Annotated in this window: 105 protein-coding genes, 2 tRNA genes and 1 pseudogene (2 of these 108 only partly in view); 45 read left to right on the forward strand and 63 right to left on the reverse strand. The window is 63.6% G+C overall.

What is annotated here, in order from left to right:
• Both gyrB and ACXAED_RS07250 read right to left on the reverse strand, forming a co-directional pair.
• On the reverse strand, positions 1-1,778 hold the 5' portion of the coding sequence (gene gyrB / locus ACXAED_RS07245; protein WP_475048243.1) for a DNA topoisomerase (ATP-hydrolyzing) subunit B. It extends 640 nt beyond the left edge of the window; only the first 1,778 of its 2,418 coding nucleotides appear in the window; it begins with the start codon at positions 1,776-1,778; its stop codon lies off the left edge, out of view.
• Positions 1,779-1,863: 85 nt separating this feature from the next.
• Positions 1,864-2,457, reverse strand: a complete 594-nt coding sequence (locus tag ACXAED_RS07250) for an NAD(P)H-dependent oxidoreductase (RefSeq protein WP_475048245.1) — start codon at positions 2,455-2,457, stop codon at positions 1,864-1,866.
• Between the two features lie 108 nt (positions 2,458-2,565).
• On the opposite strand from ACXAED_RS07250, the gene ACXAED_RS07255 reads away from it, so the two are divergent.
• Positions 2,566-3,159, forward strand: coding sequence for a TetR/AcrR family transcriptional regulator (locus ACXAED_RS07255; RefSeq protein WP_475048246.1), 594 nt, complete (start codon positions 2,566-2,568; stop codon positions 3,157-3,159).
• Positions 3,160-3,168: 9 nt separating this feature from the next.
• Here the strand turns inward: ACXAED_RS07255 and ACXAED_RS07260 are convergent, their stop codons facing one another.
• From ACXAED_RS07260 to ACXAED_RS07310, 11 genes are all read right to left on the reverse strand, one after another.
• The gene (locus ACXAED_RS07260; RefSeq protein ID WP_475048249.1) at positions 3,169-3,789 is read right to left on the reverse strand and encodes a LysE family translocator; all 621 of its coding nucleotides are present in this window, start codon (positions 3,787-3,789) and stop codon (positions 3,169-3,171) included.
• On the reverse strand, positions 3,786-4,883 hold the full coding sequence (gene recF, locus ACXAED_RS07265; protein ID WP_475048251.1) for a DNA replication/repair protein RecF: 1,098 nt from the start codon (positions 4,881-4,883) through the stop codon (positions 3,786-3,788). Before recF ends, ACXAED_RS07260 begins: the two co-directional genes overlap by 4 nt.
• A 63-nt stretch (positions 4,884-4,946) precedes the next feature.
• Complete coding sequence (gene dnaN / locus ACXAED_RS07270; RefSeq protein ID WP_475048253.1) at positions 4,947-6,065, reverse strand: DNA polymerase III subunit beta; 1,119 nt, start codon at positions 6,063-6,065, stop codon at positions 4,947-4,949.
• Between the two features lie 294 nt (positions 6,066-6,359).
• Entirely contained in the window at positions 6,360-8,810 is a 2,451-nt protein-coding gene (locus tag ACXAED_RS07275) for a GcvT family protein (RefSeq protein WP_475048255.1), read from the reverse strand.
• An 83-nt stretch (positions 8,811-8,893) separates the two neighbouring features.
• On the reverse strand, positions 8,894-9,907 hold the full coding sequence (locus tag ACXAED_RS07280) for a GlxA family transcriptional regulator (protein ID WP_475048258.1): 1,014 nt from the start codon (positions 9,905-9,907) through the stop codon (positions 8,894-8,896).
• 30 nt (positions 9,908-9,937) lie between these two features.
• Positions 9,938-10,834 (reverse strand): homocysteine S-methyltransferase family protein, encoded by an 897-nt coding sequence (locus ACXAED_RS07285; protein WP_475048260.1) that lies wholly within the window; start codon positions 10,832-10,834, stop codon positions 9,938-9,940.
• A 124-nt stretch (positions 10,835-10,958) separates the two neighbouring features.
• On the reverse strand, positions 10,959-13,406 hold the full coding sequence (locus ACXAED_RS07290; RefSeq protein WP_475048262.1) for a GcvT family protein: 2,448 nt from the start codon (positions 13,404-13,406) through the stop codon (positions 10,959-10,961).
• Positions 13,407-13,421: 15 nt separating this feature from the next.
• Positions 13,422-13,793, reverse strand: a complete 372-nt coding sequence (locus ACXAED_RS07295; protein ID WP_475048263.1) for a GFA family protein — start codon at positions 13,791-13,793, stop codon at positions 13,422-13,424.
• A gap of 9 nt (positions 13,794-13,802) precedes the next feature.
• Entirely contained in the window at positions 13,803-14,372 is a 570-nt protein-coding gene (locus ACXAED_RS07300) for a helix-turn-helix domain-containing protein (protein ID WP_475048265.1), read from the reverse strand.
• Positions 14,373-14,571: 199 nt separating this feature from the next.
• On the reverse strand, positions 14,572-15,027 hold the full coding sequence (locus tag ACXAED_RS07305; protein ID WP_475048266.1) for a GAF domain-containing protein: 456 nt from the start codon (positions 15,025-15,027) through the stop codon (positions 14,572-14,574).
• 94 nt (positions 15,028-15,121) lie between these two features.
• Positions 15,122-16,294: a thiolase family protein gene (locus ACXAED_RS07310; protein ID WP_475048268.1), complete on the reverse strand. Its 1,173-nt coding sequence runs from the start codon at positions 16,292-16,294 to the stop codon at positions 15,122-15,124.
• Between the two features lie 94 nt (positions 16,295-16,388).
• Here ACXAED_RS07310 and ACXAED_RS07315 point away from each other — a divergent pair, with 94 nt between their 5' ends.
• The 3 genes from ACXAED_RS07315 to ACXAED_RS07325 all read left to right on the forward strand — a co-directional run bounded on the left by ACXAED_RS07315 (position 16,389) and on the right by ACXAED_RS07325 (position 19,106).
• Entirely contained in the window at positions 16,389-16,733 is a 345-nt protein-coding gene (locus ACXAED_RS07315) for an STAS domain-containing protein (protein ID WP_475048269.1), read from the forward strand.
• 35 nt (positions 16,734-16,768) lie between these two features.
• On the forward strand, positions 16,769-17,218 hold the full coding sequence (locus tag ACXAED_RS07320) for an ATP-binding protein (RefSeq protein WP_475048270.1): 450 nt from the start codon (positions 16,769-16,771) through the stop codon (positions 17,216-17,218).
• A 313-nt stretch (positions 17,219-17,531) separates the two neighbouring features.
• Complete coding sequence (locus tag ACXAED_RS07325) at positions 17,532-19,106, forward strand: gamma-glutamyltransferase family protein (RefSeq protein WP_475048271.1); 1,575 nt, start codon at positions 17,532-17,534, stop codon at positions 19,104-19,106.
• 48 nt (positions 19,107-19,154) lie between these two features.
• On the opposite strand, the gene hspQ is transcribed toward ACXAED_RS07325, so the two are convergent.
• Positions 19,155-19,481 carry a heat shock protein HspQ gene (gene hspQ, locus ACXAED_RS07330; protein ID WP_027245329.1) on the reverse strand — a complete coding sequence of 109 codons (327 nt, stop codon included), beginning with the start codon at positions 19,479-19,481 and terminating at the stop codon, positions 19,155-19,157.
• An 86-nt stretch (positions 19,482-19,567) separates the two neighbouring features.
• Here hspQ and ACXAED_RS07335 point away from each other — a divergent pair, with 86 nt between their 5' ends.
• Positions 19,568-20,449, forward strand: coding sequence for an AEC family transporter (locus tag ACXAED_RS07335; protein WP_475048272.1), 882 nt, complete (start codon positions 19,568-19,570; stop codon positions 20,447-20,449).
• A gap of 73 nt (positions 20,450-20,522) precedes the next feature.
• Positions 20,523-21,110 carry a transglycosylase SLT domain-containing protein gene (locus tag ACXAED_RS07340; RefSeq protein WP_475048273.1) on the forward strand — a complete coding sequence of 196 codons (588 nt, stop codon included), beginning with the start codon at positions 20,523-20,525 and terminating at the stop codon, positions 21,108-21,110.
• Between the two features lie 241 nt (positions 21,111-21,351).
• On the opposite strand, the gene ACXAED_RS07345 is transcribed toward ACXAED_RS07340, so the two are convergent.
• The 4 genes from ACXAED_RS07345 to ACXAED_RS07360 form a co-directional block, all read right to left on the reverse strand.
• A complete protein-coding gene (locus ACXAED_RS07345; protein WP_475048276.1) occupies positions 21,352-21,936 on the reverse strand; it encodes a LolA family protein in 585 nt (194 codons plus the stop codon).
• 79 nt (positions 21,937-22,015) lie between these two features.
• The gene (locus ACXAED_RS07350) at positions 22,016-25,057 is read right to left on the reverse strand and encodes a DNA translocase FtsK (RefSeq protein WP_475048278.1); all 3,042 of its coding nucleotides are present in this window, start codon (positions 25,055-25,057) and stop codon (positions 22,016-22,018) included.
• A gap of 115 nt (positions 25,058-25,172) precedes the next feature.
• Entirely contained in the window at positions 25,173-26,351 is a 1,179-nt protein-coding gene (locus tag ACXAED_RS07355) for an aminotransferase class I/II-fold pyridoxal phosphate-dependent enzyme (protein WP_475048280.1), read from the reverse strand.
• 109 nt (positions 26,352-26,460) lie between these two features.
• Complete coding sequence (locus ACXAED_RS07360) at positions 26,461-27,792, reverse strand: amidase (RefSeq protein ID WP_475048283.1); 1,332 nt, start codon at positions 27,790-27,792, stop codon at positions 26,461-26,463.
• A gap of 111 nt (positions 27,793-27,903) precedes the next feature.
• On the opposite strand from ACXAED_RS07360, the gene ACXAED_RS07365 reads away from it, so the two are divergent.
• On the forward strand, positions 27,904-29,130 hold the full coding sequence (locus ACXAED_RS07365; protein WP_475048285.1) for an FAD-dependent monooxygenase: 1,227 nt from the start codon (positions 27,904-27,906) through the stop codon (positions 29,128-29,130).
• A gap of 328 nt (positions 29,131-29,458) precedes the next feature.
• On the opposite strand, the gene ACXAED_RS07370 is transcribed toward ACXAED_RS07365, so the two are convergent.
• From ACXAED_RS07370 to ACXAED_RS07380, 3 genes are read right to left on the reverse strand one after another with little or no spacing between them, the layout of a single operon-like run.
• Positions 29,459-29,647 (reverse strand): Trm112 family protein, encoded by a 189-nt coding sequence (locus tag ACXAED_RS07370; RefSeq protein WP_421052712.1) that lies wholly within the window; start codon positions 29,645-29,647, stop codon positions 29,459-29,461.
• Positions 29,644-30,288 (reverse strand): LON peptidase substrate-binding domain-containing protein, encoded by a 645-nt coding sequence (locus tag ACXAED_RS07375; RefSeq protein WP_475048288.1) that lies wholly within the window; start codon positions 30,286-30,288, stop codon positions 29,644-29,646. The genes ACXAED_RS07370 and ACXAED_RS07375 overlap by 4 nt, the downstream gene beginning before the upstream one ends.
• A 27-nt stretch (positions 30,289-30,315) precedes the next feature.
• Positions 30,316-31,242, reverse strand: a complete 927-nt coding sequence (locus tag ACXAED_RS07380) for a tetratricopeptide repeat protein (protein ID WP_475048290.1) — start codon at positions 31,240-31,242, stop codon at positions 30,316-30,318.
• Between the two features lie 115 nt (positions 31,243-31,357).
• Between ACXAED_RS07380 and ACXAED_RS07385 the strand changes: the two are divergent.
• Positions 31,358-31,459 (forward strand): annotated as a pseudogene (locus ACXAED_RS07385) (DUF6653 family protein); the annotation flags it as partial.
• 113 nt (positions 31,460-31,572) lie between these two features.
• Here the strand turns inward: ACXAED_RS07385 and ACXAED_RS07390 are convergent.
• Both ACXAED_RS07390 and ACXAED_RS07395 read right to left on the reverse strand, forming a co-directional pair.
• Complete coding sequence (locus tag ACXAED_RS07390; RefSeq protein WP_475048292.1) at positions 31,573-32,361, reverse strand: exodeoxyribonuclease III; 789 nt, start codon at positions 32,359-32,361, stop codon at positions 31,573-31,575.
• Between the two features lie 235 nt (positions 32,362-32,596).
• Positions 32,597-33,283, reverse strand: a complete 687-nt coding sequence (locus ACXAED_RS07395; protein ID WP_027236048.1) for a response regulator transcription factor — start codon at positions 33,281-33,283, stop codon at positions 32,597-32,599.
• Between the two features lie 173 nt (positions 33,284-33,456).
• Between ACXAED_RS07395 and ribA the strand changes: the two genes are divergently transcribed.
• On the forward strand, positions 33,457-34,545 hold the full coding sequence (gene ribA / locus ACXAED_RS07400; protein ID WP_475048295.1) for a GTP cyclohydrolase II: 1,089 nt from the start codon (positions 33,457-33,459) through the stop codon (positions 34,543-34,545).
• Positions 34,545-35,054, forward strand: a complete 510-nt coding sequence (locus ACXAED_RS07405; protein WP_475048297.1) for a L,D-transpeptidase family protein — start codon at positions 34,545-34,547, stop codon at positions 35,052-35,054. Before ribA ends, ACXAED_RS07405 begins: the two co-directional genes overlap by 1 nt.
• Positions 35,055-35,111: 57 nt before the next feature.
• Here ACXAED_RS07405 and ACXAED_RS07410 read toward each other — a convergent pair whose 3' ends face one another.
• Together ACXAED_RS07410 and ACXAED_RS07415 are read right to left on the reverse strand one after the other, a co-directional pair.
• Positions 35,112-35,762 carry a YggS family pyridoxal phosphate-dependent enzyme gene (locus ACXAED_RS07410; protein ID WP_475048298.1) on the reverse strand — a complete coding sequence of 217 codons (651 nt, stop codon included), beginning with the start codon at positions 35,760-35,762 and terminating at the stop codon, positions 35,112-35,114.
• 123 nt (positions 35,763-35,885) lie between these two features.
• On the reverse strand, positions 35,886-36,890 hold the full coding sequence (locus ACXAED_RS07415) for a porin (protein WP_475048299.1): 1,005 nt from the start codon (positions 36,888-36,890) through the stop codon (positions 35,886-35,888).
• A gap of 311 nt (positions 36,891-37,201) precedes the next feature.
• Between ACXAED_RS07415 and ACXAED_RS07420 the strand changes: the two genes are divergently transcribed.
• The 5 genes from ACXAED_RS07420 to ACXAED_RS07440 all read left to right on the forward strand — a co-directional run bounded on the left by ACXAED_RS07420 (position 37,202) and on the right by ACXAED_RS07440 (position 42,624).
• Positions 37,202-37,687 carry a DUF3576 domain-containing protein gene (locus ACXAED_RS07420; protein WP_475048302.1) on the forward strand — a complete coding sequence of 162 codons (486 nt, stop codon included), beginning with the start codon at positions 37,202-37,204 and terminating at the stop codon, positions 37,685-37,687.
• An 88-nt stretch (positions 37,688-37,775) separates the two neighbouring features.
• Positions 37,776-40,430, forward strand: a complete 2,655-nt coding sequence (gene leuS / locus ACXAED_RS07425; RefSeq protein ID WP_475048303.1) for a leucine--tRNA ligase — start codon at positions 37,776-37,778, stop codon at positions 40,428-40,430.
• Complete coding sequence (lptE, locus tag ACXAED_RS07430; protein WP_475048306.1) at positions 40,417-40,932, forward strand: LPS assembly lipoprotein LptE; 516 nt, start codon at positions 40,417-40,419, stop codon at positions 40,930-40,932. The genes leuS and lptE overlap by 14 nt, the downstream gene beginning before the upstream one ends.
• Positions 40,929-41,957 (forward strand): DNA polymerase III subunit delta, encoded by a 1,029-nt coding sequence (holA, locus tag ACXAED_RS07435; protein WP_475048307.1) that lies wholly within the window; start codon positions 40,929-40,931, stop codon positions 41,955-41,957. Before lptE ends, holA begins: the two co-directional genes overlap by 4 nt.
• Positions 41,958-42,033: 76 nt before the next feature.
• Positions 42,034-42,624: a glutathione S-transferase family protein gene (locus ACXAED_RS07440; protein ID WP_475048309.1), complete on the forward strand. Its 591-nt coding sequence runs from the start codon at positions 42,034-42,036 to the stop codon at positions 42,622-42,624.
• On the opposite strand, the gene ACXAED_RS07445 is transcribed toward ACXAED_RS07440, so the two are convergent.
• Positions 42,597-43,796 (reverse strand): TIGR03862 family flavoprotein, encoded by a 1,200-nt coding sequence (locus ACXAED_RS07445; protein WP_475048312.1) that lies wholly within the window; start codon positions 43,794-43,796, stop codon positions 42,597-42,599. The two genes, ACXAED_RS07440 and ACXAED_RS07445, sit on opposite strands and share 28 nt — an antisense overlap.
• 68 nt (positions 43,797-43,864) lie before the next feature.
• On the opposite strand from ACXAED_RS07445, the gene ACXAED_RS07450 reads away from it, so the two are divergent.
• Positions 43,865-44,158 (forward strand): HNH endonuclease, encoded by a 294-nt coding sequence (locus tag ACXAED_RS07450; protein ID WP_475048314.1) that lies wholly within the window; start codon positions 43,865-43,867, stop codon positions 44,156-44,158.
• Here ACXAED_RS07450 and ACXAED_RS07455 read toward each other — a convergent pair.
• Genes ACXAED_RS07455 through ACXAED_RS07465 form a run of 3 tightly spaced genes read right to left on the reverse strand, consistent with a single transcriptional unit; the run spans position 44,155 to position 46,195 of the window.
• Positions 44,155-44,841: a VOC family protein gene (locus ACXAED_RS07455; RefSeq protein WP_475048316.1), complete on the reverse strand. Its 687-nt coding sequence runs from the start codon at positions 44,839-44,841 to the stop codon at positions 44,155-44,157. The two genes, ACXAED_RS07450 and ACXAED_RS07455, sit on opposite strands and share 4 nt — an antisense overlap.
• Positions 44,838-45,449: an enoyl-CoA hydratase/isomerase family protein gene (locus ACXAED_RS07460; protein ID WP_475048318.1), complete on the reverse strand. Its 612-nt coding sequence runs from the start codon at positions 45,447-45,449 to the stop codon at positions 44,838-44,840. The genes ACXAED_RS07455 and ACXAED_RS07460 overlap by 4 nt, the downstream gene beginning before the upstream one ends.
• Positions 45,446-46,195 carry an SDR family oxidoreductase gene (locus ACXAED_RS07465; RefSeq protein ID WP_475048321.1) on the reverse strand — a complete coding sequence of 250 codons (750 nt, stop codon included), beginning with the start codon at positions 46,193-46,195 and terminating at the stop codon, positions 45,446-45,448. The genes ACXAED_RS07460 and ACXAED_RS07465 overlap by 4 nt, the downstream gene beginning before the upstream one ends.
• A 135-nt stretch (positions 46,196-46,330) precedes the next feature.
• Between ACXAED_RS07465 and ACXAED_RS07470 the strand changes: the two genes are divergently transcribed.
• From ACXAED_RS07470 to lpxK, 5 genes are all read left to right on the forward strand, one after another.
• On the forward strand, positions 46,331-47,854 hold the full coding sequence (locus ACXAED_RS07470; RefSeq protein ID WP_475048323.1) for a DUF2125 domain-containing protein: 1,524 nt from the start codon (positions 46,331-46,333) through the stop codon (positions 47,852-47,854).
• A gap of 122 nt (positions 47,855-47,976) precedes the next feature.
• Positions 47,977-49,323, forward strand: coding sequence for a TldD/PmbA family protein (locus ACXAED_RS07475; protein ID WP_475048325.1), 1,347 nt, complete (start codon positions 47,977-47,979; stop codon positions 49,321-49,323).
• Complete coding sequence (locus tag ACXAED_RS07480) at positions 49,310-50,113, forward strand: inositol monophosphatase family protein (RefSeq protein WP_475048328.1); 804 nt, start codon at positions 49,310-49,312, stop codon at positions 50,111-50,113. Before ACXAED_RS07475 ends, ACXAED_RS07480 begins: the two co-directional genes overlap by 14 nt.
• A 113-nt stretch (positions 50,114-50,226) precedes the next feature.
• Positions 50,227-51,420, forward strand: coding sequence for a 3-deoxy-D-manno-octulosonic acid transferase (locus tag ACXAED_RS07485; protein WP_475048331.1), 1,194 nt, complete (start codon positions 50,227-50,229; stop codon positions 51,418-51,420).
• A complete protein-coding gene (lpxK, locus tag ACXAED_RS07490; RefSeq protein ID WP_475048333.1) occupies positions 51,407-52,408 on the forward strand; it encodes a tetraacyldisaccharide 4'-kinase in 1,002 nt (333 codons plus the stop codon). The genes ACXAED_RS07485 and lpxK overlap by 14 nt, the downstream gene beginning before the upstream one ends.
• An 85-nt stretch (positions 52,409-52,493) precedes the next feature.
• On the opposite strand, the gene ACXAED_RS07495 is transcribed toward lpxK, so the two are convergent.
• Both ACXAED_RS07495 and ACXAED_RS07500 read right to left on the reverse strand, forming a co-directional pair.
• Entirely contained in the window at positions 52,494-53,165 is a 672-nt protein-coding gene (locus ACXAED_RS07495) for a DsbA family protein (protein WP_475048336.1), read from the reverse strand.
• Positions 53,162-53,689 carry a DUF721 domain-containing protein gene (locus tag ACXAED_RS07500; protein WP_475048338.1) on the reverse strand — a complete coding sequence of 176 codons (528 nt, stop codon included), beginning with the start codon at positions 53,687-53,689 and terminating at the stop codon, positions 53,162-53,164. Before ACXAED_RS07500 ends, ACXAED_RS07495 begins: the two co-directional genes overlap by 4 nt.
• 84 nt (positions 53,690-53,773) lie before the next feature.
• On the opposite strand from ACXAED_RS07500, the gene mutY reads away from it, so the two are divergent.
• Positions 53,774-54,838, forward strand: a complete 1,065-nt coding sequence (mutY, locus tag ACXAED_RS07505; RefSeq protein ID WP_475048340.1) for an A/G-specific adenine glycosylase — start codon at positions 53,774-53,776, stop codon at positions 54,836-54,838.
• An 84-nt stretch (positions 54,839-54,922) separates the two neighbouring features.
• A complete protein-coding gene (locus ACXAED_RS07510) occupies positions 54,923-56,056 on the forward strand; it encodes an alkane 1-monooxygenase (protein WP_475048342.1) in 1,134 nt (377 codons plus the stop codon).
• A gap of 3 nt (positions 56,057-56,059) precedes the next feature.
• On the opposite strand, the gene ACXAED_RS07515 is transcribed toward ACXAED_RS07510, so the two are convergent.
• The 4 genes from ACXAED_RS07515 to ACXAED_RS07530 form a co-directional block, all read right to left on the reverse strand.
• Complete coding sequence (locus ACXAED_RS07515) at positions 56,060-57,451, reverse strand: adenylate/guanylate cyclase domain-containing protein (RefSeq protein WP_475048343.1); 1,392 nt, start codon at positions 57,449-57,451, stop codon at positions 56,060-56,062.
• Positions 57,452-57,643: 192 nt separating this feature from the next.
• Positions 57,644-58,747 carry a DNA methyltransferase gene (locus ACXAED_RS07520; RefSeq protein WP_475048345.1) on the reverse strand — a complete coding sequence of 368 codons (1,104 nt, stop codon included), beginning with the start codon at positions 58,745-58,747 and terminating at the stop codon, positions 57,644-57,646.
• A gap of 107 nt (positions 58,748-58,854) precedes the next feature.
• Positions 58,855-59,472, reverse strand: a complete 618-nt coding sequence (locus ACXAED_RS07525; RefSeq protein WP_475048347.1) for a ribonuclease HII — start codon at positions 59,470-59,472, stop codon at positions 58,855-58,857.
• Positions 59,473-59,571: 99 nt separating this feature from the next.
• Positions 59,572-60,090 carry a hypothetical protein gene (locus ACXAED_RS07530; protein WP_475048349.1) on the reverse strand — a complete coding sequence of 173 codons (519 nt, stop codon included), beginning with the start codon at positions 60,088-60,090 and terminating at the stop codon, positions 59,572-59,574.
• Positions 60,091-60,260: 170 nt separating this feature from the next.
• Between ACXAED_RS07530 and ACXAED_RS07535 the strand changes: the two genes are divergently transcribed.
• The 3 genes from ACXAED_RS07535 (at position 60,261) to ACXAED_RS07545 (ending at position 62,932) form a co-directional block, all read left to right on the forward strand.
• Complete coding sequence (locus tag ACXAED_RS07535) at positions 60,261-60,554, forward strand: hypothetical protein (RefSeq protein ID WP_475048352.1); 294 nt, start codon at positions 60,261-60,263, stop codon at positions 60,552-60,554.
• A complete protein-coding gene (locus tag ACXAED_RS07540; protein ID WP_475048354.1) occupies positions 60,526-61,227 on the forward strand; it encodes a winged helix-turn-helix domain-containing protein in 702 nt (233 codons plus the stop codon). Before ACXAED_RS07535 ends, ACXAED_RS07540 begins: the two co-directional genes overlap by 29 nt.
• Before the next feature lie 130 nt (positions 61,228-61,357).
• Complete coding sequence (locus ACXAED_RS07545; protein ID WP_475048357.1) at positions 61,358-62,932, forward strand: DUF427 domain-containing protein; 1,575 nt, start codon at positions 61,358-61,360, stop codon at positions 62,930-62,932.
• 244 nt (positions 62,933-63,176) lie between these two features.
• Here the strand turns inward: ACXAED_RS07545 and ACXAED_RS07550 are convergent, their stop codons facing one another.
• From ACXAED_RS07550 to ACXAED_RS07570, 5 genes are all read right to left on the reverse strand, one after another.
• Positions 63,177-64,211 (reverse strand): ACP S-malonyltransferase, encoded by a 1,035-nt coding sequence (locus tag ACXAED_RS07550; RefSeq protein ID WP_475048359.1) that lies wholly within the window; start codon positions 64,209-64,211, stop codon positions 63,177-63,179.
• Entirely contained in the window at positions 64,208-66,397 is a 2,190-nt protein-coding gene (locus tag ACXAED_RS07555; RefSeq protein ID WP_475048361.1) for a dehydrogenase E1 component subunit alpha/beta, read from the reverse strand. Before ACXAED_RS07555 ends, ACXAED_RS07550 begins: the two co-directional genes overlap by 4 nt.
• Before the next feature lie 388 nt (positions 66,398-66,785).
• A complete protein-coding gene (locus ACXAED_RS07560; RefSeq protein WP_475048363.1) occupies positions 66,786-67,298 on the reverse strand; it encodes a hypothetical protein in 513 nt (170 codons plus the stop codon).
• A 278-nt stretch (positions 67,299-67,576) separates the two neighbouring features.
• Positions 67,577-68,608 (reverse strand): NAD-dependent epimerase/dehydratase family protein, encoded by a 1,032-nt coding sequence (locus ACXAED_RS07565; RefSeq protein WP_475048366.1) that lies wholly within the window; start codon positions 68,606-68,608, stop codon positions 67,577-67,579.
• A 288-nt stretch (positions 68,609-68,896) separates the two neighbouring features.
• Positions 68,897-68,972, reverse strand: a tRNA-Thr gene (locus tag ACXAED_RS07570).
• Positions 68,973-69,148: 176 nt separating this feature from the next.
• Here ACXAED_RS07570 and ACXAED_RS07575 point away from each other — a divergent pair.
• From ACXAED_RS07575 to ACXAED_RS07610, 8 genes are all read left to right on the forward strand, one after another.
• Positions 69,149-69,235: transfer RNA gene (locus ACXAED_RS07575), tRNA-Leu, on the forward strand.
• 159 nt (positions 69,236-69,394) lie between these two features.
• Entirely contained in the window at positions 69,395-70,009 is a 615-nt protein-coding gene (locus tag ACXAED_RS07580; RefSeq protein ID WP_475048369.1) for a ribonuclease D, read from the forward strand.
• Positions 70,006-70,974 (forward strand): KpsF/GutQ family sugar-phosphate isomerase, encoded by a 969-nt coding sequence (locus ACXAED_RS07585; RefSeq protein ID WP_475048371.1) that lies wholly within the window; start codon positions 70,006-70,008, stop codon positions 70,972-70,974. The genes ACXAED_RS07580 and ACXAED_RS07585 overlap by 4 nt, the downstream gene beginning before the upstream one ends.
• 22 nt (positions 70,975-70,996) lie before the next feature.
• The gene (gene lptC, locus ACXAED_RS07590) at positions 70,997-71,596 is read left to right on the forward strand and encodes an LPS export ABC transporter periplasmic protein LptC (RefSeq protein ID WP_475048373.1); all 600 of its coding nucleotides are present in this window, start codon (positions 70,997-70,999) and stop codon (positions 71,594-71,596) included.
• A 3-nt stretch (positions 71,597-71,599) separates the two neighbouring features.
• Positions 71,600-72,112 (forward strand): lipopolysaccharide transport periplasmic protein LptA, encoded by a 513-nt coding sequence (gene lptA, locus ACXAED_RS07595; RefSeq protein WP_475048374.1) that lies wholly within the window; start codon positions 71,600-71,602, stop codon positions 72,110-72,112.
• Entirely contained in the window at positions 72,112-72,870 is a 759-nt protein-coding gene (lptB, locus tag ACXAED_RS07600) for an LPS export ABC transporter ATP-binding protein (RefSeq protein ID WP_259967740.1), read from the forward strand. Before lptA ends, lptB begins: the two co-directional genes overlap by 1 nt.
• 272 nt (positions 72,871-73,142) lie before the next feature.
• On the forward strand, positions 73,143-73,700 hold the full coding sequence (hpf, locus tag ACXAED_RS07605; protein ID WP_475048377.1) for a ribosome hibernation-promoting factor, HPF/YfiA family: 558 nt from the start codon (positions 73,143-73,145) through the stop codon (positions 73,698-73,700).
• A 52-nt stretch (positions 73,701-73,752) separates the two neighbouring features.
• Positions 73,753-74,217 carry a PTS sugar transporter subunit IIA gene (locus ACXAED_RS07610; RefSeq protein ID WP_475048378.1) on the forward strand — a complete coding sequence of 155 codons (465 nt, stop codon included), beginning with the start codon at positions 73,753-73,755 and terminating at the stop codon, positions 74,215-74,217.
• Between the two features lie 355 nt (positions 74,218-74,572).
• On the opposite strand, the gene ACXAED_RS07615 is transcribed toward ACXAED_RS07610, so the two are convergent.
• From ACXAED_RS07615 to cysQ, 8 genes are all read right to left on the reverse strand, one after another.
• Complete coding sequence (locus ACXAED_RS07615) at positions 74,573-76,009, reverse strand: nodulation protein NodH (RefSeq protein ID WP_475048381.1); 1,437 nt, start codon at positions 76,007-76,009, stop codon at positions 74,573-74,575.
• A 6-nt stretch (positions 76,010-76,015) separates the two neighbouring features.
• A complete protein-coding gene (locus ACXAED_RS07620) occupies positions 76,016-77,716 on the reverse strand; it encodes a DUF5927 domain-containing protein (protein WP_475048383.1) in 1,701 nt (566 codons plus the stop codon).
• Positions 77,713-78,699: a glycosyltransferase family 2 protein gene (locus tag ACXAED_RS07625; protein ID WP_475053046.1), complete on the reverse strand. Its 987-nt coding sequence runs from the start codon at positions 78,697-78,699 to the stop codon at positions 77,713-77,715. The genes ACXAED_RS07620 and ACXAED_RS07625 overlap by 4 nt, the downstream gene beginning before the upstream one ends.
• A 188-nt stretch (positions 78,700-78,887) precedes the next feature.
• Complete coding sequence (locus tag ACXAED_RS07630) at positions 78,888-79,928, reverse strand: glycosyltransferase family 2 protein (RefSeq protein WP_475048385.1); 1,041 nt, start codon at positions 79,926-79,928, stop codon at positions 78,888-78,890.
• 2 nt (positions 79,929-79,930) lie between these two features.
• Entirely contained in the window at positions 79,931-80,914 is a 984-nt protein-coding gene (galE, locus tag ACXAED_RS07635; RefSeq protein WP_475048387.1) for a UDP-glucose 4-epimerase GalE, read from the reverse strand.
• Between the two features lie 47 nt (positions 80,915-80,961).
• The gene (gene galU, locus ACXAED_RS07640; RefSeq protein ID WP_475048389.1) at positions 80,962-81,855 is read right to left on the reverse strand and encodes a UTP--glucose-1-phosphate uridylyltransferase GalU; all 894 of its coding nucleotides are present in this window, start codon (positions 81,853-81,855) and stop codon (positions 80,962-80,964) included.
• A gap of 179 nt (positions 81,856-82,034) precedes the next feature.
• Positions 82,035-82,835: a 3-deoxy-manno-octulosonate cytidylyltransferase gene (locus ACXAED_RS07645; protein WP_475048391.1), complete on the reverse strand. Its 801-nt coding sequence runs from the start codon at positions 82,833-82,835 to the stop codon at positions 82,035-82,037.
• Positions 82,835-83,632, reverse strand: a complete 798-nt coding sequence (gene cysQ, locus ACXAED_RS07650; RefSeq protein WP_475048392.1) for a 3'(2'),5'-bisphosphate nucleotidase CysQ — start codon at positions 83,630-83,632, stop codon at positions 82,835-82,837. Before cysQ ends, ACXAED_RS07645 begins: the two co-directional genes overlap by 1 nt.
• 110 nt (positions 83,633-83,742) lie before the next feature.
• On the opposite strand from cysQ, the gene ACXAED_RS07655 reads away from it, so the two are divergent.
• The gene (locus ACXAED_RS07655) at positions 83,743-84,564 is read left to right on the forward strand and encodes an ABC transporter permease (protein ID WP_475048394.1); all 822 of its coding nucleotides are present in this window, start codon (positions 83,743-83,745) and stop codon (positions 84,562-84,564) included.
• A gap of 76 nt (positions 84,565-84,640) precedes the next feature.
• On the opposite strand, the gene ACXAED_RS07660 is transcribed toward ACXAED_RS07655, so the two are convergent.
• A complete protein-coding gene (locus tag ACXAED_RS07660) occupies positions 84,641-85,243 on the reverse strand; it encodes an alpha-ketoglutarate-dependent dioxygenase AlkB family protein (protein WP_475048397.1) in 603 nt (200 codons plus the stop codon).
• Between the two features lie 214 nt (positions 85,244-85,457).
• Here ACXAED_RS07660 and dnaK point away from each other — a divergent pair, with 214 nt between their 5' ends.
• From dnaK to radC, 3 genes are all read left to right on the forward strand, one after another.
• Positions 85,458-87,380, forward strand: a complete 1,923-nt coding sequence (gene dnaK, locus ACXAED_RS07665) for a molecular chaperone DnaK (protein ID WP_475048400.1) — start codon at positions 85,458-85,460, stop codon at positions 87,378-87,380.
• Positions 87,381-87,457: 77 nt separating this feature from the next.
• Positions 87,458-88,618 carry a molecular chaperone DnaJ gene (gene dnaJ / locus ACXAED_RS07670; RefSeq protein ID WP_475048401.1) on the forward strand — a complete coding sequence of 387 codons (1,161 nt, stop codon included), beginning with the start codon at positions 87,458-87,460 and terminating at the stop codon, positions 88,616-88,618.
• 253 nt (positions 88,619-88,871) lie between these two features.
• Positions 88,872-89,636 (forward strand): RadC family protein, encoded by a 765-nt coding sequence (gene radC, locus ACXAED_RS07675; protein WP_475048403.1) that lies wholly within the window; start codon positions 88,872-88,874, stop codon positions 89,634-89,636.
• Between the two features lie 19 nt (positions 89,637-89,655).
• Here the strand turns inward: radC and ACXAED_RS07680 are convergent, their stop codons facing one another.
• From ACXAED_RS07680 to secA, 3 genes are all read right to left on the reverse strand, one after another.
• Positions 89,656-91,209 carry a phosphate ABC transporter substrate-binding/OmpA family protein gene (locus tag ACXAED_RS07680; protein ID WP_475048405.1) on the reverse strand — a complete coding sequence of 518 codons (1,554 nt, stop codon included), beginning with the start codon at positions 91,207-91,209 and terminating at the stop codon, positions 89,656-89,658.
• A 24-nt stretch (positions 91,210-91,233) separates the two neighbouring features.
• Positions 91,234-92,139, reverse strand: a complete 906-nt coding sequence (locus tag ACXAED_RS07685; protein ID WP_475048407.1) for a hypothetical protein — start codon at positions 92,137-92,139, stop codon at positions 91,234-91,236.
• Positions 92,140-92,435: 296 nt separating this feature from the next.
• On the reverse strand, positions 92,436-95,126 hold the full coding sequence (secA, locus tag ACXAED_RS07690) for a preprotein translocase subunit SecA (protein ID WP_475048409.1): 2,691 nt from the start codon (positions 95,124-95,126) through the stop codon (positions 92,436-92,438).
• A 176-nt stretch (positions 95,127-95,302) separates the two neighbouring features.
• On the opposite strand from secA, the gene ACXAED_RS07695 reads away from it, so the two are divergent.
• From ACXAED_RS07695 to mutT, 3 genes are read left to right on the forward strand one after another with little or no spacing between them, the layout of a single operon-like run.
• Entirely contained in the window at positions 95,303-96,154 is an 852-nt protein-coding gene (locus ACXAED_RS07695; protein WP_475048411.1) for a peptidylprolyl isomerase, read from the forward strand.
• Between the two features lie 2 nt (positions 96,155-96,156).
• Positions 96,157-97,383, forward strand: a complete 1,227-nt coding sequence (argJ, locus tag ACXAED_RS07700; RefSeq protein ID WP_475048412.1) for a bifunctional glutamate N-acetyltransferase/amino-acid acetyltransferase ArgJ — start codon at positions 96,157-96,159, stop codon at positions 97,381-97,383.
• Positions 97,380-97,778 (forward strand): 8-oxo-dGTP diphosphatase MutT, encoded by a 399-nt coding sequence (mutT, locus tag ACXAED_RS07705; RefSeq protein ID WP_475048413.1) that lies wholly within the window; start codon positions 97,380-97,382, stop codon positions 97,776-97,778. The genes argJ and mutT overlap by 4 nt, the downstream gene beginning before the upstream one ends.
• A 261-nt stretch (positions 97,779-98,039) precedes the next feature.
• Here the strand turns inward: mutT and ACXAED_RS07710 are convergent, their stop codons facing one another.
• From ACXAED_RS07710 to pip, 7 genes are all read right to left on the reverse strand, one after another.
• Positions 98,040-98,207 (reverse strand): hypothetical protein, encoded by a 168-nt coding sequence (locus tag ACXAED_RS07710; protein WP_475048414.1) that lies wholly within the window; start codon positions 98,205-98,207, stop codon positions 98,040-98,042.
• A gap of 233 nt (positions 98,208-98,440) precedes the next feature.
• Positions 98,441-100,915, reverse strand: coding sequence for a translation initiation factor IF-2 (gene infB, locus ACXAED_RS07715; protein WP_475048416.1), 2,475 nt, complete (start codon positions 100,913-100,915; stop codon positions 98,441-98,443).
• A gap of 8 nt (positions 100,916-100,923) precedes the next feature.
• Positions 100,924-101,544, reverse strand: a complete 621-nt coding sequence (locus ACXAED_RS07720; protein ID WP_475048419.1) for an RNA-binding protein — start codon at positions 101,542-101,544, stop codon at positions 100,924-100,926.
• A 26-nt stretch (positions 101,545-101,570) separates the two neighbouring features.
• On the reverse strand, positions 101,571-103,187 hold the full coding sequence (gene nusA / locus ACXAED_RS07725; protein WP_475048421.1) for a transcription termination factor NusA: 1,617 nt from the start codon (positions 103,185-103,187) through the stop codon (positions 101,571-101,573).
• Entirely contained in the window at positions 103,187-103,777 is a 591-nt protein-coding gene (rimP, locus tag ACXAED_RS07730; protein WP_475048424.1) for a ribosome maturation factor RimP, read from the reverse strand. Before rimP ends, nusA begins: the two co-directional genes overlap by 1 nt.
• A 181-nt stretch (positions 103,778-103,958) precedes the next feature.
• Positions 103,959-104,804: an ABC transporter substrate-binding protein gene (locus ACXAED_RS07735; RefSeq protein ID WP_475048426.1), complete on the reverse strand. Its 846-nt coding sequence runs from the start codon at positions 104,802-104,804 to the stop codon at positions 103,959-103,961.
• Entirely contained in the window at positions 104,801-105,781 is a 981-nt protein-coding gene (gene pip / locus ACXAED_RS07740; protein WP_475048428.1) for a prolyl aminopeptidase, read from the reverse strand. The genes ACXAED_RS07735 and pip overlap by 4 nt, the downstream gene beginning before the upstream one ends.
• Before the next feature lie 50 nt (positions 105,782-105,831).
• On the opposite strand from pip, the gene ubiG reads away from it, so the two are divergent.
• Entirely contained in the window at positions 105,832-106,578 is a 747-nt protein-coding gene (ubiG, locus tag ACXAED_RS07745; RefSeq protein ID WP_475048431.1) for a bifunctional 2-polyprenyl-6-hydroxyphenol methylase/3-demethylubiquinol 3-O-methyltransferase UbiG, read from the forward strand.
• 309 nt (positions 106,579-106,887) lie between these two features.
• Here the strand turns inward: ubiG and ACXAED_RS07750 are convergent, their stop codons facing one another.
• The 4 genes from ACXAED_RS07750 to ACXAED_RS07765 form a co-directional block, all read right to left on the reverse strand.
• Positions 106,888-107,328: a MarR family winged helix-turn-helix transcriptional regulator gene (locus ACXAED_RS07750; protein ID WP_024092104.1), complete on the reverse strand. Its 441-nt coding sequence runs from the start codon at positions 107,326-107,328 to the stop codon at positions 106,888-106,890.
• A complete protein-coding gene (locus ACXAED_RS07755; protein WP_475048433.1) occupies positions 107,328-108,158 on the reverse strand; it encodes a carbon-nitrogen hydrolase family protein in 831 nt (276 codons plus the stop codon). Before ACXAED_RS07755 ends, ACXAED_RS07750 begins: the two co-directional genes overlap by 1 nt.
• Before the next feature lie 15 nt (positions 108,159-108,173).
• Entirely contained in the window at positions 108,174-108,431 is a 258-nt protein-coding gene (gene grxC / locus ACXAED_RS07760; protein WP_475048435.1) for a glutaredoxin 3, read from the reverse strand.
• Positions 108,432-108,513: 82 nt separating this feature from the next.
• A complete protein-coding gene (locus ACXAED_RS07765) occupies positions 108,514-109,242 on the reverse strand; it encodes a double zinc ribbon domain-containing protein (RefSeq protein ID WP_475048438.1) in 729 nt (242 codons plus the stop codon).
• Positions 109,243-109,255: 13 nt separating this feature from the next.
• Between ACXAED_RS07765 and ACXAED_RS07770 the strand changes: the two genes are divergently transcribed.
• The 3 genes from ACXAED_RS07770 to ACXAED_RS07780 form a co-directional block, all read left to right on the forward strand.
• Positions 109,256-110,077 carry a methyltransferase domain-containing protein gene (locus ACXAED_RS07770; RefSeq protein ID WP_475048440.1) on the forward strand — a complete coding sequence of 274 codons (822 nt, stop codon included), beginning with the start codon at positions 109,256-109,258 and terminating at the stop codon, positions 110,075-110,077.
• 105 nt (positions 110,078-110,182) lie between these two features.
• The gene (hemH, locus tag ACXAED_RS07775) at positions 110,183-111,244 is read left to right on the forward strand and encodes a ferrochelatase (RefSeq protein WP_475048442.1); all 1,062 of its coding nucleotides are present in this window, start codon (positions 110,183-110,185) and stop codon (positions 111,242-111,244) included.
• A 71-nt stretch (positions 111,245-111,315) separates the two neighbouring features.
• On the forward strand, positions 111,316-112,061 hold the beginning of the coding sequence (locus ACXAED_RS07780) for an aminotransferase class III-fold pyridoxal phosphate-dependent enzyme (RefSeq protein ID WP_475048445.1). Its footprint extends 2,263 nt past the window's final position; only the first 746 of its 3,009 coding nucleotides appear in the window; it begins with the start codon at positions 111,316-111,318; its stop codon lies beyond the right edge, outside the window.

A 112,061-nucleotide genomic window follows, 5' to 3' on the forward strand; every position in this document is an offset into this window, starting at 1 on the left:
TCATCCACCACGCGGGTGAGGTCTGCGCCGGCGATCTCGGAGCCGTCGCCCAGCTTAAGAACCGCGCCGTCGACGCCCTGGTTGATCAGGTAGTCATCCAGCGCCGCCTGGTCCTTGAGATAGACCTCCGACTTGCCGCGCGCGACCTTATAAAGCGGCGGCTGCGCGATATAGAGGTAGCCGCCCTCGATCAGCTCCGGCATCTGCCGGTAGAAGAAGGTCAGCAGCAGGGTGCGGATGTGGGCGCCGTCGACATCGGCGTCGGTCATGATGACGATCTTGTGGTAGCGCAGTTTGGAGATGTCGAACTCATCCCGGCCGATGCCGGTGCCCAGCGCCATCACCAGGTTGCCGATTTCCTGGGAGGACAGCATCCGGTCGAAGCGCGCGCGTTCCACGTTCAGGATCTTGCCTCGGAGGGGCAGGATCGCCTGGGTCATCCGGTCCCGCCCCGTCTGGGCGGAGCCGCCGGCCGAGTCACCCTCGACCAGGAAGACTTCGGTCTTGGAGGGGTCTTTTTCGGAGCAATCCTTGAGCTTGCCCGCCAGATAGTTCACGTCCATCGCAGTCTTGCGGCGGGTCAGCTCGCGCGCCTTGCGGGCGGCCTCGCGTGCCAGCGCGGCTTCGACAATCTTACCGACGATCTGCTTGGCTTCGTTGGGGTTCTCTTCGAACCATTCGGCCAGCTTTTCGCCCATCAGGCTCTCCACCACCGGGCGCACCTCGGAGGACACCAGCTTGTCCTTTGTCTGGCTGGAGAATTTCGGATCCGGCACCTTGACTGACAGAACACAGGTCAGCCCCTCGCGGGCGTCGTCACCGGTGAAGGAGACCTTCTCCTTCTTGGCGATCCCCGACGTCTGCGCGTAGTTGTTGATGGTCCGGGTCAGCGCACCGCGGAAGCCCGCCACGTGGGTGCCGCCATCGCGCTGCGGGATATTGTTGGTAAAGGGCAGCACCGTCTCATGGTAGCTGTCGTTCCACCACATGGCGATTTCGACGCCGATGTCGTCCTTTTCCCCCACGATGTAGACCGGAGCCTCCATCACCGGGGTCTTGTGCCGGTCAAGGTATTTGACGAACTCCTTGACCCCGCCCTCGTAGAAGAGCTCAGCCGAGAGTTTCTCTGCCGGGCGCTCATCCTCCAGAATGATCCGCACGCCGGAGTTCAGGAAGGCCAGTTCACGCAGGCGTTTTTCCAGCGTCTCGAAAGAGTACTCCAGGTTCGAGAATGTATCCGTCGACGCCATAAACCGGACCTCGGTGCCGGTCTGGTCGCCGCAATCGCCGACCACTTCCAGATGCTTGACGGTATCGCCGCGCTCGAACCGGGCGACGTGCTCCTTGCCGTTGCGCCAGATGCGCAGTTCCAGCCAATCTGACAGCGCGTTCACCACCGACACGCCTACGCCGTGAAGACCGCCGGAGACCTTGTAGGAGTTGCTGTCAAACTTACCGCCCGCGTGCAGCTGGGTCATGATGACCTCGGCCGCGGACACGCCCTCCTCGGCATGGATATCCACCGGAATCCCGCGCCCGTTGTCGCTGACGGAGACACTGGAGTCGGCATGAATTTTGACGGTCACATGGTCGGCGTGGCCCGCCAGTGCCTCATCGATGCCGTTGTCCACGACCTCATACACCATGTGATGCAGGCCCGAGCCGTCATCCGTGTCCCCGATGTACATGCCGGGGCGTTTGCGAACCGCCTCCAACCCTTTGAGAACCTTGATGGAATCCGCGCCATATTCTGCGGGGGCCTGCTCGTTTCCGGACATTCACATCTTCCTGTCTTAGCTTCGGGATTTTATACGAAACCTGACCGGGAATGTCACGCGCAAGCCCCCTTTTTTCTTGGCAGAATCAAGCCGCTTTGGCCCCCAGCCCTCCTGCAGTTCTGAGCCAGGATTCGACCTTGGCCTCCGGCGCATCCGTGGCCGGCGCAAACGTGGTGAACCGCGTGGGTTTGATGCCGACAAAGCCAAGGATCTGGCGGCTGATGAATTTCTTCACCGCGTTGCCGTAGAACAGCCGCAGCAGCAGCGCAGGGGTGTCCGATGTGAGCAGCACACGCGCGGTCTTGCCGGTCAGCATCGGCGCCGGCAGCCCCATGAAATTGACGTTGCGGGTGTCAAAGGCGCGCCCCGGCAACAAGGCCCGGTCAAACACCGCCTTCAGCTTGGCCGGCACCGCGCCCCACCACAGCGGTGAAGACATCACCACATGCTCTGCCCACTCCAGATCCTCCAGGAAGGCGGCCAGATCCGGCTCCAGCGGCTTGGGGTTCTTATACCCGCTTTGCCCATAGTCCATGTCGAACTTCATTTGCGAAATGTCATGGCAGCGCACTTGGTGGCCGTTTTCCTCAGCCGCGGCCTGATAAGCGGCGCACAAGGATTTAGACAGCGAGGTTTGGCCGGGGTGACCGTTCAGGATCAGGATTTTCCGGGAAGACATTTGGGGCTCCGCAAGTTAAGTTGACCATGGTCACTTTATTGAATCAAAAATGACCGCGGTCAATTATAAAAGTGACCGCGGTCAATAACGAGATCGTGAGGCTGAGACATGACACGTGCCCCCCAGAAGCGGCGGCTGGAAACGCGGGCAAAGCTGCTGCAGGTGGCAGCGGCCATCGTACAGGAACAAGGCTACAGCGGGCTGCGGGTCGAAGACGTGGTTGCCCGGGCGGGCGTGGCCAAGGGCACCCTGTTTTCCCACTTCAAGGACAAGGACGGGCTGCTGGCTGTGCTGATCGGCGAGGAAGTCACGCGCCTGCTCGACGGGATGGAGGCTGGCGGCACCCCTGCGAACGTTGCCGCCCTCACCACCCGGCTGGCTCCGCATCTCGATTACGTCGCGCAGGACCGGGTGATCTTTGATCTGCTGCTGCGCTACTCAGGCACCACGGCGGCGGAACCGGATGAGGTGGTGGCGGCAAGCTTTATCCGGCAGGTCACCCTGCTGACAGGCTGGCTGCAGACCCTGCAGGCAGCGGGCAATGTGCGCAAGGACCAGCCACCGGAACTGCTGGCAGAAGGCATCCAGGGCTTTCTGAATCATGTGCTGGGTGTCTGGTTCTGCGCCGAGCACGAAAACGACGCGTCACCCGCCGATGCGCTCGACCCCTATCTGCGGGCCTGGCTGCTGCCGCCTGCCTGAGCACTGCGCTCAGGTGAACGGGATCACCAGCCCCACAGCGATCAGCAGACCGCCCGATACCAGGTTTATGCGCCGCCGGATCCGCGTGGAGGTCACCGCGCGGCGCACCCGGTGCACCATGCCGGCCAATGCCAGGTTGCCGACCAGCGGGATCACGAAGGACAGCGTCACGATCGCAGCCACATCCGGCCAGGATGTGCCGGACAGATCAAAGAACCCCGGCAGCACCCCCATGTAGAACAGGATCGCCTTGGGGTTGCCCAGAATGGCGGCAATCCCAGCCATGAACCCGGCCCAGACACCGGGGCGGGTCAGGGCCCGGTTTTCCTCCACCGCGTCGCCGGCATGGCGGATCAGCAGATAACCCATGCCGAAGAACATCAGGCAGGCCACCCAGCGCAGCACGGTCATGATGCCGGTGAACTCCGACACCACCCAGGACATGCCCGCCACCGCGATCAGCGGCCACAGGATATCGCCGCAGGCCACCCCGACCGCCAGCGGCCAGGCCGCCTGAAACCCGCCCGAGAGAGAGCGTGCCATCAAGGCCAGCCAGACCGGACCGGGGGTCAGGAACAGGATCAGCAGAGCCCCCGCATAGAGGGTCAGTTCCCAGGGTGTGACGGTCATTTTTGCAAAACCTCCGACGTGCCGCCGCTGTCCGAGACTTCCAGCACCTGGGCGCGGCCGCCCAGTTCGGCAAACAGCTCCGGCCCGGTGCCGGTCATCCAGGCCTGGGTGCCAAGCGCGCAGATCTCATCATACAGCGCGGCCCGGCGGCCCGCATCCAGATGCGCGGCCACCTCATCCAGCAGCAGGATCGGCGGCGCGCCTTCGCGCTGTGCCAGCGCCCGGGCGTTGGCCAGGATCAGCGAGACCAGCAGCGCCTTCTGCTCACCGGTGGAGCAATCCTTGGCCGGGATGCCCTTGGCCCGGTAGGTGCCTATCAGATCGGTCCGGTGCGGCCCGACCAGAGTGCGTCCCGCCGCCAGATCCCGGAACCGGCTTTCCTGCAGCGCCTCTTTGAAATCGGCTTCGGAGGACGGCATGCTGCCCTCTGACTGCAGCAATTCCAGCTCCGCCGCGGGAAAGGCGGTTTCCGCCTCCGCCTGGGCCAGCTGCAGCAGCTCCACCGCCTGCACCCGCGCGGCATGGATCCGGTGCCCGGCGGAGGCCATCCGGTCCTCCAGAACCCGGTACCAGGCCGCATCGCGCACCTGCTCCTTCAACAGCCGGTTACGCTCGCGCATCGCCTTCTCATAGGCCAGCGAAGCCTCGGCATGTCCGGGCTCGAAACTCAGCGCGATCCGGTCCAGGAACCGCCGCCGCCCCTCCGCCGCCTCGATCCACAGGCGGTCCATCGCCGGGATCAGCCAGACCACCCGCGCCACCTGCCCCAGCGCCAGCTGACTGGCGGATTTATTATCAATCTTAACCTGCCGGGCAGTGCCGCCCTCGGACCAGGTTTCCACCTCATAGGCCTGCGACGGTGCCCGCAGCTCCCCCTTCAGCTTCCACCCGAGCGCTTCAGGCTGGCGCGCCATCTCCGCAGCGCTGGCCCGGCGCAACCCGCGGCCCGGAGAAAACAGCGAGACTGCTTCCAGTATGTTGGTCTTGCCTGCCCCGTTGTCCCCGTAGATCGCCACCGGACGCCCGTCCAAACGCAATTCCGCCCGCAAATGCGAGCGGAAATGGGACAGGGTCAATGCGGTCAGGGCCAGCACGAGGCGCGCTCCCTTTTCATCTTTCTAAAAATACTCGCGCCGCAGGCCGCGCCGTCAGGCGCGTCAGACCCGCATCGGCATCACAACGTAAACGGCGCTTTCGTCATTGCCTTCGCGCATCAGGGTCGGATCGCCGGAGGAGTTGAACATGAAAACGGCGTTTTCGCGGTCCACTTGGTTGGCGATTTCCAAGAGGTACTTGGCGTTAAAGCCAATCTCCAGCCGCTCGTCATTGTAGGCCACCGCCAGCTCTTCCTCGGCGGCACCGCTGTCGGGCGCGTTCACGGACAGGATCAGGCGGTCCTCTTCCAGCTGCAGCTTCACCGCGCGGGAGCGTTCGGAGGACACGGTGGCAACCCGGTCAACGGCTTGCGCAAACTCGGCTGCGTCCACCTCCAGGCGGCGGGTGTTGCCGGCCGGGATCACGCGGGTGTAGTCGGGGAAGGTGCCGTCGATCACCTTGGAGGTGAGGGTGATGTTCGGGGTGGCAAAGCGCACCTTGGTTTCGGAGACCGAAACCGCGATGTCCATGTCGTCGTCGTCCAGCAGCTTGCGCAGTTCACCCACGGTTTTGCGCGGCACGATCACGCCGGGCATGTCCTCGGCGCCCAGCGGCAGTTCCGCGTCGATGCGGGCCAGGCGGTGGCCGTCGGTGGCGACGGCGCGCAGAACCTTGCCGCCATCACCCGACGACACATGCAGGTAAACACCGTTCAAGTAATACCGGGTCTCCTCGGTGGAGATCGCGAATTTCGATTTGTCGAACAAGCGGCGCAGCACCGCGGCCTTCGCGGCGAAGTTCGAGTGATACTCCGAAGACGCCATGACCGGGAAATCCTCCCGCGGCAGGGTCGCCAGCGAGAAGTTGGAGCGGCCGGCCTCCACGGTCAGGCGGCCGGTTGCGGCGTCAGCGCTCAGGGTGACCAGCGCGCCGTCGGGCAGCTTGCGCACGATCTCGTGCAGGGTGGTGGCGGCGACGGTGGTCGCGCCGGCGCGCTCCACCTGCGCGGGGGCCTTGTCGACCACCTCGATATCCAGGTCGGTGGCGCGGAATTGGACGCTGTCGCCCTCGGCTTCGATCAGCACATTCGCCAGAATCGGAATGGTGTTGCGGCGCTCGACAACAGACTGCGCCTGAGCCACAGCCTTGAGAAGCGTGCCGCGTTCGATGCTGATCTTCATGTCCCAAATCCTCTTCGTCAGGCCCCTGTCAGTGGCCGGGACAAGCAACCTACCTGTTTACCCCTGCCATACAAGGCTTTTTATGGATTTCTCCAAGGGATTTCCGGCGGGGTCAAGAGGCGGCGGACGGCATATGGGCCAAACCCGGGGAAACGTTGCAGCAGAACCCAAAACTGTCCCTGCGGGGACAGAGCTGCAAAACCGGAAACGAGTCCCCGCGGGGACACAGACGAAAAACGCCCCGGCGCGCAGGCCGGGGCGTGATAGGGGCAGGTAAAGACGCTGGAGAGGCGCTTAGGCCTTCACCCGCTCCGATTTCGGATCGTACATCGGCTTCAAGGAGGCCTCGGCCTTCACCTTCACGCCGCAGACGTCGATCTCGTAGGTGGAGCCCAGCACATCGGCGGCGCTTTCCCCCTCGCACGGCACATAGCCCATGCCGATGGCGGCACCCAGTGTGTGGCCGTAGTTACCGGAGCTGAGGTAGCCCACATATTTGCCGTCGCGGATGATCGGTTCGTTGTGGAACAAGAGCGGTTCGGCATCGGTCAGTTTGAACTGGACCATGCGGTTCTTGGGGCCGGTTTCCTTGCGCTCCAGCACCGCGGCCTTGCCGATGAAATCGTCCTTGCCGGTGGCAACCGCAAAGCCGAGGCCGGCGTCGATCACATTGTCCTCGCAGGTGATGTCGTGGCCGAAGTGGCGGAAGCCCTTCTCGATCCGGCAGCTGTCCATCATGTGCATGCCGCAAAGCTTGAGCCCCATGTCCTGGCCTGCGTCCCACAGGGTCTCAAACGCGTGGCCCGCCATGTCGGCGCCAACGTAGATTTCCCAGCCAAGTTCGCCCACATAGGTCACACGGTGCACACGGGCGAGGCCCATGCCCAGCTCGATCTCCTGCGCGGTGCCGAAGGGGTTAGCCTCATTGGAGAAATCGTTGGGCGACACTTTCTGCAGCAGTTTGCGGGCGTTGGGGCCCATCACAGCCAGCACGCCCTCGCCTGCGGTCACGTCGGTGATTACCACGCGATGATCGCCCACGTGGCGCATCATCCAGGTCTGGTCGGCCAGACGGGTCGCCGCCGGGGTCACCACCAGATAGGCGGTCTCAGACAGGCGGGTGACGGTCACATCCGCCTCGATCCCGCCGCGCGGGTTCAGGAATTGGGTGTACACGATCTTGCCCGCGGGCACCGAGACGTTGGCGCCGCAGATGTAGTTGAGGAAGGTCTCCGCATCCGGGCCTTCGACGCGGATCTTGCCGAAGGAGGACATGTCGTACATGCCGACATTCTCGCGGACTGCCTTGTGTTCAGCGGCAGAGTTTTCGAACCAGTTCTGGCGCTTCCAGCTGTACTGGTACTCGCGTTCCTGGCCCTCATTGGCGAACCAGTTGGCGCGCTCCCAGCCGCCGAGTTCGCCGAAGACTGCGCCCTGTTCCTTCAGGTGGTAATGGAACGGGGTCCGGCGCACGCCGCGGGCGGTGGCCTTCTGGCGGTAGGGGAAGTGGTCGGCGTACAGGAGGCCCAGGGTCTCTTTCGAGCGCTCGAACAGATAGCGCTTGTTGCCCTGGAACGGGTGCATCCGGGAGATGTCCACGTCGCCGAGGTCGAACGGTTTCTGGCCGTCTTCCATCCACTGCGCCAGCGCCATACCGGCGCCGCCGGCCGACTGGATGCCGATCGAGTTGAAGCCCGCAGCGACCCAGAAGTTGTCCATCTCAGGCGCCAGGCCCAGGTGGTAGGCGTCGTCCGGGGTGAAGGATTCCGGTCCATTGAAGAAGGTGTGGATGCCTGCCTCAGCCAGCATCGGCATCCGGTTACAGGCCGCTTCCAGGATCGGCTCGAAGTGGTCGAAGTCCTCGGGCAGCTGGTCGAATTCAAAGCTGTCGGGGATGCCGTTCATTGCCCAGGGCTTGGCATTCGGTTCAAACGCGCCCAGCAGGATCTTTCCGGCATCTTCCTTGTAGTAGGCGCATTCGTCCGGCACCCGCAGCACCGGCATCTGGGTCAGGCCCGTGATCCCTTCAGTGACGATATAGAAGTGCTCGCAAGCATGAAGCGGGACGTTGACACCTGCCATGCGGCCGACCTCGTGGCCCCACATACCCGCGCAATTCACCACCATGTCGGCCTCGATATGGCCCTGCGATTGGCCGTCATCGCTGACCCAGTCGACACCGGTGACGCGGCGGCCTTCCTTGGAGATGCCGGTGACCTTGATGCGCTCCTTGACCAGTGCTCCGCGCTGGCGGGCGCCTTTGGCCAGGGCCAGCGCGATGTTGGCCGGGTCGCCCTGCCCGTCCTTGGGCAGCCACACACCGGCGGTCACGTCGCCCACGTTCAGGTGCTCATAGCGGGCTTTGACTTCCTCGGGGGAGATTTCCTCAACCTCGACACCAAAGGCGCGCGCCATGGCGGCCTGGCGGAAGATCTCTTCCTTGCGCTCTTCGGTGAGCGCAACGGTGATCGAGCCGCAGCGCTTGAAGCCAGTGGCGACGCCGGTTTCTTCTTCCAGCGAGCCGTAGAGTTCCTGGCTGTATTTCGCCAGCTTGGTCATGTTTGCAGTGGCGCGTAGCTGGGCGATCAGGCCCGCGGCGTGCCAGGTGGTGCCGGAGGTGAGCTGCTTGCGCTCCAGCAGCACCACATCTTTCCAGCCGAGCTTGGTCAGGTGATAGGCCACCGAGCAGCCGATCACGCCGCCGCCGATAATGACCACGCGGGCCTTGTTGGGAAGATCGCTCATGTCATCGCTCCACATTCAGTGTTGAGGCCGATTTATCACGTACAGGCGGCACAAAATGCATCAAAAACGTCAGACTCCCGGGGCTATTCTCCTGCCTTAAGGATATTTTCCGGACCGTCCTCCCCCAGCCTGCGGCGCTTGCGCAGGGCAAAGGGGGTGATACCGAAGAAGCTTTTGTAAAGGCTGGAAAATCCGTTCGGGAAGCCGCAGGCGAGACCGATTTCCCGCACACTCATAGTGGTATTGAGCAGGAGGTTGTTGGCCTTGGACAGGCGCATTTCCCGATAGAAGCCGTTGGGGGTGGTGCCCAGGAAGGTCTTGAACTTGCGTTCCAGAGAGCGGGTGGAAATGCCAAGTTCGGCAACGATTTCGCTGATCGGCACCGGTTCCTCGATATTGTCCTGCATGATGCGGATGCAGTGGTCCAGGTCGCTGTCGCCGGTGATCGTCGGCTTGGCACCGGCGAACGGCTGAAGCGAGGAGAAATCCCGCACCTGTTCGTGCAGCATGATATTGGCGACGGTCATCTGCGCCGCGGCAGAGGTGAGCCGCCCGACCAGCGCCAGCGCGATGTCGACGGTGGATCCCATGCCGGCGCAGGTCACCACCAGCCCGTCCTCGCTGGCCAGCGCGTGGCTGAAATCGTTCAGCCCCATGCGTTCGCGCAGCAGGGCGGAGTTTTCCCAGTGGGTCGTCAGCCGCCCGGAAGCGCCGCCCTGATCGCGGATGTAGCGGGCGGCGGCCTCTGCCAGCAGGTAAACCTTGATGCCGCGGCAGGTGTAGCTGGAAATCACCCGGCCCAGGCTGAGGCCTGGGTGATCCGGGTCGGAGTTGCCAAGGAAGAAGGCAAAATCCGCGTCCGGCTTGGCCGCAAAGGATTCGGTATCAAGGCTGAGGCCCGCCCGGCAGCCGACGCGGCCCCCCTGCAACGAGCGGACCGTCCATTTGAACGGCGGCTGCGCCAGCACCCTGTTGGCGATCCGCAGCACTTCAAGAATTGCCGACATTTCTGTCAGGACAAAGCCTTCGGTGACGATGATGTCGATGCTCCAGACCCGGGCCGGATCCGCAGCTTTGAGTTTTTCCGGAGTTGCCATGCTGATCCCCCCTCCCCTGGGCAGACGATGTCAGACGATCCGATGCCCGGCCGCGCGCAGTTGGCGGGCCAGTTCGGCAATGTGGTCCGGGCCGACTTCGCAGCAGCCGCCGACGATGGTGGCGCCCTGCGCGACCCAGCCCATCGCAAATTCCGCGTAAGGAACAGGTCCCAAGTCCTTGCGCTGCTCCAGGGCGTCCACGGTGGGGGCGTCCTGCAGGAATCCTTCCGAGATCCGGGTGAAGCCGTTGGCATAGGCCCCGAAGGGCTTGCCGAATGCCTTGACGATCTTCAGCCCGCTGCCGATGACCTCGGGCCGGGAGCAATTGAGCAGCACCGCATCCGGCTGGAACTCCTTGATCAGCGGGGCAAGGGCCGCCAGCGGCTCACCGGAGCGCAGCAGGGTGCCGTCCTCATCCGAAACAGAGGCAGCCAGCCAGACAGGTTTGTCCGTGCCGGCGCAGCCCAGCAATGCGCCCCTGGCCTGCTCCAGCGAGGAGACAGTCTCGATCAGGAACAGATCCGCCTTCGGCTCCAGAAGCTTGACCAATTCGGCATAGACGCTTTGGGCTTCCTCAGCCGGCGGGCAGATGTCAGGCCGGTAAGAGGCAATCAGCGGCCCTAGCGCGGCGGCTACACGGCCCGAACCGTGGGCGTCGCGGGCGGCGGCGGCCTGACTGGAGGCCGTTTCCAGCAATTCCTCGAAATGGTCTTCGATACCCGCACGGCGCAGCCGGTCGCGCAGCACGGCGTAGGTGTTCATGGTGGCAACCGTGGCCCCGGCGGCAAAGTAGTCGGCGTGAACGCTGCCAGCCACATCCGGCTTTTGGATCATCACGGACGTGGACCACAGGGGCGTTGCCCGCTCGCCGGAGCGTCTGACAATCTCCTGCCCGATCGAGCCATCCAGAAGCGTTATCTCAGCCATACCGAACCGTCCTTATTCCGGGTGCCATGCGCCGCCAGGTTACAGGAAACGGTCCGGCGGCGCAGGCTGTCTTGCAATCAGGCATCAGCCCGGGCAGATCACCGCCCGGGCTCATGCCAGTTCATTAGGCGCGCAGGCGCTCGTTGGCCGGATCCCACAGCGGTTCGTCTTTCTGAACCACCGCACGGCATTTCTCACCGTAGATCTCGACCTCCAGCTCGGTGCCCGGCACGGCCAGATCGGTGCGCACCATGCCCAGCGCAATAGAGGCATTCACACGGTAGCCCCAGTCGCCAGAGGTGGTTTCGCCCACGATTTCGCCATCTTTCCAGATGCAGGACATGTAAGGCGCGTCCGCCTCGCCTGCGTCGACGATCAGGGTGACGAAGGACTTCTTGGCCCCCTGCTGCTTTTCGGCCTGGATCGCGGCCTTGCCCGGGAAGTCCTGGGGCTTGTCCAGCTTGACGAAACGCTCCAGCCCGCCTTCGAGCAGCGAGTAGTCGGTGCTGAGGTCGCCCTTCCAGGTGCGGTAGCCTTTTTCGATCCGCAGGGAGTTCAGCGCGTACATGCCGAACGGCTTGGCACCGCCTGCGAGCAGGGCGTCGTAGATCGCCGGCTGATGCGCGTTGGCACAGTGAACTTCCCAGCCCAGTTCGCCGGCAAAGGACACCCGCGCCAGGAAGGCGGGTTTGCCTGCCACTGTGGCTTCCTGATGGGTCAGCCAGCCGAGCGACAGGTCAGCGTCCGAGATACCCGCCAGCAGCTCCCGCGATTTCGGACCGGTAACGATCATAGTCGCAAACTCGGTGGTGCGGTCGGTCAGGGTCAGACCCGCGGGCAGTGCTTTGCGCAAGATCTCGAAGTCGTGCCACTGGGCCGAGCCCGCGGTGATCATGGTGAAGTGGTCTTCGCCATGACGAATGCAGGACATCTCGGTCAGAATGCGGCCGCGGTCATCCGAGAAGTAGACCAGGTTCATCCGGCCCACCTTGGGCAGGCCGCCAGTCACCATACCGCGCAGGAATTCGGCTGCGCCCTCACCGTCCAGGTTGAAGCGGGAGAAGCCCGGCAGGTCCAGCACGCCGACACTGTCGCGGACCGCTTCGCATTCTTCCTGAATGCGCTGCTGCCACGGGCCGGAGCGGCCCCAGGTATGCGTGGCCTCCTCGGAGGTGTCGTCACCGTCCTTGGCAAACCAGTTGGCGCGTTCCCAACCGTTGTAGACACCCATCTGGCCGCCCAGTTCCTTGATCTTCGCGTGCACTTGGCTAACCTTCTTGTCGCGCGCAGCCGGCCATTCGTGGTGCGGGAAGTGCATGGCGTATTCGTTGCCGTAAACTTCCATGCCCTTTTTGTTGCAGTAGTCCTGGTCGGTATAGTCGGTGTAGCGGCGCGGATCGACGGCCCACATATCCCACTCAGTGTGGCCATCAACGATCCATTCGGCCAGCACCTTGCCGGCGCCGCCGCCCTGGGCAATGCCGAAGGTGAAGCTGTGCGCTTCAAAGGCGTTTTTCACACCCGGCATCGGGCCAATCATCGGCAGGCCATCGGGGGCATAGGGGATCGGGCCGTTGATCACGCTGGAGACACCGGATGACGCCATCAGCGGCACTCGCTCCATGGCATCGGTGACGATATCCTCGATCCGGTCCAGATCTTCCTGCCACAGCTGGAATGAGAAGTCCTCGGGCATCGGATCGTCTTCGGTCAGCCAGTGGCCTTTGCAGTTCGGCTCGTAGGGACCGAGGTTGTAGCCGTGCTTTTCCTGACGCAGGTAGTAAGACACGTCCACGTCGCGGATCAGGGGCAGCTTGCCGCCGTGTTCCTTCGACCAGGCTTCGACTTCGGGGATCTGTTCGGTCAGCAGATACTGGTGCTCCATCACCATGGCAGGCACGGTACGGCCGCCGTAGGGCTTGAACATCTCGCCCACGCGCTGCGCATAGTAACCGGCGGCGTTCACCACATAGTCACAGTCGATATCGCCTTTTTCGGTGTGCACGGTCCAGGTGCCGTCTTCGTGCTGGGTCACACCGGTCGCCGGGGTGAAGCGCAGGATCTTCGCGCCCATGTCGCGCGCGCCTTTGGCCAGCGCCTGGGTCAACTGTGCCGGGTCGATGTCACCATCGGTCGGGTCATAGAGAACCCCTGTCAGGTCATGGGTCTCCAGGAACGGATAGTGTTCCTTGGTTTCTTCCGGGGTCCACATCTCCATCGGGATACCCTGATAGCGGCCCATGGACATGGCGCGTTCGAATTCCTGCATCCGCTCTTTGGTGTGTGCCAGACGGATCGAGCCCGAAACATGGTAGTTCATCGGGTAGTCGACCTCTTCGGCCAGGCCCGAATACAGCTCGGTCGAGTAGCGCTGCATGTTCATGATCGCCCAGGACGTCGAGAAGGTCGGCACGTTGCCGGCCGCGTGCCAGGTCGAGCCGGCGGTCAGCTCGTTCTTTTCCAAGAGCACACAATCGGTCCAGCCTTTCTTGGCCAAATGATAAAGCGACGAGCAGCCGACGACGCCGCCGCCGATAATGACCACGCGGGCCTTGGTTGGAAAATCAGACATGTTCGCTCCCTAGTCTCAGTCTTCTTGCGGCACGCCGTCCGCGATTTCGTAGTAGTCGCCCTTGGAGGCGGTAAAGATGTGCTTTTCGACACTGAGACCGGTGTTCCCGTCGACAGCGCCCAAAGCAAAACTCGTGGTGTCTTCGCCCTTGCCCTTCCAGAACAGGAAGGAGCCGCAGCGCGGGCAGCTGCCGCGTTTGGCCCGCGGGGTTGCCTCAAACCAGCTGACCGGACCGGTGATAGTGAGGTCCTCCTCCCGCACCTGAGCCGAGGCCCAGATGCCGCCCGATTGCTTGCGGCACTGGCTGCAATGGCACATCGAAGCCCCCTGCGGCCGGGCGGCGGTTTCAAAGCGGACATCACCGCAAAGGCAGGATCCCCTGATCATCATCCCCTCCTAGTAAACCGGCGGCGCGATCACCCAGACGGCCACGGCAGGCTCGTCGTAAGGGTTGGACCACTGATACGGCTCGTGCTTGATCCGGAAGCTGTCGCCGGGACCGACAGTAAAGCTGCGGCCGCCGATCAGCAGGTCCAGCTTGCCCGAGATCATGTAGCCGACCTCCTGCGTTGGCCGGTTGGCCGGCGTCTGCATCCGCGATTTGGGCTGGAAGGTGGAATGCACCATCTCGAAGTCGTCGGTCAGATCGGGGGAGAGCAGTTCTTCGATCAGCCCCTCCTCGCCGGAGCCCATCGGACGGCGGGAGCCCGCGCGCACGATGTAGCCATGCTCATCCGCCGGGGCGCCGGAGTGTGCAAACAGCATCGACATCGGCACGCCCAGCGCCTCGGCAATCTGCCGCAGGTCAGAAATCGAAGGGTCAGACATGTCCCGTTCAACCTGGCTCAGCCAGCCGACCGAGCGGTTCAGCACTGCGGCGATATCCGACAGCGTCAGCCCGCGCGCCTTGCGCAAGGCCCGGATGTCCGCCCCCAATGTCGCTGCGGCCAGGGTCTGATCGTTCACAGGCTTGCTCCCCACTCGTGAAAAAATCCTCTCGTTTTTCACGATGCATCGGGTCCGTGAAATTTCCAAGCATTTTTTCACGAAAGCGGTTGCCCCACGAAAAAACCCAGCGCTTTCAGACGCCGGGCCTTTCATCTTTCTGGAAATACTCTGGGGTGAGGCCGCCAGGCCGAGGGGCGAAGCCCCTGGATGCCCCGAATCAGATGCGGTTGAACACCTGACGCAGAATCGCTGCCAAGTGATCCGCATCCTGCTGGGTAAAGGCCTCCGGCTGGTCGCTGTCGATGTCAAAAACCCCGATCAGCGCGCCTGCGCCATTCCAGACTGGCAGCACCAGCTCCGAACGGGTGGAGGAGGCGCAGGCAATATGGCCGGGAAACGCCTCCACATCCGGCACCAGTTGCACCTCGCCGCTGCGCGCTGCCGCGCCGCAGACACCGCGGGAGAACGGGATCTGCAGGCAGCCGTGGCCGCCCTGATAGGGGCCGATCTTCAGCAGCTCCGGCGCAACGGCACGGTAAAAGCCGGTCCAGTCGAACCGGTCGTCGGCGTGATGCACCTCGCAGGCGACGGTGGCCATCAGCGCCACCTCATCCGTCTCGCCTTCGGTCAGCGAGGCGATGGTTTTGGCAAGGGTATTGTAATCGGCCTGCATGAACAGCCCTCCTTCAACGCAGCAGAGGGGGCTGTCTGCCCCCTCTTGACCTGACGGTCAATTCACCCCCGAGAGTATTTTGCAAAGGTGAAGATCACACCCGCTCGATTGCGATCGCGGTGCCTTCCCCGCCGCCGATGCAGATGGCGGCCACACCGCGCTTGAGGCCGCGCTTTTCCAGCGCGTTCAGAAGGGTGACCATGATGCGCGCGCCGGAGGCGCCGATCGGGTGGCCCAGCGCGCAGGCGCCGCCATTCACGTTCACCTTGTCGCGGGAAATGCCCATTTCGTGCATGAAGGCCATGGGCACGACAGCAAAAGCTTCATTGACCTCCCACAGATCGACATCCTCAACTTTCCAGCCAATCGACTTGAGCAGTTTCTGCGCTGCTGGCACCGGTGCAGTGGTGAACCAGCCCGGCGCCTGGGCGTGGCTGGCGTGGCCCAGGATGCGGGCGCGCACGGTCAAGCCCTGCGCTTCGGCCGCCTCGGCGGAGGCCATCACCAGCGCCGCGGCGCCATCCGAAATGGAGGAGGCATTGGCGGCGGTCACGGTGCCGTCCTTGCGGAACGCCGGTTTCAGCGTGGGGATCTTTTCCGGGCGCGCCGATTTCGGCTGCTCATCCGCATCCGTCACCACCTCGCCCTTGCGGGTTTTCACGGTCACCGCGGCGATTTCGCCGTCGAAGGCGCCGCTCTCCTGCGCTTCCAGCGCGTTGGACAAGGACTTCAGGGCATATTCGTCCTGAGCTTCGCGGGTGAACTGGTATTTTTCAGCGCAGTCCTCGGCAAAGGTGCCCATGAGGCGGCCCTTGTCATAGGCGTCTTCCAGTCCGTCGAGGAACATGTGGTCGATGACTTGGCCATGGCCGATGCGGGCGCCGCCGCGCATTTTCGGCAGGATGTAGGGGGCATTGGTCATGCTTTCCATACCGCCGGCAATCATCGTGTCCGCGTGGCCCAGCGCGATCTGATCAAACGCGATCATCGCCGCCTTCATGCCGGAACCGCACATCTTGTTGAGCGTGGTGGCCGGGACGTCTTCGCCCAGGCCCGCCGCAAACCCGGCCTGGCGCGCAGGCGCCTGGCCCTGGCCCGCGGGCAGCACACACCCCATCAGAACCTCATCGACAGTGGCAGCGCCGGCCCCGTCGAGGGCCGCCCGGATGGCCGCGCCGCCCAGCTCCGAAGCCGTCACCCCGTCGTACATTCCCTGGAACCCGCCCATCGGCGTCCGGGCTGCTCCGGCGATAACAACATCTTTCATGCAATTTTCCTCCAATCGTCAAAATTATACCTACAGAAAAGTAAGCTTTGCGGTCTAGAGTGCTGCCAAATGACGTTACATCCCGGGGGAAGAAATGAGCCTGACGACCACCATGACGGACGATGCGCAGATCGTCAAAGTCAATGCTGAACGTATTGACGCCGCCATGGCTATCCAATTCAAGGAGGACATGCGGACGGAAACCGAAAGCGGGCCGGACCGTGTGATCCTCGATCTGTCCGAGGTCCAGTTCATCGATTCCAGCGGGCTTGGCGCGATTGTCGCTGCGATGAAGCAGCTGGGCGGCACCCGCAAACTGGATCTCGCCGGGCTGACACCGATGGTGGAGAAGGTTTTCCGGCTGACCCGGATGGATACGGTCTTTGACCTCTACGGTTCGCTGAACGAAGCAACCGCGCCTGCTAACGCAAATTCTTGAAGACGAACGCGCTGGCGGCGCAAAGCGAGAAATTTATGGTAAAAACCTTTGCCTGCTCGTTCACGGCCACAAATCTGGATGCTCGCAAGGGAATCCAGTCAGTGGTCAGCAAACTGCGGTCCCTGGGGGTGCCGGGTGCCCGCGTGGACGAGGTGCAAATTGCCCTGACCGAAGCCGTGAACAACGTGGTCGAACACGCCTATATGGACACAACCCCCGGCGACGTCCGGATCAGGGTCGAGCTGGCACCGGAGCGTTTGTGGATCAGCATTCAGGACGCCGGCAGCCCGTTCCCCCAAGGCGAGCTGCCCGAAGGCAAGCCCGCTGATATAAGCGGACCCACCGACAGCCTGCCCGAAGGCGGATTTGGCTGGTTCCTGATCCGGGAGCTTGCAAGCCAGGTTCAATATGAGCGGTCGGATGGGAACAATAACCTTTCCCTCTGCTTTGAAATCCAGGTCACCAGCCCGCCTGCCGAGGCCTGAACCAAATTGCCGCCCAATTTGCGGGCAATCCGCCGGTTAGCTGCATTTTTAACGCTTCGCCACACCGGCGCCGTATTCCCGGCAAACCGCAGCCCAATACATATGCGAAACCTTACCTGTAGCTGAAACGAGCTTCCCCTGGTGCCGCGTATTCTAGCCCCCACCAGTGCGCGGCACCGGGGACACTTCGTTCAGGCTGCTCTCCCGCTTTCGTGATCCATGACGTTCCGTCCCGCCGCAGCGGCAGAGGAATTTCATTGCCTTCCCGCACCGCCTGCCTAGGCTCTGACCGGTGACAGCAAGGAGCCGGACCATGCGCGATTTTCATCTTCCCGGGCGGTCAGCCGTTTTTGCCGGTAGCGGCCTGTGCGCCACCTCCCATCCGCTGGCGGCCAGCGTGGCGGTGGACATGCTGAAGCGCGGCGGCAACGCGATGGATGCGGCCCTGGCCGGAGCCGTTTTGCTGGGTATTTGCGAGCCGCAGATGACCGGGATCGGCGGCGACTGCTTTGTGCTGTATTCCCGGCCGGGCAGCGGAGTTCAGGCGCTGAACGGGTCCGGCTGCGCTCCGGCGGCGGCGAGCGCTGCCGCCTTGCGGGCGCGAGGGCTGGATACGGTGCCGCTGAGCAGTGCCGAGGCTGTTACAATCCCTTGTGCAATTGATGCCTTTTGCCGTCTTGCGGAAAGCGAAGGCCGGCTGGGGCTCGATACACTGCTGCAGCCTGCGATAGATTATGCCGAAGAAGGCGTGCCGGTGGCACCGCGCACGGCCTTCGATTGGAATAACGGTGCCGGCACCCTGCAAGGCGCGGCCCGGCGCCACTATCTGCGGGACGGCCGGCCTCTGGGCAGCGGCGATGTTTTCCGCGCGCCCGGTCAGGCCGAAGTCCTGCGCCGCATCGCCAAACACGGGCGGGATGCTTTTTATACCGGCGAGGTGGCCGAGGACATGGCGCAGGCCCTGGAGGCTCTGGGCGGCGTTCACACACTGGAGGACTTTGCCGGCGTAAAGAGCTTTGCAACGCAGCCGGTTACTGGCCAGTACAAGGAGCGCGAACTCGCAGAGCACCCGCCTAACGGCCAAGGCGCAACGGCAATCTTGCTGCTGAATATCCTGAAGCACTTTGACCTCGCCGGGATGGACCCGTTCGGGGCCGAACGGGCGCATATCGAGGCGGAAGCCGCCAAGCTGGCCTATGACGCGCGGAACCGGTTTCTGGCGGATCCGGACCACATCTCGCGGCTGGCGCACATGCTGGCGCCGGAAACTGCGTCCGGACTGGCTGCGCTGATTGACCCCAAACGCGCCATGCCGGCCGCCGCACCGCTGAGCGAAGCTATCCACAAGGATACGGTCTATATCACCGTGGTGGACAAGGACCGGATGGCAGTGTCGTTGATTTACTCGATCTTCCACGGCTTCGGGTCCGGTATTGCGTCGGAGAAGTTCGGTATCCTGCTGCAGAACCGGGGGGCGGGCTTTACCCTGGAAGAAGGCCACCCGAACGAGCTTGGGCCCGGCAAGCGGCCGATGCACACGATCATCCCCGCCATGCTGCAGCAGGACGGAGAGGTGATTATGCCCTTTGGCGTGATGGGCGGCGGCTATCAGCCTGCGGGCCATGCCCGGCTTGTCTCGAACCTGTTGGATTTCGGCATGGACCTGCAAACGGCCATCGACGCCCCGCGCAGCTTTGCCGACGGCGGCGCGCTGAAGGTCGAGCGCGGATATGCGGCTCCGGTGCATCAGGCGCTTGCGGATCTGGGCCACGATGTCGTGGTGCCGGACACGCCGCTGGGCGGTGCGCAGGCCATCCGGATTAATGCCTCAGGCGTTCTGGAGGGTGCCAGCGATCCGCGCAAGGATGGCTGTGCGCTGGGATACTGATGCACAAATACGCAGCTTATCCGGTCAGCGGCCGGACAGCAGCAGCTCTTAGTTCAGCTGGTAATGCAGCGCATAGGCACCACCGTCGAAGGTGCCGAACATCTCCGGGACGTCCGGGTGGCCGACCGGCTCGCCCGAGTAATCCGCGACCAGGTTCTGCTCCGATACATACGCCACATAGTAGCTTTGGTCGTTCTCGGCCAGCAGGTGGTAGAAGGGCTGGTCCTTCACCGGACGGCTGTCCTCAGGGATCGCCTCGTACCATTCCTCGGTGTTGGAGAATTCCGGATCGACGTCGAAAACCACCCCGCGGAAGGGGTGCTTCCGGTGGCGGACGACCTGCCCAAGGTTGTATTTTGCTCGTGTTCTCAACATGGTCATGTTAGCCCCCGTTCTTTGTAAATAGCGCGCTCGCGCAGCAATTGTCCAACTCTTGACGTAAATTTTCGGGGAAACAGACTGTGAACCTCGCTTTGACAGTGCTCGAAATCACTGCCCCGGTGTTCCTATTGGCCTTCGCCGGGTTCCTCTGGGTGAAGCTCGGGTTTGAGTTCCGGACCCAGTTTGTCACCCGGCTGGCGATGACGCTGGCGGTGCCCTGCCTGATTTTCACCGCGCTGATGAACACCAGCTTGGACAAGGGCGCGCTGGGAACCTTTGTACTGGCCGCGCTGGCGGGCCACGCGGTAATGGCGGTGGCGGGCGAGGCCCTCTGCCGCATCACCGGGCTTGAGCGGCGGACCTATCTGGCGCCTTTCATTTTCGGCAACACCGGCAATCTGGGCATCCCGCTGGCGATGTTTGCCTTTGGCGAGGCCGGGCTTGGCTATGCCGTCGTCATGCTCGCCGTGTCTGCCATCCTGTCCTTCACCTATGGCATCTATCTGGTGGCCGGGCACAGCGCGGGCAGCAAGGCAATCCGGGAGCCGATGGTCTGGGCGACGCTGCTGGGCGCGCTGTTCCTGTGGCAGGACTGGGAAACCCCGCGTTTCCTGACCAACGCGCTGGAGCTAACCGGACAGATGGCGGTGCCGCTTATGCTGATCACACTGGGCACCGCGGTGGCGCGGCTGACGCCCGGCGGCACCGGCAAGGCGGTTGCGCTGTCGCTGGTGAAGTTTCTGGTCAGCGCCGCCGCGGGCTGGGGACTGGCGGTGGCTTTCAGGCTGGATCCGACGGCCTCTGGCGTGCTGATCCTGCAGCTGGCCACCCCGGTCGCCGTCACCGCCTATCTGCTGGCCGAAAAATTCGATGCCGATTCCACCGCCGTGGCGGGGCTAGTGGTGGTCTCGACCCTGATGTCAGCGCTGCTGCTGCCTCTGCTACTGAGCCAGGTGCTGTAAATTTGATTTTCACACCCGCCGCAATCCGCTAGACTTGCCGAAAACATACCCAATGCAAAAATGGGCTGAGGCAATGAGCAAATTCCTGAGCGCCCTTGTTCTCCTGATGGCGGTTGCGTCATGCGGAGGCGGGCACAAAGCGCCGCCGCGCAACCTGGATAACGCGTGCAGCATCATCCAGCAGCGTCCTGAATACCTGAAGGCGTTCCGCGCCACGCAGCGCCGCTGGGGCGTGCCGGTGCATGTGCAGATGGCAACCATCTATCACGAAAGCCGGTTCCGCGGCGACGCCCGCACGCCGCACCAGTTCCTGCTGGGTGTAATCCCGGTCGGGCGGCAATCCAGCGCCTATGGCTACAGCCAGGCCCTGGACGGAACCTGGGATGATTACCGCCGCGACACCGGGCGCCGCCGGGCCAAGCGCGACCGCATCAGCGATGCCGCCGATTTCATGGGCTGGTATATGCGCAAGAGCTACGAAAAGAATGGCATCCCGCTTTATGACGCGCGCAATCAGTACCTGGCCTATCACGAAGGCCACTACGGTTATTCCCGCGGCAGCTACCGCTCGAAATCATGGCTGATGCGGGTTGCCGGGCAAGTCGAATCCCGCGCCCAGGCCTATCAGGCGCAGCTTGCCACCTGCCGCAAGTTCCGCTGAGCCACGTCAAGCGCGGCGCTCCCGCCCGCTTCGGAGGCTTTCTCAGGAAAGCCCCTCAGCCGTTGGGCAAGGCACCGCGCTGACGCGCGGTGCGGTCCCGTGCCGTTTGGCTGCTGCAGCTGGCAAATCGCGATCGCGCGCCGGGCGCCAGCCCGGCGCCGGGCCCAAGGCCGCAAGGCAGTTCCGGCGCAGCCGGAGCAGCCGCGGGCGCGGGAGCCGCTGTTGCGCTGAAGGTCCGGCCTTAGCGGGATCTGCCGCTGGTGGTGAACAGGCTGGAAGACAGCTTCTGGCCGGTTTTCATTGCACCCAGGATAACCGTCGTCTTGCCGCCTGAGCTGTCATGGATCACCCATTTGCGCAGCTCCACCGGATCGCCGGTGAACATCATCTCAATGCTGCCGTAGTCCGGATGCTCCGGGTCTTGCGCCCGCACGATGGTCGAGGTGCCGTCAAAGCTGTGCCCGACCACCATATTGGCGCGGCCCAGATCCACCCGGCGGTCGAGGATGATCGACAGCGGTGTCCGTTTCAGCGGATAGGTCTCAGGCGGCTGGTTCGACTTGGGGTCGTGGATCACCACCGCCCCGCCGCCGGCCACCACGGTCCCGCCGCCCTTGCCGTCATACTCAAACCGCATCCGCCCCGGCCGGTGCATGTACAGCTTGCCGGTCGACAGGCTGCCGTCGTCATTGATCTGGGTGAAGGGCGAGGATGCCGTGGAGATCCCGTTCAGGTAACGGGAAATTTCGTTGAGGCTCAGTTTCTCTGCTGCCCAGGACGCAGGCGCAGCGAGGGTCAGCGCAATGGCAAGTGCAATACGTTTCATGAGTCCAACATAGGTGCGCCATTGCGGATGTGAAGATGCCGGACCCGCGAGGATCCGGCATCGGCAGTTTTTTGTCAGCCTACTGTTCGGGAACCAGAATTTCCCGTTTACCCACGTGGTTCGCGGCAGAGACGACGCCCTCTTCCTCCATCTGCTCCACCAGCCGTGCCGCCTTGTTGTACCCTATCGCCAGCTTGCGCTGGATATAGGAGGTCGAGCACTTGCGGTCCTTGATCACGATGGCGACCGCCTGATCATAGAGCGCATCCTCGCCATTGGTGTTGCCGCCGGTGTTCAGCCCCAGAACCGCGTCGATATTGTCGGCCTTGTCCTCATCCGGGCCATCCAGCACGCTGCCGACGTAATCTGGCGGACCGAATTGCTTGAGATGGTTGACCACCTCCTCGACTTCTTCATCGGAACAGAACGGGCCGTGGCAGCGGGTGATCTTGGCGCCTCCTGCCATGTACAGCATGTCGCCCATGCCCAGGAGCTGCTCTGCGCCCATTTCGCCCAGGATGGTGCGGCTGTCGACCTTGGAGGTCACCTGGAAGGAAATCCGGGTTGGGAAGTTTGCCTTGATGGTGCCGGTGATCACGTCGACCGAGGGACGCTGGGTCGCCATGATCAGGTGGATGCCAGAGGCCCGCGCCATCTGCGCCAGGCGCTGGATACAGGCCTCGATCTCCTTGCCTGCGACCATCATCAGGTCGGCCATCTCGTCGACGATGACGACAATGTAGGGCAGCGCCTTGGGTTCGAACTCTTCGGTCTCGAATACCGGTTCGCCTGTTTCGTCATCAAACCCGGTCTGCACCGTGCGCGAGAACATTTCTCCCTTGGCCAGCGCTTCCTTCACGCGGCCGTTGTAACCCGCAATGTTGCGCACGCCCATCTTGGACATCTTGCGGTAGCGGTCTTCCATCTCGCCCACCACCCATTTCAGGGCGACCACAGCCTTTTTCGGGTCGGTTACAACAGGCGAGAGCAGATGCGGGATGCCGTCATAAACAGACAGTTCCAGCATCTTCGGGTCAATCATGATCAAGCGGCATTCATCCGGTGTCAGCTTGTAGAGCAGCGACAGGATCATGGTGTTGATCGCAACCGACTTGCCGGAGCCGGTGGTGCCCGCGATCAGCAGGTGAGGCATCTTCGCGAGGTTCGCCACCATGGCGTCGCCGCCGATATCCTTGCCCAGCGCCAGCGGCAGCGCGTGGTTGCCGTCGCCAAAGTCGCGGGACGACAGGATTTCGCGCAGCACTACCTTCTCGCGGTTCTCGTTCGGCAGTTCAATGCCGATCACCGTGCGGCCGGGCACGGTGGACACCCGAGCCGACAGCGCCGACATGGAACGCGCGATGTCATCCGCGAGGCCGATCACACGGGATGCCTTGAGACCCGGAGCAGGCTCCAGCTCATACATGGTCACCACGGGGCCGGGGCGGACCGAGACAATTTCACCTTTCACGCCATAGTCGTCGAGCACGGTTTCCAGCATCCGGGCGTTTTCTTCCAGCGCCTCGTCGCTGAGGTGGTGCCGCTCGATGCTGGTCGGGTTGGTCAGCAGATTAAGAGGCGGCAGCTCGAAATCGCTGCCGCTGTCATCGAAGGCCAGATTCGGCTGGGCTTCAGCCTTGGCACGGGCCGAAGGCTGCACAGCCTTGCGCACCGGCTGTTCGACGACAGCCTTGCGCGGCTCCGCCACCGGCAGGTCAACCGTCAGGCGCGGCCCTGCGGCTTTGGGCTTTTCCGGAGCCGGTGCCGGGGCCGTAACCGCCGCGGCATAGTCGGGAAGCGCTTCGGAAGGTACATGATCCGGGGTCAGAAACTCAGTCTCAGGGGCAAAGTCCACATCATTCGAATCTTGGTGCAGGTCTGTAACCGGTACTTCGCGGATCTCGGCCTCGTCTTCCGGCTCCTGCCAGACAAGCGGCGGCTCTTCCGGCAGCGGCGGCACCGAAGTCATTGCTGCAGTCAGCGGCGGCTCTGGCGGCAGACCGCCCTGGGTCGCGGCCGGGTTGAAGATCAGCGGCGCCGGACGCTGCCCGCGGCCCTTGGTCAGGGGCAAATTCGGGTCCTGCTCCGGCGGCACTTCGGCCGCGCGGCGGATGCGGACAGCATTGGCGATTTTCTGGGAAATCCGGTCCTCGCCGGCTTCTCCATCCGCCAAAGCGCCTGTGTCATCCTCCTCCTGTATCTCTGCCGCATAGGCGTTTTCCGCCGCAGGCGCGGGCGCGGCGCGGCGGATCAGCGACGGTACGCGGGACAGCAGACCCGCCTTGGCCGGGGCTTCCGGCTCTGCCGGGGCGGTTTCTGCCATGTAGGCGCCATAGGTGTCTTCGGGGAAGTCCTCGAACATCTCGGGGTCTTGCTCTGCGCTGCCGTAGGCGGCCTCATCTTCAGCAAAATGCGCCCGTTCGGCCCGTTCCTTGCGGTAGGTCATCGCGGCCTGCAGCCCGCTGGAGGCACCGCGGCCCAGCACGGCGGCAACTGCGCCATAGCCCAGGATCAGCCCGACCATCACCTTGTGCAGGCCTTTCCTAACCTCGGGCCAAGTAAAGCCCAGCACGGCGCAGCCCAGCGCCAGCATGCCTGCCGCGCTCAGCAGCGACATGATCTTGACCATGAAGTGCAGACTGACCGGCAGCAGCGCCAGCAGAGCGCCCAGGAAGGTGTAACCCACCATGCCGCCAAGGCCGAAGTCATAGTTCTGCTGCCAGGCAGCGCTGGCATTCAGGGTTTCCATGTGCAGCGCGACCACCAGCAGCCACGGCACCGAGAGCAGCAGCGGCCAGACCACGCGGTCCTCGCCCCGGTGCAGCACAAACCGAAGGCCCCAGGCCGAGGCGAACAGCGGCAGCGCCCAGCTGGCCTTGCCAAACAGTGTGATCAGGATGAAAGAAACCGACGCCCCTGGCCGGCCCAGCCAGTTCTGCACCGGCGCGTCAGTCGAAACGGTCCAGTTCGGGTCCTCGGGCGTATACGAGCCGAGCATGGCCGCAAACATCAGCCCCATCAGGATCAGGGCAATCCCGATCAGCTCCTTGCCGCGCTTTTCAATGGCCGCCTGCATGTTGCTGTCGAGCAGCGGGTCGCGGCTGCGGGTTTGAAATGCCATGCCTACCTCAGTTCCGTTTCTTTTGCCCGCGCCCTGCTGTTCACCGCGGGGTCACAAGCCTTTCCGTTTTTGGTCTTGGCTATGCGGCCCCCAGCCAGGGGCCGCACAGCAGAATTCAATAAAGGCAGCCGCGCAGCGTGCTCAGCGCCTTGCGGATGTCCTCAGCGGGGGCGACAAGCGCCACCCTGATGTAGCGCTCGCCCGGGTTCTGCCCAGGCGCGCCCTGCGCCAGATATGCGCCGGGCAGCACCCGCACGCCGGTTTCCGTCCACAGCTTCAGCGCGGCCTGCTCGCCGTTGTCCACCGGAAGCCATAGGAAAAAGCCCGCTTCGGGCGCCATGTACCCGTTGAGGCCGTCAAATACCTCATCCGCGATCTTGTACTTTTCCTGATAAAGCGCACGGTTCTCCGCCACATGCACCTCGTCTGCCCAGACCTTGGCCGCAGCCGCTTGCAAGGGACCCGGCAGCGGAGCCCCGGAATAGGCGCGAAGCTGCTTCACCCGCTTGATGGTCTCCGGCCCGCTGGCAATGAGACCGGAGCGCAGGCCCGGCAGGTTCGACCGCTTGGACAGCGAGTTGAACAGCACCACCCGTTCCGGATCAGCGCCCAGTTCCTGTGCGACGGTCAGCGCCCCCACTGGGGCCTCATCACGGTGGATTTCGGAATAGCATTCATCCGCGAAGATGCGGAAATCGTATTTCTCGGCCAGCTGGATCAGCCGGGTCCAGTAATCGCGCGACGCCACGGCGCCCTGCGGGTTGGCGGGCGAGCAGATATAGGCCACGGCGGTGCGGTTCAGCACATCCTCCGGCAGGTTTTCGTAATCCGGCAGATGGCCGGTGGCTGCGGTCGCTGGCACGAAAACAGGCTCTGCGCCGACGGAGATCGTCGCCACCATATAGACTTGGTAAAACGGGTTCGGGATCAGCACGACGGGTGTCTGCCCGTTCTTCTGCTCCGGGCACAACGCCATCGCGGCATTGTACAGCCCCTCGCGGGTGCCATTCAGCGCCATGATCTGCGTCTCGGGGTCCGCGGTCACACCATAGCGGCGGCTGATCCAGTCCGAGATGGCACCTCGCAGTTCCGGTGTGCCGTCATTGTTCGGATACTGGTTAAACCCGGCGGCATTTTCGGCAATGACATCGGTGACCCAGGCCGGAAACGCATGTTTCGGTTCGCCAATAGTCATATGCACCACATCCCCGCCGGGGGTGTGATGGTCCAACAGCGCCCTCAGGCGCGGAAACGCATAGGCTGGCAGGTTCGAAAACCGCTCAGGAAAATCCATGTCTTGTGCCTCGGTCACGGGATCATTGGCGCCCCGTTTGCGCCTCAGGTTACAGATGGCGGGCGGGTGCGTCCACCCGGTGAGTGGCCCGCTGGGCCGAATGTGGCTTTCAGGCCAAGGCGGTCTCGATCGCGGCCCCGGTGCGCAGAAGCGCCTCCTCGCAATCCGGCTGCCCCAGGACTTGCAGCCCGCAGCCGGGCGTGCCGGTGGGCAGCGACAGCGCGCAAAGGCCCATGAGGTTGCCGACCCGAGTGTTGCGCAAGGCCAGCAGATTGGACTGCACGTAATAGTCATGGTCGCTTTGCAGCCGTTCCAGGTTCGGCGGCAGGTTCGGCGAGGCCGGGCTGAGCACCGCATCAAAACCTGCCACAGCCTGATCCCAGGCCATCCGGCACTGTTCCAGCTTGGCCCAGGCCGCCACGTAATCCGGACCGCTGAACTGCGCACCGGTGCGGAAGCGCTCGAGGATCTCCGGATACATCAGCTGCGGCGATGCCTCGATCACGTCCTTCCACAGACCGTAGGCTTCGGTGGTGTAGAGAATCGGGCTAAGGCCCATGGCCTCCTCCAGCTCCGGCACCTCCAGCGGCACGATCTGCGCGCCCGCCTCTTTCAGCTTCTCCAGCGTTTCCCGGTAGGCCGACGCAATCCTCGGGTCCAGATCATCCTGCACGACATTCTGCAGATCGGCAAACCGGCGCCCTTTGAGACTGGCGGGATGGCGCAAATCCGGACCTGCGGAGCCCTCCAGCACCCCCAGCAGCAGCCCCGCATCCTCCACCGAGCGGGCCAGCGGGCCAACGGTGTCGAATTTCAGGCACAGCGGCACGACGCCCTCCAATGTGATCCGGCCCGAGGTGGTCTTGAGCCCCACCAGATCATTCCAGGCTGAGGGGATGCGGACTGATCCGCCCGTGTCAGAACCGATGCCCGCCGCCGCCAAACCGAATGCCACGGATGCAGCGGCGCCGGAGGAAGAGCCGCCCGGTGCTGCGCCCTGGTCATTGACGCAGGGCGGAGTTTGCTTGACCGGGTTGAAGCCCAGCCCGGAAAAGGCCAGCTCGCTCATGTGGGTCTTGCCCAGGCAGACCGTGCCCATGAGCGTTGCCTTGCGCAGCACTGCCGCATCCCGATCCGGCACCCGCCCTTTCAGCAGGTCAGAGCCGGATTCGGTCGCGGTGCCGGCGCTGTCGAACAGGTCCTTCCAGCTGACCGGCACCCCGTCCAGCAGTGACCTGCGCAGGCCCAGCCCGGCACGTTGCTCTGCCGCTTTCGCCTCAGCCAGCGCACGCTCATGAGTGACTTGCGTATAGATCCGATCCTTGAGGGGATGCGCATCAATGGCATCCAGATAGCAGCGGGTCAGCGCCACCGGGCTGATGTCACCCGCTGCAATCCCGCGTCCCAGATCGGCGGCCGTCATCGTCAGCCAGTGTTGCATAGGCACGTCTCCCCTTAAGCAGTTGCGGGTGACGGTAGCGGCAGCAGGACGCAGGCACAATCCCGCGCTTCCTGCATGGACAATCCCGCCAGCAGGCGCATATTGCGGGGCATGAAAAATGCGTCCGATATCCTGATCGTGGGCGGCGGGCTGAACGGTCCCGCCCTGGCCCTGGCCTTGGCACAGACCGGCCATAGCGTCACCGTGGTCGACTCGCTGACCCCGGACAAACTGGCTGATGAGGGCTTCGACGGCCGAGGCTACGCGCTGGCGCTCGCCTCGCAGCGGCTGCTTCAGCAGACCGGCGTCTGGCAGCATGTCGGGGACAACGCGCAGCCCATGCTGGAAATCAAGGTGACCGACGGCCATGCAGGCCACGGTCCCTCGCCGTTCTTCATCCATTTCGACCATGCCGAGCTGGAGGAAGGCCCGATGGGCTATATGGTCGAGGACCGCTTCCTGCGCCGCGCCTTCCTCAAGGCGATGGAAGACCAGCCACGGATCACGCTTGTGTCCGGCAAGACCGTGACCGCTCAAGCTCCGGACCAGACCGGCGTGACAGTCACCTTGGACGATGGCGGAGAGCTTCGCGGCCAAGTTCTGGTCGGCTCCGACGGGCGCCGCAGCGGCACCGCGCAACGGGCGGGCATCAAGAGGACCGGCTGGGATTACGGCCAGACCGCGCTGGTCTGCGCCATTGATCACGAGAAGCCGCACCACAGTGTTGCGCATCAGTTTTTCATGCCGCCTGGGCCGCTGGCGATCCTGCCTCTGCCGGGCAACCGGTCCTCGATCGTGTGGAGCGAGCGGACCGAAACCGCAAATGCCATCCACGCGCTGGAGGATGCGGCCTACATCCAGGCGCTGCGGCCGCGGTTTGGCGATTTCCTGGGGGAGATCTCCCTGGCCGGCAGGCGCTTCACTTATCCGCTGAACCTGACCATTGCCAACAGCTTCATTGGCGACCGCCTGGCACTGGTCGGTGACGCCGCCCATGGAATGCACCCCATCGCCGGACAAGGCCTGAATGCCGGCCTGCGCGATGTCGGAGCGCTGGCCGAGGTGATTACCGAGGCCACCCGGTGGGGCGAGGACATCGGCTCGCCGATGGTGATGGAGCGCTACCAGCAATGGCGGCGCTTCGACACAGCGTCGCTGGTGGCGGCCACGGATGTTTTCAACCGGCTGTTCTCCAACGACAATCCTCTGCTGCGGCTGGGCCGGGATATCGGCATGGGGCTGGCCGGTGCGATCCCAGGGCTGCGCCGCAATTTCGTGCGCGAGGCGGCAGGGCTGACCGGCGACCTGCCCCGGCTGCTGAAAGGCCAGGCGATTTAGGCGGCGTCCCGCACGGGGCAACGCTGGGAGGGCTCCCGCCTGCTCCGGAACATCCCAAGGATGTCCCTGCACAGTTGGGCGCGGCACCGCGCTGGCGCGCGGTGCTGCAGCGCAGGCAGCCTCCGGCGTGTAAGCGGTTAACCGCAGCTGCCAGCCATTGCGTGAAACATCTCCCCAAGTCCGGGAAGCCGCAAGGGCACAACAACCGCGCCGCGCCTCAGCGCGGCGCCGGGCTCAAGCCCTGCAAGGGGTGCCGGTGCAGCCGGCGTGCCTGAGGGCGCGGGAGAGCTCCGTACTTGCCCGGAAAGGCAACGGGGTTGAACCTGGCTTAATCCAGCTCGCGCGCCTCATCCACCAGCATCACCGGAATACCGTTGCGGATCGGAAAGGCGAGATTGGCCGCGCGCGAGACCAGTTCCTGCGCTTGGGCATCATATTCCAGCACCGTCTGGGTCAGCGGACAGACCAGCGCTTCCAGCATCCGCCGGTCAAAGGCAGGCGCCTGTGGTTCGGTCATTGCAGGGTTTCCTCCTGAGAGCCGCCGCGCAGGGCGAATTCGATCAAAGTGACGAGCGTCTCCCGCCTTGTCGCAAGGCAGGGCGCCTCGAGCAAGGCCTGTTTGTCTTCGGGGTCGAACTCCAGCAGCATCGCCAGGGAATTGATCAGCAGCTCATCCTCAGCCTCTTTTAAGGCCTCCCAGTCGGTGGACAGGCTGCGCGCGGTAAAGAACCGTTCGAGCAAATTCATGAAAGAGGGGCGGTCCAGCGTCTCATCCGCCTCGGACCGGCCCAGGTCGCGCTCGAATCCTGTCCAGCTGACGTCGCATCGCCGGTAGGGGGCAAACCCGCTGGACTCGCGCGTGACGCGGAACCGTGAAACACCTGACAGCGTGACCAGATACCGCCCGTCTTCAGTTTCCGAGAACTGAGTGACCCTCCCGGCGCAGCCGATCGAATGCAAATCCTCGCCCTGCCCGTTGGGGCCTGGGCAAGGCTGCACCATGCCGATCAGCCGCTGCCGCGTTTTCAGCGTGTCTTCCAGCATTTGCAGGTACCGCGGCTCGAAGATGTGCAGCGGCAGACGCGAGCGGGGCAGCAAAAGCGCCCCGGGCAAGGGAAACACGGCAATCGTGTCCGGCAGATCGGCAGGCTGGATCATAGGACAGAGTGTAGTGCTGCCCCGATCTTAGGCAAATATCATCGAGCTCAGCTTGCGCCGACCGTTCAGAACCACCGGATCGTTGGGCTTGAGCGCATCGAAGATGGTAAAGAGCTGGGTCTTGGCGGCGCCGTCGTTCCACTCCCGGTCGCGGCGGAACAGCTCCAGCAGTTCGTCGACGGCAGCCTCGGTATCGCCCGATGCATGCAGGGCCTGGGCCAGATCGAAACGGGCCTGATGGTCACCCGGGCTGGCGTCCACCGCGGCCCGCAGCTCCGCCACCGGGCCGGCGTTTTCGGCCTGGCGGGCAAGCTCGATCTGCGCGAAGGCCGCTTCGATTTCCGCTGCTTCAGCGATTTCCGCCGGCGCCCCGTTCAGCACCGCTTCGGCCTGATCCAGGTCGCCCAGTGCAATATGGGCCCGCGCCAGCCCGCCATAGGCGGCGGCATTCTTGTCATCCTCACCCAGGATGGCGGCAAAGGTCTGAGCCGCATCCGCAACCGCACCTTCGGCAAGCATCTGTTCCGCGGCTTCCAGCGCTTCGCCAAGCCCGCCGTCGGCGGTGCCGCCCGCGGCCTCGATCACCTTCTTCAGGAAGGCGTCGATTTCCGATGCGGGCAAAGCGCCCTGAAACATGTCGACAGGGCGGCCCTGCACAAAGGCGAGTACGGTCGGGATGGATTGCAGCGGCAGCCCCTGCTGCGCAAGCGCCTGCGCCAGCCGCTGGTTCTCATCCACGTTGATCTTGGCCATGGTGACAGCACCCTTGGCCTTTGTGACGGCGGCCTCCAGCATCGGGCCCAGGGTTTTGCAGGGGCCGCACCAGGGGGCCCAGAAATCCACGATCACCGGAGCCTGCATCGACGCATCGACAACGTCCTGCATGAAGGTGGCTTCGGTCACGTCCTTGATCAGATCACCCGCCGGTGCGGTGCTGCCAATAATATCGCTCATCAGTTTGTTCTCCGCTTGGAACTTCCCCCCTATATGGAATCCTGTGCGCCGGAAACCAAGAGAGGAGTTGGCCGTGGCACAGCCCAGGTTTGGCCTCATTGGCATCGCGGAGATGATGCGCAAGAATGAGACCGCTTGGGACCGGCACGCCGATCCTTGCGACGTCTACAGCCGCATGGCGGTGCTTTCTTTGATGACTCTGGCTGTGTGGTCCCGGCGGCGCCAGCCCCTGGCGGCGTGCCGGCACTGCGCGGCAGCGCAGTGCCATGCCCAACTGAGGAGGGTTATCCGGCGGATGGCCCGGATCAGGCGGGAGAACCCCGCCCGCGGTCACAAATCGAAGGTTGCAAAGACCGGCGCGTGGTCGCTGGGTTTTTCCCAGCCGCGGGCGTCACGCAGGATCCGGCTGGAATGGCCTGCCCCGGCTATATCCGGTGTTGCCCAGACATGATCCAGCCGCCGCCCCTTGTCCGCCGCATCCCAGTCGCGCGCGCGGTACGACCACCAGCTATAGAGCTTTCCCTCGGGAATATCGCGGCGGGTGATGTCGACCCATCCGCCCGCCTCCTGAGTATCGGCCAGATGCTCGACCTCTACCGGCGTATGGCTCACCACCTTCAGCAGCTTCTTGTGATCCCAGACGTCCTCCTCCCGCGGAGCGATGTTCAGATCGCCGACGAGAATGGACTTCTGCGGCTTCTCCGCATGGAACCAGTCGCGCATACCCGTCAGGTAATCCAGTTTCTGGCCGAACTTCTCATTCACGTCCCGGTCCGGCACGTCGCCGCCCGCCGGCACATAGAAGTTGTGGATCACCACCCCGTTCTCCAGCCGCCCGGCCACATGGCGGGCATGGCCAAGGGCAGCAAAGTCCTGATCGCCGGCATCCTCGATCGGCAGCCGCGACAGGATCGCAACGCCGTTGTACCCCTTTTGCCCGCGTGCAATCATGTGAGGGTAGCCGAGCGCCGCGAACCCCTCCATCGGGATCTTCTCCACCGGGCTTTTGCACTCCTGCAGGCACAGCACATCCGGCCCTTCCTCTTGCAAGAGCTTCTGCACAATCGGCTCGCGCAGGCGGACCGAGTTGATGTTCCAGGTAGCAAGGGTAAATGGCATCGCGCGCCTCATCGTGAAATCCGGGTTCGGCCGCGATACTGCCCGCCCAGGCCGGGAAGGGCCAGAGATGAATTGCGCGAATATCCCGTGCGGCCAGACGCCCAAAAAAGAGGCCGGGCAAGTGGCCCGGCCAAGTCCAACAGGGAGGTGCATACCGTAACCCGGATATGCGCGGGATCGAATACAGTCTAAAGATGAACTCTAGTGTTTTCTTTGATCTGGCTCAACGCCGTGCTCATGCGACCAGCCGGTATCCGCCTGATTCCGTCACCAGCAGGCGCGCATTCGACGGGTCTGGCTCAATTTTCTGCCGCAACCGGTAGATGTGGGTCTCCAGCGTATGGGTGGTGACACCCGCATTGTACCCCCAGACCTCATGCAGCAGCACGTCGCGCGGCACCACCCCATCGCTGGAACGGTAGAGGAACTTGAGGATATTGGTCTCTTTCTCCGTCAAACGGATCTTGCGGTCGTCTTCGGTGATCAGCAGTTTCATCGCGGGCTTGAACGTATAGGGCCCCAGTGCAAAGACCGCATCCTCGGACTGCTCATGCTGGCGCAGCTGAGCGCGGATCCGGGCCAGAAGCACCGGGAATTTGAAAGGCTTGGAAACATAGTCATTGGCGCCGGCATCCAGCCCCAGGATGGTGTCGGCGTCGCTGTCATGGCCGGTCAGCATCAGGATCGGCGCCTTCACCCCCTGCTTGCGCATCAAGCGGCACAGCTCTCGCCCGTCAGTATCCGGCAAGCCGACATCCAGAATGATCAGGTCGTAAAGAGCTTCCTTGGCGCGCTCCATCGCGCTTTGACCGTTCTCCGCCTCAAAGACATCGAAGTCCTCGGTCATCACCAACTGCTCGCTCAAGGCCTCGCGCAGGTCTTCGTCGTCATCAACCAGCAGAATTTTCTTCAGTTGCGCCATCGGCTCACCCTCCTGTTCTTGGAACCACAAATGCGCATCCCTTGCGCCCGCGGCAAGATTTGCTGCAAAACTCTCACGCCGACGTGTCCATGACATGGAAATTGTTTCACATCCGTTGCATTTGGGCGTAAAGACGGCGAGCCTTTGTTACAGAATAACACCGGATACCCCGCATGAGCCTGATGCCCACCATGATCGAATTGCTGGCCCGCGCCCGGGTCGATCTGCGCATGGGGCTGCCGGTGGTGCTGACCTGCGGCGAGGAGGCGGCGCTGGCGATTGCTGTCGAATCCCTGACCGGCGCACGCCTGTCAGACATGCGGGCACTGGGGAACCTGTCGCTGGCCCTGACAGCGCGTAGGGCGGACACATTGAAAGCGCGGGTTTACGACGAAGATATCGCCCGCGTAACCGTCCCCGAATCCGAAGGGCTGGACTGGATTCAGGCGCTTGCGGATCCTGCAGATGACCTGAACACACCCATGAAGGGGCCGCTGTCGAGCCAGCGCGGCGGCAGCGCTGATCTGCACCGGCTGGCGATTGCGCTGGTAAAATCCGCGCGCCTGCTGCCGGCCGCAGCATTGGTCCCGCTAAGTGGCGCAGCAGCCTTTGCCGCGGACCATGGGCTTACCACGATTTCGCGGACTGCCGCAGCTCCGCTGCTGAGCGAAAGCTCTCCCCTGCACCCGGTCGCCGCGGCCCGCCTGCCGATGGACGCTGCCGAAGCCGGGCGCCTTCACATATTCCGGCCGGAGGACGGTGCCGAAGAACATTATGCGGTGGAAATCGGCCGCCCCGATCGCTCCAAGCCGGTGCTGGCACGGCTGCATTCCGCCTGCTTCACGGGCGATGTGCTCGGCTCGCTCAAATGCGATTGCGGCCCGCAGCTGCGCGGCGCGCTGGCACAGATGGGGGATGAGGGCGCAGGCGTTTTGCTGTACCTCAACCAAGAGGGCCGTGGCATCGGCCTCGCCAACAAGATGCGGGCCTACTCCCTGCAGGACCAGGGCTTTGATACGGTAGAGGCCAACCACCGCCTCGGCTTTGAGGATGACGAGCGCGATTTCCGCCTGGGGGCCGCCATTTTGCAAAAGATGGGCTTTTCCCAGGTGCGGCTGCTGACCAACAATCCGAACAAAATCGCGATGATGGAAAAAACCGGCGTGCATGTTGCGGAACGAGTGGCCCTGAAAGTCGGTGAAAACGCTCACAACCAGCACTACCTGGCCACCAAAGCCCGCAAGTCCGGGCACATGCTGTAATGTCCCCGGCAGATCTGGTCCTGACCCCGCGCGGCGTGCGTTTCTTGGGCCGTCTACTGCCCTGCTCCATCGGGAAAGGCGGGCTTACCAGCAGGAAACGCGAAGGCGATGGCGCCACCCCTATCGGCGTTCATCGCATTGCAGGCATGCTCTACCGCCCGGACCGCCTCTCCCGGCCCGTGCCGTGGGCAGAGCCGATCGGCCCGGGCGATCTGTGGTCGGATGATGCAGGCCACAGTGCCTACAACCATCATGTCCGGGCGCCTTATGCGTTCAGTCACGAAAAGCTGCGCCGGGCGGATCCGCTTTACGACCTGGTGCTGATCACCGATTGGAACTGGCCTGATGCCGTTCCCGGAAAAGGCTCCGCGATCTTTCTGCACCAATGGCGGCGTCCCGGGTTCCCCACAGAGGGCTGCATCGCTTTTTCCCGCGCCCATCTCCATTGGCTGGCCGCCAGAGTTCAGCCGGGCACCCGGGTCTTTGTGCCGCCCTTGAGCCGCGCCTGACGCACCTCAGACTTGCGTCAAATGTCCGGGCGGAAGTTTTTACAAAGCTTTTGCGCCTCAATATGTCCGGGCACCGAAGATGGCAGAACCGACGCGAACGTGAGTGGCGCCCAGCGCAATTGCCGACTCGAAGTCGCTGCTCATACCCATCGACAAGCCTTGCAGGCCGTTGCGTTCCGCGATCTTCGCCAGCAGAGCGAAATGCAGACTCGGCTCCTCATCCACCGGAGGAATGCACATCAGCCCTTTGACCGGCAGATCCAGCGCGCGGCACTCGGCAATGAACGCATCTGCTTCCGCCGGCATTACGCCTGCCTTCTGGTCCTCTTCACCGGTGTTCACCTGGATGAACAGATCCGGGCATTTGCCCAGCTCCTGCGCCAGCCGGGCCAGGGTTTTGGCGAGCTTTGGGCGGTCCACCGAGTGAATGCTGTCAAACAGCTCCATCGCCTGGCGCGCCTTGTTGGTTTGCAATGGGCCAATCAGATGAAGGTCGATACCATCGAACCGCTCAGCAAAGTCAGGCCATTTGGCAGCCGCCTCCTGAACCTTATTCTCGCCAAAGCAGCGATGACCTTCCTCAAGCACTGCCTCGACCCGCTCATTCGGCTGCACCTTGGACACCGCAATCAGCTTTACGCTGTCCGGCGCGCGGCCTGCGTTCGCCTCAGCTTTGGCAATCCTGGATTTAATTTCTTCTAGCGGCATGGGTCCGGCCTCGTTTCTGTTTGGCCGCAAAAAACACTGTTTGACCGCCAATGTTAAGAGCCAAAAGAAAAGGGCGGGTCCCGAAGGAACCCGCCCCGAAAGTCACGCTAGGCGTGCTTCAGCTTAGAAGCTGAAGTGCAGACCTGCCTGAACGGAGTTTTCGTTGGTGTTGGCTGCGGTGTTCACGTAGCCAGCAACGAAGGTCACGCCGCCGCCCAGGTCGTACTCGTAGTTGATGCCGAAGGCAGTGCCGTCGAGACGGGTCTGGCCAGCGGTCACACCGGTGTCGATGTCGGTGGAGTTCACCCATGCAACAACGGTCGAGGCTGCGCCGATTTCAGCTTCACCAGCCAGGGTCACAGCGTCAGCTTCTTCGGTCTGACCGTAGGACAGGGTCGCGCCGAACTGGCCGAAGTCTGCGCCAGCAGCGAAGAACATCAGGTCGTCGCCAGCGCTGACAGCTGCGCCGTTTTTGGTCAGCGCGCGGCCGTTGTCTTCGGACTGGTATGCACCGGTCACGAAGTAGTCACCGAAGGAGTAGCTCAGCATGATTGCTGCGCGTTCCAGGCCGTTCGCTTCGCCCAGAACGGTACCGCCGTTCGACTGCGAGTAGGAGATGTGGCCGGAGAAGCCGCCTGCGGAGTACAGAGCTTCGATGCCGTTGCGGCCAGCGCCTGCGGAGGTGAAGGTATCCCAGTCAAAGCCGTTGCCGATGGCCAGGGAGTTGAAGCCCATGCCGTCGATGCCGGTGCCAACCGAGGTGGTGTTCAGGTACAGGCCCGGTGCGGAGTCGATCGCGCCCCAGATGTTGCCAACGTTCACGCGCAGACCGCCGTATGCGACGTGGAACTGCGGTGCGGACCATGCTGCGGTGCCCGGTGCGCCGTCACGGCTGCGAGCCTGAGCGCGGATACGGCCGCCAACGGTCACGCCGCCATCGGTTTCGGTCGACACGTCAAAGGTCAGACGGAAACGGCTGGTGATGTTGGTTTCTGCGGTGCCAGCAACAGCGCTGTTGGCTTCGTTCCAGTCCAGGCCGAAACGGCCGTAGCCGGAGATCTTGACTTCTGCCGCGGCCATGCCTGCGGTGGCGATCAGCGCGGTAGTCGCGAAGAGAACCTTTTTCATAGTTTTTCCCTCGGTTTTCTATTCCTCAGCCCAAACCGGGGAATCCGGCGTGGGTATGCCAAGGGGTTTCGCTCTTTCGCCCCCGTTTTGGCAAGTGTTGGGAAAGTCAGGCGAAACGATGCGGGCCGGGATGGTGCAGCTTTGCCACAGTCTGCCCGCCCGCGGTGCGCTGTGCCGCCGGATCAGCCCCGTGTTGCGGCGGAAACACCCGGCGGCGCAGTACTATAGCCATACTATAGCAGCCAAAGCCCTTGCTCCGCCGGCTTGGCTTGCGTTAGGTGTTCGCGCAGAAAATGGCTCCGGGAGCGGTTATGGAATACGGAAAGACCCTGCGGGTAACTTTGGTCGGTGCGATCTGTCTCAGCCTCGCGGCATGCGGCGGCAACAGAGGCGGCGACGCGCCTGCCAGCACGGCCCGGACAATCAGCCACAAGGAAGAGATCCAGGGCGCCGCGACAAAGTCCTCGCTCTTTGACTTCCTGAATGCCAAGCCGGATCAGACCGTTCAGGTGAACCGCTACCTTTGGACCGCCAGCCTGGATGTGCTGTCCTTCCTGCCGGTTCAGTCTGTCGATCCGTTCACCGGCGTGATCGTCACCGGATTCGGGACCCCGCCGGGCGGCGGCCGCTCCTACCGGGCGACTATCCACATCAAGGACCCGGCGCTGGATGCGCGCTCGCTGAATGTTGCGCTGCAATCCAAGGGCGGCCCGGTCAGCGCCAGCACCACGCGGGCGGTCGAAGATGCGATTCTTTCCCGCGCGCGGCAGCTACGCATCGCGGACAAGAGACTCTGACCCGCTGCGCACTGGAAACACCAGCCAAACCCCATTATCAGATGCGCCGGGCCACTTGCCCGGCGTTTTCATGCAAAGGACCGCTCTGATGCCGCGTTACATAGCTCCTGAAATCGAAGCACGATGGCAGAAGGCCTGGGACGAGGCCGGAATTTTCCAGGCCAAGCGTACCGGCGACAAGCCCAAGTACTATGTGCTGGAGATGTTCCCCTATCCGTCGGGCAAGCTGCACATGGGCCATGTGCGCAACTACACGATGGGTGACGTGATTGCGCGCTACAAGCTGTCGACCGGCCATAACGTGCTGCACCCGATGGGTTTTGACGCTTTTGGCATGCCGGCTGAAAACGCCGCGATGGCTTCCGGCGGGCATCCCAAGGACTGGACCTACTCGAACATCGACACGATGGTCGAGCAGATGAAGCCGCTGGGCCTGTCGCTGGACTGGTCGCGCATGTTCGCCACTTGCGACCCTGAATATTACGGCCAGCAGCAGGCGCTGTTCCTCGACTTCCTCGAAAAGGGCCTGGTCTACCGCAAGAACGCGGTGGTGAACTGGGACCCTATCGACATGACCGTGCTGGCCAACGAGCAGGTCGAGAACGGCCGCGGCTGGCGCTCTGGCGCACTGGTGGAACGGCGCGAGCTGACCCAGTGGTTCTTCAAAATCTCCGATTTCTCTGAAGAGCTGCTGGCGGCGCTGGACGGCCTGGAAAACTGGCCCGCCAAGGTGCGCTTGATGCAGGAAAACTGGATTGGCAAGTCGCGCGGCCTGCAGTTTTCGTTTGAGCGTGCAGACGGCGGCGAGCCGATCGAGGTCTACACCACCCGCCCCGATACGCTGATGGGTGCGTCCTTTGTCGGCATCTCGCCAGATCACCCGATTGCCAAGGCGCTGGAGGCCGAATTGGAAGAGGTCGCCGCGTTTGTCGCCGAGTGCCGCAAGGGCGGCACCACCGAGGAAGCCATCGAGACCGCGGAGAAGCTGGGCTATGACACCGGCATCCGCGTTAAGCATCCGCTGAACCCGGAGTGGGAGCTGCCGGTCTGGATCGCCAACTTCATTCTGATGGACTACGGCACCGGCGCAATCTTCGCCTGCCCGGCGCACGACCAGCGCGACCTCGACTTCTGCCGAAAGTATGACTTGCCTGTCACCAACGCCTTCTTTGCGCTGGATGACAACGCACCCGTCGCCAACGAGGCCCTGGTGCCGCCGAAAACCGAAAAGGTCCGCTGGGTCAATCACTTCGCCGGACTGACCGAGGCCACCGGCGAGGACGCGATCAACGCCACTGTCGACTTTGCCGAAAAGGCCGGCTGGGGCCAGGGCGTCACCAAATACCGCCTGCGCGATTGGGGGCTGAGCCGCCAGCGTTACTGGGGCTGCCCGATCCCTGTGGTCCATTGCGAAGACTGCGGCGTGGTGCCGGAGAAAAAAGAGAACCTGCCGATCGCGCTTCCTTATGATGAGGGCGGCAAGCCGATCGACTTCTCGGTGCCGGGCAACCCGCTGGACCGCCACCCGACCTGGCGCGACTGCGCCTGCCCGTCCTGCGGCAAGCCGGCCCAGCGCGAAACCGACACCATGGACACCTTCGTGGATTCGTCCTGGTACTTCGCCCGCTTCACCGCGCCGCGCGCCGAAACCCCGACCGACATGGCCGAGGCCGAATACTGGATGAACGTCGACCAGTACATCGGCGGCATCGAACACGCGATTCTGCACCTCCTCTACTCGCGCTTCTTTGCCCGCGCGATGCACATCTGCGGCCACCTGCCGGAGACCGCAAAGGAGCCGTTCGACGCGCTGTTCACCCAGGGCATGGTGACCCACGCGATCTACAAGACCACCGGTGACAACCACCGCCCGGTCTACCACTACCCGGAAGAAATCGTTGAGTTCACAGATGTAGACGGCAAAAAAGTTGCCTACCTTAAAGATGAGTTCGAGCAATCTGGAGCCAGCCGTCTGGACGCCGCAGAGCTTGCCCGTCAGCACATGAAAGGGAAAATCGAAGCAACCCAGGCTGAGATCATCCCCTCCGCCAAGATGTCGAAGTCCAAGAACAACGTGGTGGACCCGCTGCACATCATCTCGTCCTTCGGCGCCGATACCGCGCGCTGGTTCGTGCTCTCCGATTCGCCGCCCGAGCGGGACGTGGAATGGACCGCCTCGGGCGCCGAAGCGGCCCATAAGCACCTGAACCGGGTCTGGAACCTGTGCGACCGGATCGGGGAGATGGACCGCAATGCAGAAGGCCAAGGCGACGAGGAGCTGCTGCGCGAGATGCACAAGTGCATCCGCGACGTGACGCTGGGCATCGATTCCTTCGGCTTCAACGCCGCGATCGCGAAGCTTTATGCCTTCACCGGCACGCTGTCCAAATCCAAGGCCAGCTACAAGGTGCAGCGCGAGGCGATCATGACGCTGGCGCAGTTGATGTCCCCGATGACCCCGCACCTGGCGGAGGACATCTGGAACCATCAGGGCGGCGAAGGACTGTGTGCCACTTCCCCTTGGCCGGTTGCGGACGACGCGATGCTGGTCGAAGACACCGTCACCCTGCCGATCCAGATCAACGGCAAGCGCCGCGGCGAGATTGAGGTCGCCAAGGATCTGGACAAGGCAGAGGTTGAAAAACTCGCCCTCGCGCATGAAGCTGTGCAAAAGGCGCTGAATGGCGGCGCTCCGAAGAAAGTGATCGTGGTTCCGGGCCGGATTGTGAATGTCGTTGCTTAACCGCAGAACCCTGCTTCTGGCCCTGCCCCTGCTGGCAGCGGCCTGTGGCTTCACCCCGGTGTACGCTCCTGGCGGCACCGGCTCCGCGCTGCATGGGCGGATCGAGGTCCAGGCGCCCGAGGAGATCAAGGGCGCCACCGGTACCGACGCCTATTTCCTGGTGCAGAACCTGGAACAGCGGCTGGGCCGCGGCGGCAGTGCGGCCTACAAGCTGGACTTGACGCTCAGCACTCAGGAAGAAGGCCAGGCGATCACCGCCGGCAACGAAATCACCCGCTACTCGGTGATTGGCACCGCCAGCTACTCTTTGACAAGATTGGCAGATGGCAATATCGCCTCTAGCGGCACCGTGCGGAACTTCACCGGCTACTCCGCTACCGGCTCCACCGTGGAAACGCTGGCAGGCGAGCGTGACGCGCATGAGCGGCTGATGGTGATTCTCGCGGACCAGATCACCGCACAGATCCTGGCAACTGCGGATCTCTCCGCTCCGGCAGAATGAAGCTCTCCCCGCGCGAAGCTGACGGCTATTTCGCCAAGCCCGATCCGGGTAAGACCGGCATTCTGATCTATGGCGCAGATGCCATGCGCGTGTCGCTCAAGCGGCAGCAGGTGTTGGCCGCCCTACTTGGCCCCGGCGCCGAGGAAGAGATGCGGCTGAGCCGCCTGCCCGGCGGCGACCTGCGCAAGGATCCGGCGCAGCTGTTGGACGCAGTCAAGGCAGTAGGGTTTTTCCCCGGCGTGCGAGCGGTCTTTGTCGAGGGCGCCAACGACACTGCCACGCCCGCCATCACAGCAGCGCTGGAGGAATGGCAGCCGGGCGACGCCCAGATCGTGGTCACAGCCGGGCAGCTCAAGGCCTCCTCCAAACTGCGCAAGGCGTTTGAAGGCCACAGCAACGCCTATGCCGTGGGCATTTACGACGACCCGCCCTCGCGGGCAGAAATCGAACGCATCCTGAGCGAGGCCGGCATCCGGGACGTGCCTGGCGACAGCATGTCGGCGCTGACGGATATTGCCAACGACATCGGCCCCGGCGATTTCTCCCGCATGATCGAGAAGCTGGCACTTTATAAGCACGGCGACAGCACCACGCTGTCGCTGGAAGATATCGGCGCCGTTGCCCCGCAGTCGACCGAAGCCGCGCTGGACGACGTCCTGAACGTGGTGGCGGAGGGGCGCAGTGCCGAAATCGGCCCCCTGATCCGCCGCCTGCAGGCCCAGGGAACCAATGCGGTCACGCTTTGCATCGGCGCGACACGGCATTTCCGCACGCTTTATACCATCGCCGGTGCCCCCGGCGGTCCGGCGCAGGGCATCGGCCAGTTGCGCCCGCCGCTGTACGGCAAGCGCCGCGACCGGATGCTGCGGCAGGCGCAGAACTGGGGTGCGAACCGGCTGGAAACCGCGCTAACCATCATCACAGACACCGATCTGGCATTGCGCTCTGCCGGCCAGACAGCACCGGCACTGGCGCTGATGGAGCGCGCCCTGATCCGGCTGGCCATGCTGGGCCGCGCCCGCTGACGAGACGGCGCGCCATCCTGCTTGATCCGCTTCCTCTGGCGGCCCATGCTGTCAGCAAATGAACAGGAGAGAGATGATGTATTCCGTCACCGGCATCCCGCTGACCCGTACCTTCCGGGTGCTCTGGGCGCTAGAAGAGCTTGGGCAGCCTTACGAGCTAAACCAGCACGGCCCCCGCAGCCCGGAAGTTCAGGCGCTGAATGTCTCAGGCAAGGTGCCGGTGCTGCAAGTGGAAGGCGAAGTTATCACCGATTCGACCGCTATCCTCACCTATCTGGCTGACAAGCACGGCTCGCTGACCGCGCCCGCCGGAACAGTGGCGCGCGCCAAGCAGGACGCGATCACCCATCTGCTGCTCGACGAGATCGACGCCGTCCTGTGGGCTGCCGCTCGCCACAGCTTCATCCTGCCCGAAGAGCAGCGGGTGCCGGAGGTGAAAGGCAGCCTGAAATGGGAATTCGGCCACAATCTGGCACGTCTCGAAAGCAAGATGGCCGGTCCCTTCCTGATGGGGGAAGAGTTCACCATTGCTGATATCATCTGCACCCACTGCCTGAACTGGGCCCGCAGCGCCAAGTTCCCGGTCGAAGGCGAGAAAATTCAGGATTACGGCAAGCGAATGCGGGAACGCCCGGCTTATCAGCGGGTTGCAGAACTCGCCAAGTGATCCGCCGCCGCCCTCCCGGCCCAGCGCCCGGTGGCAAGGCAGGCGGTCAGCAGGTAACCGCCCGTCGGCGCTTCCCAATCCAGCATTTCCCCGGCGCAGAACGTGCCGGGGAGCTGTTTCAGCATCAGGTCTGCGTTCAGCGCATTCCGGCAGACCCCGCCCGCGGTGGAGATCGCCTCATCCATCGGGCGCAGGCCTGCGTGCTTTACCGGCAGCGCCTTGATCAGCTGCGCGAGAGCCTGCGCCTCCTGCGGCAGCGGGCGTCCGAATTCCTGCAACACCGCCGTCCGGGCCGGCCCCAGCTTCAGTACCTTGCGCAGATGGTTGGAAAAACTTGCCTTGCCGCGCGGACGCGACAGGCGGCGGGCAATCTCAGGCGCCTCCAGCTCCGGCAGCAGGTCCATGTGCAAAACGGCTCCATCCCGTACCGCCGAACTAACGGTATAGATGCCACCGCCCTCAAGCCCGCGTTCCGAAATGACCGCTTCTCCGCGCGTCGCAAGGCTGCCAGCGCGCAGTGCAATGCCTTTGAGCGGCTGGCCGAACTGAGGCGCCATATGTTTGGACCATTCCACCAGCAGCCCCGCATTGGCCGGCTGGAATGGCGAGAGGTCCACACCCCTTTCACGTAAAAACGGCGCCCAGGCCCCGTCGGAACCCAGCCGCGCCCAGCTGGCGCCGCCCAGCGCCAAGACCACGGACGCGGCCTCAATCCGTCGCGGCCCTTCGGGCGTTTCAAAGGCAAGCGCGGTATCTTCCCAGCCGGTCCAGCGCCAGCGGGTGCGGATCTGAACTCCGTACCCCTCCAGCCGCGCCAGCCAGGCGCGCAGCAGCGGCGAGGCCTTCATCACCGTGGGGAACACCCGGCCTGTCGAGCCGGTGAACAACTCACTCCCCAACGCCCGTGCCCAGTCCTGCACGGCCTGTGCATCAAAGGCGCGGATCATCGGGGCCAGCCAGTCCGCCGACCCGCCATAGTGCGTGATCAGCTGCTCAAACGGTTCATCCTTGGTCAGGTTCAGGCCGGACTTGCCCGCCATCAAGAACTTGCGCGCCACCGATGGCTTGGCCTCAATCACCAGCACCCGGTGCCCGGCACGGCCCAGCTCCTCCGCGGCCATCAGCCCGGCAGGCCCGGCACCGATCACCACTGCGTCCCAAGTTTCCGTCATGCCATCCCCTTGCCAGCGCCTGCCGCCAGCGTGTCTATTCACCGCACGAAACCGCAAGAGGCCCGCACATGTCCGATCCGGTCTGCCCGCTTTGCGGCCGTCCCATTCCGGACGGCGTCCCGCAAAGCCTGCACCATCTGATCCCAAAACTGAAAGGAGGCAAGGGCGGGCCGACGGTGCTGCTGCATGACATCTGCCACCGTGAGATTCACGCGACGCTGAGCGAAGCGGAACTGGCGCGCGATTACAGCACGCCGGAAGCACTGAAAACACACCCGCGGCTGGCCAAGTTCATTGCCTGGGTGCAGAAACGCCCGCCGGGCTTCCGCTCCCGCGTGCCCGGCAAGCGGCGCAAGCGCTAGGTAATCTCCAGCCCCAGAAACGCCGGGCTGCCGCGCAGGTCGGCTCCAGCAATATGCTGGAATTCCAGCGTCGTATACGGCCGCTTCCACAGCCATGGACGGTTTCCCACAGCCCGCAGATCCGGATCCGGCGGTGTTTCGTCGGTGTAGGCCAGGAAATGCAGTTCAAAACCGAATTCCGCCACGTCCTGAACCGACAGCAGCGTCATGTCCGCGCGCATGGCCAGTTCTGCCGCGATGTCGCCGGTACGCAAGGTGATCTGCCCCACATGCGCCCCGCCGCCCAGCGGCAGCGCCGGGTCGCCCGCCTCTTCTGGCCGTTTGCCCTGAAAGTCATGCTGCAGCAGTTCGATGGCAAATCCTTCGGGATCATGCAGATGCGCCATGTAACCAATATCGCGAAACTGATGCGGGGCAGAGACCTCCACGCCCTTCTGCCGCAGCTGCTCGCAAGCGATGTCCAGGTTAGGCAGGCAAATGCCGATCTTCCAATAGCGCTCGTCCCGTGAGTGCTGGACCTGGCGGCCGCCCGGCTGCAGGATCAGGTCTGCGTCCTGCCCTGCATAGCCAGCACGCCAGGTCCCGTCATCGGACCGCAACTCCATGCCCAGCACATCCGAATAGAACCGGGCGAGCCGTTCGGGATCTTCCACCTGCAGCTGCACACCGGACAGCCGCTTCACCGGCACATCCTCAGAATCCCGGCGGCGATCTCCGGTTTGGCCTCCAGTGCGTGCGCCAGCAGCTCATGCGCGGTGCCCATCAGCGCGTCCGGCTCCACGATCCGGTCGACGAGACCGTAATCATAGGCCTCCTGCGCGGTGATCTTCTGCCCTGCCGCCAGGATCATTTTGGTGCGGGCAGGCCCGATCAGTGCCGCCATCCGGCCAGCATCCGAGGGCTGCGGCAGGTAACCGAGCTTCATCACCGGATAGAAGAACTTGGCAGACGGCACCGCAATGCGGATATCGCAGGCGAGCACCATGCCGTTCGCTCCCCCCGCCAATGTGCCGTTGAGCGCAGCCACTTTGAGGCAGGGAACAGCGGCCATTGCCGCCGACAGCCGCTCCCACACAGGTGAGGTCGCCAACCCGGCCCGCGCCTCGTCCAGGTCAGCACCGGCGCTGAACACCTTGCCCGTGCCAGTCAGGATAAGCCCGCGCGCCTCCTGCGCGCGTTCAGCGATCTCCGCCAGTTCGGTCAGCATCGCCTCTGTCAGCGAATTGGCTTTGTCCGGACGGTTGATCGTGATGGTCCACAGGCCGTTGTCCGCAATATCCAGCCCGATCATGCCAGCCCGACCCGCTGTCGGATGCTGTCCTCGCGCAGGGAGACTTCCTCTCCGACATAGTCGTCCGCGTCGGCCGTGCACATCCACATCAGCGTCCGCGCGGGCCATTCGGCGGGAATGTGGTCTTCCCACTCCAGTTCGCTCACCGGGTTGATGCCGCTGGCCTTGATCTCCCGCTGCATCTGTGTTGCCACCGTGCCGGGCGACAGGCCCATGGCGCGGATGCCGTTGCCGCGCTCCTCCAGGTCCAGCGCGCTGGTCAGCATCGCCGCCCCCGCCTTGGAGGTGCAATAGGCGCTCCAGCCCTCCAGCGGCCGGTGCGCCGCGCCGGAACTAATGGTGATGATCGTGCCGCCGCCCGCTGGCTTCATCAGCGGCAGCGCGGCCCGCATTCCGTTGAACACGCCCTTGACGTTGATGTCGATCAGCTTGCCCCAGTCTTCGGGCGCAGCCTCTTCCAGCCTGGCAATCGGCTCGATCACCCCGGCGTTGTTGATCAGAACGTCCAGGCTGCCGAATTTGTGATGCGCCTCGGACAGCGCCGCCTCGACCGCGGCGTAGTCAGCCACGTCGCAGGCGAAGGTCAGTACATTCCCGCCGATCTCCGCCGCCAGTTCCTGCAACGCCTCGCCGCTTCTGGCCAGCAAGGCCAGATTAGCCCCGGCAGCGGCAAACACCCGGGCCGCATCTGCGCCGATACCGCGGCTGGCCCCTGTAATTGCAACTGTTTTTCCATTGAAATCCATTCGCTGTCCCTCCAAGTGGCTGCTGACCCAAGTGGTAAAGCGGTTACGGGGAACGGTCCAGCCCATGGCCCCCTTGACGGCACTGCCCGCCGGGCCGACGATGATTTCAATTATCTCACAGAGAAAGGTTCTCTAATGTCCCGAATTTTTGCGCGCGGCGGTGCCGCAGCGGCAATTTTGGTTGTTTCCGCCCAGGGCGCCCTGGCCGATCTCAGCGCGCAGGACGTCTGGGCTGAGTGGAAGGCCTATCTGACCAGCACCGGCTATACCGTGTCCGGCACTGAATCCATTTCCGGCAGCACCCTAACCGTCTCGGATGTTTCGATGGTCATGCCGATCCCCGAAGAGGACGGATCGGGCACTGTCAGCCTGCCGGAGATCCGGTTTGTGGAAAACGGCGATGGCACCGTGAACCTGTTGCTGCCCGCAGAATTCCCGGTAGGGTTCGAGTTTTCCGCCGACGGGGAAACTTTCTCGGGCAAGCTTGTCTATACACATGACGGCTCCCCGATGATCGTGGCCGGCGATGCCGAAAACATGAGCTATGATTACCGCTCCTCCAAGGTCACCATGACACTGGCTGAGCTGGCCGCCGATGGCGAGGCCGTGCCGGACGGCGTGGCAAGTGCGCAGGTCACCCTGAACGATGTAACCACGACCACCGCGATGACGATCGCGGAAATGCGCAGCTACAAGCAGTCGCTTTCCGCCTCCAGCCTGAGCTACGACATGGGTTTCAACGACCCGGAAAGCAACGGCACCGGTACCTTCAAGGGCGCGCTGGAAGGTCTCAGCTTCAAGGGCACCGGAACCGTGCCTGCGGGGCTTGAAGGCCCCGACATGGCAGCGCTTCTGGAAGCCGGTTTTGCCTTTGACGGCACATTCACGTTCACCGGCGGCAACGGGTCCATTTCCGGGGTGGACGGAAGCGAAAGCTTTGCCATGGAAAGCAACTCCCAAGGCGGTTCGATCGCCGTTGCGATGGACAAGCAGCACCTGACCTACGACCTGTCGCAGACCGGCACCAATGTGAACATCACCGGATCCGAGATCCCCTTCCCGCTGGCGCTCAGCATGGCGGAGGCTGGGTTCAAGCTGATGATGCCGCTTGCCCAATCCGAAGAAGAGCAGGATTTCGCCCTGGGCGTTACCCTGCGCGATTTTGCCGTTCCGGAAATGCTGTGGGGCATGGTCGACCCGACCGGCCAGCTGCCGCATGACCCGGCCACCGTCATTCTGGACCTGGCCGGCAAGGGGAAGGTGCTGTTTGACATGTTCGACCCGGAAGCCATGGAATCTGTGGAAGCAGGCGAGGAACAGCCGGGCGAGCTGAACGCGCTGACCGTCAAGCATTTGCAGGTTTCCGCTGCGGGCGCCGAACTGACCGGCACCGGCGACTTCACCTTCAACAACGAGGACCTGACCAGCTTTGACGGCATGCCCGCACCGGCGGGTGAGGCCAACCTCAAGCTGACCGGCGCCAACACCCTGATCGACAAGCTGATCGGTATGGGGCTGATGTCCGAGGGCGACGCCATGGGCGCACGGATGATGATGGGCATGCTGGCCGTGCCGGGCGAGGGTGAGGACACGCTGACCTCCAAGATCGAAATCTCAGAGGACGGCCAGATCCACGCCAACGGCCAGCGCATCAAATAAACGTCAAATCACTGATGGGTAATGCGAGGGGGCTGCCTTTGGCGGCCCCTTTTTTGCACCCCGCACTTGCGGCAAGCCGCCTCACTGGATAGCTCTTTTACAGAGCAGAACAGAAGGTGCCCATGACCCAGTCCCCCGAAACGCTTTGCCACGCCCTGATTGACGCCGCCCGCAAGGCTGGCGCGGATGCCGCTGATGCCATGGCTGCCGAGGGCAGCTCTCTCAGCATCGAAGTGCGCGAGGGCAAGCTGGAGCATGCGGAGCGCTCCGAGGGCACGGACCTGGGCCTGCGGGTGTTTGTGGGCAAGCGGCAGGCGCTGGTGTCGTCGTCGGACATGCGCCCGGAAACTATCGCCGCGATGGCCGAACGCGCCGTGGCGATGGCCAAGGAAGCACCTGAGGATCCCTATGCCGGACTCGCCGATCCGTCGCAGCTGGCCCAAAACTGGGACCTGGCCGCGCTGGAGCTGGAAGACCCCTCGCGCGAGCCGGAACCCGCCGCCCTGCAGGCGGATGCCCTGGCCGCCGAGGCCGCCTGCCAGGAAATCGACGGCATCACCCAGGTGCAGTCGGCCGCCGCAGGCTATGGCCGCCACGCTGTTCATATGGCTGCCACCAACGGTTTTTCCGGCGGCTACCAGCGCACCGGCCGGTCGCTGTCCTGCACCGGAATCGCGGGCACCGGCACCGGCATGGAGCGTGACCACGATGGTGACTCGCGCACGTTCCAGGGCGATCTGCGCAGCGCTCAGGACATAGGCCAGACTGCCGGCGAGCGGGCCGTTGCCAGGCTGGGCGCGCGCAAGCCCAAGACCGGCAGCTTCCCGGTGCTGTTTGACGAACGCATATCCTCCTCCCTGATCGGGCATCTGATGTCGGCAGCTAACGGTGCGGCAATTGCCCGCGGCTCCTCGTGGCTGAAGGATTCGCTGGGCCAGCAGGTGCTGCCCGAAGCACTCTCCGTCATTGAAGACCCCCACCGCCCGCGGATTTCCGGCTCCCGTCCCTTTGACGGCGAGGGGCTGCCGACCCGCCGCCGCACCGTGGTGGGCAACGGCGTGCTGACCGGCTGGACACTGGACCTGGCCTCAGCCCGCAAACTGGGACTGGAAAGCACCGGCAACGCCGCCCGCGGCATCGGCGGGGTGCCCTCGCCCTCGACCTGGAACATCGCGCTGACCCAGGGCGAGGCCAGCCGCGAGGAACTGATCGCACAGATGGGCACTGGCCTGCTGGTCACCTCAATGATCGGCTCCACTATCAATCCCAACACCGGCGACTATTCCCGGGGCGCCTCCGGTTTCTGGGTGGAAAACGGCGAGATCGCCTATCCGGTGAACGAATGCACCATTGCGGGCAACCTGCACGATATGCTGCGGCGGATTGTTCCGGCCAATGACGCGCGCACGCACCTGTCCACCGTGGTGCCGTCGCTGCTGGTCGAGGGGATGACACTTGCCGGCAACTGACCTTCCCCTGCTTGTAAAAGCGGCGGAACTGGCCGGAGACATCGCATGCCGCTTCACAGGTCCCGAAGCCAGAAGCTGGGACAAGCCCGGCGGTGCAGGCCCGGTGACAGAAGCAGACCTGGCCGTGAATGCTATGCTCGAAGACATGCTGCAAAAGGCGCGGCCCGGTTACGGCTGGCTGTCGGAAGAAACTGAGGACACCGCCGCGCGGCTGTCGCGGGACCGGGTTTTCATCATCGACCCGATCGACGGCACCCGCAGCTTTGCCCAGGGCTCCCGTACTTGGGCGCATTCCATCGCCGTCGCGGAAAATGGCGTGGTGACGGCGGCGGTGATCTACCTGCCGCAGCGGGATCTGATGTACACCGCGGCCAAGGGCCAGGGCGCCGCTTGCAACGGCGAGCCGATCCAAGTTTCTTCCGCCTTGGATCTGGCCTTAACAGAAGTGTTGGCCGCCAAGCCCAACCTGCAAAGCCACCATTGGCTGGGCGGCACCCCGCCCGGTTTCATCCGCAGTTACCGCCCGTCGCTGGCCTACCGCCTGGCCAAAGTGGCCGACGGCCGGTTCGGTGCCATGCTGACACTGCGGCCTAGCTGGGAGTGGGACATTGCCGCAGGCGATCTGCTGCTGCGCGAGGCCGGAGGCACCATCACCGACAGGGTCGGCAACCCTTTGCGCTTCAACAACCCTACCCCGCGCCTGAACGGGGTGGTGGCCGGCGCCAGCACTTTGCACCAAGCTCTTTTGAATGCACTTGACCCGGCCAGCCCGGGCATTGCTGGACATTGACGGCAGACGGCCTTAAGCGGCTGTAACAGCAGCGGTTGCGCCGCCGACAAGTTTTTCACAGACAAACCCGCATGTTGCCGATACCTTGGGCCGGAAATTTCAGATCGAACCAGATGCAACGGCGAACCACAGCTCCCAGCCGCCAATCCGTACTGCAGCCCCGTCCCAGGGGTGAGCTGCTGTGGGTGCATGCAACAACGCCTGAGCGCTATTTGGCGCTGTGCGATATCGGCCGCCGTCTCAAGAACCTGCGCCCGGACCTGTCTGTGCTGGCAAGCTGGGAACCGGACCTGCGGCTTACCGGAACCGTTGGCTGCGATGTCCCCGTCGGCCCGCTGCCCGAGGACACGCTGGCGGAAGCGCGGGACTTTCTTGGCCATTGGCAGCCTGATGCCTGCATCTGGACCGGAACTCCTGCCCGGCGCGTCATGCTGCGGCAGCTGCGTGAACAAGGCACCGGTGTGCTGCTGGCCGACCTGCTGGAAGACGAGGTCCCGAACCGGGGCAGCCGCTGGCTTCCGGATCACCGGAGGCGGTTGCTGGAAGGACTCACCTGCATCCTGACACCGTCTAAATCAGTACAGGCGCGGCTGGTCCGCGCGGGGTTCCCGGCAGAGCGGGTGGAGCTGGCAGGAAAACTTCGGGTCTCTGCGACTCCGCCTGGCTGCAACGATGAAGAGCTGGCCGCGATGCAGCAGACACTGGGCAGCCGCCCGGTCTGGCTGGCGGCTCACGTCAAGCTCAGCGAGCTGCCTGGCATCCTGGACGCCCACCGGGGCGCACTGCGGCTGCTGCACCGGCTCTTGCTGGTGGTCGCGCTGGATGACTTCGCGGACCTGGATGCCGCGCGCGGCCTGCTCCAGGACAGCGGTCTGTCATATGCCGATTGGGAAACCGGGGGCGAGCCTGAGGACTTCACCCAGGTGCTGCTGACAGGCGGCGAAGACCTTGGCCTTTGGTACCGGCTGTCTCCGGTTGCGCTGATTGCCAGCAGCCTGGACCCCGCGGCCCAGGGCCAGTCTCCGCTCGATGCAGCCGCCTTGGGATCGGCTCTGCTGCACGGGCCCGGCGTCCATGCCCACCGCGACCTGTATGAGCGCCTGGCCATGGCCGGCGCTGCCCAGGTCGTGCGCACGCAGGCGGAAATGACCGATGCGGTGGTCGCGATGTCTGCTCCGGACAAGGCGGCGGAAATGGCCCTGGCCGGCTGGCAAAGCGTGACCGAAAGCGCCGCCACAACCGACACGTTAATGGAAAAGGTTCAGGGTCTGCTGGACCAGCGCGAGGATTCCCATGCGGGCACCTGACTTCTGGCACAAGCCGCCGGGCGAATTCGATCTGCGGGCCGCCTTGCTGGCGCCGCTCGGCTGGGCCTATGCGCGTGCCACTGCGTCCAGGGTCGCCAAGGGCAGCCCCGCCGCGCCCGGCGTGCCGGTGATCTGCGTCGGCAATTTGAACGCAGGCGGCACCGGCAAAACGCCCACGGTGATCTGGCTGCTGGAAACCCTGCGCAGCCTCGGACACGAGCCGCATGTGGTAACCCGCGGCTACGGCGGAACGCTGGAAGGCCCCGTGCAGGTGTTTCCCGGCCAGCATGAGGCCGCGCAAACGGGCGATGAGCCGCTGCTGCTGGCCGCCTTTGGCGAAGTCTGGGTCGCGAAGGACCGCGCCGCCGGTGCCCGTGCCGCTGCTGCAGCGGGGGCTACGGTCATCTTACTGGACGATGGCTTTCAAAACCCCTCCGTGGCAAAGAACCTGTCGCTGATCGTGGTCGACGCACAGCATGGCTTCGGCAATGGCCGCTGCCTGCCTGCCGGCCCGTTGCGCGAGCCGGTGGCCACCGGATTGAAACGCGCCGATGCGGTGCTCTCAATCGGCGCCGAACCGGCGCAGCAGGCATTTACCGCCGCCTGGAACAGCCAGCTGCAGGGCCTGCCGCATTTCACGGGCGCGCTGGAGCCGTTGCAAACCGGGATGCCCTGGAATGGCACCCGCGTGCTTGCTTTCGCAGGCATCGGCCATCCTCAGAAGTTCTTTAATACCCTGCGCAGCCTCGGTGCGGATATCGCCCGGGCCGAGGCGCTGGATGATCATCAGCCGCTGACCCCGGCGCTGCTGAACCGGCTGGAGAATGAGTCCAAGATGCGCGGCGCACAGCTTGTTACGACCGAAAAGGATGCCGTCCGTCTGCCTGACAGCTTCCGCCGCAAGGTGATCACCCTGCCGGTGCGGCTGCAGGTTGCCGGGGATGACGCTTTGAAAGACATGCTGAAGAAAGCGGCACCCGCGCCTTGAACCGCCACGGGTTTCGCTGCGGCTCTAAAGCGAGAAAAGCCCGGGCTACGGCCCGGGCTTGCCATCGTTGCAGCGGAGCTGTTTCTCAGCCTTCCAGCTCTGCATCAAGCAGTTTTTTGAACTCCTCGTAGGACTGGTTCGAAATCTTCTCGCCGTTCAGGATAAAGGACGGAGTCGACTCGATCCCATGCTCCGTCGCGTTCTCCTGGTACCAGGTCACCAGGGTCTGCGCCTTGGCGCCATCCTGCAGGCAGGCTTCCAGCTGCTCGTTCTCCAACCCCGCCAGGCGGCCGATCTTGCGCAGCTCATCCACGATCTCCGACGCACCGCCCGCGCGCGCCCATTCCGACTGGCCCTTGTAGATCAGGTCGGAAATGCCAAAGAACTTCTCCGGCCCGTTGCAGCGCGCAATCATCGACGCCCACAACCCGTAGCGGTCAAAATAGACCTCGCGGTAGATGAACTTCACCTTGCCGGTGTCGATGTAGTCTTCCTTCAGCTGCTTGAAGACTGTGTTGTGGAAATTGGCGCAATGCGGGCAAGTATAGGAGGCATATTCGATCAGCGTGACCGGCGCATCCTCGGCGCCCAGGGTCATCTCGGTGATGGTCGAGGTGTCCACTTCGGCCTCTTGCGCAAAGGCGGCGCCAACCAGCGGGTTTTCCGGCAGATTGCTCTGGGTGTTGAAACCGGACAGGGCATAACCACCCGCAACCACCGCAACAGCGGCAAACACACCTGACATGAGACGGGTCATTTGAACCCCTTTCCTTGCGTTTTCTGTTTTGTCAGCACATTGCGCCCCAGGCGTTCCAGGGCGGCGCGCAAATCGTCGTTTTCCACCCCAGCCGCCGCCTTGCTGGCCTCCGCAGCATCCTGCGGGTCCGGCTGCAGCGGCGCTTGCACTTTGGGGGCATATTTGAATTCCACGCGGCCGTCGGAAAATCCCGTCGGTGCCGTTTGCGTGATCCGCACCTTGGAGATGGCGTTGAAGCCGTAGACCGCATTCACCCTCTCGCGCAGGCGTTCCTTCTGCATCTCCAGCATCGGCGCATTGGCCCCGGTCGTCAGCACCGTCAGCGTGGCGCCAAAGGAGCCGCGGCCATAGCCGACGTTCACAGGCCGCGCCATGGCGGCAATATCCGGGCCTGCGATCTCTTCCCAATGGGTCAGCAGCCGGGACACCGCGAATCCCCGGCTTTCCCCCGCCTTGCGGATCTGCTCGTTGAGGAGCTTGGAGGTTCGTGCGAACCCGCGTGTTGTGCTGCGCCTGAATGCCATGATCTAGCTTTTGCTCGACTGCGTACCCTATTGTAAAGAGCCCGGGTACAGGCGCCAGCCCAACCGCAAGCCAAGGAATAACGAATGCGTGACTTGAACAGCAATGCAGGGATGATGAGCGGAGAGCTGCTGGCCTGGTACGATGTGCATGCCCGCGAAATGCCCTGGCGCGTCAGCCCGGCGGAGCGCGCGGCCGGCATCCGCCCCGACCCCTACAAGGTCTGGCTCAGCGAGGTGATGCTGCAGCAGACCACCGTGGCGGCGGTCCGCGAGTACTTCCTGCGCTTCACCAGCCGCTGGCCGACGGTGCTGGATCTGGCCGCGGCAGAGGACGCGGACGTGATGAGCGAATGGGCGGGCCTTGGCTATTATGCCCGCGCCCGCAACCTGCTGAAATGCGCCCGAGCGGTGGCGGATGAGCTGCAGGGCAACTTCCCGGATAATTTCGAGGACCTGCTCAAACTACCCGGTATTGGCCCCTATACCGCCGCCGCCATCGCCTCAATTGCCTTCGACCTGCCGGAAACCGTGCTGGACGGCAATGTCGAACGGGTGATGGCCCGGCTGCATGACATCCACGATCCCCTGCCCGAGGTAAAGCCCGTGCTAAAGGAGCGCGCGGCGGAGCTGACCCCGGCGCAGCGGCCCGGAGACTATGCCCAGGCGGTAATGGATCTGGGCGCTACCATCTGCACCCCCCGCAGCCCGGCCTGCGGCATCTGCCCCTGGCGGGACCCTTGCGCGGCGCGGGTCGCGGGCACCGCTGCCGAACTGCCCAAGAAAACACCCAAAAAGCCGAAGCCAACCCGGTACGGCATCGTCTACCTGGCCAAATCCGCGGAGGGCACCTGGCTGCTGGAAAGGCGCCCGGACAAGGGGCTGCTGGGTGGCATGCTGGGCTGGCCCGGGTCGGAGTGGAACGAGGCCCCTGCCCCCAATCCCCCCTTCGCGGCGGATTGGCAGGACCTGGGCGGAGAGGTGCGCCACACCTTCACCCATTTCCATCTTATCCTGCAGGTTTTGACAGCGGATCTGCCCGAAGGCTTCAACCCGGATCCCGCGCAGGAACTGATCCCGCGGCACGCTTTCCGCCCCTCCAGCCTGCCCACGGTGATGCGCAAAGCCTTCGATTTGCGCAAGGGGGGCTAGGCCGCGCTGCCTCCCTCTTGGGTTTTCAGACCTTTGGGCCTAGGGTCGGCCAAGACGCGCGCTGACTGATTGGGAGACACCGGCATGATTGCCCCCGAAACTCTTTCCCGCTGGCAAAGCGCCCTGCCGTTCTGGATGTCCTTCCTGCTTCTGCCGCTGGTCTGGATTGCGGCGCTGCAGGGCGGCTGGGCACTGCTGCTGCCGCCGCTGGTGACCTGGCACCTGTTTGCGGTGCTGGACGGGATGTTCGGGCTCAATCTGGAAAACGCCGACCCAGAGACATCCGACAGCGATCTGAATTGGTACAAGGCGCTGACCGCAGCCTGGGTGCCGCTGCAGTTCCTTACACTGTTCGGGCTGATTTGGTATGTCAGTGGCGCGGAGCACCTGAACGGCTTCGAGAAATTCGCGGCCTTCTTCGGGGTTGGCGTGGTGACGGGCGCCGTCGGCATCAACTACAGCCACGAGCTGATGCACCAATCCAGCCGGGTCGAGCGCTGGCTTGGGGATATCCTGCTGGCGATGGTGCTCTATTCCCATTTCAGGTCTGAGCATCTCTTAGTGCATCACCGCTATGTCGGCACCCCGCGGGATCCGGTCACTGCGCGATACAACGAAGGCTTCCACCGTTTCTATCCGCGGGTGCTGCGGCAATGCTGGCATTCCGCCTTCCGCGCCGAGAAGGAAAAACTTGCCAGGAAAAACCGCCCCTGGACCGACCGTTCCAACCCGTTTTTCCGCTACTGGGCTCTGCAAGCGGCCATGCTGCTGCTGGCGCTGCTGCTGGGCGGGCTGACCGGCGTGCTCTTGTTCCTGGTGCAGGCGGGCACCGCCATCTGGCAGCTGGAGGTGGTCAACTATGTCGAACACTACGGGCTGACCCGCAAACACCTGGGCGACGGCAAGTACGAGCCGGTCCAGCCGCGCCACTCCTGGAATGCGGCGCATAAGGCGTCGAACTGGCTGCTGATCAACCTGCAGCGCCACTCCGACCACCATTACAAACCGAACCGCCGTTTCCCGCTGCTGCAGAACTATACCGAGGCCGACGCGCCGCAGCTGCCCTATGGCTATCCGGTGATGACCATCGCCGCGATGATCCCGCCCCTCTGGCGGCGGGTAATGAACCCCCGCGTGCGCCGATGGCGGCAGCGGTACTACCCCGAGATCACCGACTGGTACGCCTATAATAAGGCGCAGAACCCGATGCCAAGGTAAGGCTTAGTCCCAAGCCAGCACGGTCATCGGCTGATCCAGCCCGCGCACCTCCTGCCCGTGGTGCCAAGTGCTGCCGTCCAGCAGGCCCGGCTCCGCTTGTTCCGCCTTGACCCGCTCCGCCAGCGTTTCACTGGTCACGATCCTGGCCTGCAGCTTGCGGGTGAGGTTCTCCAGCCGGGCGGCAACATTCACCGTCATGCCGATCACAGCATATTCCAGCCTGTTGGCTCCGATGTCGCCCAGCAGCGCCTCACCATAGTGAATGCCGATACCGGCGCGGATCTCCGGCTTGCCCTGCCGGATACGCTCCTTGTTCCATTTTTCCAGCGAGGCCCGCATGGCATGGGCACAGGCCAGCGCGTTGCTGGCATCCCGCCCCCCCGCCACCGGCGTGCCGAAGGTCGCCATCAGCCCATCGCCCAGGTATTTGTCCAGCGTGCCGTGATGGCGGAACACCTCGCGCTCCATCCGGCCGTGAAATTCGCGCAAGAGATCAATCACCTCCCGCGGATCCATCCCGGCGGACAGCCGGGTAAAGCCAACGATGTCGATGAAAAGCACGGCGATGTTCTCGCTGCGCACCTGTTTCAACGGCTCGTCGTTCTGCGACAGCTGCTCGACCACATTGGGCGAGAAGTACCGCGACAGGTTGGCCCGCTCCCGCGTCAGGCTGGCATTGCTCCGCAACAGCCCGTTGAACCGGCGCACCGAGAAACCCAGCGTCACCGCCACCAGCACAAAGACCACCGCCTCCTGCACCCGCAGCCGCACGACAAAACTGTTGGGATCAAAAAACTCCGCCAGCTCAGGGCTAAAGTCCAGGGCCATGTTCACTGCTTCTGATAGTCCCGGAACCGGGCTGGAGAACCACCAGACAAGGGCCAGCGCGCTGAGCCACATCGCTGCTGTCCAGGTGCCGATAGCAATCACCGTGCGCCAGGAATAGGCCATGGTTCCCGCCGCAAGGATGACGAAGAAATACTGGAAGTTGTCGAACCGGTAGAGCATAGCCGCCGGTATGTCACGGCTGTCGAAGGGATTGGGCACGACCAGGCCATAGGTCATGATGAGGAGATCGAGGAAGATCAGGAACAGCTCCAGGCGCGACCTGCCGACCTTGCCCGCCCGGCTGATAAACCACCCGTTGAGGCACAAAAGCGCAAGAATGCCGTGGTAATACAGCACGCTCCAGACCGGGTTCAGGAAGACGATGAAGACCGCGATGATAGGCAGCGCAATCCAGCGCGCCCGCACGGCAAGCTGCAGCCCGCGCCGCTTGTGCGCATCCAGCGCGGCCTCCGCGAACCTGCTTTCCGCGGTTGCGGCCTGCTGTAAGCTGCCACTCCCCGCCGCATGGGCGGCACCGGCTCCAGACGCAATTGCGGTATCGGTCATCGGTTTTCCCCCTGCCCGCTGGTTGCTGCAGTTCCGGCACTGCACTTAAATCCCCCGTTCCGCAGAAGGAATAGCGCATCGGGCCGCATAGGCGCAAAAAACCCCGCCTTGGACAGGCGGGGCAAGGTGTGCGCCTGCGCAAACGCGCAGGCACCTGCAATAGACTGTTGTGTTCAGAAAAGTCCTGGCGCCTCAGTTCTGCATCTCGGCCCGGATCTGCTGGCGCAGCACGTCGATCGGCACCGTCTTGCCATCGCGCTTGAAGCACCAGTAGGTCCAGCCGTTGCAGGACGGCGCGTTTTCCAGATGCGCGCCCACCTGGTGGATCGAACCTTTGATGTTGTCGCCGATCAGGGTGCCGTCAGCCCGCACCTTGGCCTTGTGGCGGCGGTTCATCGAGTAAAGCTCCTCGCCCGGGCGCAGCATTCCGCGTTCCACCAGCTGGCCGAACGGCACCCGCGGCGCCGCGCGCTTGCTGGCGGACACCTCCAACGCCTCGCGGTCGAACTTGCGCACCGCCTTGATCCGCTTCTCCGCCACCTTGCGGTAGGCTTCCTCGCGTTCGATGCCGATGAACTCACGGCCCAGCATCTTGGCCACAGCGCCGGTGGTGCCGGTGCCAAAGAACGGGTCCAGCACCACGTCGCCCGGGTTGGTCGCGCCAACCAGGATCCGGTGCAGCAGCGATTCCGGCTTCTGCGTCGGATGCGCCTTGTCGCCGTTCTCGTCCTTCAGCCGCTCATGGCCGGTGCAGATCGGCAGCACCCAATCGCTGCGCATCTGGATGCCTTCGTTCAGCGCCTTCAGCGCCTCGTAATTGAAGGTGTATTTCGCGCCTTCCGACTTCGATGCCCAGATCATCGTCTCATGCGCATTGGTGAACCGCTTGCCGCGGAAATTCGGCATCGGGTTCGACTTGCGCCAGATGACGTCGTTCAGCACCCAATAGCCTTCGTCCTGCAGCACAGCGCCGACACGGAAGATGTTGTGATAGGAGCCGATCACCCAGATCGAGCCGTTCGGCTTCAGCACCCGGCGCGCCGCCTTGAGCCACTCGCGGGTGAACTGGTCATAGGCCTGAAAGCTGGAGAACTGGTCCCAGTGATCGTCAACGGCATCGACTTTGGAGTTGTCGGGACGGTGCAGCTGGCCTTTCAGCTGCAGGTTATACGGCGGATCCGCAAAGATCAGATCGACCGAATTGGCCGGCAGACTGTTCATCTCTTCGACGCAGTCCCCGCCAATAATCGTGTTTAAAGGGAGCGCTGCCGCGCCCTTTGTCATGGTTTTATTCATTGCTCTGCCTCATAACCGCGGCGCATTTTTGCGCTCATTAGGTTGTCCACAGGATGAGTCATCGCGGATTCGAGGTCAATTTGTTTATTATAACAACGCGCTACGGTTCACTCTTGATACAAGATATTGTGTACTGGCTTAAACGAGCGCCGATGATGTGGGGTCACACCCAGCTGAACTAGCGCCTCACGGTGCTGTTTCGAGGGGTAGCCTGCGTTTTTCTCCCAGCCATATCCCGGGAACTGTTGCGCCAAATCCACCATGATCCTGTCACGTGCCAGTTTGGCGATGATTGAGGCCGCCGCAATCGACAGGGATTTAGCGTCGCCTTTGACGACCGCTTCGCTGGGCAGAGCCAGCCCCCTGGGGATCAGGTTGCCATCAATCAGCAGGTAATCCGGCGCCGGGTCCAGCGCCGCCACCGCGCGTTCCATCGCCAGATGGGAGGCGCGTAAAATATTCAGGGAATCAATCTCTTCCACCGTTGCGTGGGCTATGGCCGCCTGCGCGCAGGACAAAATCTTACCTTCCAGCGCCTCGCGCTTTTTCAGGCTCAGTTTCTTGGAGTTGTTCAGACCTTCGGGGATCGCGGCGGCGTCCAGAACCACAGCTGCGGCCGTCACCGGCCCGGCCAGCGGCCCGCGGCCCACCTCATCCACTCCGGCTATCCTCACATGCCCTTGCGCAAGGGCGGCGGCTTCAAGGCTGTAATCAGGCTGTGTCATCCCCCCCGTCAAAGCCAATGCCTGCCGGTTATGCAAGGGCGGCAGCAAAAAAGGGGGGGCCGAAGCCCCCCAGTTTGCTGCTCGAATTTGTATTCAGGCTCAGCGCCGCACCAGCCGGTAGCCATGGCTGTTCAGGCAGCCCGGCTTGTAGCCGGTGCGATGGCGCTTGCCGTTCCAGAACGTCACCCGGCAGGACTGCGGCAGCGCCTTGGTGTAGCCATAGCTGCGCTCAAGACAGCCCTTCCCAACCAGCGGGTGGTTGCTGCTGTAGCGCGGGAAATACTTCAGGCACTGGGACGGCAGGTCATAGCGGCGCACCCGCGGCGGCAGTGGTTTCACATGCCTGTCATCACGGCCGTATCCCCGGTGCTTGTGGCCGCCATGGGAATGGTTGTGGGGCGGCGGCGCATAATTATGCGTCACCGTATGGTCATCCTTGTCCCGGGAATGCTTGATCGCAGCACCAAGGATTCCCAGCAGTGCCAGTCCGCCAAGAATTTTGGCAACATCCTCATCGGCACGGGCAGGCGCTGCCGAGAAACCGGTTATGGCGATGGATACAGCTACGATCAAAGCAATGAATTTGCGGTGCGGTTGCGGGCGGGGTGTCCGGGTCATATCAGGACCTTTCTCAAAAATAGATTGTCGCGCAGCCATTGCGCCTTGATGACCTCAGCCTGCTCTCGCCCTGTCCGGACAGGCAATATCGGCCCCTTGATATCGGATAACACCGTGTTCAACCCCCTGCGGTTATTGAATTTCACATCGCAGAACCGCAGGATGCCCTCATGAAACAGCACCTCCTGATAGCCGCCCTTGCGGCCGCCCTTCTGGCGCTCTCCCCCCCGGCGCATGCCGCCGAATGCTATGCCGACTACAAGGCCAAGCAGGACAACCCCTTGCGCCTGCATTATGGCGTGATCCAGCTCTCCGGCCCCTGTCAGAAGAAGGCCGCCAGGAGCGAGATCCAGGCGCGCATCGCGTCCGATGGGTGGAAGCTCCTGAATGTCCTGTCCGTCTTCGGCGCCGAAGGCCTGCAGCAAAGGAGGGCCAATGCCGGATCCTACTATCTCCGTTTCTGAGGCCCGTTCCGCCGGCAGCAAAGTCATCGGCTTTGGCATCGCCGCCATTGTTGCGATTCTGGCGCTGGCCGGCACGGTGCTGCTGCTGACTCTGCCGGATGCCAATGCGTTCAACGCCCGGGTCGAGCGGCTGTTTATCGAAAACGACCTGACCGCCCAGGCTGAAATCAAGCTGCTGGAAATCCTGGCCCAGTCCGGTACCGCCTTTGCGGACACTTTAACCAGCTACCGGATGGTGATCTTTGTGCTGCTGGTCTTCGCCACTGCGATGATGGTCGCGGCGCTGACAGTGCTTGGCATGCTGGTGATGCTCAACCGCCGCATGGCGCAGATTGAGCGTGCGGGCATTCAGGTGACTGAACTGCTGATCAGCCGCGATGAAAACACCGTCTACCTCAACAACATGGGGTTCAAGCTGACGCCCGCCGCGATGGAAACCCTGTCGGTCCTGGCCGAGGCCCGGCTGGATGACGATGTGCTATCGGGCGCCGAGATCGAAGCCGTCATCTCAGGCCGCACCTCGGCCGATTGCGAGGAAGCCGCCGGCGCCACCCGTATCAAGCGGCTGCGTGACACGCTGGGCAACCAGATGGTCAGTGAGCTTCTGGTCAAGAACATCGCCAAGCGCGGCTACGTGCTGGCCATCAGCAAGGATGTGATCCGGATGATCTGACCTGGCTTGCTCCGGCTCACTCAATATCATGTGTTCGGCTCTGGATTTCCGGCCCGCAGACCCCAGATAGAGCAGAACCGGCCGATGCCGGCCGGTCTTGGATGCCGCCGCAAGGACAAGGACCTCAGGGATGGATGCACAGGTGCAGACCCGCAACCGGGGCTACGGCATTGTCGTCGAGCCGCTGCACGGCCAGGTCACTGCCCGTCGCAACGGCATCATCCTGGCGCAAAGCACCCGCGCCAAGGTGATGTATGAAACCCGCCTTCCACCGGCGATCTATTTCCCGGCAGAGGACGTGACCGCCCCTCTCTCCCACCACACTGCCCTGCAAACGTTTTGTCCGTTCAAGGGCACCGCCAGCTACCGCGACATCCTGCTGCCCCGCGACCGCGTGCAAAACGGTGTCTGGGCCTATGAGGACGCGATGCCCGAGGCCGCGGCGATTTCCGGCCATATCGGTTTCATGCCCGGTGCAGAGGCTGAATTCGACCTGGGCCGGAACAAGGTCGAGATGCCGGACTACGGCAATATCTCCGGCCCGGTGATCGACTGGCTGCTGCGCGATGCGGCCTTGGTGCCAACCCCGGAAGAGCTGACCGCCGCCCTGGCGGAAAAATTCGTCGAGCAGGGCATCTATCTCTCCCGCCTCTCGGTCATGGCCTGGTCGCTGCACCCGCTGATCGCGGGCAAGAACTTTATCTGGCAAAGGAAGACCGGCGAGGTCACCACCTACGCGCCATCTTACGAGATCCATGACCACCCAGCCTACCAGAACAGCCCGCTGCGGCATGTCTCCAACGGCCTGGGCGGCGTGCGCCACCGGCTCGGCAGCTGCTGCTCGGACGACGCCTTCCCGATCCTCGAAGACCTGCGCAAGGAGGGGGCCACCGATTATGTCGCCATGCCGCTGCGGTTTTCCGACGGGCGGATCAATGTGCTGACCCTGACCAGCGACCACCCAAACGGCTTCTCCACCTCCAACCTCGGGCTGATCTTCGAATGCTCGGATGTGGTCGCGCGCTACTATGAAATCTTCATGCAGCGTGAAAACGCCCAGTCGCTTCTGGAAACCTACGTTGGCAAACGCACCGGCGCCCGGGTGCTGGGCGGCGAGATCCGCCGCGGCGACGGCGACGAGATCGACGCCGCCATCATGTTCTGCGACCTGCGCGGCTCTACCCGGCTGGAGGAGCAGCTGGGCCGCCAGGACTATATCGCGCTTCTGAACCAGTTCTTCGAGACCGCCTCGACCATCGTGCATGATCACGGCGGCGAGGTGCTGAAATTCATCGGCGACGCTGTGCTGGCGGTGTTCCCGGCCGGCAGCGACCCGGAAAAGGCCCGCACCCAGGCGCTGGACAGCGCCCGCGCCATCGTCGCCCGGCTGGAAGAAATCGCGGGCGAAGAGGACGGCCACCGCTGCGAGGCCGCCATCGGCATTGCCTATGGCCGGGTGACTTATGGCAACGTCGGCTCGCGGGAGCGGCTGGACTTCACGGTGATCGGCCAGGCCGCCAATATCGCCGCCCGGCTGGGCGATTATGGCAAGACGGTCGATTATCCGGTCGTCGTCAGCTGCGACATTCTGAGCGACGCAGCACAAGGCATCCCGCTGGGTGCTGTCAGCCTGCACAATGTCTCCCAGCCGGTGACCTGCTTTGCCATCCCTGCCAGGACCGAACCGCAAGCCGCGGCTGAATAGCCCCGCCTCCGTCTGTTCAGCCCCGGGTCAAGGGCAGCGCAGCCGCCGCGCATTGGCGCGGTTTACCCTTGAGGCGGGGATGAAGAGCCACACTGGAGCCGGGCCTTCAGGGCAAACCTGCCCCTGAAGGCCTTCTCAGCAGAACCCCCTCCGCCCTGCCCGCAGGGCAGGGCCACGCCCAAGGCTGCTTTGCCGGCATCTTCGATGCAGGCAACAGGCGCGGGAGCTTTCCGCCGCCCCTCACTCAGCCGGTCACAACCCCGCGCTGCGCCTCATCCCCCATGGAGACCAGCAGCGGGTCCTTCGCCTGGCGCGCCTTGAAAGCCTCTTTGCAGGTCATCCCCTGCCAGCCGCAGTGCACCAGAGACTGCGCCACCGCGCCGCCCAGCGTAGTGCCGGGGCCGGTCACGATGAACAGGTCGGGCGCGAACTCATAGGCCGCATTCTGCACCGCGCGGGTGAAGTCATAAGGCTCCACCACCTGATGCCCCAAGGTGTAGTCCCAAAGGGCCCGTGTGTCCGTCGCACCCGGCCACCAGATCTGCCCACGCCCGTCGATCAGCGGCATCTCCGGCTGGGTGAACATCTCCGCCCCCAGCCGCTTGCGCCCTTCTGCCGCCACCGGCGCCTGCAGTGAGGTGTGGAAGGCCGCATGATTGGCCAGCCGCATTGGAAATCGCTCCTCCACCACAGGCACTGCCGCCTCAAACGCCGCCAGTCCGGCCTCGTTCCCGGCCAGCACCAGCAGCCCGCCCAGATCAATCGAGAGCCCCAGGTCATGCCCCTCGCGCGCATTGATCTCTGCCGCCAGCGCCAGCAGCTCCGCCTTGCGCGCGGGATCATTCTGCCAATCCGGCCCGGCAAAGGGATAGACCAGCTGACCACCGATCAGCTGTTTCTGCATCAGCGTGCCCATGGTGTTCACCACCTTGAACCCGTCCGCCGCAGTCAGCGCCCCGGCCGCCGCCAGCGCAATGTACCAGCCCATCGAGTTGCCGGTGACCGCAACCACCTCGATATCCTCCGCCAGCGACTGCGCATCCGCCAGCGCCGAGGCATAGATCAGCGGCGAGGCGACGTCCCCGCGGGAGTATTTCGACACCGAAAACCGCGTGGCCCCGTCCAGAGCCGTGACTTCTTCCTGCCCGGCCTCGCGCCTCTGCGCGTCAAAGCCCGCAAACAGCGCCGCCTTGTCTGCGTGGTGGCGGTGAAGATACCCCAACTCCGCCTTGTTGTAGGTGCCCCGGCCCGGGCAGATCAGAACAGCGGTGCGGGTCATTTTTTGCCTCCTGCCAGCTTCAATGCAGCCTCAATGATGCTGTCCTTCGACGGCAGCGTAGCGCCATAGGCAGGCCCGGTTGCAATGAAGCAATCGCTGGCGGCGATCCGCGCCGCAGGGATATCGCTTTGCTCCGCAAACAGCGCCATCAGCGCCTCCGACTGGCTGCCGGTGACACGGCATTCGTCGACGATCAGCACGTTCTTGCAGCCCTCGACGGCTTCCAGCAGCGCCGCCTCCGGCAAGGGCGCCAGCCAGCGCAGGTCCGCGATCCGGGCTTTCACGCCTTGCACCGCCAGTTCGGCCTGCGCCTGAGCCGACAGGTAGCGCCCGTTGCCATAGGTCACGATCGCCAGATCGGTGCCGCCGCCATGCACACCCACCTCCCCCAAACCAATGCGCCGATCCGGCGACGGGTAGGTCCGCATCCAGCCGCCATCCTTGACCTCGTGCAGATCCCGCATCGGATACAGCGCGATAGGCTCGACAAAGACCACCACCCGCTGCTCTTCGCGCGCCAGCCGCACCGCCTCGCGCATCATCATCGCAGCCTCCGCCCCGTCTGACGGGCAGGCAATCACCAGCCCCGGAATATCGCGCAGCACCGCCAGCGAGTTGTCGTTGTGGAAATGCCCGCCAAAGCCCTTCTGATAGCCTAGACCGGCAATCCGCAGCACCATCGGGTTCGAAAACTGCCCGTTCGAGAAAAACGGCAGCGTCGCCGCTTCGCCGCGCAGCTGGTCCTCGGCGTTGTGCAGGTATGCGAGGAACTGGATCTCCGGAATGGGCAGGAACCCGTTGTGCCCCATGCCAATTGCCAGCCCCAGGATCGACTGCTCATCCAACAGCGTATCGATCACCCGGTCCGGCCCGAACCGCTGCTGCAGCTTCTGGCTGACGCCATAAACCCCGCCCTTGCGGCCGACATCCTCGCCCATCATGACGATTTCACTGTGCTCCAGCATCAGATCGGTCAGCGCCCAGTTGATGAGCCGCGACATTGGCTGCGGCTCCTCCATCGCCCGCATGTCACTGCCAAAGGCCTCCGTGCGCGCCTCTTCACTCGGGCCATTGGTTGGCGCACAGTCCCGCTTCGGCGGGATCAGGCTGGCCGCGACATCCTCTGAGGTTTTCAAATGCGGCCGCGTCACCGCTTCCGCCCGGATCCGCTCCACCCGCGCGCAGGTGTCCGTGTAGATCTTCAGCGCCTCCGCCGGCTTCAATGCCCCGGCCTCATCCAGCAGCCGCACCGAATGCAGCAGCGGATCGTTGGCTTCATCCGCCTCCACCTCGGCCTTTGCCATGTAGGTGGTCGGCACATCCGCCCCGGCATGGCCATAGAGCCGCACGGTGCGCAAATGCAGGAAGGCGGGCTTTTTACGGGTCCGCACATACTCCGCCGCCTCCTGCGCCACCGCAAAGGCGTTGTAGATATCCAGCCCGTCCGCTTTGAAATACTTGATGCCGGGCCGCCCGGCCATCGACGCCTCGATCCAGCCTTTCGGCGTCTTGGTCGAAATGCCGATGCCGTTATCCTCGCAGACGAACAGCAGCGGCAGCGGCGTCGACTGCACCGAGGTCCAGCCTGCCGTGTTGATCGCCCCCTGCGCGGTCGAGTGGTTGGCCGAGGCATCCCCGAAGGAGCATATGACAATCGCGTCCTCCGGCAACACCTGATGCTCCGGCTGGTGCCGCTTGGCCGCGCCGATGGAATAGGCCGCCCCCACCGCCTTGGGCAGATGCGAGGCGATGGTCGAGGTTTGCGGCGGGATCATCAGCGCCTTGGATCCCAAGACCTTGTGCCGCCCGCCAGAGGTCGGGTCCTCGCTGGAGCAGGCAAAGGACAGCAGCATATCCCAGGCGATCCGCTGCCCCGGCACCTGATCTGCACGGGCAATCTGAAAAGCGGCATCGCGGTAATGGAGAAACGCCATATCGGCCGGACGCAGCGCCTGCGCAACCGCCGCCATCCCCTCATGCCCGGAAGAGCCGATGGTATAAAACCCCTCCCCCGCCTTCTGCATAGCCCGGCTGGTCAGATCCAGCGCCCGGCTCAGCACCTGCGCCCGGAAGGTGCCAACGGCCTTCGCCGCGGTCAGCGGCCCTGCCGGCGCAGCGCCTGCAGGCAGGGTCCCGGCCTGAACCCGTTCGAGGAAATTCTGATGCACGATCTGGGCGCGGTCCATGCGGCCTCCTTGGAACACTTGCTGCGGTCAGTTATCCGCGAAACCCCGGTACAACGCCAATGAGATTGCGTACTGCTGCCATTCCGAAATGGAATGACAGCCTGCCAATTCAGTCCGATCTATCACATGATAGGTCACCCAATCCGCCCTCGGCCGCAGTTTGAGTTATCCGGCCTCCAGCCACGCTTCCGGTATGCAGCGTCAAAGAAATCGCAGCCGGCAGGTTCGAGACGGCAGCGCCCTTCCCGTGCCTCAACAAGGGTCACAACGCTCTGAACAGCGCTGCCTCTGGCCTGTCAGGCGCCGTAAGCCCCGGCGCGACTGCGCCGGGGCCTTTTCTGTCAGGCTCGTGAGAACCACTTGCCCCATTTGAGGCACACAGGCCGGATCAGGCGCTGCGGCAGGACTTCACTCCCATACGGATGATTTCGCTGCCCTTTATCTTGTAGATGCCGGAGATCCGGTTGCGGCCTTCCGCCATGAACCAGTCTTTCAGCGGCTTAGGATAGTGATCAGCCATTACCCGGCTGAAATAATCAAAATCCTTCTGCGCCAGGCGGCGGCCGCTGCGCGAGGGGCCGTGGAAGCCGAAGGTGGTGCTGGGATCGACACAGGCCCCTGGCAATCCGAGGAACATGGTGCAGGTGGAATAGCAGACCCGGCCGCGGATCTCGACCCGGACACCGTTTTTTTGCAGGTTGTTCAGCTCGATCAGCCGGTCATGCAGATAGCCGCCGCGGTCGCTGCCCACCACATAGGTCTGCTGAGCGGCAGCCGCCTGCGGTTGCAGCAGCGCCAGCGCCAGGCCGACAGCGGCTGCGGCCTTGGCGGCTGTGCGGACGGTGGAGCGGGCGCGGCCCAGCAGGGCAGCCGAAGAAGATGCGAAATTCAGTGCCAGCATGGTCAGATCTCCAATGCAATGAAACGGGCTTTGGAGACTGAATAGAAAAACCCTGCGCGCTGGCCGGGGTGCGGATGTGGCAAAAATTAGTACATTATCAACACTTTAGCCTGCATGTTAGGCAAATTTTAAGAGTTATTGCCGCGATCTTCTGCGCCCCGGTCGTCCAGGTTCAGATCACACTTTTTGCCGGAACGAACCGCCGCAGGCAGACACCCGGTCGCCACCGGTTACGCTTCCGGTTCTGAAACCCGGCAGTCAGGAATGCGCCGCCTCACTCAACGGCCAGACGGGGAAGCTGAATAATACTCCCGGTACCACTCCACGAACTGCGCCACCCCCTCGGCCACTCCGGTCTTGGGCGCATAGCCCGTCAGCCTCCGCAGCAGCGAGGCATCGGCCCATGTGGCCGGCACATCGCCAGCCTGCATCGGCATCAGATTGCGGTCAGCGGTGCGGCCGGTGGCAGCCTCAACAGCCGCGATAAAGTCATTCAGCTGCACCGGCTCGGAATTGCCGATGTTGATCACCCGGTGCGGCGCCACCGGCGACAGGCTGTCGCCCTCCGGCACAGCCCCATCCGCAGGGCGTTCCGGCACCGCGTCCATCAGCAGCCGGACGGCCTCCACCAGATCGGTGATATAGGTGAAGTCGCGCTGCATGCCGCCATAGTTGTAGACGTCGATTGGCTGCCCTGAGAGGATCGCCTTGGTGAATTTGAACAACGCCATATCCGGCCGCCCCCACGGGCCGTATACGGTAAAGAAGCGGAACATGGTAACCGGCAGATCGAACAGATGCGCATAGGAATGCGCCATGTTCTCGGTCGCCTTTTTGGAGGCGGCATAGAAGGACATCTGGTGATCGGCCTTCTGGGTTTCCTTATAGGGCATCTCAGTATTGGCCCCGAATGCGGAGGAGGTGGAGGCCAGAAGCATGTGCCTAGGCGGATGGGCGCGGGCGGCTTCGAGGATCTCAAAGGTGCCGGTGATGTTGCTTTCCAGGTAGGAGCGGGGGTTCTCGATGGAGTAGCGCACCCCGGCCTGCGCCGCCAGGTGGACGACATAGTCGGGTCTGTGCTCTGCGAAAAGCGCCATCATGACTCCGGGCTCTTCGATACTGCGGTTGACGACGGAAAAACCCGGGTTCTGTTCCAGCATTGCCTGCCGGTCCCGCTTAAGCCCGACGCTGTAGTAATCCGACAGGTTGTCGATGCCCACGACACGGAAGCCGTCGTCCAGCAGTCGCCGGCACAGGTGGTAGCCGATGAATCCGGAGGAACCGGTGACGAGAACGGTTTGCTGTGTCATCTTCTGCTCCAGAGGCCTGTCTGAACCGCCGGGATCCGGACCCCGGCCATGGGGTGTAGTTTCTCCAGGCGCCGGACCACCCGCCGGGCATTATGGCAAACCGGGCAGGGGCATACCATCCCCGGCGGTTTATTCCAGTAACGCCAATTGGTTCGGCGCAAAGGATCGGCAGCTTCACTGACACCAGCGGGAACCGGCTCAGCAGGATCCGCGCAACATTCGGCACCTGCCAGCCAGGCATCCGAACACGGGCACGGGACAGAAACCACAGAGAGTTATGAGAAGATCTGGTGCCGGTGATAGGACTCGAACCTACGACCCCATCATTACGAATGACGTGCTCTACCAGCTGAGCTACACCGGCGCCGCTGGTTTCATAATGCTGGGTGGTGCCGTAGGCAAGCGAAATTGCCGCGCCGCCAGCGGCGGCATAAGACCTTTTCGGGCCAGGCTGCAAAACTTGGAAAACCTTGCTTCCAGCCTGCTATTTCCATTTGACGCCCCTTGCGAACCGCCTTATACGCCGGTCCCACGACACCTGCCCAGGTGGCGGAATTGGTAGACGCGCTAGCTTCAGGTGCTAGTGTCCGTATGGACGTGGAGGTTCGAGTCCTCTCCTGGGCACCATTCCCCCTGCATGTAAATTCAATATCCTGCCCGACTGACCGGGGATCTGAACATGTGCCCGCGCAAACCAGCGTGGCCGGCGCAGTTGAGTTTGAAGGCCAAAGCGCCTATTTCCTCTCCAGCCCCTGCCGGCGCGATGATCATCAAAAGGGAATTCCAGTGGCCAACCACCTGTACAAAAACGACCTGCCCGACGGGCTGGACCTCGGTCCCGTTGTCGCCATCGACTGCGAGACCATGGGCCTGAACCCGCACCGCGACCGGCTTTGTGTGATTCAGATGTCGGGCGGCGACGGCAACGCCCACATCGTGCAGGTGGAAAAAGGCCAGACCGCAGCGCCCAATCTGTGCCGGATGCTGGAAGACCCGAATGTGCTGAAGCTGTTCCATTTTGGCCGCTTCGACATTGCCGCCATGTACCACGCCTTTGGCGCCCTAGCCGCGCCAGTTTATTGCACCAAGATCGCCAGCCGCCTGGTACGCACCTACACCGACCGCCATGGCCTCAAGAACCTGACCCAGGAACTGCTGGGCGTCGATATCTCCAAGCAGCAGCAGATGAGCGACTGGGGCGCCGAAGAGCTGACCGAGGCGCAGCTGGACTACGCCGCCTCCGACGTCCTTCACCTGCACAAGCTGCGCGAGGCGCTGGACAAGCGGCTGGCCCGTGAGGGCCGCACCGAGATGGCCCAGGCCTGCTTTGATTTCCTCCCCATGCGCGCCAAGCTGGACCTGGCTGGCTGGCCCGAAACGGACATCTTTGCCCACTCATGACCGACGCAGAAAAATTCCTCGTCACCGCGCGGCAGGTGATCACCGATGAGGCCAAGGCGCTGAACACCCTGGCCGAAAGCCTGGATGAGCGCTTTTCCGAAGCGGTGCAGCTGATTTTGCAGGCCAAGGGCCGCATAATCGTCAGCGGCATCGGCAAGTCCGGCCATATCGGCCACAAGATTGCCGCGACCCTGGCCTCCACCGGCACGCCGGCCTATTTCGTGCACCCGGCTGAGGCCAGCCACGGCGATCTGGGGATGCTCTCTGAAGGCGACGTTGTGGTGGCGATCTCCAACTCGGGCGAGGCACCGGAGCTGGCCAACCTGCTGGCCTTCACCCGCCGCTTTGCGATTCCGCTGATCGGGCTGTCCAGCAAAATGGACAGCACCCTGATGAAACAGGCCGACGTTCACCTGCAGATCCCCTCGCTGGGCGAGGCCTGCGGCTTTGGCATGGTGCCCTCGATCTCCACCACGCTCACCCTGGCGATGGGCGATGCGCTGGCGATTGCGCTGATGAAGCACCGCGATTTCCGCCCCGAAAACTTCCGCGACTTCCACCCGGGCGGCAAGCTGGGCGCGCAGCTCAGCAAGGTGCGCGACCTGATGCACGCAGGCGACGCCCTGCCGCTGGTCAGCGGGGACACCCCGATGGCCGACGCGCTGATCGAGATCAGCCAGAAGGGCTTCGGCGTCGCGGGCGTGGCAGCTGCCGACGGTTCGCTGGCCGGCATCATCACCGACGGCGACCTGCGCCGCCACATGGACGGTCTGCTGAACAAGACAGCGGCGGAGGTAATGACAACCGGCCCCGCCACCATCGCCCCCGGCGCCATGGCGCAGGAGGCGGTCGCGGTAATGAACCAGCGCAAGATCACCTGCCTGTTTGTCGTCGATCCGGACAATGGCCAAAAGGCTGAGGGCCTGTTGCATATCCACGACTGCCTGCGCGCAGGCCTGGGCTGACTTGAGCCAGAGGGAGCTGACAATGGACAGCCATTCCAGAGCCGTTGCCTATCTCAAGGTGCTGCTGCCGCTGGCGGCCCTGGTTCTGTTGTCCACCCTGTTCCTGATCTCGCGGGGAGTAAACACCGAGGCGGTGATCCCCTTTGCGCAAAAAGAGATCGAGGACCGGATGAAAGGCCAGCAGGTCACCGCTCCCTTCTTCTCCGGCACCACTGCGGGCGGGGATGAGATCATGGTCACCGCCGCGCTGGCGCGTCCCGGCGGCGACGGCACCCCGGCGGTCGCCAGCGATCTGTCCGCCGACATCCGGCTGGCCCAGGGCGGCAGGATCACGCTGGCGTCCGAAACCGGCGCCATTCACCCGGGCCGGGACATGGCGCAGTTTACCGGCAAGGTGACAATAACCTCCGCCGACGGGCTGATTGTCGAAACCGAGGAGCTGAACACCGCGCTCAGCGGCCTGGAAGCTGACAGCCCCGGCCCGGTCCGCGCTACCGGCGCCATTGGCGAGCTGACTGCGGGAAATATGCACATCGGCGTCAAAACCGAAGGCGGCCCTGTCCATATGCTGTTCAAAAACGGGGTGAAGCTGCTATATGATCCCCAGCAACCGGAAAGATAACCTGTGTCCTATTTGCGCGCCCTGATTTTCTGCCTGCCGCTGGCGGTTCTTCCCGGCCTCGCGGCAGCGCAAACGGCCTCCGTCGCTTTTGGCGCCGTCAAGGCCGACCCCAGCCAGCCCGTCGAAGTCACTGCCGACAACCTGGCGGTCAACCAGGCTGACGGATCTGCCGAATTCACCGGCAATGTTCTGATTGTGCAGGGTATCATGCGGCTGTCCGCCGACAACGTCCTGGTGATCTACAAGACCGCGGACGACAGCGGCGCCAAGGCCGGCATCGAACGGCTTGAGGCGACCGGCAATGTGGTGCTGGTCAGCGGCCCCGACGCCGCCGAGGCAGAGCGCGCCGAATATACCATTGACAAGGGCACCATCGTGATGACCGGCAATGTGCTGCTCAACCAGGAAAGCGGCACCCTGGCGTCGAACCGTCTGGAGGTAAACCTGACCTCGGGCACCGCGCAGATGGCGGGCCGGGTGAAGACCATCCTGAACCCGAACGGCGGCAGCAACTGATGGCAAAACCCAACCTGACCGTAACCGAAGGGTCCTCCGGGCTGCGTATCGAAAAGCTGCGCAAATCCTACCGCAAGCGGGTGGTGATCCGGGATGTCTCGATGTCGCTGAACCGCGGCGAGGTGGTGGCGCTGCTGGGCCCCAACGGCTCCGGCAAGACCACCAGCTTCTACGCCATCGCGGGCCTGGTGTTCCCCGAAGCGGGCACCGTCAGCATCGACGGCCAGAACGTGACCGGCCTGCCGATGTACCGCCGCGCCAGGCTCGGCATCGGTTACCTGCCGCAGGAAATGTCGATCTTCCGCGGCCTGTCGGTCGAGGACAACATCTCCGCCGTTCTGGATATCTCGCAAAAGCACGAGCACAAGCGCCGCGAGCGGCTGGAAGAGCTGCTGTCGGACTTCTCGATCGAACATCTGCGCCGCGCGCCCGCGCTGGCGCTGTCCGGGGGTGAGCGCCGCCGGGTTGAAATCGCACGCTGCCTGGCCGCCGATCCCAAGTATCTGCTGCTCGACGAACCCTTTGCCGGCGTCGATCCGATCTCGGTCGGCGACATCCGCCATCTGGTGGCCGACCTCAAGAAACGCGGCATCGGCGTGCTGATCACCGATCACAACGTCCGCGAAACGCTGGAGATCGTCGACCGCGCCTATATCCTGCACGACGGCCAGGTTCTGATGTCCGGCAGCCCCGAGGAAGTGGTCGAAAACGAGAACGTCCGCCGGGTCTATCTGGGCGACAATTTCCGCATCTCCTGAGCCGCGGCGCGGGCAGCGTACACCCGGAAAAACTGCTTGAAAGACAGGCTTCTTTTTTCGGCGATATCCATTGACTCTCCCGCTGTCTTGCCGTCGAATTGACCCATGGCATACGCGCAGTCCGATGCAATCCGCTTACCAGCCTTGGCAACAGGGCCCGGATGGATGCACCCGGACGGCTGGCCTGCCCCCCGGTTCCGGACCTGACGTGACACCGCCAAGCTATTGCCTTGGCGGCGGGCCCGGCCGCAATAATTTGTGAAGGAGATCACATGCGTTATAAAATCAGCGGTAAACAGATCGACATCGGTGAAGCTCTGCAAACCCACGTGCAGAACGAGCTGGGTTCGGCCGTGCAAAAGTATGCCGAACGCCCGACCGACGCGGCTGTGGTCTTTTCCCGTTCGGCGCATGAATATGTGTGTGAAGCCACCGTCCATCTGTCGACCGGACTAAGCGCTCAGGCCAAGGCGCATGCAACGGAGATCTACGCCGCCTTCGAGGCCTGCTGCGAAAAGATGGAAAAGCAGCTGCGCCGCTACAAACGCCGTCTGAAGGATCACCACAAGGACCGCAGCGAGCCTGTTGAACATTTGGGCGCTAACTCGTATATCCTCGCGTCTGAGGAAGCGGAAACCGAACCGGACTCGCTGCAACCGATCATCGTCGCCGAAATGGAAACCCGCATTCCGTCGCTGTCGGTGGGGGAAGCGGTGATGCAGATGGAACTTGCAGGCGCCCCGGTTCTGGTCTTCCGCAATGAAGGCAAGGACGGATTGAATGTGGTCTACCGCCGCGAAGACGGCAACATCGGCTGGATCGATCCGTAAACACATCTAAGGCATCGGCGCCCCCGCCGGGGCGCCGGAACGGAGCAGACACATGCAGATTTCCAGCATCCTCAAGCCAGAGGCCGTCCGGGTTATCGGAGCGGCCTCAAGCAAGAAGCGGTTGTTTCAGGAAGTCGCAGATATTGCTCAGACGGCCTATGGGCTGGACGCCCAGCCCACTGTCGAGGCCTTGCTGGACCGCGAGAGCCTCGGCCCCACCGGGGTCGGACACGGCGTCGCCCTGCCGCACGCCCGTCTCGACAGCATCAGCGAGGTCTGCGGCGTTTTCCTGATCCTCGAGAAACCGCTGGATTTCGGCGCCGTTGACCGCCAGCCGGTGGATATCGCCTTTGCCCTGTTTGCGCCGGAAGATGCCGGCGTCGAGCACTTGAAGGCGCTCGCCCTGGTCTCGCGCACCCTGCGGGAGCAAAGCTTCTGCACCAAGCTGCGCGCCAACCACGATCCGGCGACGCTCTACACCATCCTGACCGAGGATCAGTCGGTCCAGGCCGCCTGATCCCCGCATCACACCTCAACACGCCCGATAATCCCGCTGGCCAGCCGGACAGCATTCAGCCGCGGCTCCATGGGTGCGGCCACCGGCCGGCGCTGCGCCATTTCCGCAAGCGCTCCCGCCCGTCATCGGCCGCCGTCCGGCGGCGCTCTTCCCGTTGGGCCGGGCATGGGCCAGGGCCTGCGGCCCAGCCCCATGCAGCAGCGCCCTTTGACCCGCTCTGAGTGCCGGCGCCCAGCCCAGCGCCAGCCGCCGCGCCGCACCTGTGCGGCGCCGGGCCCAAGGCCGCCAAGGGTGTTTGGCGCAGCCAATCATCCTGCGGGCGCGGGAGAGCCCCGCCCGCCTCAATGCTGCCGGATCAGCCTGCGCGCCAGGGGCCGAAGCCGAACGCCAGGTAGTCGCGCTGGTACACCGACGCGATCAGCGCCTCCAGCTCAGCGTCATAGATATCCTCCAGCGCATAGGGCCGCTCCGGCGCCGCAGCGGGCACCGGCCCGGGCTCCATCCGCCCCAGTTTCCGCGCCAGGGCCGGCAGATCCTCCGCCATCTCCGTCTCGCGGATCAGCAGGTCCGGCACCCCGACCCCGGCAAAGCCCTCCAGCGCCTGGCTCTGGCTGGCCCATTCCGCGTCCAGCCGGATCGAGGTCTGGCCCGCCAGGCTGGCCCGCACGAACTCCAGAAAGACCGCGAACGCCTCCCTGTGCTGCGCCCGGGTATAGCCCTCGTCCGGGCCCGCCTCCGGCACCGCCAGCCCGAACTGCCGCCGCAGCGTGTTGCGGATCTGCCGGTAACTGCCTTCGCCCGCATTCAGGATCCGGCGGCAGAACACCGCATGCGCCCGCGCCGCCGGATGCCGCAGCACGGTAAAGCTGCGGAACCCCGTGTTGCCGCGTTTCCACTGGCGCAGCTGTTTCTGGTTCATGCCCCGGATCAGCCCGTCCGGCGCGACCCGGTCCAGCCCCGCCATCCACTGCGCAACCTCCGCCGCCGGCCCGCCTTTCAGCGGCAGATACAGAAGCGGCGTTGCCACGCCCGCCACATAGCCGGGCACCGCCGGCCCGCGGCGCGGCTCGAAGTTCGGCGTGCGGGTCAGGTTGAACCGGTCCAGGCCCGACAGCGCCTCCTGCATCTCATCCGGATTGGCCACCTTGGCCAGCACCGGCGCCGGGTTCTGCCGTTTGAGGCTCTCATCCAGCGCCTCCAGCTGCTGCGCCACCCCCAGCCAGCGGGCCAGACCGTTCATCACCTCGACGCTTTGCAAGTCTTCATAAGCCACATAAAACGCCGTCTGCCCCAGCGTCTGCAGCCGGTTCAGCAGCGTGACCTGAAAATCCTGCAGCACCTCCACATGGGCGGCAAACTCCGCCGCATCGAACCGGGCCTTGGCCTCCTTGCGGCGTTTGACATTGGTCAGCTTCCACTGCCCCGTCTCCTGGGCGATCTTCCACGACACGTAGCTGTCCAGCGGGTTGCGCGTGAGGATGATCTTGGCGCAGCGCGGATCCTCCAGCATCCCATCCAGCACCCGCGGGTCATGGTCATGGAAATAGCGAAAGCCCCCCAGCACCCCGCTCTGCGCCTTGATCTCCTCGATAAGCCGCGCCGGATCCGCCTCGCGCATGGCCTGAGTCACGCCAAGGATTTCCCCTGAATTCGGGTAGCCGATGAAATGCGGGTTGAAGGCCTCGCCATGGCAGGTGAGCCCGTCAAAGGCATTCAGATTGGTCTCCAGGAAATTGGACCCGGTCCGCATTTCGGCAAAGACAACAAAGTAATCAAAGGAAGGAGAAGACATCGGGAATTATCGCACCAGATAGGGTTTGCGCTGCGGTTTGGAGTGGCGGACCAGGCTCTGCCCGACCGGGAAATCGCCCATCAGATACGGGTGCATGCCCTGGTTCTTCAGATTTTGCAGAAACTGGCCAAAGCCCTCAAGATCCGTCATCGTTGGCGCCTCGCTCAGATGCCGCACCGCCACCTGGCCGATTTCACCGGCAATGGTCTGCAACGGTTCCATCGGCGCTTCGGCAAATTCCGCCATGCTCCAGATCCGCACCCGCGCCTTGGTCCATTGCGAACGAAGGATCTTAAGCTGTTCCGCCTCAATCTGCTGCAGCCGGGCCGCCTCCTGCCGGAGTTCCGCGAAACTGCGGTCTGACTTGAACAGCGGCACCGCCCAGGCGCCACTGATCACCGAGACCTGCGCATTTGCATCCCGCGCCACCAGCCAATTCACTGCTTGATTGCCGCTCGGGCCGAACTGGAAGCACTGGCGCTCGCCGCGGGTGTTCCAGATCAGGCTGGTGAGGAAGCTTTCCGGGTTGTAATCCCGCACCTTGGGATTGCCGTTCAGGCAGCCGTTGATCTGGCTCTGGCCCTGAGAGAATTCCGCCCCTTCCGGCGCAAAAAGGTGCCCGTGCACACGGGCCCCGGTTGTGCGGGCCAGCCAGGATTCGAAATCCTCGAACAGCTCGGTAAATCCCTGAAACACCGAATAGGGGCTGGAGGTGACACCGTTCTCCGACCCCCGCGAGGGAAACCGGCTTTGCATGTACAGGCCGGGCCTGCCGCGGGTGCGCCGCTCCACCGCCTTGGCAAAGATGCGGTCGATCTTGCCCGGGTTCGGCTCCGTCCTTTTCATCGCGCCGGCAGAGTCGGTCAAAAACGCCTGATAGAGCCGCTCTGCGTGCGGCCAGATCTTGCGCGCGACAAAGCAGTCGGACCGGCGCAAGAGCTGCAGGTGATCATCATAGAAGATATGCGGCTTACCCTGAAAATCGAACTTGCTGAGCGTCAGCGAGCGGCTCTCGATATTGCTGGAATACAGCCGCGCCAGAGTTTGGAAGTAGCTTTCGTCCGGGATCCAGACCTTGCGGAAGTAGGCGTCATAGACCGGCCGCTCCGCGTCCTCCAGAATTGCCGACAGGGTCTGCCGTGTCAGGCACCACCACTGGCTGCCCATGTGCGGCACCAGCCCGGCGGGGATCCGGCGCCGGATGCGCAGCTTGCGCTGCAGGTCCACGTAGCGGTCAAACATGAAGCGGTGCCGTTTCCAGGAGAACGGAAACCGCAGGGTGAACCGCTCCTGGCTCAGGCCGCCGACAATCCAGGGCACATCGGCGGTGGTGGCGCTTTCGATGAAATCAGTGTCCGGCCGGGCCGCCAAATAGTCGATCAGCTCCTGCACCGGGCGCAGCGGCAGGCAGGAGCCAGAGGCGAGGTAAACATGCTGCACGCCGGGAAACTCCGCCAGCATCACCTCGGAGGCTGCTTGCGAGGCGGCGACGATACCCCAGGTTCCCCATTCGCAGCGGTGACGGGCGGAAAAGCGGACCAGCGGATTGCCGTTCAGCGCCTCCTTGAAGCGGTCGAACACATGACGGTCGACCTTGCTGTCCACATGCAGCACCACCGGGCAGCCGCTGGCGGTCCAGTGCCGGGCCACCTGCTCCGCGCGCTCCAGCGCGGTGTGGACCAGCATGACAACGCCAACCGTGCTCATGCCCAGTTCCCTTTGGACATCAGCCCCAGGATCTCAAGCTGGCGCCAATTGATGTACTTCTCGCTCCATTTGCACCACAGCTCCGGCTGTTCGGACAGCTTACCGGCATAAGCCTTGTACTCCGCCGAGCCGGCATAATGCTGGCCGCGCACCAGCTCCTCCTCCGCCTTGCCGCTGAAGGTATCGAGGAACTTGGTATGCAGCAGCGCGCCGCTCGCCTTTTCACCGCCGTCCGTCTCATAGACCTGGTTCAGCCCGCGCGGCAGCAGCGCATGTGTGGAGCTGGCATAGGCATAGCGGCGGTGCCATTTGACCAGCGGGATCTTATTCAGCGCCGGTGCCTTCCTGGGCTGATCGGCAAAGAACACCCGCGCCCGCGGCCCGCCCTGGATCCACAGGTTGCCGTATTCCGGGTTGTGGCTGATGGTGTAATTGCCGCTGTCGAACCAATGGGCAATCTCCAGCGGGTTCTGCCCGGCCTGATACGGCACCTCATCAATCCGGCCCTTGGGATAGACGTCCAGCAGCATCGCCGAGAAGCTGCGGATCGCCGAATTGTCCAGCCAGTCGGTCAGCGCCCGGATCGGCCGTGTGTCGCAGAACGGATAGATAAAGAACTCATCCGGATCGACCACCAGCACCCAGTGCCCATGCGCATATTTGCGCTTGAGGTAGTTCATCCAGTCGATGCCAAAGCCTGCACGCTTATAGCTGGCGGTGGTGTGCCACAGCGACACGTCCTCCATCCCGCGCAGATAATCAGCGCTTCCGTCGGTGGAGCCATTGTCCACGAACAGGAAATGATTGATCCCCAGACCGCGGTAGTATTGCAGGAAATACGGCAGCCGGATCTGCTCATTGCGCATGGTGCAGACCAGCAGGATATCGCCGGGACGGATGGCGCGGGTGTTGTCCTGAACAGGCTGCAGCTCACCGGACTTGCGCACCGCGCGGACCAGCCGCCGTTTGCGCCGCAACCGCATCCGGTAAGAATCCCAAAGCCCCACGTCTACTCCAACTCGCTATCCCAGGAGCGCCCCGGCCTGCACGGGCTTTTCTTGAACCCGCTTCAAGCTTCCGCGCAATATGTCACGCGCATAGTCTATTAACAATGAATTTAGAAACAGTTACGCGGGCGTACGGCGCAGCTGCAACAGTCCCCCGCGCCCCGTCACCAGGCGGGTGGCGTCATCAGACCCAGCTCCGCCAGCTGGCCCGTGCCGCGCAAGCGGACAGATCCCTGGTGCCACATATCCGGCGCATCCGTGATCCGGTCATAATAGCCGTCAAATTGCTGCGGCGTGTGAAAGTGCTGCCGGCGCTGTTTCTCCGTTGCTGATTTGGAAACAATCTCCGGCAGAAACTTCGTGTGCAGCAGCACCCCGGACGGCGCCGTGCCGCCCGGGCCGTCATACAGCGCATTCAGCCGCCGCGGCAGCAGCGAATGGGTGGAGTTGATATAGGCATACCGCCGGTTCCAGCGCACCAGCGGGATCTTATTCAAAGTTGGCGACCGCTCCGGCTCCTGCGGAAAGAACACCCGTTCGCGCGCTCCGCCCTGCACCCACAGATTGCCCATCTGCTGCTGCCGCACTGAGCGGTAAGGCCCGGCGTCAAACCACTGCAGCACTTCGCACGGGTTCTGTCCCGGCGCATAGCTCTGCGCCCCAAGCGGCCCCTTGGGATACAAATCCAGCATCAGCGCGCCAAAGCCGTCGCGGCCGTCCTGCGCCAGCCGCTGGGTCAGGGCGCCGAGCCCGTGATCCTCCATGCCTGAATAGACCAGCAGCTCATCTGCATCCACGGTCAGGCACCAGCGCCCGTGGCCGTAGCGGATCAGCAGCCATCCCAGCCAGTCGAGGCCAAAGCGGGTGTCCCGGTAACTGCCATCCGCATGCCATAAGGAAACATCCGGCTGCGCCGCCAGCAGCCCGGCGCTGCCGTCGTCACTGCAATTGTCCACAGCCAGGAAATGCACCGCGCCCAGGCGGCGGTAGTATTCCAGGAAGTAGGGAAGCCGGGTGATTTCATTGCGCAGCACGATAAAGACCAACACCCCCTCCCGGGGGATCTGCGCGGTGCGGTCTGAAACCTTGGCCATCTGGCGGCGGGCCCGCAAAGCCCGCCACAGCATCCGCCGCCGCTTCCACCGCATCCGGTAGGCCCCTGTGAGGCCCAGCGGCGGCAGCTCAGGGGCGGCGGGGCCAATCATGCTCAGGCCTCGTAGTGGCCCGTCTTATGCCACTTCCAGGCATCGGCGATCATCACCTCCAGGGTGGACCGCCGCGGCTCCCAGCCCAGTTCGGTCACCGCCCGGGTCGAACCCGATACCAGTTTGGTGCAATCGCCCGCCCGGCGCGGGCCGGTGTTGCACGGCACTTTATGCCCGGTCACGGCCTCGGCCTTGTCCATAACTTCGCGCACCGAGAAGCCCGACCCGGTGCCCAGGTTAAACACCTGGCTGCCCTTACCGTCTTCCAGCCACTTCAGGCCCAGCACATGCGCGTCCACCAGGTCGCAGACATGCACATAGTCGCGGATGCAGGTGCCGTCCGGGGTGTCGTAGTCGGTGCCAAAGATGGTCAGCGCGTCGCGCTTGCCCGCAATCGCATCCAGCACCAGCGGCACCAGATGGGTTTCGGGACGGTGGAACTCTCCCACCTCCGCTTCAGGATCGGCACCCGCTACGTTGAAGTAGCGGAAGATCACCGAACGCAGCCCATGCGCGGCGCCAAAATCCTTGAGGATATCCTCCACCGCGCGCTTGGAGGCGCCATAGGCATTCAGCGGCAGCTGCGGGGTGTTTTCGTCCAGCACCACGTTGTCATGCTCGCCATAGGTGGCGCAGGTCGAGGAGAAAACGAAGTCCAAGCAGCCCGCCGCCACTGCGGCCTCCACCAGGTTCAACGAGCCGCCGGTGTTGTTGGCCCAGTAGCGGCCCGGCTCGCTCATCGCCTCGCCGACCTGGCTCAGCGCAGCGAAATGCATCACTGCCGCCGGCTGGTACTTGGCAAACACCTCATCCAGCCGGGCGCGGTCATTCAAGTCGCCCTTCTCGAACGGGCCGAATTTGACCGCGTCCTGCCAGCCGGTCACCAGGTTGTCGTAGGTTACAGGTGTATAGCCCGCCGCCTTAAGCGCCTTGCAGGCGTGCGAGCCGATATAGCCGGCACCGCCGGTCACAAGGATATTCGTCACTGTCTCTGCCCCATGCTGGGCCGCCCCCGGAAGGGCGGCCAGATCGGTTACTGCGCGGCCTTTCCGACCTGCGCAATTTCGGTGATGTAGCTCATCAGGTCGTCCCGCAGCTCATCGCGCGCCAGCGCAAAGGCCACAGTTGCCTGCAGGAAGCCCGCCTTGGAGCCGCAATCGAACCGCTGACCGTTGAAACGGTAGCCGTAAACCGGCACATCCTGGGCAATGTCCTCGGCAATCGCATCGGTCAGCTGGATCTCACCGCCCGCGCCCTGCTTCATCTTGTTGAGGTTTTTCAGCACAGATGGCGCCAGGATGTAGCGGCCGATCACCGCCAGGTTCGACGGCGCCTCTCCGGCTTTCGGCTTTTCCACCATGCCGTTAGCGGCAACCACTTGGCCCATATCATCTTTGACGTCGAGCACGCCATAGGAGGAGGTCTTCTCCGGCGGCACTTCCATTGCCGCAACCATGTTGCCGCCAGTTTCCTCGTAGGCTTCGACCATCTGCTGCAAGCAGGGCTTTTCCGCCGCGATCACGTCATCCGGCAGGATCACAGCAAAGGGTTCGTTGGCGATCAGCCGGCGGGCGCACCAGACCGCATGGCCCAGGCCCAGCGCCTTGTGCTGGCGGATATAGGCGATGGCACCGGATTCCATGTCGGTGCTCTTCAGGATGTCCAGCAGATCATCCTTGCCCTTCTTGCGCAGCTCCTGTTCCAGAACCGGCGAATGGTCGAAATAATCTTCCAGCGCACCTTTGCCGCGCGAGGTGACAAAGATGAACTCCTTGATCCCAGCGGCGCGCGCTTCGTCAATGGCGTATTGCACCAGTGGCCGGTCGACCAGGGTCATGATCTCTTTCGGGACGGACTTCGTTGCCGGCAGGAACCGTGTCCCCAGACCCGCAACCGGAAAAATTGCCTTAGTTACTTTTTTGCGCATGGCGTTCTCTCAATACTCAAATTCCAGACCTGACGGCTCAATCCCGCATCACACGCGGGAAAGCTGGCGCGCGTCATGCCCGGCTCTTTCCAACAAATTGTAGGGCAGCTGCCCGCTGCCTCTGGCTGCCGCTTAGCAGCGGCTGTCTGACCGTTCTTTTCCTCATTACCATCTTCTGCTTACTCATGCCCCATTTTCTTCATCATGGCCTCCAGCCGCGGCACGTCTTCAGGGTTGTTCAACTCCCAGAACTCGCGCCCGCGCGCTTCAACCTCAACACACAGCACCTTGCGCCCATTCTCCAGGAACCGCAGCTGCTCCAGGCCCTCCAGATTCTCCAGCGGCCCGGTCCGCCACCCTGAATACGCCGCCAGGGCATCCGGACGGTAGGCATAGACGCCGACGTGGTGATAGACCGGCGTATTTTCGCCATCCCCATAGGTCCTGCCGCAATAGGGCACCACCTCTTTTGAGAAGTAGAGCGCACTGCAGTCCTCGGCAAACACCGCCGTTGTGCCGCCAACGCGGCCCGCCTTGCGGTCGGCCAGCAGGCTGTTCAGCGTCTCGCCATTGCAGCGCAGAACCGGCGTTGCCAGCTCCATGCCGGGCGCGCCGCGCAAGCCGGCCACCAGATCCTCGACAAACCAGTGCGGGGTCAGCGGCGCATCGCCCTGCAGGTTGACCACGATCTCATAACCGCCGCCCAGCGCCGCATGCGCCTCGGCGCAGCGCTCCGTGCCGTTGGCGCACGCCTCAGAGGTCATCACCACCTCGGCACCAAACGCCTCAGCCGCCTGTTTAATGCGATCGTCATCCGTCGCCACCACCACCCGGTCCACGCCCTGGACCGAGCAAGCCGCCCGCCAGGACCGTTCCACCAGGGTGCGTTTATCGCCGGTGGCGCCGGTCAGCGGCACCAGCGGTTTGCCGGGATAGCGGGTCGAGGCATAGCGGGCGGGGATGACAATCAGGACAGACATCAGGCTTTCTTCAGTTCCACGGCTGGTGCATAGGCGATGAAGAACGGGTTCGCATAGCCCTCTTTGCCATAAATCAGCGGGGAATGATCGTCAAAACGCACCACTTTGCCGCCTGCGCCCGCAAGAACCGCGTGACCGGCGGCGGTGTCCCACTCCATGGTGCGGCCGACGCGCGGGTACAGATCCGCCTCGCCCGTGGCAACCAGGCAGAACTTCAGCGAAGAACCCGCGCTTTTGCTGTCCTTCACATTGTACTTGCCGATGTAATCGTCGGTTGCCTGGTCCCGGTGCGATTTCGAAGCCACGACCATCAACGCCGAATTGTCGCTCTCGGCAACCCGGATCGGACGGGTTTCCCCGATGGTCTCAGGATGGAACGCGCCGGTCTCCTCGACCGCGCTGCCATCCGCCAGGGTAAAGAACATCCGCTCCCTGGCCGGCGCATAGACCACGCCGCGGGTCGGCACCCCCTTCTCCACCAGCGCGATATTGACAGTGAAATCGCCGCGGCGGTGGATGAATTCCTTGGTGCCGTCCAGCGGGTCGACGATCAGGAAGGTGTCGCCGCGCGCGCGGTGCGAGTCCGCCTGCTCCTCGGTGACCAGCATCATATCCGGAAACGCCGCGCGCAGGCCCGCCGAGATCAGCGCGTCCGCCGCCTCATCCGCTTCGGTCACCGGGCTCTCGTCGGATTTCACCTTCACGCCGAAATCGTCGGAATTGTAGATCTCCATGATCTTTGCGCCAGCCTCGATGGCCAGCCGGCGGATCACAGGCACCAGGTCTTCATAAGTCACGCGGACCTCCCTGTCGGGTTTAATTGAAAATTTGCCTCTCGCCTCTTATGATGCGCTGACAGCAGAACGGCAAGCAGCCGCATCGGATTCGAGCAGAGAATACAGGTCTCATGTTTCAGCAGCGCACGCAGCAATCCTGGATCTCCGGTTTTGTCGCCCTCACAGAGGTCGTGTTCCACTCGGCCGTGCGCAGCGTCCGGTCCAAGCACAACAACGCCTTTGCAGCGCTTGGCCTGAACATCCTGCAGGCGGTTCTCTTTGTGGCCGCGTTTTACGTGATGTTCGCCCTGCTGGGGCTGCGCGGCTCCGCTATCCGCGGCGACTTTCTGCTGTATGTGATGTCCGGCGTGTTCCTGTTCCTGGTGCATACCAAGACCGTCAGCGCCGTAGCCGGCGCCGAAGGGCCAAGCAGCCCGATGATGCAGCACGCCCCGATGAACACGATGGTGGCCATTCTGTCCGCAGCCATCGGCGCGCTTTATATTCAGGTGCTGTCGCTGTTCATCATCCTGTTTGTCTACCATGTCGCCTTCACCCCCCTGCATATCGAGGAGCCGGTTGCCGCCTTCGGCATGGTGCTGCTGGCCTGGGTCACCGGCGCCTCGGTGGGGCTTGTGTTTCTGGTGCTGAAACCCTGGGCGCCCAACCTGGTCAGCATCCTGACGATGATCTATTCGCGCGCCAACATGATTGCCTCCGGCAAGATGTTCCTGGCCAATACGCTGCCCAGCTTCATGCTGGCCATGTTCGACTGGAACCCGCTGTTTCACTGCATCGACCAGTCGCGCGGGTTTGTCTTCATCAACTACAACCCGCATTTCAGCAGCTGGCAATATGCGGCCTGGGTGGCGCTGGTGCTGACCGTGATCGGGCTGATGGGCGAGTTTTACACCCGCCGCCATGTCTCCATCAGCTGGAGCGCGCGCCGCTGACCCGGGACGCTCCAAGACTTTTCAGGAAAAGCCCTGGCAAAAGTTTTCCGTAAAACTTCTGCGCCCGCCGCCGGTGTCAGGTGACCACCCTTAATGTCAGGTTTATCCGCCCGCCCCTGGGCAGCAGCCGGGAGGATTTGAACCGGATCCGGTCCACCCCGTGATACATCAGCCGCGCCTCGCCGCCCATCACCACAACATCGCCTGAACTCAGCCAGACCGATTCCGTCTTGCCGCCGCGGGTCCGGTTGCCGATCCGGAACAGACCGTCATCCCCCAGCGAGACAGACACCACGGGATAGGAGAAATCCGCCTCATCCTTGTCCTGATGCAGCCCCATCCGGGTGCCCTCGCCATAGTAGTTCAGCAGACAGCATTCCGGTTCGCGCTCCAGCCTGGTCAGCTGCCGCCAGATCTCCAGCACCGGCTCCGGGATCGCGGGCCAGGGCCGCCCCGACGGATGCGCCTCTGCATAACGGTAGCCGGAGGCATCGGAATACCAGCCGAACTGCCCCGCCGAGGTCATCCGCACCGACATCTGCCCGCCGCCCGGCACCTTGGGCGAAAACAGCGGCGCCGCCTTCAGCACCGGCCGCAGCGCCTCGATCAGCGCCGCCTGGCGGGCGGGCTCCAGACAGCCCTTGTGGATATCGAATCCGCGCACGCGCAGCAGGGTCATTGCCGTTCATCCATCCTTAACCAAGGCCGTCGCAAAAAAGCGCATTGATTCACGCTTGGCCACGCGCCTGAGCGCTTGCAGGGCCGTTTTCACGTCCCTATATACGCCGGGACGCGGCAAGGTGCATACCAAACCGCAACTTCCATCGGGGCCGGGATGCCGCAACGGGTTCAGGCCTCGGGTAATCGCCTTGAGTAAATGTAAGGGATCGAACATGAGCAAAGTTATCGGCATTGACCTGGGTACCACCAACTCCTGCGTGGCCATCATGGATGGCTCCCAGCCCCGCGTGATCGAAAACGCCGAGGGCGCGCGCACCACCCCGTCGATTGTCGCCTTCACCGACGACGAGCGTCTGGTCGGCCAGCCTGCCAAGCGCCAGGCGGTGACCAACCCCGACAACACCGTTTTCGGCGTCAAGCGCCTGATCGGCCGCCGGTTTGACGACCCCGCTGTCGCAAAAGACAAGAAAATGGTGCCGTTCTCCATTGTCGACGGCGGCAACGGCGACGCATGGGTCGAAGCCAAGGGTGAGAAGTACTCCCCGTCGCAAATCTCCGCCTTCACTCTGGGCAAGATGAAGGAAACCGCGGAATCCTACCTGGGCGAGGAAGTCACCCAGGCGGTGATCACCGTGCCCGCCTACTTCAACGACGCTCAGCGTCAGGCCACCAAAGACGCCGGCAAGATCGCGGGCCTCGAAGTGCTGCGCATCATCAACGAGCCGACCGCGGCCGCCCTGGCCTATGGCCTGGACAAGGAAAATACCCAGACCATCGCCGTCTATGACCTCGGCGGCGGCACCTTCGACGTGACAATCCTGGAAATCGACGACGGCCTGTTCGAAGTGAAGTCGACCAACGGCGACACCTTCCTGGGCGGCGAAGACTTCGACATGCGCATCGTCAACTACCTGGCGGATGAGTTCAAAAAGGAGAACGGCGTCGATCTGTCCAAGGACAAGATGGCCCTGCAGCGCCTGAAAGAAGCCGCTGAAAAGGCCAAGATCGAACTGTCCTCCACCTCGCAGACCGAGATCAACCAGCCGTTCATCTCGATGGACCCGTCCTCGGGCCAGCCGCTGCACATGGTGATGAAGCTGACCCGCGCCAAGCTGGAAAGCCTGGTCTCCGACCTGATCAAACGCTCGATGGACCCCTGCAAGGCGGCCCTCAAGGACGCAGGCCTCTCCGCCTCCGACATTGACGAGGTGGTTCTGGTCGGCGGTATGACCCGGATGCCGAAAGTCATCGAAGAGGTGACCAAGTTCTTCGGCAAGGAGCCGCACAAGGGTGTGAACCCGGATGAAGTGGTTGCCATGGGCGCCGCCATCCAGGCTGGCGTTCTGCAGGGCGACGTCAAGGACGTGGTGCTGCTCGACGTGACGCCGCTGTCCTTGGGCATCGAAACCCTGGGCGGTGTCTTCACCCGCCTGATCGACCGCAACACCACCATCCCGACCAAGAAGTCGCAGGTGTTCTCGACCGCGGAAGACAACCAGAACGCCGTGACTATCCGCGTGTTCCAGGGTGAGCGTGAAATGGCGGCCGACAACAAGATGCTCGGCCAGTTCAACCTCGAGGAAATCCCGCCGGCACCGCGCGGCATGCCGCAGATCGAAGTGACCTTCGACATCGACGCCAACGGCATCGTGTCGGTCGGCGCCAAGGACAAGGCGACCGGCAAGGAACAGCAGATTACCATCCAAGCCTCCGGCGGTCTGTCCGACGACGACATCGAAAAGATGGTCAAGGACGCCGAAGCCAACGCCGAGGCGGACAAGGAACGCCGCGAGCTGGTGGAAGCCAAGAACCAGGCAGAATCGCTGATCCACTCCACCGAGAAGTCGGTCGAGGAGCATGGCGACAAGGTCGACCCGTCCACCGTCGAGGTGATCGAGCTGGCCGTTGCCGCGCTGAAGGACGATCTGGAGAACGAGAAATCGACCGCCGAGAAGATCAAGTCCGGCATCCAGAACGTGACCGAAGCTGCCATGAAGCTGGGTGAGGCGATCTACAAGGCGCAGGCCGAAGAAGCTGAGGAAGAGCCCGCAGCCGCGGATGACGCCGCAGCAGGCCCGGCCGATGACGACATCGTCGATGCCGAATTCGAAGACCTGGACGACGACAAGCGCTAACGCCTGACACGCAGGCCAAGGCGGGCCGGTCCGTACCCCGGACCGGCCCATTTTCGTTGAGGCAGATGGGGTAACCGATGTCAAAACGTGACTATTACGACGTTCTCGGGGTGGCCAAAGGCGCCTCCGCAGACGAAATTAAAAAAGGCTTTCGCAAGAAGGCCAAGGAACTGCACCCCGACCGGAACAAGGACAATCCGGACGCCGAGGCGCAGTTCAAAGAGGCTAACGAGGCCTATGACGTCCTGAAGGACGCCGAGAAAAAAGCGGCCTACGACCGTTTTGGCCATGCCGCCTTTGAAAACGGCATGGGCGGCGGTCAGCGCGGCGGTCAGGGCCAGGGCTTTGGCGGCGGCGATTTCTCCTCCGCCTTCTCGGATGTCTTCGACGACCTGTTCGGCGATTTCATGGGCGGCCAGCGCGGCGGCGGCGGCGGACGGCAGCGGGCGACCCGCGGCGCCGATCTGCGCTACAACCTTCGGGTTTCGCTGGAGGAGGCTTTTGCCGGCCTGCACAAGACCATCAAGGTGCCAACGTCTGTGGCCTGCACCTCTTGCGAGGGCACCGGCGCCGAAGGCGGGGTTGAGCCGACCAACTGCCCGACCTGCTCCGGCATGGGCAAGGTCCGCGCGCAGCAGGGCTTCTTCACCGTTGAACGCACCTGCCCGACCTGCTCGGGCCTCGGCCAGATCATCAAGAACCCGTGCAAATTCTGCCACGGCCATGGCCGGGTGGAAAAGGACCGCTCGCTGTCGGTGAACATTCCGGCAGGCGTCGAAACCGGCACCCGCATCCGCCTGGCAGGCGAGGGCGAAGCCGGCCTGCGCGGCGGCCCTCCGGGCGATCTCTACATCTTTGTCGAGGTGGCACCGCACAGCCTGTTTGAGCGTGATGGCAACAACCTCTATTGCCGGGTCCCGGTCAGCATGGCCAAGGCGGCCCTTGGCGGCTCCATCGAGGTGCCGACCATCGACGGCGGCCGTGGCCGGGTGCAGATCCCCGAGGGCAGCCAGTCCGGCCGCCAGATGCGCCTGCGCGGCAAGGGCATGCCGGCACTTCGCGGCGGTGCTACCGGCGACATGTTCATCGAACTGGCGGTGGAAACCCCGGTCAACCTCACCTCGCGCCAGCGGGAGCTGCTGCGCGAGTTCGAGGAGATCTCCGAGGAAAACACCAACCCCGAATCCCGCAGCTTCTTCTCATCGGTGAAAAGCTTCTGGGACGGGATGAAGGGGTGAGCGCCGTCTAGGAAACCGTCCGGGGACGGTTTCAGACGCGAACGGGCGGAGCCCCGGCGGCCAGCCGCAAGTGACACGACAGAAAGCGCCCCGCTTGGGGCGCTTTTCTTTTTTTGCACATTCCTGCGCCCACGCCGCACCGCGGCGGTGCACAGGGGGTGTACAGGGGGTGCACGCCTGCCGCCCTCCCGCTGCCGCTGCATTGCGACGGGCGTTAACACTTCCTCAACCATGATGGCGGCACCATGGCAGCATGGCACAGGATCCCGCTTTCCAGGACGTCTCCCTGCCGCTGTTTCCCGGCAGCGAGGAGGCCGCGGTCGTGCCCGCAGACCCGGGCCGCCTGCCCTCCTACATCAAGGACCACCGCGCCCGTTTGCGCGAACGCTTCATGCAGGGCGGCGCCGAGGCGATGCCCGATTACGAGCTGCTGGAGCTGGTCCTGTTCCGCTCCATCCCGCGCCGCGACGTGAAGCCTCTGGCGCGGCAATTGCTTGAAACATTTGGAGATTTCAACCGCGTAGTAACAGCCTCTCCGGAACGCCTGGCCAATGTCCCCGGCATTGGCGACGCTGTTATCACCGATTTCAAAGTGCTGGAGGCCGCCGCCCACCGCATGGCCCGCGCCCGCATCATGCAGCGGCAGGTGATTTCCAGCTGGGACGCGTTGCTGGACTATTGCCACACCACCATGGCCCACCGCGAGACGGAGCAGTTCCGCATTCTGTTCCTGGACCGCAAGAACGTTCTTATCGCCGACGAGGAGCAGGCCCGCGGCACCGTTGACCACGTCCCCGTCTATCCCCGCGAGGTCGCCAAACGCGCCCTTGAATCGAACGCCAGCGCCTTGATTTTAGTGCATAATCACCCGTCCGGAGACCCAACGCCGTCAGACAGCGACATCGCCATGACGGACCAGATCCAGGCCGCTCTTACCGCGCTGGGGATCACCCTGCACGATCACCTTATCATCGGCAAATCCACCGAACTCAGCTTCCGCGCCCAGGGCCTCCTCTAGCGCGTCCGGCCCCCCAGACCTACCGCACCCAGACCTCGACCCGGCGGTTGATCTGTCGGCCCCAGGCGCTGTCGTCACACGCCATCGGCAGCGCCTCGCCAAACCCCTCTGTCCGGATCTGCACCCGGCTGATATCAGCAGTCTCCGCCGCCTCCACCACCGCGTCGCGCACCGCGCCAGCCCGTTTCAGCGCGATCTGGCGGTTGCCTTCAGCGGGACCGACACCATCAGAAAACCCCGCAAAAACAAGCTCCTTGGCATCGAACTCCCCGGCCTCCAGCGCCCGGGCCAGCTGCTCGATGTTGCTGCGCGACTGCGCATCCGGGCGGGCCGATCCGGGCTCGAACCGGAACGAGGCCGTAAGCCGCCGCATCCCGCCCAGCACCGTGACCAGACGCTGCAGCTCGTCCAGCCCGGCCTTCCCTTCCGCCGCCAGAATTGCATTAGCAAACCGGCTTCCCTGGCGGCTGACTGGGATCAGCTCCGGCGCCTGATCCACAAACCCTGCGCGGCGGATCACCGCCTGCGCCGCGGGTCCGCGCACATAGGTCAGGAAATCCCGCGCCACCTTGGGCAGGCGGCGGGCCGGCAGGTACAGGAACATCGGCACCGTCAGCGGATAATCCTCGGTCTTCACCGCCCGCCGGCTCGCCTGAAGAGAAAACCCGCACGGCCCCGTCAGCGTCAGCACCCGCGCCGCGCCCTTCTCTGCATAGCTGGCAATGCCGATGGCAAAGGGATCCACCAGTACCCGGCGCACCAGTGTGCTGCTGCGATCATGGCGCCGGATCTGCGGCGAGAACCCGGTGCCGAACGGCGCCATCAGCTTGTCCTCCACCGCCTGTGCCAATCCCGAGCCGGACACCGGCATATGCAGCGAAATCGGCGCGTCAGGGCCGCCTAGCTCCTGCCAGTTGGCGATCCGGCCGGACAATACCCCCGCCAATTGCGGCAAGGAAATTTCCTGCACCGGGTTGCTAGGCGCTACCACCGGTACAAAGGCATCCAGCGCCAGAACCCGGCTGCGGCCCGGTCCGGTCAGATCCCCAAGCCCCGCAGCGTGGGCAGCCTTGCGTTCAAGCGGGCGGATCTCCCGCAGCGCCATCGCGACATCCGCCTCATCCGCGACAAGCGCGGCGAAACCGGCATCCGTGTTGCTGGCGGTGAAGGTGAACCGCGCGGCCGGCTGCTGCCCACGCAGCAGGACATGGCTGAAATTCCCTGCCGGCAGCGGTTCGCGCCGGGTCTGATAGCCGTTGCGCAGCGCAAAGCCCTCGATCAGAGCCGGAAGCAGCACCTCTGACATGGTGGAAGATCCGGCGAGGGTGATTTCCGCCACAAAGCCGGACAGGCTGGGACAGCCCGGCCCCTCGCAGGTCACGCCGGAGCCATCGACGGTCAGCTCGCCGAACTGCGTCTGGATCCGGTAGAACTCGCCATCGAAGCCCAGCAGGGTGCCGGTTATTTCAACTGCACCATCCGGGGAAGAGAGGGTGACGTCCTCGGCCGCAAGCGCACGCGCAAAAGCTGCCAGAAAAAGTGCGGCGCAAATGGCCGCACGAATGAAGGTCATGTGGATACCTGAAGTTACCGCAAATCAGTTGGCGACGATTTTCAGGTCTTCCACCAGATTATTCAACACAAGAAAACTGCCTTGCGCATCGCAATCCGGCATTGCCATCACCAGATCGCGGCTGCTGAGCCGGCCTCCGCTCAGCTGCAGCGCCTGAGCGGAAATATCGCGGCCGCAGTTAAGGCCCGTCACCTCCGCTTCTGCGGTTAGGGTAATGATGCCGGACCGGTCCGAGCGGTTGGCCGGCACACTATAAATTTCGGCAATCCGCGGCGCCACCAAACTGGGGTCTCCGAGGCGGACCACCCGCCCGGCAGCCGTGTCAGATGCGGCCCCGTGCCAGACGTGCCCGGCGCTGTCATACTCGGCGCCAAACTCCCGGGCGTGCATTTCCAGGCCGCTGAGGCCGCTCCACTGCAGCACCACGCGCTCCATGGCCTCCGTACCGGCCACTTCGGCGACGGCAACGGCCCCGCCGCCGCTAGCGGTCTCCGCAATGTAAACCGCGGTCCGTGTCAGGGCCGGAACCTGTGCAGCGTAGTGCCCGGTCCGGTCCAGCGCGGCCGTGAAGATCATTCCGCTGTGATGAACGGTCAGGCGCTCGCCGCCATGGCACGGCGCGGCGACGGAGAGCGTGACCATGGCCATCGGGGCAGCCTCGGCCGATGCCGTCACACGGCAGTGTTCCTGTTGCGCCGGAGCCGGTCTTTGCGGCTCAGCGGCAGCAGGGGCGGTATCAGCCGCGAGCGAGGTCAGAGTGATGTTCTCTATTTTCAGCTCCGCCGGACCGGGTTCAGCCGGCAGTTGAGGATCAGCGGCGGCAGATGCGTCATCTGCCCAGCGGGGGCTTGATGCCTGCATGTAGAACCCGATGCCCAGTGCGCACGCCAGCGTCATTGCACTTGTCAGCATCACCTGTTTGCTCAGCATGAGATCCTCCTGAACCTGTCTGATCAGAAAAGCTTGCTGGAAAATGCCGGCCGGTTTGTGGCCTTAAGCGGGAGAGAATCCGGCAAATGCGGCAGTCCCGCCATCATTGTTGCAGAGACGGAAACAACAAAGGGTAAACGCGAGGGAGAACTTCCGCGCCTGTGGGTGCTCCGGCTGTGCCAGAGCCCAACGGGAGCGGTCTTTTTGAAAGACCGGCGACGGGCGGGAGGTCCCGTTTCCGCGGCCGGGCGGCAGGGTCCGGCTGAAACCGAACCCTGAGTTTTCCTGTCATGCGCTCAAGCGAGGCTGCCGTGGCAGTGCTTGAACTTCTTGCCAGAGCCGCAGGGGCATTTGTCATTGCGCGAGGGGTTGCCCCAAGTGGATGGATCATCCTCGACAAATCCCGGTGCCGGCTCTTCTGCTGCTGGCGCGGGCTGGGCCGCAGCCTGTTGCATGGCGGCCTGGCGGGCTGCCATCTCCATCAGCATCTGCTGCTGCTCTTCCTCGGTCATCGGGCGCACCCGGCTCAGCTGCTGGGACACTTCCTCCCGCAAGGAGTCGAGCATGCTTTCAAACAGCTGGAAGCTCTCGTTCTTGTACTCGTTCAGCGGATCGCGCTGAGCATAGCCGCGGAAGCCGACAACCGAGCGCAGATGCTCCAAGGTCAGCAGGTGTTCGCGCCACTTCTTGTCGATGGTCTGCAGCAGCACCTGCTTTTCGATGTTGCGCATGTTTTCCGGACCAAAGGCCTCGGCCTTTTCCGCCATCATCTTGTCGGAGGCTTCCACCAGGCGTTCGCGGATCTGTTCGTCGTCGACGCCTTCCTCGGCGGCCCATTCGGCCACCGGCGCCTCGACTCCCAGCATTTCGCGCACCTGCTCCTGCAGGCCCGCAGTGTCCCACTGGTCGGCATAGGTCTTGGGCGGCATGTGGGTGTCGAGCAGGTCGTCGATCACCTCGTGGCGCATATCGTCGACGATCTCGGACAGGTCCTCGGCCGCCATGATTTCGCGGCGCTGACTGAATATCACCTTCCGCTGGTCGTTCATCACGTCGTCGAACTTCAGCACGTTCTTGCGCATGTCGAAATTGCGGCCCTCGACCTTGGCCTGGGCGCGTTCCAGCGATTTGTTCACCCAGGGGTGGATGATCGCCTCGCCTTCTTTCATGCCGAGCGACGACAGCAGCTTGTCCAGACGTTCGGACCCGAAGATGCGCATCAGGTCGTCTTCCAGGCTGAGGTAGAAGCGGGTGCGGCCCGGGTCGCCCTGACGGCCGGAGCGGCCGCGGAGCTGGTTGTCGATGCGGCGGCTTTCGTGGCGCTCAGACGCCATCACGAACAGGCCGCCGGCGTCCAGAACCTTCTGCTTTTCCTCGGCGTGCTTGGCTTCTTCGGCGGCGCGCAGCTCGGCCGGGTCGGCCTCGGGGTTTGCCGCCAGCGCCTCCAGCACCTTCATCTCGACGTTGCCGCCCAGCTGAATGTCGGTGCCGCGGCCAGCCATGTTGGTGGCTATGGTCACCGCGCCAAAGCGGCCGGCATCGGCAACGATCTGCGCTTCCTGCTCGTGGTGGCGGGCGTTCAGAACGTTGTGCTGGATGCCTTCCTTCTCGAGCAGCTGGCTCAGCAGTTCGGATTTCTCGATCGAGGTGGTGCCCAGGAGGACCGGCTGGCCCTTTTCATGCGCCTTCTTGGCTTCCTTGATCATCGCCTCGTATTTCTCGCGGGCGGTGCGGTAGACCTGATCGTCCTCGTCCACACGCGCGATCGGGCGGTTGGTCGGAACTTCGACCACGCCCAAGCCATAGATTTCCTGGAACTCCTCGGCCTCGGTCATCGCGGTGCCGGTCATGCCTGACAGCTTGTCATAGAGGCGGAAGTAGTTCTGGAAGGTCACAGACGCCAGCGTGGTGTTCTCCGGCTGGATCTGCACGTCTTCCTTGGCCTCGATGGCCTGGTGCAGCCCTTCGGACAAGCGGCGGCCTGGCATCATGCGGCCAGTAAATTCGTCGATCAGCACCACCTGGCCGTCGCGGACGATATAGTCCTTGTCCCGCTGGAACAGCTTGTGCGCGCGCAACGCCTGGTTCACGTGGTGCACAACCGTGGTGCTTTCCGGATCGTAGAGCGAGGCCTCTGCTTCCAGCAGCCCGTGCTCGCGCAGCGTCTGCTCCAGAAACTCATTGCCGTCCTCGGTGAAGGTCACGCCGCGGGTTTTCTCGTCGATCTCGTAGTGGTCCTCGGCCAACAGCGGGATCATCTTGTCGATGGTCGCATAAAGCTCAGAGCGGTCCTCGGCGGGGCCGGAAATAATCAGCGGGGTGCGGGCCTCGTCGATCAGGATCGAGTCCACTTCGTCGACGATCGCAAAGTTGTGCTGCTTCTGGAACACTTGGTCCAGCGACGGTTTCATGTTGTCGCGCAGGTAGTCGAAGCCAAGTTCGTTGTTGGTGGCATAGGTGACATCGCAGCCATAGGCGGCCATCTTCTCGGCATCCGCCTGGCCGGACCAGATCACGCCCGTGGTCATGCCGAGCTGGGCAAACACCTTGCCCATCCATTCGCTGTCGCGCTTGGCCAGGTATTCGTTCACCGTGACCACATGCACGCCCTTGCCGGTCAGCGCGTTCAGATAGGCCGGGAACGTCGCCACGAGGGTCTTGCCCTCGCCGGTCTTCATCTCGGAGATGTTACCCTGATGCAGAAACACGCCGCCCATCAGCTGGGTGTCAAAGGCGCGCAGGCCCAGGGCCCGCTTGGCCGCTTCGCGCACGTTGGCAAAAGCCTCCGGCAACAGCGCGTCGAGGCCTTCGCCGTTCAGGGCCCGCTTGCGCAGCTCTTCGGTCTTTCCGATCAGCCCGTCGTCGCTGAGCTTCGCGAACTCGTCCTCCAGCGCGTTGATCTGTGCAATCAGCGGCCGCGTCGCCTTGATCTTACGGTCGTTCGGCGTACCGAAAACCTTTTTGGCGAGTGTTCCGAAACCCAGCATATCTTCTCCAGCGATCCTATGTCCGGCCTGTGCATCGGGCAGGCTTGCCCGCCGTGTCCGCAACCCATAAACAAGGTGGAAAGACGGTCCTGCCAATGGCCTCAAGGCGATGTAAGCGGCAGGGTATAGAGTGTCAACGGCGCGCCCCCCAGCGGCCAAGGAATAGGAAGATTTCTATGCGTAAAGGTCTCACTTTTCTGTGCGGTATGGCTATGGCGGTCTGCGCAGCGCTTCCGCTGGCGGCGGTGGCCGCGCCGCATGCCAACACGGTTGTTGCCTCGGTCAATGGCGAGGAGATCACTGTGGGCCACATGATTATGGCGCGCGAAAACCTGCCGGAGCAGTATAAGCAGCTGCCGGATGACGTGCTGTTCAACGCCATCCTCGACCAGCTGGTGCAACAGACTGCGCTGAAACAGCAGCTGCGCGGTGAGGTGCCCCGCTATGTCGAGTTGTCGGTCGAAAACGAACAGCGCGCTATGCTGGCGGCCAATGTTCTCCAGATGGTGATGGACAACGCCAGCGGTGAAGAGGCGCTGCGCGCGGCCTATGATGAGAAGTACTCCTCAGGCGACGGCGGCGATGAGTTCCACGCAGCCCACATTTTGGTCGAAAGCGAAGAAGACGCGCAGGAGATCATCAAGGAGTTGGATGACGGCGCCGATTTCGCAACCCTCGCCAAGGAAAAATCCACCGGCCCCTCCGGTCCCAGCGGCGGCGACCTGGGCTGGTTCACCACCGGCCGCATGGTGCCGGAATTTGAAGAAGCAGTGCTGGAGCTGCGCTCTGGAGATGTCTCCGGTCCGGTGCAGACACAGTTTGGCTGGCACGTGATCCTGCTGCATGAGCGCCGCAAGACAGAGGCCCCCGAATTCGAAGAGGTGCGGGCGCAGATCGCCGACGAGCTGCGCCAGAAGGCGGTGGAAAACCGCGTGAACGAGTTGACCGCAGCATCAGAGATCGAACGTCCCGAAATCGAGGATTTGGATCCGGCCATCCTCAAAGACCTCAGCCTGGTAAGGAACTGATCATGGCGAAATCCCTGCCCGTCTCGCCGCTGGCCCCGGCCAGCTTTCCCGACCTGCCAGTGATCAAGGGGGTGCGCTTTGCCTCAGCCGCTGCCGGCGTGAAGTACCAGGGCCGCACCGACGTGATGCTGGCCGTGATGGATCCGGGCACCTCGGTGGCCGGCGTGTTCACGCGCTCCAAGACCCGGTCCGCCCCGGTGCTGGACTGCCAGGCCAAGCTGGGCGGCGCGGCGGACGCCGGTGCGGCCATCTTGGTGAACTCCGGCAATTCCAACGCCTTTACCGGCCATTACGGGCAAACCTCGGTGGCAGAGATTACCACTGCGGTCGCTGCCGCGTCGGGCGTCCCGGCGGAGCGTGTCTTTACAGCCTCGACCGGTGTCATTGGCGAGCCGCTGCCGCATGACCGCATTGTCGCAAAGATCGGCGAGCTGAACGATGCGCTGGACGAAACCGGGCTGGAAGGCGCCGCCAAGGCGATCATGACCACCGACACCTTTGCCAAGGGTTCCAGCGCCACGGTCGGGATCGAAGGCAAGACCGTCAAGATTGCCGGCATCGCCAAGGGTTCCGGCATGATCGCGCCGGACATGGCGACGATGCTGGTCTATATCTTCACCGATGCCAAGGTGGAGCAAGCGGCGCTGCAGGCGCAGCTGGCGGAGATTTGCGACCGGACCTTCAATTGCATCACGGTGGACAGCGACACCTCGACCTCCGACAGCCTGATGTTGTGCGCGACCGGCGCCTCGGGCGTGGATGCCACCGGAAACGCGGAATTTGCGGCTGGGTTGGAGCGCGTCATGCTGGACCTGTCGCACCAGGTGGTGCGCGACGGCGAAGGCGCAACCAAGTTCGTGGAAATCCAGGTTACCGGAGCGGCTTCGGACGCGGATGCCAAGGTGCATGGCCTGGCGATTGCCAACTCGCCGCTGGTCAAAACCGCCATTGCCGGCGAGGACCCGAACTGGGGCCGCGTGGTGATGGCAATCGGCAAGTCCGGCGCCGCAGCGGACCGGGACCTGCTGTCGATCTCCTTTGGCGATGTTCTGGTGGCGGAAAAGGGCTGGGTCTCGCCGGATTACAAGGAAGAACTGGGTGCGGCGGAGATGAAGAAGCAGGAGATCACGATCAAGGTGGATCTGGGCCTCGGCAGCGGCCAAGCCACTGTCTGGACCTGCGACCTGACCCATCAGTACATCTCGATCAACGCGGATTACCGGTCATGAAAACTGTTCTGGTATCGGCTGTTGCGCTCATTGATGTGGACGGGCGGGTGCTGCTGGCGCAGCGTCCCGAAGGAAAGTCGATGGCGGGCCTGTGGGAGTTTCCTGGCGGCAAGATCGAGCCGGGAGAAACACCCGAAGCAGCGCTGATCCGCGAACTGCAGGAGGAACTGGGAATTGGCACTTGGGCCTCCTGCCTGGCGCCGCTGACCTTTGCGAGCCATTCCTACGAGGACTTCCACCTGCTGATGCCGCTGTTTGCCTGCCGAAAGTGGGAGGGCATCCCGCGGGCCCAAGAAGGCCAGACTTTGAAATGGGTGCGGCCGCAGGACCTGCGTGATTATCCGATGCCACCGGCCGATATTCCGCTGATCCCCATCCTTCGCGACTGGCTCTGACAGGCCCGGAACGCCAGGCTGGCCCCTCTGTCAATCCGGGTTATTAGCGGTTTATCGGGCGTTTAACTGATGCTGCCCGCACGGGTAACGCTTTGTTAATCAATCTGGCTGAGCATCAGGATACGGAGCAAACCACTACCCTGAATTGCACATAGGCAGGATTAGACCATGCTTAGAACAATCGCAGTAGGCAAGTTTTCCCTGGTTCAAGGCAGTTTCATACGGGCACTCCCTGACGGGAAAATCGCGGTACGGGTTGGGTCAAAAACCTTTCAGGGCCAGCCAGTTACACCAGCCGCCTGAGCCGCCACTCACACACATCAGGCAGACAGAGAGGGCAGCTTCCAACAGCTGCCCTTTTCCGGATTCACCGGCTGCGGCAAAGGCGCAGTGCTGAATGGCGCTTTCAGGACTGATCAGCTGCCCCATTGAAAAAGGGATCCGGCCTTTCGACAGCTGTCATTTTCCAGCGGACCCGTGCACTTTCGCAGCGCAGCAGCGAAGGGCCTGGTTTGATGCGCCGCCGAACCGCAACGGATCGGCACTCCCCCGACGCTTCGTTAGCTGCTGCACGGGTTTTCGGCGTCGCCTCCGCCGTCAGGCGTAAATGAAAAGGCCCCGGCATCCGCGCCAGGGCCTTTCTTTTTTGGATCGCGACCGGATCAGTCGAGGGTGCGGGTCACTTCCTCGCGCTCGAAGATCTCGATCACGTCGTTCGGGCGGATATCGTCGTAGTTCTCGAACGCCATACCGCATTCCTGACCGGACTGAACCTCGGCGACTTCGTCCTTGAAGCGCTTCAGGGTCTTCAGGGTGCCTTCGTGGATCACCACGTTGTCGCGCAGCAGGCGCACGCCGGCCGAGCGGCGGGCAACGCCTTCGGTAACCAGACAGCCGGCAACTTTGCCAACGCCAGTGACCTTGAAGACTTCCTTGATCTGCGCGTAGCCGATGAAGTTCTCGCGGATCTCCGCCGACAGCAGGCCAGAGGCTGCCGCCTTAACATCATCCACCAGGTCATAGATCACCGAATAGTAGCGGATCTCCACGCCCTTCTGGTTGGCGGTGTTGCGGGCCGAGGCATTGGCACGAACGTTGAAGCCCATGATCGGCGCACCGGACGCTTCGGCAAGGCCGACATCGGTTTCGGTAATCGCGCCGACGCCGGAGTGCAGCACGCGCACGCGCACTTCCTCGTTGCCGATCTTTTCCATCGCTTGAACGATGGCCTCGGCAGAACCCTGCACGTCAGCCTTGACCAGAATCGGCAGCTCGGAGACGTTCTCGTCTTCCTTGGCCTTGGCCATCAGCTGCTCCAGTGTGGTCGCTGCACCGGCTGCGGCGCGCTTGTCCTTGGCCGCTTGCTCGCGGTACTCGGCGATTTCGCGCGCCTGAGCTTCGGTTTCGGTGACGTTCAGAACGTCACCCGCTTCCGGGGTGCCATTCAGGCCCAGAACCTCAACCGGAACCGAGGGGCCGGCTTCCTCAACCCGCTCGCCCTTGTCGTTGATCAGCGCACGGACCTTGCCGTACTGCTCACCCACAACAAAGATGTCGCCCTGGCGCAGGGTGCCGTTCTGAACCAGCACGGTGGCCACGGGGCCGCGGCCCACGTCCAGCTGCGCCTCGATCACAGCACCCTGTGCGGCGCGGTCGGGGTTGGCTTTCAGTTCCAGGATTTCCGCTTGCAGCGCAATGGCTTCCAGCAGTTCGTCCAGGCCCTGGCCGGTGACAGCGGAGACTTCCACGTCCTGCACTTCGCCGGACATGGCTTCCACGATCACCTCATGCTGCAGCAGGTCGGTGCGGACCTTGTTCGGGTCGGCCGCCGGTTTGTCGATCTTGTTGATCGCCACGATCATCGGAACACCGGCCGCCTTGGCGTGGTTGATCGCCTCGACGGTCTGCGGCATCACCGCGTCGTCCGCTGCAACAACCAGAACCACGATATCGGTCACCTGCGCGCCGCGCGAGCGCATCGAGGTGAAGGCCGCGTGGCCCGGGGTGTCCAGGAAGCTCAGCACGGTGCCGCTTTCGGTGGTCACCTGGTAGGCGCCAATGTGCTGGGTAATGCCGCCGGCTTCGCCTGCCACAACGCGGGCGTCGCGGATTGCGTCCAGCAGCGAGGTCTTGCCGTGGTCGACGTGGCCCATGATGGTGATGACCGGCGGACGCGGCTTCAGGTCCTCGTCCTTGTCCTCGACCTCCTTGATCACGTCTTCAACGTCGGCGTCGGACACGCGGGTCACCTTGTGGCCGAATTCCTCGATGATCAGTTCCGCGGTATCGGCGTCGATCGACTGGTTCTGGGTGACCATCATGCCCATCTGCATGAGCGATTTCACCACGTCGGCAACGCGTTCGGCCATACGGTTGGCCAGCTCGGACACCACAATGGTTTCCGGCAGCTGCACGTCACGCACAACTTTTTCCCGCTCAACCGAGCCGCCCATGGCTTTCTGGCGCGCACGCTCCTGCTTGCGCTTCATCGCCGCCATGGAACGCTGGCGGTTGCCTTCGCCGCCAGTCGCCTGGCCAAGCGTCAGCTTGCCGGAACGGCGGTTGTCGTCACGGCCCTTGCCGCGGGACGGGCGCTGTTCGCGTTCACGATCGGATTTGCGCGGAGTTGCAGCCGGAGCCGGCTTGTTTGGTGCCGGACGCTCTGCCTTGGGAGCGGGCGCGGGGGCAGCGGCAGCGCGTTTGGCTGCCTCTTCTTCCTCGGCGCGCTTGCGCTCTTCCTCTTCGGCTTTCTGACGGGCGCGCTCTTCGGCTTCGCGCTGCTCACGCTCCTTGGCTTCCGCTTCGGCGCGGCGGCGCTCACGCTCTTCGGCGCGGGCCTTTTCCTCGGCTTCGCGCTGCGCGGCTTCTTCCGCCTCGCGGGCCTTGGCGGCCTGCAGCGCCTTCAGGCGGCGCTCCATCTCTGCATCGCTGATGCCGGCGGGCCGGCGGGATCCGGACGCTGCCGGTGCAGCACCGCTGCCGCTTTTGGCCGCACCCGGCTTGGGAACCACAACGCGCTTGCGCTTGGTTTCCACTACGACATTCTTGGTCCGTCCATGGCTGAAACTCTGTTTCACGTTCCCCGGACGGGAACCCCCACGCAGACCCAGTGTCTTTTTGCCGTCACTATCGCTCATAAAGCTACTTATCCTTCCGTGCGGCCGTTGCCGCCCACCATTTCGCGCAAACCTTGCAGTCGTTGCGCCTCATCTACAACACGTTTGCTGAGTCCGCCAGAGGCGAGGGCGGCATGTATCACAGTTTGGCGCCCAAATGCCATTCCCAGCTCGTCCGCCGTGAGGCAGCCGATGAATTTGCCCTTGTAGGGCGTGCTCAGCTTCGACTTTCCGCGGCCGGACCCGTCAGAGGCCTGGATCAGCACCCGGGCCTCTTCCTTGGACAGCCAGTCCTTGACCTTCTCAAAGCCGGCCACCGCGTCGCCCGACTTGCGCGCCAGGCTGATCAGCCCGACCAGGCGGCGGACCACTTGGTCCTCCACCTCTCCGACAAGCCCGCCGGAGACCTGGACCTGCGCTTTGAAGCCGCGGGCGAACAGCTTCTTTTTCACCGCGGTTTCCAGCGCCGCGCGGCTGGCTGCCACATAGACGCCGCGGCCCGGCAGCTTTTCCATCACGTCGGGCACAACCTGCCCGTCAGGACCCATCACAAAACGGATGAGGCCCTGCTTGGGCTGGGTCTCGCCGGTTGCGATGCATTTGCGCTCGCTGCCTTCGGACCGGTCTCTTTGTACGCCGCCGCGTGTCATGCAGGTCTCCTTTGCAAAGCCCTGGATCAGGCTTCGCCTTCCTCTTCGCCAGCGTCTTCGTCTTCCGCCGCTTCCGCTTCCAGCTCAGCCGGGTCTACCCAGCCCAGCATGATGCGGGCAGTCATGACCATGTCTTGCGCCTCTTCCAGCGATACGCCGAAGGGCTCCAGGATGCCGTCATCCTTGACCCGCTCGCCGCCATCGTTGGTCCAGCCGCCGGCCAGTTCCCAATCGGCGCAGGTGGCGAAATCTTCCAACGACTTCACGTCGTCCTTGGCCAGCGCCTCGACCATTTGCGGGGTCAGGCCCTCGAACTGGATCAGGCTTTCCTCGGCGCCCAGCGCACGGGCTGCATCCAGGGCCGCCTTGGCCTGGGCTTCCAGATAGTCGCGGGCACGGGCCTGCAGTTCTTCTGCGGTGCCTTCGTCGACACCGTCAATGACCAGCAGTTCATCGAGCTCGACATACGCAACCTCTTCCAGGTTGGTGAAGCCCTCAGACACCAGAAGCTGGGCAAAGAACTCGTCGAGATCAAGGGTCTCCATGAACAATTTCGTGCGCGCCTCGAATTCCTTCTGGCGGCGGGCCAATTCTTCTTCCTCGGTCATGATGTCGATGTCGAGGTTGGTCAGCTGCGACGCCAGGCGCACGTTCTGACCGCGGCGGCCGATGGCGAGCGACAGCTGCTCTTCCGGCACCACAACTTCGATCTTGCCGGCTTCCTCGTCCAGCACCACCTTGGTCACTTCGGCCGGCTGCAGCGCGTTCACCAGGAAGGTCGGCTGATCCTCGTTCCACGGGATGATGTCGATCTTCTCGCCCTGCAGCTCGTTCACGACGGCCTGCACGCGGGAGCCGCGCATACCCACACAGGCGCCGACCGGGTCGATCGAGCCGTCGTAGGAGACAACGGCAATCTTGGCACGCGAACCAGGGTCGCGGGCCACCGCCTTGATCTCGATGATGCCGTCATAGATTTCCGGCACTTCCATCTTGAACAGCTCGGCCATGAACTCGGGCGCGGTGCGCGACAGGAAGATCTGCGGGCCGCGCGGCTCGCGGCGCACGTCCTTGATGTAGCAGCGCACGCGGTCGTTCGGGCGGTAGCTCTCGCGGCCGATCTTCTCGTTGCGGCGCAGGATCGCTTCGCCGGCACCCACGTCGACGATGACGTTGCCGTATTCCTCGCGCTTGACCAGGCCGTTGATGATGGTGCCGGCGCGGTCCTTGAATTCTTCGTACTGGCGGTCACGCTCAGCTTCGCGGACCTTCTGCAGGATCACCTGCTTGGCCGACTGGGCAGCAATCCGGCCCATTTCCACCGGCGGCACTTCCTCGACGTAGGTCTGGCCCACTTCGGGGTTCGCCATGTACTGGCGGGCCTGCTCGACGGTCATTTCGGCCTGGTAGTTCTCCAGCTCGTCATCCGCCACGACGGTGCGCACGCGGGTAAAGGTGGCGCGGCCGGTCTTGCGGTCGATCGACACCCGAATGTCCATCTCGGCGCCATAGCGGCTTTTGGCCGCACGGGCGAGGCTCTCTTCCATCGCCTCGATCACCAGACCCGGGTCGATCATCTTTTCGCGCGCCACGGCCTCGGCGGTTTGCAACAGCTCCAGCTGGTTTGCAGAGGTGATAGCCATTACTTTTTCTCCTCTTCGGACTCTTCGGTCTCGATTTCGTCGAATGCGTCTTCGTTGAGCGTCCCGGCCTCTTTGCGCTGACGCAGCATTTCCTTGATCAGATCATCGGTCAGAACCAGCTTGGCATCGCTCAGCCAGTCGAATTTCAGACCAATGGTCACGGTCTCGCCCTGATCCTCGATATTGATCAGGACTTCGTCGTCCTCGGTACCCGCCAGCTCGCCTTTGAAGCGGCGGCGGCCGCCGACCATCTCGGCGGTTTCGAGCTTTGCCTCGTAGCCCTCGAACATCTCGAAGTCTTTCATCCGGGTCAGCGGACGGTCAATGCCAGGGCTCGACACTTCCAGGGCATAGGCATCGATGATCGGGTCTTCGACATCCAGCACCGCGCTGACGGCATTCGAAATGTCGGCGCAATCATCCACCTCGATGCCGCCGTTGGGCTTGTCGGCCATGATCTGCAGCGTCGTCGACTTACCAGACATCAGCCGGATTCGCACCAGCTCATACCCCAGATCCTCGATCACCGGGGTGACGATCTCGGCCAGGCGCCGGTCGATGGCAGCTTTGGCAATCAGGTCGTTGGTCATCAGACCTCCACTTGGAGCGGCAGGCGCGAACCTGCAAACACAAAAAAACGGGCGCGCGGCCCGTCGAAATTCCCGGTGGAGCCTTGAGCCAGAGGTTCAACGCGCCGCTGTTGTCAAAGCCATATAGGGGGGATTGGGGAAAACTGCAAGGCTTGTCTTCGGGGAGGGCCGCGCTGCGGAGTCAGGCCATCCACCAGCGTTCCGCGATGCGGCCGTCATCCAGCGGCGCGCGCTGGCCTACCTTGCGCGGGATGCCGACGGTGTGCCGGGCGGCCAGCGCCATGTCGCTGGACGAGGGGTGATACAGGAACTCGCCCCGGCGCAGCAGGCCGCGCGGTTCCGGCAAGGCCGCCACATCGACGTAGCCGTCACGCAAAGCTTCTGCCCGGACAGCGGCGTCGGGGATCACGATGATCTCCACCACATCCGCCCAGCCGGCAGTTCCGGCCTTGTAGTGATCCGCCACTTTTGAGGCGCGGAAATGACGGTCTTCCTGCGCCCGCTCCACCTTGTAGCAACCGGTGCCCACCGCATCTGACAGCGGCACGGGCAAATCGCCGCCGGGGGCAATCATCTGATCCGCACTGGCCAGCAGATAAGGCAGATGCGGATTGGGCTGCGCAAGCTCCACCAGCAGCTGATGGCCGCCCAGCGCGGTGACGGCCCGCACCTCCGCCCCGGTGGTTCCCTGCACCAGAAGCGAGGCGGCGGCATCGTCCGCTGTCAGCGGGCTGCCATCATGAAACGCCACGCCCTCACGCAGGTTGAAGGTCCAGGTCCGTGCATCATCTGTGGAGTGCCAGCCTGTGGCCAGCTCGCCGCGCAGCAGCCCGTCCGGGGCAATTTCGGTCAGCGTGTCATAGATCGCGCCGCGGGCGGCCTGCTCCAGCATCCCGCCATCGCGCGGGACCGCCAGGCGCAGCACGCCGCCTGCCTTGGGCGACGCATGGACCGATCCGCCGGCAGCGGCCAGCAGGGCAGCGGCAGCACCCGAGGTGAACAGCGCGCGGCGGTCGATGCGCGTCATGGCACAAGCTCTCCTGCAATCCGGTCCATCGCCCGGACCAGCTCCGCACTGATTCCCGGCTCCGACAGAGCATGGCCGGCATTGCGCACCATCTTCAACTCCGCATTTGGCCACAGCTCATTCAGGCGCCAGGCGGACGACGGCGGGCAGATCATGTCATAGCGCCCTTGCACGATCACGCCGGGGATATGGGAAATACGCCCCATGTTGGCAAGGATCTGGCCGTCGTAATCGAGAAAGCCGCCGTTCCGGAAATAATGGTTCTCCAGCCGGGCAAAGGCGCGCGCGTAGTCGCCGGGGCTTTCACCGCTGTGGCCGTTTGAGTGCACCGAAGCCAGCGCGTTTTCCCAGGACGACCAGGCGCGGCCAAAGCGCACTTCCTCGTCCAGGTTTCCGGAAAACAGCCGCTTGTGGTAGGCGCCGATCATGTCGCTGCGCTCGCCATCGGGGATCAGCGAGACGAATTTGGCCCAGGTTTCGGGCCAGAACTTGCCGGCGCCGCCGCCGTAGAACCAGTCGAGCTCAGCCTTTGTCATCAGAAAGACGCCGCGCAGGATCATCTGCTGCACCCGGTCGGGGTGGGTCTGGGCATAGATCAGCGCCAGCGTCGCCCCCCAGCTGCCGCCGAACAGGATCCACAATTCGATACCGATCTGACGGCGAATCAGCTCCATATCGGCGACCAGATGCCAGGTGGTGTTGTCCTCGCAGGAGGCATAGGGGCGCGAGCGGCCGCAGCCGCGCTGGTCAAACAGGATAATCCGGTAGATTTCGGGGTCGAAGTAGCGCCGCATCGCAGGGCTGCTGCCGCCGCCGGGGCCGCCATGGCACACAATCACGGGTATGCCGTTTGGATTCCCGCTCTGCTCTGCATATATACGGTGCCCCTGGCCTGCGTCGATCATGCGCTGGTCAAAGGGCTCGACCGGCGGGTAAAGATAATGCACTGCGCGCTTTTGGTCCGGGTATCTATCCATTACTGACCTTAGTGAGACGTCAGACTACAAAAGAGCACACGGAGACAGGAATGCAAGCGCCTCAATCCACGGTCGACCCTGCGGAAATCGCCAAATTCGAGGCGATGGCGGCGGAGTGGTGGGATCCGCATGGCAAATTCAAGCCCCTGCACATGCTGAACCCGTGCCGGCTCGACTATATCACCAAGCAAATTGCCGCCGAATTCAGTCGCGACCTGACGGCACGGAACCCGTTCGAGGGGTTGCGGCTTTTGGATATCGGCTGCGGCGGCGGGCTACTGAGTGAGCCAATGGCCCGGCTGGGTGCTACGGTTGTGGGCGCCGATGCTGCCGAGGGCAACCTGCCGGTCGCGCGGATCCACGCCGAACAATCGGGGCTGGAGATCGACTACCGCCACACCACCGCCGAGGCGCTGGCCGAGGCTGGCGAGCAATTCGATGTGGTGCTCAACATGGAGGTGGTAGAGCATGTCGCCGATCCGCTCAGCTATCTGACCGCGACGCAGCAACTGCTGAAACCCGGCGGGCTGGAGATCTGCTCAACCATCAACCGCAACCCCAAGAGCTTTGCCATGGCCATCATCGGCGCCGAAGTGATCATGCGCTGGCTGCCGCGCGGCACGCATGAATGGTCCAAGTTCATCACCCCGGATGAGCTGTTCGAGCTGCTGCGCAAGGCCGGGCTGAAGCCGGTGGACCGCAAGGGTTTCGTGTTCAACCCGATCACCTGGAACTGGTCGATTTCGGAACGGGATCTGTCAGTGAACTATGTGACCGCCAGTGTGAAACCCGGCTGAGCTGCCGCTGCCTCCCCCAAGTCTGCCGCCTATCCTAAAGGATAGGTGGTAATCCCTATGCACCCTTTAGTTGAGCCGCGCTGATTGTTAACGTCAGTTAGCGGATTTGGAATGTTACCCGGTCCGCCTCCGGGGAAAGCCCTTGAATTGAATAATTGCTTACCGCTGTTTTCGGCGGGTCCGCCCAGAGGTTGCCAGGACCGCCACTCACGGATTGATGGGGACTGATGGGGAAGAGGGGCGCCTGCTTGCGGGCGTCCTTCTTTTTTGGGCAGTCGTCTCATTCAGAAGGCTGCCGGACCTGCCGGCTCAGCCGCTTTCTTCCAGCTTGCCGCGCAGCTCGCGCAGGATCGGCAGGGTGGCCCGGACCCGGTCGCTGCCCAGTTCACCGACCACCTCGGAGATCACCGGAATGATCCCGGCCAGAGCCGCATCACGGGCCTGTTTGCCCGCCGGGCTGATTGCCACCATCTTGCGCCGCGCATCATCCCAATCGGGACGGACGTGTATATATCCCGCCACTTCCAGTTTGCTCAGCGTGTTGGTCATTGCCCCGCGCGTCACGTGAAACGCCTTGGCCAATTGTGCAGGCGAGCGCTCCAACCCGGCGCGGGCCAGGTGGTTCAGCACCGAAAAATGCGACAACTCCATCCCTTTGGGCAGCACTTTGCTGAGGCGTGACCGGGCCAGCTGGTCAGCCATGAGTATCTCGCTGAACAGCGATACCGCCAGGGAATGGGTCTCGTCCATCAGGGTCCGTCAAACTCCCGGTCGTGAGTCAGGGAAGGCACGCGCTTGCGTGCTTCTGCCACTTTTTCGAGGTCGAGATCAACGTAAGTCACACCCGGCTCCTGACCTGCATCCGCGAGCACCTCGCCCCATGGGGCGACAGCCAGGGAATGGCCATAGGTCTTGCGGCTGGGCCCGCGGGAGGCCGGGTGCTTGCCGGTCTGCGCCGGTGCCAGCACGAAACAGCCGGTCTCGATCGCTCGGGCGCGCAAAAGCGAGTGCCAATGCGCCTCGCCGGTCACATAGGAGAACGCCGCCGGCACGGTCAGGATCTGCGCCCCGCCCTTGGCCAGCGCCCGGTGCAGATGCGGAAAGCGTACGTCGTAGCAGATGGTCATGCCAATGCTGGCGAAGGGTGTTTGCGCAACGACGGCTTTGGTCCCCGGACGGTAGCCGTCGGATTCGCGATAGGTCTCCTCGGGCGTGACCTCCACATCGAACATGTGGATCTTGTCGTAGCGTGCGGTGATTTCCCCCTGCGGACTGATCAAAAACTGCCGGTTGGCGAAGCGGCCATCGTCGTCGTGGGTCTTGATCCCCAGCGAGCCCAGCAGCAGCCAGATACCATGTTTGGCAGCTTCTTCACGCAGGGCGGCCAGGGTCGGGTCGTCCTCCTCGTGGCACAGGACACCATTCTGATGCGTCCGGCTGCCCGATAGGCAATTTGTGACCTCGGGCGTCAGCACAAAACCGGCCCCGCCGCGCACAGCCTCCGCCATCATTGCTTTCACCGTTTCCAGGTTTTCGGCCGGGATATCGGTGGATGTCATCTGAAGCAGAGCTGCGCGCATTGTGTCTCTCCGGGCTCAGGCCGCCAGCAGCGGGTCAAGCTTGCCCGCCTGCTCCAGCGCATAAAGGTCGTCGCAGCCGCCGACATGGGTCTCGCCGATGAAGATCTGCGGCACCGTGCGGCCGCCGTTGGCGCGCTGGATCATCTCCGCCTTGCGCTCCGGCTCTTCCAGCACGTTGACTTCCGAAAAAGCCACACCCTTCTGGTTCAGCAGCCGCTTGGCCGCATGGCAGTAGCCGCACAGAGGCGAGGTGTAGATTTCAACCGATTTCATTCATGACCCCATGTTCTGGTTTCGAAGGTTGTGGAGGAATTGGGGATTCATTGCAACAATTGCCAGAGGCCGCCGGGCGGGCTCACGCTTGCGTGACCCGGGCCAGCACCGCCACCCGCACCTCGGCGGCTCCCGCCCGCAGGCAGGCATCAGTGCAGGCGCTGAGGGTAGCGCCAGAAGTCATCACGTCATCCACGATCAGCACGCTGCGGCCCTTGATCCTGCCCAGCCTGCCCGGATGCGCCCCAATGGCAGACCCCAGCAGCTGATAGCGCTGGTCCCGCGTCTTCCCCTCCAGCGCGGGCGTCTGCCGGGTGCGGCGCAGCAGGTCCGGGCAGTGCTCCAAACCCGTGCGTTCCGCCAGCGCCTCCGCCAACAGGGCCGACTGATTGTACTTGCGCTTCAGCAGCCGGGTCCAATGCAGCGGCACCGGACAGAGGAGCGGGCGGTCCTCCAGCATTGGCAGCACTGCGCTTTCAAGCCAAACGGCGGCCGTTTTTGCAATCTCCGTCCGGTCACCGTGCTTTAAGGCCAGTACAAGTTTGCGCCCCTGCCCCTCGTAGATCAGCGCAGACCGCCCCTGGCTCCAGGGCCGTGGATGGCGCAGGCAGCTGTCGCATTCCAGACGGAAGCCGTCCGCCTCCCCCGGCAGCGGAGCGCCGCAGCCCTCGCAGACCGTGCCGCTGATGAAATGCATGCCTGACCAGCATGTGCCGCACAGGCCAAAATCGCTGCCGACCAGCCCGCCGCAGCCCAGGCATTGGGCTGGATAGATCAGTGAAACAGCGGTTTGAATCCTGGCCAGCAGCATCTAAATAGCCTCCATGACACAAGCGCCCGCACAACTCTTCGACCGCCGCGCCCTGGCGGCCCGCCGCGCCCGCCGGCGCACGGATGCCCTGTTCCTGCACCAGATGGCGCGGGATGAGGCCGAGGATCGCCTGAGCCTGGTTAACAGAACCTTTACAGCGCCCGCTGTGGTGAGCCCCTTCCCGGAGGTCTGGGAAGGGTTTCAGCCTGCGGCGAAGATCGTGGCAGACGCGGAAGTTCTGGCGCTCGAAGAAGGCGCGCATGATGTGGTGATCCATGCCATGTGCCTGCATTGGGCCAACGATCCGGTCGGCCAGCTGATCCAATGCCGCCGCGCCTTGAAAGAAGACGGGCTGCTGCTGGTCATCCTGCTGGGCGGCCAGACCCTGCACGAGCTGCGCGCGGCCATGGCGGAGGCCGAGACCGTCGTGATGGGCGGCCTGTCGCCTCGGGTCGCACCGATGGGCGAGATCCGGGATCTGGGCGGGCTGCTGCAGCGGGCCGGTTTTGCGCTGCCGGTGGCCGACCTGGTGCCGCTGACCGCAGAATACCGCGACCTGGCGCACCTGATCCACGACCTGCGCGGCATGGGAGAGACCAACGCCCTCGCCCAGCGCCTGAAGCGCCCGGCACCGCGCGCCTTGTTCCAGCTGGCCGACCACATCTACCGCGAGCATTTCGCCACTGCAGACGGCCGGCTGCCCGCGACATTTGAGCTGGTCTGCCTCACCGGCTGGTCGCCATCGGACAGCCAGCAGAAACCCCTGCGCCCCGGCTCTGCCCAGATACGCCTCGCCGATGCGCTGAAAGTGCCGGAAACCAAGCTTAAGCCCTGATAAGTTTCCGCTATGGCTGCGCCAATGTGATCCAATTGGCCTTCTGCGCGTAAAGACAGTAGTTTGCCGCCAACCATCGAATTCTCAGCCCCACAGGACCTGCCCATGCTGGACGCCGCCCGGACCGCCAAATGCCCTGCCCACGCCCCTGCCGATCACCCCAAGATCCCGGCGGAGAAGGTCGGCATCCTGCTGGCCAACCTTGGCACGCCGGACGATCACTCCTATTGGCCGATGCGCCGGTATCTGAACGAGTTCCTGTCCGACAAGCGGGTGATCGACTACCCGTCGTGGAAATGGCAGCCGCTGCTGCAGCTGATCATCCTGACCAAGCGCCCGTTCTCCTCCGGCGCGGCCTACAAGTCGATCTGGAACCACGACAAGGGTGAAAGCCCGCTGATGACTATCACCAAGGAACAGACCGCCAAGATGGCCGAGGCGATGAAAGCGCGGTACGGCGATCAGGTGATGGTCGATTTCTGCATGCGCTACGGCAACCCATCGACCAAGTCCAAGGTCCGGGAAATGGTAGCGGCCGGCTGCCAGAAGATCCTGTTTGTGCCGCTCTACCCGCAATATGCCGGCGCGACCTCCGGCACAGCCAACGACCAGTTCTTCCGCGCCCTGATGGAAGAAGCCTGGCAGCCCGCCGCCCGCACGATAGCGCCCTATTTCGATCAGCCCGCGTATATCGACGCGTTGGCGCGGTCGGTGGAAGAGGCCTATGCCAAGGCAGAGAAGAGACCGGATATCCTGGTGGTGTCCTACCACGGCATGCCGAAACGGTATCTGATGCAGGGCGATCCCTATCATTGCCAGTGCCAAAAAACGACGCGCCTGCTGAAGGAGCGGCTGGGCTGGGACGACACCCAGATCACCTCGACCTTCCAGTCGGTGTTCGGGCCCGAGGAATGGCTGAAACCCTATACCGTGGACCACGTCGCGACGCTCGCCAAGGAGGGCAAGAAGAACATCGCGGTGATCGCGCCGGCCTTCTCCGCTGACTGCATCGAGACGCTGGAGGAGATCAATGAGGAAATCCGAGAGAGCTTTGAACACGCGGGCGGCGAGGACTTTCTCTATATCCCCTGCCTCAACGATGATGATGACCATATCGCCGCACTGGCCGGGGTTATCGAACAGAACCTGCAAGGCTGGCTGGACTAAACCGCCATCCCGGTCCAAATAGGATCCAAAATAGGATCGCCGGGCACGCCGGCAGACCGGGGAGAGTTTGGATGACGCTTGCGCATTGGGCCGCCGCCCTTGAAGAACATTGGGGGATCAAGGCGGAGCTGAGCCGCCTTGATGGGGAGTACGACCTTAACTTCTGGGCGCGGGACGCAGATGGCCAAGGCTACATCCTCAAGGCGATGCGCCCCGGCTGCGAGACCTGGCTGGTCGACATGCAGGTGAAGGCGTTTGAGCACATCGCCGCGCGTCAGCCGGATCTCCCCTGCCCGCGGGTGATCGCCTCTGCTGACGGGCAGTCTCTGCTGACACTCCCCGATGAGGATGGCCAGGACCGTCTGGTCTGGCTGCTGAACCAGCTGCCCGGTCGCTGCTACGCCAAGGCTGAGCCGAAAAGCGACGCACTGATCCATGAGGTTGGACAGGTTCTGGGCGGGTCGGCCAAGGCACTGGCGGATTTCCAGCACGAAGGTTTGGAGCGCGATTTCAAATGGGACCTGATGCGCGCGGGCTGGATCGAAGACCAGCTTGCTTGCGTTACAGATCCGGGACGCCGTGCAATTCTTGCAGAGATTTACACCGATTTTGCCAAGTTAGAGCCTGTTTTGGCGGCCCTGCCCAAGCAGGCAGTCCACAACGACGCCAATGATTACAACATCATGGTGGCGGGTGAACTGAGCGAATTGCGCCGGGTGTCGGGCCTCATCGACCTTGGGGATATGTGCGCCGCGCCGAGGGTCTGCGATCTGGCGATTGCCGCGGCCTATATCGTGCTGGACCATCCGGCGCCGGA

The organism is Leisingera sp. ABM4_103 (genome assembly GCF_056158685.1).

Excerpts from the sequence above, each read along its gene's own strand:
- holA (WP_475048307.1), top strand. The coding sequence starts at position 40,929 with ATGAAGCTCTCCCCGCGCGAAGCTGACGGCTATTTCGCCAAGCCCGAT.
- ACXAED_RS07720 (WP_475048419.1), bottom strand. The coding sequence starts at position 101,544 with ATGACACGCGGCGGCGTACAAAGAGACCGGTCCGAAGGCAGCGAGCGC.
- ACXAED_RS07625 (WP_475053046.1), bottom strand. The coding sequence starts at position 78,699 with ATGCGGTTGCGGCGCAAACGGCGGCTGGTCCGCGCGGTGCGCAAGTCC.
- ACXAED_RS07255 (WP_475048246.1), top strand. The coding sequence starts at position 2,566 with ATGACACGTGCCCCCCAGAAGCGGCGGCTGGAAACGCGGGCAAAGCTG.
- ACXAED_RS07770 (WP_475048440.1), top strand. The coding sequence starts at position 109,256 with ATGACACAAGCGCCCGCACAACTCTTCGACCGCCGCGCCCTGGCGGCC.
- ACXAED_RS07360 (WP_475048283.1), bottom strand. The coding sequence starts at position 27,792 with ATGCAACACTGGCTGACGATGACGGCCGCCGATCTGGGACGCGGGATT.
- ACXAED_RS07750 (WP_024092104.1), bottom strand. The coding sequence starts at position 107,328 with ATGGACGAGACCCATTCCCTGGCGGTATCGCTGTTCAGCGAGATACTC.
- ACXAED_RS07295 (WP_475048263.1), bottom strand. The coding sequence starts at position 13,793 with ATGATCAGGGGATCCTGCCTTTGCGGTGATGTCCGCTTTGAAACCGCC.
- infB (WP_475048416.1), bottom strand. The coding sequence starts at position 100,915 with ATGAGCGATAGTGACGGCAAAAAGACACTGGGTCTGCGTGGGGGTTCC.
- ACXAED_RS07475 (WP_475048325.1), top strand. The coding sequence starts at position 47,977 with ATGACCCAGTCCCCCGAAACGCTTTGCCACGCCCTGATTGACGCCGCC.
- ACXAED_RS07460 (WP_475048318.1), bottom strand. The coding sequence starts at position 45,449 with ATGATCGGGCTGGATATTGCGGACAACGGCCTGTGGACCATCACGATC.
- mutT (WP_475048413.1), top strand. The coding sequence starts at position 97,380 with ATGAAAACTGTTCTGGTATCGGCTGTTGCGCTCATTGATGTGGACGGG.
- ACXAED_RS07545 (WP_475048357.1), top strand. The coding sequence starts at position 61,358 with ATGGATGCACAGGTGCAGACCCGCAACCGGGGCTACGGCATTGTCGTC.
- ACXAED_RS07310 (WP_475048268.1), bottom strand. The coding sequence starts at position 16,294 with ATGAAAGATGTTGTTATCGCCGGAGCAGCCCGGACGCCGATGGGCGGG.
- secA (WP_475048409.1), bottom strand. The coding sequence starts at position 95,126 with ATGCTGGGTTTCGGAACACTCGCCAAAAAGGTTTTCGGTACGCCGAAC.
- ACXAED_RS07290 (WP_475048262.1), bottom strand. The coding sequence starts at position 13,406 with ATGTCTGATTTTCCAACCAAGGCCCGCGTGGTCATTATCGGCGGCGGC.
- ACXAED_RS07370 (WP_421052712.1), bottom strand. The coding sequence starts at position 29,647 with ATGACCGAACCACAGGCGCCTGCCTTTGACCGGCGGATGCTGGAAGCG.
- ACXAED_RS07500 (WP_475048338.1), bottom strand. The coding sequence starts at position 53,689 with ATGGCATTCAGGCGCAGCACAACACGCGGGTTCGCACGAACCTCCAAG.
- lptE (WP_475048306.1), top strand. The coding sequence starts at position 40,417 with ATGTCGTTGCTTAACCGCAGAACCCTGCTTCTGGCCCTGCCCCTGCTG.
- hemH (WP_475048442.1), top strand. The coding sequence starts at position 110,183 with ATGCTGGACGCCGCCCGGACCGCCAAATGCCCTGCCCACGCCCCTGCC.
- lptB (WP_259967740.1), top strand. The coding sequence starts at position 72,112 with ATGGCAAAACCCAACCTGACCGTAACCGAAGGGTCCTCCGGGCTGCGT.
- ACXAED_RS07445 (WP_475048312.1), bottom strand. The coding sequence starts at position 43,796 with ATGACGGAAACTTGGGACGCAGTGGTGATCGGTGCCGGGCCTGCCGGG.
- ACXAED_RS07660 (WP_475048397.1), bottom strand. The coding sequence starts at position 85,243 with ATGACCCTGCTGCGCGTGCGCGGATTCGATATCCACAAGGGCTGTCTG.
- ACXAED_RS07465 (WP_475048321.1), bottom strand. The coding sequence starts at position 46,195 with ATGGATTTCAATGGAAAAACAGTTGCAATTACAGGGGCCAGCCGCGGT.
- ACXAED_RS07555 (WP_475048361.1), bottom strand. The coding sequence starts at position 66,397 with ATGGACCGCGCCCAGATCGTGCATCAGAATTTCCTCGAACGGGTTCAG.
- ACXAED_RS07615 (WP_475048381.1), bottom strand. The coding sequence starts at position 76,009 with ATGTCTTCTCCTTCCTTTGATTACTTTGTTGTCTTTGCCGAAATGCGG.
- ACXAED_RS07620 (WP_475048383.1), bottom strand. The coding sequence starts at position 77,716 with ATGAGCACGGTTGGCGTTGTCATGCTGGTCCACACCGCGCTGGAGCGC.
- hpf (WP_475048377.1), top strand. The coding sequence starts at position 73,143 with ATGCGTTATAAAATCAGCGGTAAACAGATCGACATCGGTGAAGCTCTG.
- ACXAED_RS07645 (WP_475048391.1), bottom strand. The coding sequence starts at position 82,835 with ATGTCTGTCCTGATTGTCATCCCCGCCCGCTATGCCTCGACCCGCTAT.
- ACXAED_RS07530 (WP_475048349.1), bottom strand. The coding sequence starts at position 60,090 with ATGACCCGGACACCCCGCCCGCAACCGCACCGCAAATTCATTGCTTTG.
- ACXAED_RS07535 (WP_475048352.1), top strand. The coding sequence starts at position 60,261 with ATGAAACAGCACCTCCTGATAGCCGCCCTTGCGGCCGCCCTTCTGGCG.
- ACXAED_RS07325 (WP_475048271.1), top strand. The coding sequence starts at position 17,532 with ATGCGCGATTTTCATCTTCCCGGGCGGTCAGCCGTTTTTGCCGGTAGC.
- ACXAED_RS07410 (WP_475048298.1), bottom strand. The coding sequence starts at position 35,762 with ATGCCGCTAGAAGAAATTAAATCCAGGATTGCCAAAGCTGAGGCGAAC.
- ACXAED_RS07510 (WP_475048342.1), top strand. The coding sequence starts at position 54,923 with ATGATTGCCCCCGAAACTCTTTCCCGCTGGCAAAGCGCCCTGCCGTTC.
- dnaJ (WP_475048401.1), top strand. The coding sequence starts at position 87,458 with ATGTCAAAACGTGACTATTACGACGTTCTCGGGGTGGCCAAAGGCGCC.
- ACXAED_RS07630 (WP_475048385.1), bottom strand. The coding sequence starts at position 79,928 with ATGATTGGCCCCGCCGCCCCTGAGCTGCCGCCGCTGGGCCTCACAGGG.
- hspQ (WP_027245329.1), bottom strand. The coding sequence starts at position 19,481 with ATGTTGAGAACACGAGCAAAATACAACCTTGGGCAGGTCGTCCGCCAC.
- ACXAED_RS07680 (WP_475048405.1), bottom strand. The coding sequence starts at position 91,209 with ATGACCTTCATTCGTGCGGCCATTTGCGCCGCACTTTTTCTGGCAGCT.
- ACXAED_RS07320 (WP_475048270.1), top strand. The coding sequence starts at position 16,769 with ATGGTAAAAACCTTTGCCTGCTCGTTCACGGCCACAAATCTGGATGCT.
- nusA (WP_475048421.1), bottom strand. The coding sequence starts at position 103,187 with ATGGCTATCACCTCTGCAAACCAGCTGGAGCTGTTGCAAACCGCCGAG.
- galU (WP_475048389.1), bottom strand. The coding sequence starts at position 81,855 with ATGCGCAAAAAAGTAACTAAGGCAATTTTTCCGGTTGCGGGTCTGGGG.
- ACXAED_RS07260 (WP_475048249.1), bottom strand. The coding sequence starts at position 3,789 with ATGACCGTCACACCCTGGGAACTGACCCTCTATGCGGGGGCTCTGCTG.
- ACXAED_RS07655 (WP_475048394.1), top strand. The coding sequence starts at position 83,743 with ATGTTTCAGCAGCGCACGCAGCAATCCTGGATCTCCGGTTTTGTCGCC.
- ACXAED_RS07440 (WP_475048309.1), top strand. The coding sequence starts at position 42,034 with ATGTATTCCGTCACCGGCATCCCGCTGACCCGTACCTTCCGGGTGCTC.
- pip (WP_475048428.1), bottom strand. The coding sequence starts at position 105,781 with ATGGATAGATACCCGGACCAAAAGCGCGCAGTGCATTATCTTTACCCG.
- ribA (WP_475048295.1), top strand. The coding sequence starts at position 33,457 with ATGAGCCTGATGCCCACCATGATCGAATTGCTGGCCCGCGCCCGGGTC.
- dnaN (WP_475048253.1), bottom strand. The coding sequence starts at position 6,065 with ATGAAGATCAGCATCGAACGCGGCACGCTTCTCAAGGCTGTGGCTCAG.
- ACXAED_RS07565 (WP_475048366.1), bottom strand. The coding sequence starts at position 68,608 with ATGACACAGCAAACCGTTCTCGTCACCGGTTCCTCCGGATTCATCGGC.
- ACXAED_RS07415 (WP_475048299.1), bottom strand. The coding sequence starts at position 36,890 with ATGAAAAAGGTTCTCTTCGCGACTACCGCGCTGATCGCCACCGCAGGC.
- ACXAED_RS07365 (WP_475048285.1), top strand. The coding sequence starts at position 27,904 with ATGAAAAATGCGTCCGATATCCTGATCGTGGGCGGCGGGCTGAACGGT.
- ACXAED_RS07585 (WP_475048371.1), top strand. The coding sequence starts at position 70,006 with ATGACCGACGCAGAAAAATTCCTCGTCACCGCGCGGCAGGTGATCACC.
- ACXAED_RS07380 (WP_475048290.1), bottom strand. The coding sequence starts at position 31,242 with ATGAGCGATATTATTGGCAGCACCGCACCGGCGGGTGATCTGATCAAG.
- ACXAED_RS07345 (WP_475048276.1), bottom strand. The coding sequence starts at position 21,936 with ATGAAACGTATTGCACTTGCCATTGCGCTGACCCTCGCTGCGCCTGCG.
- ACXAED_RS07755 (WP_475048433.1), bottom strand. The coding sequence starts at position 108,158 with ATGCGCGCAGCTCTGCTTCAGATGACATCCACCGATATCCCGGCCGAA.
- argJ (WP_475048412.1), top strand. The coding sequence starts at position 96,157 with ATGGCGAAATCCCTGCCCGTCTCGCCGCTGGCCCCGGCCAGCTTTCCC.
- grxC (WP_475048435.1), bottom strand. The coding sequence starts at position 108,431 with ATGAAATCGGTTGAAATCTACACCTCGCCTCTGTGCGGCTACTGCCAT.
- ACXAED_RS07515 (WP_475048343.1), bottom strand. The coding sequence starts at position 57,451 with ATGACCGATACCGCAATTGCGTCTGGAGCCGGTGCCGCCCATGCGGCG.
- ACXAED_RS07355 (WP_475048280.1), bottom strand. The coding sequence starts at position 26,351 with ATGGATTTTCCTGAGCGGTTTTCGAACCTGCCAGCCTATGCGTTTCCG.
- ACXAED_RS07495 (WP_475048336.1), bottom strand. The coding sequence starts at position 53,165 with ATGACCCGTCTCATGTCAGGTGTGTTTGCCGCTGTTGCGGTGGTTGCG.
- ubiG (WP_475048431.1), top strand. The coding sequence starts at position 105,832 with ATGCAAGCGCCTCAATCCACGGTCGACCCTGCGGAAATCGCCAAATTC.
- ACXAED_RS07405 (WP_475048297.1), top strand. The coding sequence starts at position 34,545 with ATGTCCCCGGCAGATCTGGTCCTGACCCCGCGCGGCGTGCGTTTCTTG.
- ACXAED_RS07710 (WP_475048414.1), bottom strand. The coding sequence starts at position 98,207 with ATGGGGCAGCTGATCAGTCCTGAAAGCGCCATTCAGCACTGCGCCTTT.
- ACXAED_RS07470 (WP_475048323.1), top strand. The coding sequence starts at position 46,331 with ATGTCCCGAATTTTTGCGCGCGGCGGTGCCGCAGCGGCAATTTTGGTT.
- ACXAED_RS07275 (WP_475048255.1), bottom strand. The coding sequence starts at position 8,810 with ATGAGCGATCTTCCCAACAAGGCCCGCGTGGTCATTATCGGCGGCGGC.
- ACXAED_RS07695 (WP_475048411.1), top strand. The coding sequence starts at position 95,303 with ATGCGTAAAGGTCTCACTTTTCTGTGCGGTATGGCTATGGCGGTCTGC.
- ACXAED_RS07735 (WP_475048426.1), bottom strand. The coding sequence starts at position 104,804 with ATGACGCGCATCGACCGCCGCGCGCTGTTCACCTCGGGTGCTGCCGCT.
- ACXAED_RS07765 (WP_475048438.1), bottom strand. The coding sequence starts at position 109,242 with ATGCTGCTGGCCAGGATTCAAACCGCTGTTTCACTGATCTATCCAGCC.
- ACXAED_RS07450 (WP_475048314.1), top strand. The coding sequence starts at position 43,865 with ATGTCCGATCCGGTCTGCCCGCTTTGCGGCCGTCCCATTCCGGACGGC.
- ACXAED_RS07340 (WP_475048273.1), top strand. The coding sequence starts at position 20,523 with ATGAGCAAATTCCTGAGCGCCCTTGTTCTCCTGATGGCGGTTGCGTCA.
- ACXAED_RS07420 (WP_475048302.1), top strand. The coding sequence starts at position 37,202 with ATGGAATACGGAAAGACCCTGCGGGTAACTTTGGTCGGTGCGATCTGT.
- ACXAED_RS07350 (WP_475048278.1), bottom strand. The coding sequence starts at position 25,057 with ATGGCATTTCAAACCCGCAGCCGCGACCCGCTGCTCGACAGCAACATG.
- ACXAED_RS07280 (WP_475048258.1), bottom strand. The coding sequence starts at position 9,907 with ATGGCAACTCCGGAAAAACTCAAAGCTGCGGATCCGGCCCGGGTCTGG.
- rimP (WP_475048424.1), bottom strand. The coding sequence starts at position 103,777 with ATGACCAACGACCTGATTGCCAAAGCTGCCATCGACCGGCGCCTGGCC.
- ACXAED_RS07390 (WP_475048292.1), bottom strand. The coding sequence starts at position 32,361 with ATGCCATTTACCCTTGCTACCTGGAACATCAACTCGGTCCGCCTGCGC.
- ACXAED_RS07520 (WP_475048345.1), bottom strand. The coding sequence starts at position 58,747 with ATGAATAAAACCATGACAAAGGGCGCGGCAGCGCTCCCTTTAAACACG.
- ACXAED_RS07540 (WP_475048354.1), top strand. The coding sequence starts at position 60,526 with ATGCCGGATCCTACTATCTCCGTTTCTGAGGCCCGTTCCGCCGGCAGC.
- dnaK (WP_475048400.1), top strand. The coding sequence starts at position 85,458 with ATGAGCAAAGTTATCGGCATTGACCTGGGTACCACCAACTCCTGCGTG.
- ACXAED_RS07315 (WP_475048269.1), top strand. The coding sequence starts at position 16,389 with ATGAGCCTGACGACCACCATGACGGACGATGCGCAGATCGTCAAAGTC.
- mutY (WP_475048340.1), top strand. The coding sequence starts at position 53,774 with ATGCGTGACTTGAACAGCAATGCAGGGATGATGAGCGGAGAGCTGCTG.
- lptC (WP_475048373.1), top strand. The coding sequence starts at position 70,997 with ATGGACAGCCATTCCAGAGCCGTTGCCTATCTCAAGGTGCTGCTGCCG.
- ACXAED_RS07550 (WP_475048359.1), bottom strand. The coding sequence starts at position 64,211 with ATGACCCGCACCGCTGTTCTGATCTGCCCGGGCCGGGGCACCTACAAC.
- ACXAED_RS07305 (WP_475048266.1), bottom strand. The coding sequence starts at position 15,027 with ATGCAGGCCGATTACAATACCCTTGCCAAAACCATCGCCTCGCTGACC.
- ACXAED_RS07485 (WP_475048331.1), top strand. The coding sequence starts at position 50,227 with ATGCAACGGCGAACCACAGCTCCCAGCCGCCAATCCGTACTGCAGCCC.
- ACXAED_RS07525 (WP_475048347.1), bottom strand. The coding sequence starts at position 59,472 with ATGACACAGCCTGATTACAGCCTTGAAGCCGCCGCCCTTGCGCAAGGG.
- ACXAED_RS07560 (WP_475048363.1), bottom strand. The coding sequence starts at position 67,298 with ATGCTGGCACTGAATTTCGCATCTTCTTCGGCTGCCCTGCTGGGCCGC.
- ACXAED_RS07285 (WP_475048260.1), bottom strand. The coding sequence starts at position 10,834 with ATGGCTGAGATAACGCTTCTGGATGGCTCGATCGGGCAGGAGATTGTC.
- ACXAED_RS07685 (WP_475048407.1), bottom strand. The coding sequence starts at position 92,139 with ATGCTGAGCAAACAGGTGATGCTGACAAGTGCAATGACGCTGGCGTGC.
- ACXAED_RS07395 (WP_027236048.1), bottom strand. The coding sequence starts at position 33,283 with ATGGCGCAACTGAAGAAAATTCTGCTGGTTGATGACGACGAAGACCTG.
- leuS (WP_475048303.1), top strand. The coding sequence starts at position 37,776 with ATGCCGCGTTACATAGCTCCTGAAATCGAAGCACGATGGCAGAAGGCC.
- ACXAED_RS07610 (WP_475048378.1), top strand. The coding sequence starts at position 73,753 with ATGCAGATTTCCAGCATCCTCAAGCCAGAGGCCGTCCGGGTTATCGGA.
- lpxK (WP_475048333.1), top strand. The coding sequence starts at position 51,407 with ATGCGGGCACCTGACTTCTGGCACAAGCCGCCGGGCGAATTCGATCTG.
- ACXAED_RS07250 (WP_475048245.1), bottom strand. The coding sequence starts at position 2,457 with ATGTCTTCCCGGAAAATCCTGATCCTGAACGGTCACCCCGGCCAAACC.
- ACXAED_RS07375 (WP_475048288.1), bottom strand. The coding sequence starts at position 30,288 with ATGATCCAGCCTGCCGATCTGCCGGACACGATTGCCGTGTTTCCCTTG.
- radC (WP_475048403.1), top strand. The coding sequence starts at position 88,872 with ATGGCACAGGATCCCGCTTTCCAGGACGTCTCCCTGCCGCTGTTTCCC.